The organism is Streptomyces sp. NPDC093260, assembly GCF_040683715.1.
GTDB classification, from domain to species: domain Bacteria; phylum Actinomycetota; class Actinomycetes; order Streptomycetales; family Streptomycetaceae; genus Streptomyces; species Streptomyces sennicomposti.
This window is the reverse complement of record NZ_JBFBEK010000032.1, coordinates 1-98923: the sequence shown is the minus strand read 5'-3', so window position 1 is coordinate 98923 and position 98923 is coordinate 1. Positions and strand designations below refer to the sequence as shown.

Annotated in this window: 89 protein-coding genes and 5 pseudogenes; 44 read left to right on the top strand and 50 right to left on the bottom strand. The window is 73.7% G+C overall.

Annotated features, from left to right (window positions below; all coding sequences use genetic code 11):
- Window positions 1-192: 192 nt before the first annotated feature.
- A complete protein-coding gene (locus AB0N63_RS30820) occupies window positions 193-1695 on the top strand; it encodes an acyl-CoA synthetase (RefSeq protein ID WP_365534078.1) in 1503 nt (500 codons plus the stop codon).
- A gap of 55 nt (window positions 1696-1750) precedes the next feature.
- Here AB0N63_RS30820 and paaK read toward each other — a convergent pair whose 3' ends face one another.
- Complete coding sequence (paaK, locus tag AB0N63_RS30815) at window positions 1751-3043, bottom strand: phenylacetate--CoA ligase PaaK (RefSeq protein ID WP_365534076.1); 1293 nt, start codon at window positions 3041-3043, stop codon at window positions 1751-1753.
- Window positions 3044-3304: 261 nt separating this feature from the next.
- Here paaK and AB0N63_RS30810 point away from each other — a divergent pair, with 261 nt between their 5' ends.
- The 3 genes from AB0N63_RS30810 to AB0N63_RS30800 all read left to right on the top strand — a co-directional run bounded on the left by AB0N63_RS30810 (window position 3305) and on the right by AB0N63_RS30800 (window position 5230).
- The gene (locus tag AB0N63_RS30810) at window positions 3305-3547 is read left to right on the top strand and encodes a DUF397 domain-containing protein (RefSeq protein WP_358866610.1); all 243 of its coding nucleotides are present in this window, start codon (window positions 3305-3307) and stop codon (window positions 3545-3547) included.
- Between the two features lie 135 nt (window positions 3548-3682).
- Entirely contained in the window at window positions 3683-4588 is a 906-nt protein-coding gene (locus tag AB0N63_RS30805) for a universal stress protein (protein WP_365534073.1), read from the top strand.
- 144 nt (window positions 4589-4732) lie between these two features.
- A complete protein-coding gene (locus tag AB0N63_RS30800) occupies window positions 4733-5230 on the top strand; it encodes a hypothetical protein (RefSeq protein ID WP_019985769.1) in 498 nt (165 codons plus the stop codon).
- A 57-nt stretch (window positions 5231-5287) separates the two neighbouring features.
- Here the strand turns inward: AB0N63_RS30800 and AB0N63_RS30795 are convergent, their stop codons facing one another.
- Both AB0N63_RS30795 and AB0N63_RS30790 read right to left on the bottom strand, forming a co-directional pair.
- Window positions 5288-7192 carry an N-acetylmuramoyl-L-alanine amidase gene (locus AB0N63_RS30795; protein WP_365534070.1) on the bottom strand — a complete coding sequence of 635 codons (1905 nt, stop codon included), beginning with the start codon at window positions 7190-7192 and terminating at the stop codon, window positions 5288-5290.
- Window positions 7193-7643: 451 nt separating this feature from the next.
- Entirely contained in the window at window positions 7644-8780 is a 1137-nt protein-coding gene (locus AB0N63_RS30790; RefSeq protein WP_365534068.1) for an aminoglycoside phosphotransferase family protein, read from the bottom strand.
- On the opposite strand from AB0N63_RS30790, the gene AB0N63_RS30785 reads away from it, so the two are divergent.
- Both AB0N63_RS30785 and AB0N63_RS30780 read left to right on the top strand, forming a co-directional pair.
- A complete protein-coding gene (locus AB0N63_RS30785; protein WP_365534066.1) occupies window positions 8779-8955 on the top strand; it encodes a hypothetical protein in 177 nt (58 codons plus the stop codon). The genes AB0N63_RS30790 and AB0N63_RS30785 overlap by 2 nt on opposite strands.
- A 59-nt stretch (window positions 8956-9014) precedes the next feature.
- Entirely contained in the window at window positions 9015-10508 is a 1494-nt protein-coding gene (locus AB0N63_RS30780) for a hypothetical protein (protein WP_365534065.1), read from the top strand.
- Between the two features lie 118 nt (window positions 10509-10626).
- On the opposite strand, the gene AB0N63_RS30775 is transcribed toward AB0N63_RS30780, so the two are convergent.
- Entirely contained in the window at window positions 10627-12054 is a 1428-nt protein-coding gene (locus AB0N63_RS30775) for a SpoIIE family protein phosphatase (protein WP_365534063.1), read from the bottom strand.
- Between the two features lie 414 nt (window positions 12055-12468).
- On the opposite strand from AB0N63_RS30775, the gene AB0N63_RS30770 reads away from it, so the two are divergent.
- On the top strand, window positions 12469-12882 hold the full coding sequence (locus tag AB0N63_RS30770) for an SsgA family sporulation/cell division regulator (protein ID WP_365534061.1): 414 nt from the start codon (window positions 12469-12471) through the stop codon (window positions 12880-12882).
- Between the two features lie 49 nt (window positions 12883-12931).
- Here AB0N63_RS30770 and AB0N63_RS30765 read toward each other — a convergent pair whose 3' ends face one another.
- A complete protein-coding gene (locus AB0N63_RS30765; protein ID WP_365534060.1) occupies window positions 12932-13957 on the bottom strand; it encodes a Gfo/Idh/MocA family oxidoreductase in 1026 nt (341 codons plus the stop codon).
- 66 nt (window positions 13958-14023) lie between these two features.
- Window positions 14024-15124, bottom strand: coding sequence for a chemotaxis protein (locus tag AB0N63_RS30760; RefSeq protein ID WP_365534058.1), 1101 nt, complete (start codon window positions 15122-15124; stop codon window positions 14024-14026).
- A gap of 406 nt (window positions 15125-15530) precedes the next feature.
- On the opposite strand from AB0N63_RS30760, the gene asnB reads away from it, so the two are divergent.
- Complete coding sequence (gene asnB / locus AB0N63_RS30755; protein WP_365534056.1) at window positions 15531-17372, top strand: asparagine synthase (glutamine-hydrolyzing); 1842 nt, start codon at window positions 15531-15533, stop codon at window positions 17370-17372.
- 51 nt (window positions 17373-17423) lie between these two features.
- Here asnB and AB0N63_RS30750 read toward each other — a convergent pair whose 3' ends face one another.
- Entirely contained in the window at window positions 17424-19058 is a 1635-nt protein-coding gene (locus AB0N63_RS30750) for an alpha/beta hydrolase (RefSeq protein ID WP_365534053.1), read from the bottom strand.
- Between the two features lie 282 nt (window positions 19059-19340).
- Between AB0N63_RS30750 and AB0N63_RS30745 the strand changes: the two genes are divergently transcribed.
- Window positions 19341-19994 carry a chaplin gene (locus tag AB0N63_RS30745; protein ID WP_365534052.1) on the top strand — a complete coding sequence of 218 codons (654 nt, stop codon included), beginning with the start codon at window positions 19341-19343 and terminating at the stop codon, window positions 19992-19994.
- A gap of 266 nt (window positions 19995-20260) precedes the next feature.
- Complete coding sequence (locus AB0N63_RS30740) at window positions 20261-21040, top strand: GNAT family N-acetyltransferase (protein WP_365534050.1); 780 nt, start codon at window positions 20261-20263, stop codon at window positions 21038-21040.
- A gap of 187 nt (window positions 21041-21227) precedes the next feature.
- Here AB0N63_RS30740 and AB0N63_RS30735 read toward each other — a convergent pair whose 3' ends face one another.
- Window positions 21228-21494 carry a GlsB/YeaQ/YmgE family stress response membrane protein gene (locus AB0N63_RS30735; protein WP_365534096.1) on the bottom strand — a complete coding sequence of 89 codons (267 nt, stop codon included), beginning with the start codon at window positions 21492-21494 and terminating at the stop codon, window positions 21228-21230.
- Between the two features lie 219 nt (window positions 21495-21713).
- Here AB0N63_RS30735 and AB0N63_RS30730 point away from each other — a divergent pair, with 219 nt between their 5' ends.
- Entirely contained in the window at window positions 21714-23165 is a 1452-nt protein-coding gene (locus tag AB0N63_RS30730; protein ID WP_365534048.1) for a hydrolase, read from the top strand.
- A 178-nt stretch (window positions 23166-23343) separates the two neighbouring features.
- On the top strand, window positions 23344-23511 hold the full coding sequence (locus AB0N63_RS30725; RefSeq protein ID WP_365534046.1) for a hypothetical protein: 168 nt from the start codon (window positions 23344-23346) through the stop codon (window positions 23509-23511).
- Between the two features lie 21 nt (window positions 23512-23532).
- Here the strand turns inward: AB0N63_RS30725 and AB0N63_RS30720 are convergent, their stop codons facing one another.
- A complete protein-coding gene (locus AB0N63_RS30720; protein WP_365534043.1) occupies window positions 23533-24447 on the bottom strand; it encodes a LysR family transcriptional regulator in 915 nt (304 codons plus the stop codon).
- Between the two features lie 137 nt (window positions 24448-24584).
- On the opposite strand from AB0N63_RS30720, the gene AB0N63_RS30715 reads away from it, so the two are divergent.
- From AB0N63_RS30715 to AB0N63_RS30695, 5 genes and pseudogenes are all read left to right on the top strand, one after another.
- The gene (locus AB0N63_RS30715) at window positions 24585-24668 is read left to right on the top strand and encodes a putative leader peptide (protein ID WP_365534094.1); all 84 of its coding nucleotides are present in this window, start codon (window positions 24585-24587) and stop codon (window positions 24666-24668) included.
- A 224-nt stretch (window positions 24669-24892) separates the two neighbouring features.
- Window positions 24893-25237: pseudogene (locus tag AB0N63_RS30710) on the top strand (LLM class flavin-dependent oxidoreductase); the annotation flags it as partial.
- Between the two features lie 49 nt (window positions 25238-25286).
- Window positions 25287-25472: pseudogene (locus AB0N63_RS30705) on the top strand (SfnB family sulfur acquisition oxidoreductase); the annotation flags it as partial.
- Window positions 25473-25552: 80 nt separating this feature from the next.
- Window positions 25553-26527: an LLM class flavin-dependent oxidoreductase gene (locus AB0N63_RS30700; protein WP_365534091.1), complete on the top strand. Its 975-nt coding sequence runs from the start codon at window positions 25553-25555 to the stop codon at window positions 26525-26527.
- 269 nt (window positions 26528-26796) lie between these two features.
- Window positions 26797-27702 carry an aldo/keto reductase gene (locus tag AB0N63_RS30695; protein ID WP_365534041.1) on the top strand — a complete coding sequence of 302 codons (906 nt, stop codon included), beginning with the start codon at window positions 26797-26799 and terminating at the stop codon, window positions 27700-27702.
- A 178-nt stretch (window positions 27703-27880) separates the two neighbouring features.
- Here AB0N63_RS30695 and AB0N63_RS30690 read toward each other — a convergent pair whose 3' ends face one another.
- Window positions 27881-28588, bottom strand: a complete 708-nt coding sequence (locus tag AB0N63_RS30690; RefSeq protein ID WP_365534038.1) for a dienelactone hydrolase family protein — start codon at window positions 28586-28588, stop codon at window positions 27881-27883.
- A 205-nt stretch (window positions 28589-28793) separates the two neighbouring features.
- Here AB0N63_RS30690 and AB0N63_RS30685 point away from each other — a divergent pair, with 205 nt between their 5' ends.
- Both AB0N63_RS30685 and AB0N63_RS30680 read left to right on the top strand, forming a co-directional pair.
- Window positions 28794-29192, top strand: coding sequence for a VOC family protein (locus AB0N63_RS30685; protein WP_365534036.1), 399 nt, complete (start codon window positions 28794-28796; stop codon window positions 29190-29192).
- Window positions 29193-29246: 54 nt separating this feature from the next.
- On the top strand, window positions 29247-30317 hold the full coding sequence (locus AB0N63_RS30680) for an adenosine deaminase (RefSeq protein WP_365534033.1): 1071 nt from the start codon (window positions 29247-29249) through the stop codon (window positions 30315-30317).
- Here AB0N63_RS30680 and AB0N63_RS30675 read toward each other — a convergent pair.
- A complete protein-coding gene (locus AB0N63_RS30675) occupies window positions 30299-30814 on the bottom strand; it encodes a DinB family protein (RefSeq protein ID WP_365534030.1) in 516 nt (171 codons plus the stop codon). The genes AB0N63_RS30680 and AB0N63_RS30675 overlap by 19 nt on opposite strands.
- Window positions 30815-30912: 98 nt before the next feature.
- Window positions 30913-31821, bottom strand: a complete 909-nt coding sequence (locus AB0N63_RS30670) for a LysR substrate-binding domain-containing protein (RefSeq protein ID WP_365534027.1) — start codon at window positions 31819-31821, stop codon at window positions 30913-30915.
- 136 nt (window positions 31822-31957) lie between these two features.
- Here AB0N63_RS30670 and mgrA point away from each other — a divergent pair, with 136 nt between their 5' ends.
- A complete protein-coding gene (gene mgrA / locus AB0N63_RS30665) occupies window positions 31958-32950 on the top strand; it encodes an L-glyceraldehyde 3-phosphate reductase (protein WP_365534025.1) in 993 nt (330 codons plus the stop codon).
- Window positions 32951-33169: 219 nt separating this feature from the next.
- Here the strand turns inward: mgrA and AB0N63_RS30660 are convergent, their stop codons facing one another.
- Window positions 33170-33553 carry a nuclear transport factor 2 family protein gene (locus AB0N63_RS30660; protein WP_365534023.1) on the bottom strand — a complete coding sequence of 128 codons (384 nt, stop codon included), beginning with the start codon at window positions 33551-33553 and terminating at the stop codon, window positions 33170-33172.
- A 312-nt stretch (window positions 33554-33865) separates the two neighbouring features.
- On the opposite strand from AB0N63_RS30660, the gene AB0N63_RS30655 reads away from it, so the two are divergent.
- A complete protein-coding gene (locus AB0N63_RS30655; RefSeq protein WP_365534021.1) occupies window positions 33866-34276 on the top strand; it encodes a hypothetical protein in 411 nt (136 codons plus the stop codon).
- A 247-nt stretch (window positions 34277-34523) separates the two neighbouring features.
- On the opposite strand, the gene AB0N63_RS30650 is transcribed toward AB0N63_RS30655, so the two are convergent.
- On the bottom strand, window positions 34524-35828 hold the full coding sequence (locus AB0N63_RS30650) for a streptophobe family protein (RefSeq protein ID WP_365534019.1): 1305 nt from the start codon (window positions 35826-35828) through the stop codon (window positions 34524-34526).
- 147 nt (window positions 35829-35975) lie between these two features.
- On the opposite strand from AB0N63_RS30650, the gene AB0N63_RS30645 reads away from it, so the two are divergent.
- On the top strand, window positions 35976-36431 hold the full coding sequence (locus AB0N63_RS30645; RefSeq protein WP_365534016.1) for an ATP-binding protein: 456 nt from the start codon (window positions 35976-35978) through the stop codon (window positions 36429-36431).
- Window positions 36432-36600: 169 nt separating this feature from the next.
- Here AB0N63_RS30645 and AB0N63_RS30640 read toward each other — a convergent pair whose 3' ends face one another.
- Together AB0N63_RS30640 and AB0N63_RS30635 are read right to left on the bottom strand one after the other, a co-directional pair.
- Window positions 36601-37485, bottom strand: a complete 885-nt coding sequence (locus tag AB0N63_RS30640; RefSeq protein WP_365534014.1) for an RNA polymerase sigma factor SigF — start codon at window positions 37483-37485, stop codon at window positions 36601-36603.
- Between the two features lie 332 nt (window positions 37486-37817).
- Window positions 37818-38598 (bottom strand): annotated as a pseudogene (locus tag AB0N63_RS30635) (class I SAM-dependent methyltransferase).
- 400 nt (window positions 38599-38998) lie between these two features.
- On the opposite strand from AB0N63_RS30635, the gene AB0N63_RS30630 reads away from it, so the two are divergent.
- Window positions 38999-39370, top strand: a complete 372-nt coding sequence (locus AB0N63_RS30630; protein WP_365534011.1) for a helix-turn-helix transcriptional regulator — start codon at window positions 38999-39001, stop codon at window positions 39368-39370.
- Between the two features lie 236 nt (window positions 39371-39606).
- On the opposite strand, the gene AB0N63_RS30625 is transcribed toward AB0N63_RS30630, so the two are convergent.
- Together AB0N63_RS30625 and AB0N63_RS30620 are read right to left on the bottom strand one after the other, a co-directional pair.
- Window positions 39607-40209 (bottom strand): ATP-dependent Clp protease proteolytic subunit, encoded by a 603-nt coding sequence (locus AB0N63_RS30625; RefSeq protein WP_365534009.1) that lies wholly within the window; start codon window positions 40207-40209, stop codon window positions 39607-39609.
- A gap of 1 nt (window position 40210) precedes the next feature.
- On the bottom strand, window positions 40211-40849 hold the full coding sequence (locus tag AB0N63_RS30620; protein WP_365534007.1) for an ATP-dependent Clp protease proteolytic subunit: 639 nt from the start codon (window positions 40847-40849) through the stop codon (window positions 40211-40213).
- A gap of 219 nt (window positions 40850-41068) precedes the next feature.
- Here AB0N63_RS30620 and AB0N63_RS30615 point away from each other — a divergent pair, with 219 nt between their 5' ends.
- From AB0N63_RS30615 to AB0N63_RS30590, 6 genes and pseudogenes are all read left to right on the top strand, one after another.
- Window positions 41069-41551 (top strand): VOC family protein, encoded by a 483-nt coding sequence (locus tag AB0N63_RS30615; protein WP_365534005.1) that lies wholly within the window; start codon window positions 41069-41071, stop codon window positions 41549-41551.
- A gap of 51 nt (window positions 41552-41602) precedes the next feature.
- Window positions 41603-41863, top strand: a pseudogene (locus AB0N63_RS30610) (VOC family protein); the annotation flags it as partial.
- 86 nt (window positions 41864-41949) lie between these two features.
- Window positions 41950-42660 (top strand): ribonuclease H, encoded by a 711-nt coding sequence (locus AB0N63_RS30605; RefSeq protein ID WP_365534003.1) that lies wholly within the window; start codon window positions 41950-41952, stop codon window positions 42658-42660.
- A 131-nt stretch (window positions 42661-42791) separates the two neighbouring features.
- Window positions 42792-44285, top strand: a complete 1494-nt coding sequence (locus tag AB0N63_RS30600) for an MFS transporter (RefSeq protein ID WP_365534001.1) — start codon at window positions 42792-42794, stop codon at window positions 44283-44285.
- A complete protein-coding gene (locus tag AB0N63_RS30595) occupies window positions 44282-44920 on the top strand; it encodes a TetR family transcriptional regulator (RefSeq protein WP_365533998.1) in 639 nt (212 codons plus the stop codon). Before AB0N63_RS30600 ends, AB0N63_RS30595 begins: the two co-directional genes overlap by 4 nt.
- A 63-nt stretch (window positions 44921-44983) precedes the next feature.
- Window positions 44984-45967, top strand: coding sequence for an aldo/keto reductase (locus AB0N63_RS30590; protein WP_365533996.1), 984 nt, complete (start codon window positions 44984-44986; stop codon window positions 45965-45967).
- 52 nt (window positions 45968-46019) lie between these two features.
- On the opposite strand, the gene AB0N63_RS30585 is transcribed toward AB0N63_RS30590, so the two are convergent.
- Window positions 46020-46385 carry a hypothetical protein gene (locus tag AB0N63_RS30585; RefSeq protein WP_365533993.1) on the bottom strand — a complete coding sequence of 122 codons (366 nt, stop codon included), beginning with the start codon at window positions 46383-46385 and terminating at the stop codon, window positions 46020-46022.
- 229 nt (window positions 46386-46614) lie between these two features.
- Here AB0N63_RS30585 and AB0N63_RS30580 point away from each other — a divergent pair, with 229 nt between their 5' ends.
- On the top strand, window positions 46615-47040 hold the full coding sequence (locus AB0N63_RS30580; protein WP_365534089.1) for a DUF6328 family protein: 426 nt from the start codon (window positions 46615-46617) through the stop codon (window positions 47038-47040).
- A 61-nt stretch (window positions 47041-47101) separates the two neighbouring features.
- On the opposite strand, the gene AB0N63_RS30575 is transcribed toward AB0N63_RS30580, so the two are convergent.
- The 4 genes from AB0N63_RS30575 to AB0N63_RS30560 form a co-directional block, all read right to left on the bottom strand.
- Window positions 47102-47527: an SsgA family sporulation/cell division regulator gene (locus AB0N63_RS30575; RefSeq protein ID WP_365533991.1), complete on the bottom strand. Its 426-nt coding sequence runs from the start codon at window positions 47525-47527 to the stop codon at window positions 47102-47104.
- Window positions 47528-47659: 132 nt separating this feature from the next.
- Entirely contained in the window at window positions 47660-48631 is a 972-nt protein-coding gene (locus AB0N63_RS30570; RefSeq protein ID WP_365533988.1) for an LLM class F420-dependent oxidoreductase, read from the bottom strand.
- 111 nt (window positions 48632-48742) lie between these two features.
- On the bottom strand, window positions 48743-49702 hold the full coding sequence (locus AB0N63_RS30565) for a threonine/serine dehydratase (RefSeq protein ID WP_365533985.1): 960 nt from the start codon (window positions 49700-49702) through the stop codon (window positions 48743-48745).
- A gap of 137 nt (window positions 49703-49839) precedes the next feature.
- Window positions 49840-51147 (bottom strand): serine hydrolase domain-containing protein, encoded by a 1308-nt coding sequence (locus AB0N63_RS30560; RefSeq protein WP_365533983.1) that lies wholly within the window; start codon window positions 51145-51147, stop codon window positions 49840-49842.
- Window positions 51148-51459: 312 nt separating this feature from the next.
- Here AB0N63_RS30560 and AB0N63_RS30555 point away from each other — a divergent pair, with 312 nt between their 5' ends.
- A complete protein-coding gene (locus AB0N63_RS30555) occupies window positions 51460-53253 on the top strand; it encodes a M4 family metallopeptidase (RefSeq protein WP_365533981.1) in 1794 nt (597 codons plus the stop codon).
- Between the two features lie 90 nt (window positions 53254-53343).
- Here the strand turns inward: AB0N63_RS30555 and AB0N63_RS30550 are convergent, their stop codons facing one another.
- The 3 genes from AB0N63_RS30550 to AB0N63_RS30540 are packed head-to-tail and all read right to left on the bottom strand — an operon-like array spanning window position 53344 to window position 56851.
- Window positions 53344-53706, bottom strand: coding sequence for a UBP-type zinc finger domain-containing protein (locus AB0N63_RS30550; RefSeq protein WP_365533979.1), 363 nt, complete (start codon window positions 53704-53706; stop codon window positions 53344-53346).
- Window positions 53703-55178, bottom strand: a complete 1476-nt coding sequence (locus tag AB0N63_RS30545) for an ATP-binding protein (RefSeq protein ID WP_365533976.1) — start codon at window positions 55176-55178, stop codon at window positions 53703-53705. The genes AB0N63_RS30550 and AB0N63_RS30545 overlap by 4 nt, the downstream gene beginning before the upstream one ends.
- Entirely contained in the window at window positions 55175-56851 is a 1677-nt protein-coding gene (locus AB0N63_RS30540) for an FAD-dependent oxidoreductase (RefSeq protein ID WP_365533973.1), read from the bottom strand. The genes AB0N63_RS30545 and AB0N63_RS30540 overlap by 4 nt, the downstream gene beginning before the upstream one ends.
- A gap of 265 nt (window positions 56852-57116) precedes the next feature.
- Between AB0N63_RS30540 and AB0N63_RS30535 the strand changes: the two genes are divergently transcribed.
- Window positions 57117-57989 (top strand): universal stress protein, encoded by an 873-nt coding sequence (locus AB0N63_RS30535; protein WP_365533971.1) that lies wholly within the window; start codon window positions 57117-57119, stop codon window positions 57987-57989.
- 13 nt (window positions 57990-58002) lie between these two features.
- Here AB0N63_RS30535 and AB0N63_RS30530 read toward each other — a convergent pair whose 3' ends face one another.
- The 3 genes from AB0N63_RS30530 to AB0N63_RS30520 form a co-directional block, all read right to left on the bottom strand.
- Complete coding sequence (locus AB0N63_RS30530; protein WP_365533968.1) at window positions 58003-59238, bottom strand: DUF4032 domain-containing protein; 1236 nt, start codon at window positions 59236-59238, stop codon at window positions 58003-58005.
- A 58-nt stretch (window positions 59239-59296) separates the two neighbouring features.
- Window positions 59297-60046: an MBL fold metallo-hydrolase gene (locus AB0N63_RS30525; RefSeq protein ID WP_365534087.1), complete on the bottom strand. Its 750-nt coding sequence runs from the start codon at window positions 60044-60046 to the stop codon at window positions 59297-59299.
- Window positions 60047-60148: 102 nt separating this feature from the next.
- Entirely contained in the window at window positions 60149-60781 is a 633-nt protein-coding gene (locus tag AB0N63_RS30520; RefSeq protein WP_365533965.1) for an alpha-ketoglutarate-dependent dioxygenase AlkB, read from the bottom strand.
- A gap of 204 nt (window positions 60782-60985) precedes the next feature.
- On the opposite strand from AB0N63_RS30520, the gene AB0N63_RS30515 reads away from it, so the two are divergent.
- The 4 genes from AB0N63_RS30515 (at window position 60986) to AB0N63_RS30500 (ending at window position 65817) form a co-directional block, all read left to right on the top strand.
- Window positions 60986-61711, top strand: coding sequence for a helix-turn-helix domain-containing protein (locus AB0N63_RS30515; protein ID WP_365533963.1), 726 nt, complete (start codon window positions 60986-60988; stop codon window positions 61709-61711).
- A 17-nt stretch (window positions 61712-61728) separates the two neighbouring features.
- The gene (locus tag AB0N63_RS30510) at window positions 61729-63402 is read left to right on the top strand and encodes an FAD-binding dehydrogenase (protein WP_365533960.1); all 1674 of its coding nucleotides are present in this window, start codon (window positions 61729-61731) and stop codon (window positions 63400-63402) included.
- A 407-nt stretch (window positions 63403-63809) separates the two neighbouring features.
- Window positions 63810-65222 (top strand): M1 family metallopeptidase, encoded by a 1413-nt coding sequence (locus tag AB0N63_RS30505; protein ID WP_365534084.1) that lies wholly within the window; start codon window positions 63810-63812, stop codon window positions 65220-65222.
- A gap of 145 nt (window positions 65223-65367) precedes the next feature.
- Window positions 65368-65817 (top strand): DUF6098 family protein, encoded by a 450-nt coding sequence (locus AB0N63_RS30500; protein WP_365533959.1) that lies wholly within the window; start codon window positions 65368-65370, stop codon window positions 65815-65817.
- A gap of 112 nt (window positions 65818-65929) precedes the next feature.
- On the opposite strand, the gene AB0N63_RS30495 is transcribed toward AB0N63_RS30500, so the two are convergent.
- Entirely contained in the window at window positions 65930-66187 is a 258-nt protein-coding gene (locus tag AB0N63_RS30495; RefSeq protein WP_009193300.1) for a WhiB family transcriptional regulator, read from the bottom strand.
- A 301-nt stretch (window positions 66188-66488) separates the two neighbouring features.
- On the opposite strand from AB0N63_RS30495, the gene AB0N63_RS30490 reads away from it, so the two are divergent.
- Window positions 66489-67799 (top strand): MFS transporter, encoded by a 1311-nt coding sequence (locus tag AB0N63_RS30490; protein WP_365533956.1) that lies wholly within the window; start codon window positions 66489-66491, stop codon window positions 67797-67799.
- A gap of 35 nt (window positions 67800-67834) precedes the next feature.
- Here AB0N63_RS30490 and AB0N63_RS30485 read toward each other — a convergent pair whose 3' ends face one another.
- The 3 genes and pseudogenes from AB0N63_RS30485 to AB0N63_RS30475 form a co-directional block, all read right to left on the bottom strand.
- Window positions 67835-68287 carry a cyclic nucleotide-binding domain-containing protein gene (locus AB0N63_RS30485; protein WP_365533954.1) on the bottom strand — a complete coding sequence of 151 codons (453 nt, stop codon included), beginning with the start codon at window positions 68285-68287 and terminating at the stop codon, window positions 67835-67837.
- Between the two features lie 355 nt (window positions 68288-68642).
- Window positions 68643-69320: pseudogene (locus tag AB0N63_RS30480) on the bottom strand (ornithine decarboxylase); the annotation flags it as partial.
- Between the two features lie 12 nt (window positions 69321-69332).
- Window positions 69333-69554, bottom strand: coding sequence for a 3-deoxy-D-manno-octulosonic acid transferase (locus AB0N63_RS30475; protein WP_365533952.1), 222 nt, complete (start codon window positions 69552-69554; stop codon window positions 69333-69335).
- Window positions 69555-69836: 282 nt separating this feature from the next.
- Here AB0N63_RS30475 and AB0N63_RS30470 point away from each other — a divergent pair, with 282 nt between their 5' ends.
- The 5 genes from AB0N63_RS30470 to AB0N63_RS30450 all read left to right on the top strand — a co-directional run bounded on the left by AB0N63_RS30470 (window position 69837) and on the right by AB0N63_RS30450 (window position 74116).
- Window positions 69837-70283, top strand: a complete 447-nt coding sequence (locus AB0N63_RS30470; RefSeq protein ID WP_365533950.1) for an ATP-binding protein — start codon at window positions 69837-69839, stop codon at window positions 70281-70283.
- A gap of 477 nt (window positions 70284-70760) precedes the next feature.
- Entirely contained in the window at window positions 70761-71708 is a 948-nt protein-coding gene (locus AB0N63_RS30465; RefSeq protein WP_365533948.1) for a SigB/SigF/SigG family RNA polymerase sigma factor, read from the top strand.
- Between the two features lie 37 nt (window positions 71709-71745).
- Window positions 71746-72123, top strand: coding sequence for a DUF5133 domain-containing protein (locus tag AB0N63_RS30460; RefSeq protein ID WP_365533945.1), 378 nt, complete (start codon window positions 71746-71748; stop codon window positions 72121-72123).
- A gap of 690 nt (window positions 72124-72813) precedes the next feature.
- The gene (locus tag AB0N63_RS30455; protein ID WP_365533943.1) at window positions 72814-73647 is read left to right on the top strand and encodes a DUF1206 domain-containing protein; all 834 of its coding nucleotides are present in this window, start codon (window positions 72814-72816) and stop codon (window positions 73645-73647) included.
- A 28-nt stretch (window positions 73648-73675) separates the two neighbouring features.
- The gene (locus AB0N63_RS30450; protein ID WP_365533941.1) at window positions 73676-74116 is read left to right on the top strand and encodes a hypothetical protein; all 441 of its coding nucleotides are present in this window, start codon (window positions 73676-73678) and stop codon (window positions 74114-74116) included.
- 54 nt (window positions 74117-74170) lie between these two features.
- Here the strand turns inward: AB0N63_RS30450 and AB0N63_RS30445 are convergent, their stop codons facing one another.
- The 8 genes from AB0N63_RS30445 to AB0N63_RS30410 all read right to left on the bottom strand — a co-directional run bounded on the left by AB0N63_RS30445 (window position 74171) and on the right by AB0N63_RS30410 (window position 88909).
- A complete protein-coding gene (locus AB0N63_RS30445; RefSeq protein WP_365534081.1) occupies window positions 74171-76393 on the bottom strand; it encodes an FUSC family protein in 2223 nt (740 codons plus the stop codon).
- 144 nt (window positions 76394-76537) lie between these two features.
- Window positions 76538-77911, bottom strand: coding sequence for an NAD(P)/FAD-dependent oxidoreductase (locus AB0N63_RS30440; RefSeq protein WP_365533938.1), 1374 nt, complete (start codon window positions 77909-77911; stop codon window positions 76538-76540).
- A 248-nt stretch (window positions 77912-78159) separates the two neighbouring features.
- Window positions 78160-79893 (bottom strand): SpoIIE family protein phosphatase, encoded by a 1734-nt coding sequence (locus AB0N63_RS30435; protein WP_365533935.1) that lies wholly within the window; start codon window positions 79891-79893, stop codon window positions 78160-78162.
- A gap of 145 nt (window positions 79894-80038) precedes the next feature.
- Complete coding sequence (locus AB0N63_RS30430) at window positions 80039-80428, bottom strand: STAS domain-containing protein (RefSeq protein WP_365533932.1); 390 nt, start codon at window positions 80426-80428, stop codon at window positions 80039-80041.
- A 182-nt stretch (window positions 80429-80610) separates the two neighbouring features.
- On the bottom strand, window positions 80611-81042 hold the full coding sequence (locus AB0N63_RS30425) for an STAS domain-containing protein (RefSeq protein ID WP_365533929.1): 432 nt from the start codon (window positions 81040-81042) through the stop codon (window positions 80611-80613).
- A 122-nt stretch (window positions 81043-81164) separates the two neighbouring features.
- Entirely contained in the window at window positions 81165-82046 is an 882-nt protein-coding gene (locus AB0N63_RS30420) for an SDR family oxidoreductase (RefSeq protein ID WP_365533926.1), read from the bottom strand.
- Between the two features lie 112 nt (window positions 82047-82158).
- A complete protein-coding gene (locus AB0N63_RS30415; protein WP_365533923.1) occupies window positions 82159-84606 on the bottom strand; it encodes a SpoIIE family protein phosphatase in 2448 nt (815 codons plus the stop codon).
- A 37-nt stretch (window positions 84607-84643) separates the two neighbouring features.
- Window positions 84644-88909, bottom strand: coding sequence for a HAMP domain-containing protein (locus AB0N63_RS30410; protein ID WP_365533920.1), 4266 nt, complete (start codon window positions 88907-88909; stop codon window positions 84644-84646).
- Between the two features lie 402 nt (window positions 88910-89311).
- Here AB0N63_RS30410 and AB0N63_RS30405 point away from each other — a divergent pair, with 402 nt between their 5' ends.
- Window positions 89312-89683: a PRC-barrel domain containing protein gene (locus tag AB0N63_RS30405; protein ID WP_365533917.1), complete on the top strand. Its 372-nt coding sequence runs from the start codon at window positions 89312-89314 to the stop codon at window positions 89681-89683.
- Between the two features lie 122 nt (window positions 89684-89805).
- On the opposite strand, the gene AB0N63_RS30400 is transcribed toward AB0N63_RS30405, so the two are convergent.
- The 5 genes from AB0N63_RS30400 to AB0N63_RS30380 all read right to left on the bottom strand — a co-directional run bounded on the left by AB0N63_RS30400 (window position 89806) and on the right by AB0N63_RS30380 (window position 93275).
- Window positions 89806-90240: an ATP-binding protein gene (locus AB0N63_RS30400; protein WP_365533914.1), complete on the bottom strand. Its 435-nt coding sequence runs from the start codon at window positions 90238-90240 to the stop codon at window positions 89806-89808.
- Window positions 90241-90382: 142 nt separating this feature from the next.
- Window positions 90383-90577 (bottom strand): hypothetical protein, encoded by a 195-nt coding sequence (locus AB0N63_RS30395; RefSeq protein ID WP_365533911.1) that lies wholly within the window; start codon window positions 90575-90577, stop codon window positions 90383-90385.
- Between the two features lie 200 nt (window positions 90578-90777).
- Entirely contained in the window at window positions 90778-91050 is a 273-nt protein-coding gene (locus AB0N63_RS30390; RefSeq protein WP_365533908.1) for a DUF4190 domain-containing protein, read from the bottom strand.
- A gap of 3 nt (window positions 91051-91053) precedes the next feature.
- Window positions 91054-91218, bottom strand: coding sequence for a hypothetical protein (locus AB0N63_RS30385; RefSeq protein ID WP_365533905.1), 165 nt, complete (start codon window positions 91216-91218; stop codon window positions 91054-91056).
- Between the two features lie 158 nt (window positions 91219-91376).
- Complete coding sequence (locus AB0N63_RS30380; RefSeq protein ID WP_365533903.1) at window positions 91377-93275, bottom strand: AMP-dependent synthetase/ligase; 1899 nt, start codon at window positions 93273-93275, stop codon at window positions 91377-91379.
- A 148-nt stretch (window positions 93276-93423) separates the two neighbouring features.
- On the opposite strand from AB0N63_RS30380, the gene AB0N63_RS30375 reads away from it, so the two are divergent.
- The gene (locus AB0N63_RS30375) at window positions 93424-93657 is read left to right on the top strand and encodes a DUF6480 family protein (protein ID WP_365533900.1); all 234 of its coding nucleotides are present in this window, start codon (window positions 93424-93426) and stop codon (window positions 93655-93657) included.
- A gap of 27 nt (window positions 93658-93684) precedes the next feature.
- Here AB0N63_RS30375 and AB0N63_RS30370 read toward each other — a convergent pair whose 3' ends face one another.
- From AB0N63_RS30370 to AB0N63_RS30355, 4 genes are all read right to left on the bottom strand, one after another.
- Window positions 93685-94773, bottom strand: coding sequence for a glutamate--cysteine ligase (locus AB0N63_RS30370; RefSeq protein ID WP_365533897.1), 1089 nt, complete (start codon window positions 94771-94773; stop codon window positions 93685-93687).
- 139 nt (window positions 94774-94912) lie between these two features.
- Window positions 94913-97135, bottom strand: coding sequence for a 1,4-alpha-glucan branching enzyme (gene glgB, locus AB0N63_RS30365; protein ID WP_365533894.1), 2223 nt, complete (start codon window positions 97133-97135; stop codon window positions 94913-94915).
- Window positions 97136-97139: 4 nt separating this feature from the next.
- On the bottom strand, window positions 97140-98528 hold the full coding sequence (locus tag AB0N63_RS30360; RefSeq protein WP_365533892.1) for a maltokinase: 1389 nt from the start codon (window positions 98526-98528) through the stop codon (window positions 97140-97142).
- A 30-nt stretch (window positions 98529-98558) separates the two neighbouring features.
- Window positions 98559-98923 (bottom strand): alpha-glucosidase C-terminal domain-containing protein (locus tag AB0N63_RS30355; protein ID WP_365533889.1); only part of this gene is annotated, 365 nt, incomplete at its 5' end.

The following is a 98923-nucleotide window of genomic DNA, read 5'->3' as shown; positions in this document are numbered from 1 at the left end:
CCCCGCCGTACTCACCCTGCACAATTCCCCCGCCCCCACTGTGTAAATCACGGCCTAATAAACCTCTCCCCCCCCCCCCCCCCCCCGGGGCCCCCCCCCCCCCGGGGGGCGGGGGCCCCGCGCCGCGCGCCCCGCGCTCCGGGACGTCCTGCTCCTTGACCTGCCCCCGCCGCGGGCCGAGGATCGACTGCCATGACGTCTGGACACGGCAGCACGGTCGACGCGGTCCTGCGGCGCAGCGCCCGGCGCACCCCCGCCCGGGTCGCCGTCGAGTACGGCGAGCGCTCCTGGACATACGCCGAACTCGACGACGCCGTCTCGCGCGCGGCCGCCGTCCTGCTCGGCCGGGGCCTCGCCCCCGGCGACCGGGTCGCCGCCTACGGCCACAACTCCGACGCCTACCTGATCGCCTTCCTCGCCTGCGCCCGCGCCGGCCTGGTGCATGTGCCCGTCAACCAGAACCTCACCGGCGCGGACCTCGCCTACCTGGTGGAACAGTCCGGCAGCGCCCTCGTCCTCACCGACCCGGATCTCGCCGGACGGCTGCCGCAGCACGCCGGACGGTTGTCGCTGCGCGACACCGGCGACTCGCTGCTAGCCCGTCTGGCCGGCACCCCGCCGTACGACGGCCCCGAGCCGCGCGCCGAGGACCTGGTGCAGCTCCTCTACACCTCCGGCACCACCGCGGCGCCCAAGGGCGCGATGATGACCCACCGGGCGCTGGTCCACGAGTACCTGAGCGCGATCAGCGCCCTCGACCTCCAGGCGGGTGACCGGCCGGTGCACTCGCTGCCGCTCTACCACTCGGCGCAGATGCACGTGTTCCTGCTGCCCTACCTCGCCGTCGGCGCGACGAACATCGTCCTCGACGCCCCGGACGGCGACCGCATCCTGGACCTGGTCGAGGCCGGCCGCGCCGACAGCCTGTTCGCCCCGCCCACGGTGTGGATCGCGCTGGCCGGCCGCCCCGACTTCGACACCCGCGACCTCGGCGGGCTGCGCAAGGCGTACTACGGCGCCTCGATCATGCCGGTGCCCGTGCTGGAACGGCTGCGCGCCCGCCTGCCGCACCTGGCGTTCTACAACTGCTTCGGGCAGAGCGAGATCGGCCCGCTGGCCATGGTCCTCGGCCCCGACGAGCACACCGGCCGGCTGGACTCCTGCGGCCGGCCGGTGCTGTTCGTGGACGCCCGCGTGGTCGACGAGGACGGCAAGGACGTCCCGGACGGCACGCCCGGTGAGATCGTCTACCGCTCCCCGCAGCTGTGCGAGGGCTACTGGGACAAGCCCGAGGAGACGGCCGCCGCCTTCCGCGACGGCTGGTTCCACTCCGGCGACCTCGCCGTCCGCGACGCCGACGGCTACCACACGGTCGTGGACCGGGTGAAGGACGTCATCAACTCCGGCGGCGTGCTGGTCGCCTCCCGCCAGGTCGAGGACGCGCTGTACTCCCATCCGCGGGTCGCCGAGGCCGCGGTGGTCGGCCTGCCCCACGAGCGCTGGATCGAGGCCGTCACCGCGTTCGTCGTCCCGCGCGGCGAGGTCACCGAGGCGGAGCTGATCGCCCACGCCCGGGAGAGCCTCGCCGCCTTCAAAGCGCCCAAGCGGGTGGTCTTCGTGCCGGAGCTGCCGCGCAACGCCAGCGGCAAGATCCTCAAGCGGGACCTGCGCGACCGGTTCGCTGCGAAGGAGTGACGCCCGGGGGCCGGGGCGACCGGGGCGGGCGGCCCGCCGGGACGGCCGGGCAGGCTCAGGACCGCAGGTCCACGATCCGCCTGATCTTGCCCACCGACCGCTCCAGGGACTCCGGCTCCACTATCTCCACCGCCACCGACACCCCGACGCCGTCCTTCACCGCCGCCGCGATGGACCGGGCGGCGGCCTCGCGGACCTCGGGGCCCGCGCCGGGACGCGCCTCGGCCCGGACGGTGAGGGCGTCGAGACGGCCCTCGCGGGTCAGCCGCAGCTGGAAGTGCGGGGCGACGCCCGGGGTGCGCAGCACGATCTCCTCGATCTGGGTCGGGAAGAGGTTCACCCCGCGCAGGATCACCATGTCGTCGCTGCGGCCGGTGATCTTCTCCATCCGCCGGAAGACCCGCGCCGTGCCCGGCAACAGCCGGGTCAGGTCCCGCGTGCGGTAGCGGATCACCGGCATCGCCTCCTTGGTGAGCGAGGTGAACACGAGTTCGCCCTCGGCGCCCTCGGGCAGCACCTCGCCGGTGACCGGGTCGACCACCTCGGGGAAGAAATGGTCCTCCCAGACGTGCAGACCGTCCTTGGTCTCCACGCACTCCTGCGCCACCCCCGGCCCGATCACCTCCGACAGGCCGTAGATGTCGACCGCGTCGATCCCGAACCGGTCCTCGATCTCCCGCCGCATCTCCTCCGTCCACGGCTCGGCCCCGAACACGCCCACCTCCAGCGAGGTGGAGCGCGGATCGACGCCCTGCCGCTCGAACTCGTCGAGCAGGGTGAGCATGTAGGACGGCGTCACCATGATGATCCGCGGCCGCAGATCCTGGATCAGCCGCACCTGGCGGGCGGTCATGCCGCCGGAGGCGGGCACCACCGTGCAGCCGAGCCGCTCCGCGCCGTAGTGCGCGCCCAGCCCGCCGGTGAACAGGCCGTACCCGTACGCCACGTGCACCACGTCGCCGGGGCGGGCGCCGGCCGCGCGCAACGAGCGGGCCACCACGTCCGCCCACATCGACAGATCGCCCTCGGTGTAGCCGACGACCGTGGGACGTCCGGTGGTGCCGCTGGAGGCGTGCAGGCGGCGCACCCGGTCGAGGGGCACGGCGAACATCCCGTACGGGTAGTTCTCGCGCAGGTCCGCCTTCGTGGTGAACGGGAACCGCGCCAGGTCGGCGAGGGAGCGGCACTCGTCGGGGCGTACGCCCGCCTCGTCGAACGACTCCCGGTAGAACGGCACGTTCTCGTACGCGTGCCGCAGCGAGGAGCGCAACCGCTCGAGTTGCAGCGCCCGCAGCGCCCCGGCGTCGAGCCGTTCCCCCGAGTCCAGAAGCTGGTCCGCGTCCGCCATCGGGACTCTCCTCACCTACCACGACAACCCGGTCGACCGATCATTCGGTCGAGATGTCGGGGAGAGTAGTCCAGGCCCCCCGCCACCAGGCAAGGGGCCGGCGGGGAAAACCCGGCCGGACCGGCGCCGCCCGAGTCCCCGCGCCGCGTCCCGGCGACCAGCCGCCCGGCTCCTCGAAGGTCCCCCTCACGTGGCCTGTCGGCGGCCCGGCGCGATCGCTAGGCTGACCCGCGGACGACGGAATTCGGGAGGAGCACGGACGTGGCCGAGAGCACTGTCCAGGAGCACCCGCTCGCGGGCTGGGACAAGCCGGAGCTGGACCTCAGCAACGCCGAGTGGCAGTCCAGCAGCCGTGGCCTGGGGGATGTCCAGATCGCCTTTGTCGAGGGATTCATCGCGATGCGCAACAGCGGCCGCCCGGAGAGTCCCTCCCTGATCTTCACCCCGGCGGAATGGGGCGCGTTCGTGTCGGGCGCCCGGGAGGGGGAGTTCGACCTCACCTGAGCGGACGCCCATCAGGGGGTGTTCACCGCGCCTTTGCGGACACGCGACCAGGAAAGCCCCGCCGGGGCCACCGCCTGAGCAAGGCTGGAACCGGCCCCGGCAGGGGAGAGGTCGCCACCCGAAGGTGAGGAATCCATGAGCACCGCACCGGTCGTCGCCGCGGTCGACGGCTCCGACGACAGCCTGCGCGCCCTGGACTGGGCCCTCGACGTCGCCCGGCGCCGCCGGGCGCCGCTGCACGCCGTCCATGTGCGCCAGTACGCCGCCTGGTACCAGCCGGACGTCCTGGTCGCCGGCCCCCCGCAGGGCGCGGACGACCCGGTGCTCGACCAGGCGCGCGCCCACCTCGCGCAGCAGGACAGCGGCGCCACGGCCGTGGAGTACCTCGGCCTGGACGGGCTGCCCGGTGCCCTCCTGCCCGAACTCGGCTCCACCGCACAACTGCTGGTGCTCGGCTCCCGGGGGCGGGGCGGCTTCGCGAGCCTGCTGCTCGGCTCCAACGGCCTCTCCGTCGCCCGCGACGCCGACTGCCCCGTCGTCGTGGTGCCCCGGCCCGACCGCGCCGCCCACGGCGAGCCGCCGGCCGAGCGGGGACCGCGCGTGGTCGTCGGCGTCAACGCCGACAGCCCCGACGAGGCCGTCCTCTCCTTCGCCTTCGCCGAGGCGGCCCTGCGCGGCGCCCGCCTCGAGGTGGTCGCCGCCTACCCGTGGCCCGTCCAGCCCTGGCTCACCCCCGGCGAGATCGCCCCGCCGGTCATCGACCAGGACGAGGTGGAGCGCGACACCCGGGCCCTCGTCGAGGGCCTCCTCGCCCCGCACCAGGCCCGGCACCCCGACGTGCCCGCCGGCACCACCGTGGCGCCCGGAGACGCGGCCGGCCACCTGGTCGCCGCCTCACAGGGCGCCGAGCTGGTCGTCGTCGGCCGGCACCGCCGCCGTCTGCTCGCCCCGGCCCGCATGCTCGGCTCCGTCACCCACGCCGTCCTGCTGCACGCGGCGAGCCCCATCGCGGTCGTCCCCCCGGCGCCGCCGGAGGAGTGAGCGCGGGCGCGCACGCCCCGGCACGCGCGGCACGGCACCGGTGCGCCGGTGCCGTGCCGTACCCCCGCATACGGCGGCACCCGCCCCCCCGGTCGGGTGCCGCCCGCACGTGGCGCGGGACGCCGGGGCACGTACCATGGCGGCATGTCGTTCCTCCGTCGCCGCAGCGCCACCCCCGCCGGGCCCGACTTCGACGTACTGGCCATGGACCCGGGCGACTGGCCCGGCAATCTCGGCGCCGGGCTGCTGCCCGCGCCCGACGGCACCTGCCAGGGCGTCTTCCTGCGCTACGACCTGTTCGGCGGCCGGGGCACCGCGATGATCATCGGCAACCTCCCCGAGGGCTCCCCGGCCCGCGACGTCGCCGACGACGAGGTCCCCTTCGAGGTCGCCCAGCTGCTGCTGGCCCTGGAGAACGACGAGGAGGTCACCGTCGTCGGCACCGAGGACATGCCGGTCCTCCAGGGCGACAACCTCCTGATCGTGCGCCGGCTCAAGCTGTCGGAGAGCCGGATCTCCTGCGTCCAGTTCGACCGCAGTGACGGCGTCCTGGTCACCATCGCCGCCTGGGACCGCCCGATCACCGACGACCTGTACGCCCTCCTCAAGCCGTTGCCCGCCGAGCTGTTCCAGCAGGGCTGACCGGACGGCCACGACCGCGCGGGGCCGGCTCCACACCGGGGCCGGCCCCGCGCGCCGTCACGGCCTAGACGGCTCCATGCGCACGTCCGCCGCCCGGACGAACGCCACCCGGTGGCCGAACTGGATCTCGTAGTAAAGGTCCTTGCCGACGACCACCTTGTGCGAGTCCTCCGTGAAGGTGACCGAGTAGTAGTACTCGCCCGGCAGCACATCGCCGACCACGTACTTCTGCCCCGCGAGCAGCTTGTACGGCAGCGGGCTGACCGACTGCACCGGCACGCCCGCCGGATAGGCCTCCTTCTCCGGGTACGCCCGCCCGTACACCGGGACGCTGTCCAGGCCGGCCTTCGGCGTCACCACCAGACCGGCCGCGTTCACCGCCGTGGGCTGCTGCGCCGGGTTCTGGAACCAGGCCTTCTGCCCCAGGTACCAGATCGCCGTCCAGTCGCCCTGCCGCCCGGCGACCGCGTACTGCTGCCCGGTCTCCGCCCGGGAGGCCACGTCGTTCACGTCGGTGGTGGAGTCGCCGCCGTCCGGACGCAGCCCGATGTCCTTGATCAGCGGCGCGGAGGTGTCGGGCTGCGTGTACAGCCGCACCTCGTTCGAGCCGTGTGCGGCGCACGGCTGCCCGGGCGTCTCGCAGCCGGTGTAGCCGGGCCGGTTGGCGGCGTAGTCCGGGCGGATGGTCACCAGGCCGCCGTTCTTGCCGGCGGTCGGCCCGAACGGGCGGCCCAGCAGCTCGAAGTAGTGCCGCCAGTCCCAGTACGGCCCGGGGTCGGTGTGCATCCCCGGGATCGAGGACGTGGTCGGGCCAGGCACCGTGTCGTGGCCGAGGATGTGCTGCCGGTCCAGCGGGATGCCGTACTCGCCGGCGAGGTACTTCACCAGCCGCGCCGAGGAGCGGTACATCGCCTCCGTGTACCAGGCGTCCGGCGCGGCGAGGAAGCCCTCGTGCTCCAGGCCGACCGAGGTGGCGTTGACGTACCAGTTGCCCGCGTGCCAGGCCACGTCCTTGGCCTTCACGTGTTGGGCGATGTGCCCGTCGGTGGAGCGCAGCGTGTAGTTCCACGACACATAGGTCGGGTCCTGCACCAGGTTGATCACACCGTCCCAGGCGCCCTCGGTGTCATGGATGACGATGTACCGGATGCGCTCCGACGTCGGCCGCCGGCCCAGATCGTGGTTGCCGTAGTCGTCGGTCCCGAACTCCTGGTACGGCGCCGGGATCCACTCGCACGACACCGTCTGCGGACACTCCGTGCCGGCCGCCGAAGCGCGCCGGAGGCCGGTACGGGCCAGCTGGCCGGTGGCCGGGGCGAGCTGCGGCCGGGCGGCCAGGACGACGCGCTGCCCGGTGTCCGTGGTGCGCTCCTCGCCGGACCGGATCACGCCGAACACGTCGTTCGCGTACGCCGCCGCCGTGGCGCTGTCGTCCGCGCCGGAGAACCGGGCCACGGCGCCGTACCAGTCGGCGGGGTCCGCGCTCAGCGGCTCGCCGAGCCTCCGCTGCGCGGCGGCCAGCAGGGCGGCGCCGCCCTCGATGTTCGCGGCCTCGTCGGTGCGCAGCCGCTCGGCGGGCAGGCCGGTCAGCCCGGCCGCCGCGGTCAGCGTCTTCAGCCGGACGGGCAGCTGCGCCTCGGTGGGCACCGTCTGCGAGGGGTGCAGGGCGGGGCGCGCGCTGTCGCCGCGCGCGTCCTCGGCGCTGTCGCTGTGGTGCGGGGCGCGGGCGAGGGCGGTGTGCGCGTCGGTCAGGTGCATCGGGCCGTAGCCGCCGGTGACGCTCGGCGCGCCGCCGTGCCCGTCCCACCGCGACTGGAGATAGGAGACGCCCAGCAGCACGCTGAGCGGTACGTGGTACTCGGCGGCGGCGGAGGTGAACGCCCGCTGCAGCCGGCCGGTGTCGTCCCCGGCGGCCGAGGCGGTCGCGCCGGCGGACGGGGCCGCACCCAGCAGCGGCAGCATCAGCGCCGCGGAGGCGACCGCGGCGGCCGCCGTCCGGCGCGTGCGTCCGCCCGCGCCGGGTGTATGTCCGCGCTCGGGCGCGGGTCTGCGGCCGGGGACGGGACCGGGGTCGGTGGCGGATCCTCGCAATGCAGCCTCCTGGGGCGCTCGGGCGGGGCGGGGCGTGCGGGGCCGGCGTGGATCAGTGGTACCGGCTGGCCGACGATCCGTCAATCATGCGCACACGGAGGCGATTTCCCACGTCAAGCGGGGTTCCGGCGAGTTTCCGGACGGCGGCCCGCAGGCCTGCGGGGCGTCAGTGGCGTACACCAATGGGCACCGGTGGAGGGGCCGGAAGAAGCTGCGGAGGGGCGTCCGGAGAAGAGGCCGCTTCGGGTGACCGGAGGCCGGACATGACCAAGGTCCGCGGTGCGCCGCCGGGGGCGGGCGCGCCACGGACCTGCGTCACACCTCAGCGGGTGCCGACCGCCGCGCGTACGGCCCGGCGGGCCATCTGACAGTCGTCGTGCAGCCGTCGCAGCAGCAGCCGCTGCTCCTCGCCGGCCGACCCGCCGCCGGGCTGGCCGCCGGCCGGGGCGGCATCGCTCATCGAGCGCTGCACGGCCGTCTCGTAGGTGCGGATCTCGCGGGTGAGCACGAGCATCAGGTTCACCAGGAACGCGTCCCGGGCCGCCGGGCCCGCCCCTTGGGCGAGCTGGCTGATCTGCCGCCGCGCCATCGGGGCGTCCCCGAGCACCGACCACAGCGTCGCCAGGTCGTAGCCCGGCAGGTACCAGCCCGCGTGCTCCCAGTCCACCAGGACCGGACCGGCCGGGGAGAGCAGGATGTTGGAGAGCAGGGCGTCACCGTGGCAGAACTGGCCCATGCCCTGCCGTCCCGCCGCCTGGGCGATGCCGTGCAGCAGCTTCTGCAGGTCGCCGAGGTCCCGGTCGGTGAGCAGCCCCGACTCATGGTCCTTGGCGATGCGTTCGGCGTAGTCCAGCGGGGCGTCGAAGGTGCCCGTCGGCGGCCGCCAGGCGTTCAGCCGGCAGATCGCGCCGAGGGCCGCTCTGATGTCCGCCCTCGGCGGCGCCTCCACCGGATGCCGCTGGAGGGCGGCCACCCGGCCCGGGGTGCGCTCGATGACCAGTGTGCAGTTGTCCGGGTCCGCCGCGATCAGCCGGGGCACACGGACCGGAGGCCGGTGCCGGACGAACGAGCGGTATGCCGCTATCTCGTGGCGGTACCGCTCGGCCCATTTGGGGGAGTGGTCCAGTAAACACTTGGCTACGGCTGTGCTGCGTCCCGTCGTGCCGACCAGGAGGACGGACCGCCCGCTGCGGCGCAGGACCTGGACCGGCGCGAACTCCGGACAGATCCGCTGCACCGAGACGAGCGCCGCGCGCAGTTGGGCGCCCTGCGGGCCGGACAGGTCGAGCCGGCCGCTGAGCGGCGGTACGCCGCCGGGCCCCGGGGAGCGCCGCGGGCGGCCCACACCGAGCGCGGGGGCCGTCGCCGTACGCGCGGGGTCGAGGTAGGGGACGCCGACACCCTGGCGGGGGCGCAGCGGCCGGGGCGGGGCGGACACGGAGGACGATGCTGCGTACATGGGCGAGACAGATCCCTTCGTGTGCCTGCTGCTGACGCGCGCTGCCCGGCCCGGCCGCCCGGGTGCACCCTGGGGAATGTCCCTCGGCGACCGGGTCGGGGTGGCGCGTTCCTACCTGACACCCGTCGCCCGGTGGCACACCATCTGGCGCACCCTGGCGAACCCTGGCGAATAGTCGCCCGGCAACTCTCACCGGGTCTACTGTCAACTCAGCCGAGTACCTGGGGGCTTGACGTGACAGGACAACCCAACACCCGTCTCGCGGACCTGTTCGGCCTGGCCGGCTGGTCCAAGGGAGAACTCGCGAGGCTGGTCAACCGGCAGGCGGCGGCGATGGGCCACCCCCAGCTGGCGACCGACACCTCCCGGGTGCGGCGTTGGATCGACACGGGAGAGATCCCGCGCGATCCCGTGCCCCGGGTGCTGGCGGCCCTGTTCACCGAGCGTCTCGGCCGTGTCGTGACCATCGAGGATCTCGGTCTGGTACGGCACGGGCGCACGGGAAGACGGCAGGCCACCGGGGACGTGGAACATCCCGACGGTGTGCCGTGGGCGCCCGAGCAGACCGCCGCGGTCCTCACCGAATTCACGGGAATGGACCTCATGCTCAACCGACGCGGCTTGGTGGGCGCGGGCGCCGCGCTCACCGCGGGCTCCGCACTCAGCGCGGCCATGCACGACTGGCTGCACACCGACCCGACCCTGACGGCCGACGCCCCCCGGCTCACCGACCCCCTGCACGCCGACCCCGCCGGTTTCGACCGCTACGACGCCGCGCCCGTGGGGGCGCAGGAGGTCGAGGAACTGGAACACTCGGTCGAGGTGTTCCGCGCCTGGGACGCGGCCCGCGGCGGCGGGCTCCAGCGCAAGGCGGTGGTCGGCCAGCTCAACGAGGTGGGCGGCATGCTCGCCTACCGCCACCCGCCCCACCTGCAGCGGCGCCTGTGGGGCGTCGCCGCCAACCTCGCCGTCCTGGCGGGCTGGATGTCGCACGACGTGGGCCTGGAACCGACCGCCCAGAAGTACTTCGTCATCGCCGCGCACGCCGCGCGGGAGGGCGGCGACCGGCCGCGGGCCGGCGAGGCGCTGTCCCGCGCGGCGCGCCAGATGGTGCACCTCGGCCGCCCGGACGAGGCCCTGGACCTGATGAAGCTCGCCCAGTCCGGTTCGGGCGACCGGCTCCAGCCGCGCACCAAGGCGATGTTCCACACCATCGAGGCGTGGGCCCAGGCGTCGATGGGCAAGGGTCAGGCGATGCGCCGCACCCTCGGCCAGGCGGAGGACCTCTTCGTCGCCACCCGGGGCGAGGCGGAACCGCTCGACTGGATGCAGACCTTCAAGGACGAGGACCTCTACGGCATGCAGGCCCTCGCCTACCGCACGCTGGCGGAGTTCGACCCGGCCGCCGCCGTGCACGCCCAGCACTACGCGGAGAAGGCCCTCGCGCTGCGGATCGACGGCCGGGAGCGGTCGAAGATCTTCGACCATCTCTCCATGGCCTCGGCGTGCTTCATCGCCGACGACCCCGAACAGGCGGTCGGCTACGCGCGCCTCGCCCTGATGGCGATGGGCTCCAACTCCTCCCAGCGCACCTGGGACCGGCTGCGGCAGATGTACCGGCTCACCGCCCAGTACGCGACCTACCCGAAGATCCACGAACTGCGGGAGGAGATCCGGCAGGTGCTGCCCAAGCCGAGGAGCAAGGGCGCCGGCAGCGCGCCGGCGTGACGGCGCCCTCATTCACCGGCGGAGCACCTCCGCGGCGTCATCCGGCCACGACGGCACCGCGTCATCCGGCTACCACGGCACCGTGCCGTACGGCTACGGCACCGCGTCGTGCCGCTACCTACGGCAGCACCCTGGCGACCAGCACCCCGGGTCCGTCGGCGTGCCCGCTCCCGCCGAACTCCGCCAGGACCACCCGCAGACAGTCGCGCGCGCCGCGCGCCGCACCCAAGCGGGGGGCGAGGGCGAGGAGGCGGTGCACGGTGTCCGCCTCGTCCTGTCCGGGCACCGGTCCGCCGGTGCGCAGCACAAGGACGTCACCGGTGTGCAGGGTCTCCTCGGCCTGCCCGGCGGCTGACGGGGCGTCGTCCGGTGCGCCCAGCACCCGGCCGGTCCCGTCGCGGAACAGCAGCGGGGCGGGGCCGCCCGTCCGCGCCCACTCCAGGGTGCGGGTGTCCGGGCGGTAGCGGCAGCACAGGGCGCCGTCGAGGGCCGGTGCGGGGGGCGGGGCGGCGGTCAGCAACTGGTCCAGCCAGGCCAGCTGCCGGTCCGGGGCCGCGCCCGCCATCGCCATGCCGCGCAGGGCCCCCAGCAGCATCGCGGGGTCCGCCACGCCGCCCGGTGCCGGGGCGGCGAGACCGCCGGCGGTGAGAACGGTGGCGCCGTCGGACAGCTCCAGCGCGTCGCACCAGCCGCCCGGGACCGGGCCGTCCGGGGCCGCCACGTCGAGGGCGGGGCCGCCCGGGTGCGGGAGCCGGGGGAAGCCGTGCCACGGGAGGTGCCCGGCGTCCCCCGGCTCGACCGCGAGCCCGTGCCCGATCCGCGTCAGATGCCGGTGGTGGCGCAGCGAGTCACGGGTCTCGCGCACCGCCGACTGGCTCCGGCGCAGTTCGCTGACGTCCCGCAGCACCACCCACATGGCGGCGGTGGCGCCGTCGGCGTCGAGCACGGGCTCGCCCATGAGGTGCACCGTGCGGACCGCGCCGTCCGGCCGTACGACGCGGAACTCCCCGTCCACCGGTCTGGCGTCGACCAGACAGTCGGTGACGAGCGCGGTCAGCAGGGGGCGGTCCTCCTCGAGCACCAGGGAGGGCAGTTCGTCGAGGGTGAGCGCGGGACCGGCGGGGTCCAGGCCGAGGATGCGGTAGAGCTCGACGGACCAGCCGGCCTCGTCCGTGAGCAGGTTCCACTCGGCGCTGCCGACCCGGCCGAGCAGGGAGCCGCAGTGCTCCTCGGCCGGTTCCGCGGGCGCGCCGGAGTCGGTGTCATCGGCGTCGGCGGTGCAGGTGGTGCCGGCCGTGATCGGCAGCGGCGGCGGACCGTCCCGCAGCTGCGCCAAGTGCTCGTCCAGGTCGTGCAGTTGGTGCAGTGCCAGATCGCACAGGGCGCGCTCCCAGCGGCCGCGCGGGTCCGCTGTGTCGCCCGGCGCCTCCCGCCGTACGGCGTCCACCTCGCCCTTGAGCCGGCGCGCCTGGGAGATCAGGGCGTCGACCGCACCGCGTCCCGGCAGCGGTGCCGGTGAGCGGTCCGCGGACAGGTGGGACGGCATGACGCACTCCGATGCGGGAACGGTGGGCCGGGGCGGCAGGAGAACCGCTATGACTGTTGCACAGCGGGCGACGGCCCGTAAGGGATTTGGCAACACCCGAACCGGTGGTGCTTCTGGCATATGCCACAGTCTTCCCGGGGCAGCTCCCAGGTCTCTTCGGTGTAGGCGGCCGGGCCGTCCCGTCGTAGGGCGAGTACGTGAATTGACGAGTCGGCGAGGCGATCCGGCGGACATCCAAGTGGGTGTTCGACGGCAATGTGTTCTATCCCGACCGGTTCATGCCCCACCCCGACAGGAAAGTGACGCACGTCATACAAATCGACCCGGGTGGGGGCGTACGGCGAACGGCCCCTGCGGACTCCTAAGAAGACACGGCGAAAGCGGCCGCCCTCCGACCCGCAGGGGAGACCGACCATGGACATCACCATCGCGCAGACGGTCAGCGCCCGTCTGATCACCCTGGACGAGCGTGACCTCGTCGTGTCGGCCGCCCTCCGCTACGCCGCCGCGGACCCGCTGGCCGTGCACGTGGACTTCCCGCCCGAGGCCTCCGTGGACGGCGACGACGTCTCCTGGACCTTCGCCCGGTCCCTGCTGGAAGAAGGACTCGCCCGGCCGGCCGGGACGGGCGACGTGCGCCTGTGGCCCTGCGGCGAGGCCCGTACGGTCCTCGAACTGCACGCGCCGTCCGGCAGGGCGCTCCTCCAGTTCGACACCCCGGAGCTGCGCCGCTTCCTGCTGCGGACCCATGCCGTCGTCGCGCCCGGCCGGGAGGACGTGGGCGCGGCCGTCGAACGGGGACTCGACGCCCTGTTCGGCACGGTCTGAGGAACCGGGCGGGCGAAACCGCCCACCGTCGCGGCCCGGCCGGCGCTCCTCAACCGCCGGCCGGTGCGTACAGGTCCGGGCGGGGCGCCAGGTCGATCGCCACCCGGCCGCCGTCCTCGAGCGAACGGACGCCGGCCTCGGCGGCGGCCGAGGCGGCGTACCCGTCCCACGCGCCGGGACCGGTGACCCGCCCGCTCCGGGTGGCGTCCACCCATGCCTGCACCTCGCGGTCGTAGGCCTCGGCGAAGCGCACCAGATAGTCCTGCGGCACCTCCCTGCGCGCGCCGCCCCGCGCCGTCACGACCGGCCCCTGCTCCTCGCCGATCCGCACGCTGCCCGCCTCGCCCACGGCCTCGCATCGCACCTGGTAGCCGAACCCGCAGTTGACGAAGACCTCCACGTCCACCAGCGCCCCCCGCTCGGTCTCGAACAGCACGAGCTGCGGGTCCGCCAGGCCCTCGGGCGCGCCCGGGGAGGACGCAGGCCGCAGCACGGTCACCGCGGTCAGCTCCTGCCCGAGCAGCCAGCGCGCCGCGTCGATCTCGTGCGAGACGGAACTGTTGATCAGCATGGCGCTGGTGAAGTGCGGCGGCGAGGACACATTGCGGTGCACGCAGTGCAGCATCAGCGCGCGCCCCAGCTCCCCGTCGTCCAGCAGCGACTTCAGCCGGAGGTACCCGGCGTCGTAGCGGCGCATGAAACCGATCTGGGCGAGGCGCCGGCCGAGCCGCGCCTCGGCCTCCACCACCCGCAGCGCGCCCGCCGAGTCGGGGACCATGGGCTTCTCGCACAGCACCGGCAGCCCGCGCGCGAAGGCGGCGAGCAGCGCCTCCTCGTGCGCGGGCCCGGGCGAGGCGATCAGCACGGCCTCGACGCCGGGCGCGTCCAGGGCGGCCTCGGCCTCGGCGTGCACGGACACCCCGTCGATCCCGCGGGCCGCCTCGGCCGCCCGCGCGGTGTCCGGATCGGCCACCGCCGCCACCCGTGCCCCGCTCACCACCCGGTCCAGGCGCCGTACGTGATCGGCCCCCATGTGCCCGGCACCCAGCACGGCCACGCCCAGCAGATCAGCCACCGGCCGCTCCCTCCTCACCGACGATCATCACGCCGTAGCGTAGACGCCGTCCGGCGGGGGCGGCCTTCAGTAGCGCAGCACGCCGGCGATGCACTGCTCGTCGCCGAGCATGCCGTCCGGCACGAAGCGCACCTCGGCCCCGGTCTCCAGGCACTGCTCGACGATCTCGTCCACGATGTCCTCGCGGGCGTCCAGATCACCGCCCTCGGCCGGGACCAGATGGTCGCCGGCGTCGTCGCGCACGGTCACCTGGTAGTTCTCCTCGACGGCCAGCAGCCTGACCCGGCCCTCCCGGGCGGTGCGCCACAGCTCGTCCACGCCGGCGGCGAACTCCTTGCGTCCGCGGGCCGCCTCCAGCTCCCGGGCAACGGCCTCCGTCTCCCGGCGGGCCTGCTCCTCCTGCACCGGCCGGACCGCCCGCCACACGGCTTCGGGGGAGCCGTGCGCCAGGCCGCCGCGCGGGACGTGCACCGCCTGCCGGGCGACGCCGCCGAGCTCGTCCAGGACGGCCAGCGCCCCCGGCTGACCCGTGATGTACAGGGGGCGCGGGTGGCGGCGCAGCACCATGCCCATCGCCGCGTCGGCCTCGCGCAGGAAGCGGTGGGTGCGCTCGTCGCGGAAGGTGCTCGGCGCGTCGCCGATCTGTTCCTGCCGTTCGGCGTCGAAGTTCTCCGTGAGGTCCCGGGTGCGCGGGAAGCCGCCGACGCGGTCCTCGACGACACGACCGCCACCGCCGCTCCACAGGGTCACGCGGTCGGCGGCCAGCGACAGCACCCAGAAGGGGCGTTCGGCGGCGTGCGCGGAGACCAGGTTGCGGGTGAGGAAGGTGTCGGAGAGCACCACCCGCTCCGGCACGGTGCGGCCCAGCGACCACACCTGGTGCTCACCGGGGGCGGCGAGGATCAGCAGGCCGTCCTCGGCGTAGGTCAGGTCCACCTCGGAGAGGGCCTGGTCGAGTTGGCGTTCGACGTCGAAGCGCCGCTCCCGGGTGACCGCCGGATCGCTCTCCAGCTGCTTCTTGGCCTCGGTCACGGCGTTGCGCAGCCGGACCCGGTCCTGGTTGTTGCCGGGTTCCCGGCGGTGCGTCGGCGTCAGCACGGACACCGCGGGATAGCTGCGCGGGCGCCGCAGCTCGGTCAGGGTCGCGGGACTCAGATCGTGCTCCATGACAGCACCATAGGACTGATTCCCCTATCGGGCATTTGGGGTAATCGGGGCGGCCGTGGAGGGTGGTCGGCTGCGGTGGCCGTCCGGTTGCCGGGGTGTCCGGTCCGCCCGGACCGGCTCGCGCCCGACCCGGCCGCCCGGCCCGCGTCCCCGCCCGGCCCGCCCGGAGCGAGCGGTGTGATCGGATGCGATCCGGGCCATTGATAAATCTTTGCCCGTGGCCGGATTCCGGCGGCCCGCCCCTGTTCCGAGGCTGGTCCGCGGGTGTCGCGAGAGCAAAGAGCGGCTGAAAGTGCGAGGTCCGCCCGGGCGTTCGTGTTACGTCCGCGTTGACGGCCCGCCGCCGGTGACACACGCTCGTCATATAGATGCAGGATGCAACTGGTTCTCGCCAGGAGGTTACGACATGTGCGGCATCACCGGCTGGATCTCCTTCGACCGCGACCTGCGCGCCGAGGCCGCCACACTGGACGCGATGACCGAGACGATGGCCTGCCGTGGCCCGGACGACCGCGGCGTCTGGACCGGGGGGCCCGCCGCCCTCGGACACCGCCGGCTCGCCATCATCGACCTGCCCGGCGGACGCCAGCCCATGACCGCCGCCACCCCGGACGGCACGGTCGCGCTCGTCTACTCCGGGGAGACCTACAACTTCACCGAACTGCGCGCCGACCTCGCCGCGCGCGGCCACCGCTTCACCACCGACTCCGACACCGAGGTCGTGCTGCGCGGCTACCTCCAGTGGGGCGACGCCGTCGCCGAACGGCTCAACGGCATGTACGCCTTCGCCGTCTGGGACGGCCGCCAGGACAAGCTCGTGATGGTCCGCGACCGCATGGGCATCAAGCCGTTCTACTACCACCCCACGCCCGACGGCGTCCTGTTCGGCTCCGAGCCCAAGGCGATCCTCGCCAACCCGCTGGCCCGCCGCCGGGTCACCCTCGACGGCCTGCGCGAGCTGTTCACCTTCGTCAAGACCCCCGGACACGCCGTGTGGGACGGCATGCGCGAGGTCGAGCCCGGCACCGTCGTCACCGTCGACCGCACGGGCCTCAGCACCCGCGCCTACTGGCGGCTGGAGACCCGGCCGCACCCCGACGACCGCGACACCACCGTCGCCACCGTCCGCACCCTCCTGGACGACATCGTCCGCCGCCAGCTCGTCGCCGACGTGCCCCGCTGCACCCTGCTCTCCGGCGGCCTGGACTCTTCCGCCATGACCGCGCTGGCCGCCCGGCAGCTCGCCGAGCGCGGCGAGAAGGTGCGCAGCTTCGCCGTCGACTTCGTCGGCCAGGCCGACCGCTTCGTCGCCGACGAACTGCGGTCCACCCCCGACACGCCGTTCGTCCACGACGTCGCCGAGGCCGCCGACACCGACCACCAGGACATCGTCCTGGACGCGCAGAGCCTGGCCGACCCCGAGGTGCGGGCCAGGGTGCTGCGCGCCCGCGACCTGCCCATGGGCTTCGGCGACATGGACGCCTCGCTCTACCTGCTGTTCCGCAGCATCCGCGACCACTCCACGGTCGCCCTGTCCGGCGAGTCGGCCGACGAGGTGTTCGGCGGCTACCTCCAGTTCTTCGACGAGGAGGCGCGCCGCGCCGACACCTTCCCCTGGCTGGTGCGCTTCAGCCGCGACTTCGGGGACGACGGCGACGTGATGCGCCCCGACCTCGCGGCGGCCCTCGACCTGCCCACGTACGTCGCCGAGAGCTACCGCACCGCGATCGCCGGCATCGACCGCCTCGACGGCGAGAGCGACTTCGAGTACCGGATGCGGCGGATCTGCCACCTGCACCTGACCCGGTTCGTCCGCGTCCTGCTGGACCGCAAGGACCGGATGAGCATGGCCGTCGGCCTGGAGGTCCGCGTGCCCTTCTGCGACCACCGGCTCGTCGAGTACGTCTACAACGCGCCCTGGTCCCTGAAGTCGTACGACGGCCGGGAGAAGACCCTGCTCAGGGAGGCCACCGCGGACGTGCTGCCCAAGTCCGTGTACGACAGGGTCAAGAGCCCCTACCCCTCCACCCAGGACCCCGCCTACGCGCTCGCCCTCCAGAGCCACGTCAAGGACCTGCTGGCCCGGCCGGGCCACCCCGTGTTCGAGCTGGTCGACCGCGAGCGGGTGCGCGAGGCCGCCCACCGGGACACCCCGGTCAGCACGCAGGCGGCGCGGCGCGGCCTGGAGAAGACCCTCGACCTCGCGCTGTGGCTGGACCTGTACCGCCCGGAGATCGTCACCGGGTGAGGCCCGCCGGGTGAGGGGCGACCGTGCGAGGGGTCACCGCGCGGGAGCCCCTCACCCGCCGCCGTCCGGCTCCGCGTCCGGCGGGCAGGAGCTGCCGTTCGGCGGCAGGGAGCCGTAGAGCAGGAAGTCGTTCACCTTCCGGTGCACGCACGCGGAGGACGCGTACCCGGTGTGGCCCTCGCCCCGGTTGTCGAGCACCACGGCCGACGAGCCGAGCCGCCGCGCGGTCTCCACGGTCCACCGGTACGGCGTGGCCGGGTCGCCGCGCGTGCCGACGAGCAGCATCTTCGCCGTGTGCACGTCCTTGACCCTCGCGCGGATGTAGTCGGTGCCCCTGGGCCGCCCGTAGCACATCATCAGCTCGTTGAGCCGGTAGCGGCCGAAGACCGGTGAGGCCTGCCGGTACTCGTCGGAGAGCCGGCCGAGGTCCTTCGTGAGCTGCCCGGCGGCCGGCCGGTCGGGGTCGTCGGCGCAGTTGATCGCCATCATCGCGGCCGCCGTGTTGTCCGGCGGCACCGCACCGCCGTCCGCGGTCCCGTCGCCCGAGCGGACCGGAGGACGCTGCCGGGCCGCCGGGCCCGGGGGAGCGGCGCCGGCCGGGGAGAAGGCCTGCACGCCCCGGGTGTCCCCGTCCTCGACCAGCGAGGCGATCGCCCGCTCCAGGGACGGCCACAGCGACCGGCTGTAGAGCGCCTGGCCGATCGAGCCCACCAGGTCCTGGCCGGACAGCTTGCCGCCGGAGCCGGTGGGCACCGGGTTCTCGTCGAGCGACCGGACGAGCTGGAGCACCTGGTCGCCGGCCCGGCGCCGGTCCTGGCCGAACGGGCACGCGATGTCCTGCACGCACCAGTCGAGGAAGTCGTCCAGCGCCGTCTGCTGGCCCTCGACGGCGACCCGGCCCTGCTCGGCCAGGGACTCGGTCAGCGTGTCCACCCCGTCCAGGGCCACCCGCCCCACCTTGCCGGGGAACTCGGCGGCGTAGACCGCGCCGAGCCGGGTGCCGTAGGAGAAGCCGAGGTAGTTCAGCTTCCCGTCGCCGAGGGCCTGCCGTATCACGTCCAGGTCGCGGGCCGCGTCGACGGTGCCGATGTGGGGCAGGACCGGCCCGGAGTGCCGGGCGCACTGGGCCGCCACGTTCTTCCACTCCTCCAGCGCCCTGCGCGCCGCCTGCGCGTCGGCCAGGTCGGCGTCGGCCGTGTCGCCGCCGGTGTCCGCGCTCGACCCGTCCACGCCGCAGCTGACGGGGGCGGAGCGGCCGACGCCCCGCGGGTCGAAGGAGACCACGTCGTAGCCGTTGGTCAGGTCCATGAACTGCTTGCCGTCGGAAGCCAGCCCGGAGACGCCCGAGCCGCCCGGCCCGCCGAAGTTCAGCACCACCGAGCCCCGCTTGGCGGTGCCCGTCGCGCGGTAGCGGGCCAGGGCCAGGTCGAGGGTGCCCGCGCCCGGGTGGGCGTAGTCGACGGGCACGGTGACCTTCCCGCACTGCATGTCCCCGGGCGCGCCGGCCTCGCACGCCGACCAGGTCACCTTCTGGCGGTAGAAGCGCTCCAGGCCCGGCTGTCCGCCGCTCGCGGCCGCCGCCGGAGAAGCCGGGGGCAGCAGCACGGAACCGGACAGGGCCAGTGCGGCGGCCGCGGCGCCCGCACAACGCCGGGCCGCGCATCGCGTCGACGACTTCGCCCGCATCGTTGCCTCCAGGGACGCGCCGCCGCGGACCGGGACAACGCCCTCGCTCACCATAAACGGCCCCCGCACGAGCCGCCTCCCGGTGAGCGGAGGGCGCGGCCCGCGCCCGCGCGCCGCGCGGCGGGCCGCCGTGTCGGCCGCCCGTGCGAGGCTCACCGGGGCATTCGAAAACGGGGTCGCCCGAAGGGGTGGAAGGGCGGTCGGCCATAACCCCGGTCGTCCACCGGCGTTCTACCCGGTGCGGGCGAGCGCCCGCGACCAAGTCTGGAAGGCACAGATCCTATGAAACGGGTTACCCGAAACGGAGTGATCGCCGTCGTCGCCGCCTCAGGCGCGATGGTGATGACGGTGCCGGTGTCCGCCGCGTTCGCCGCCGACGGCGGTGCCGCGGCGGACGGCGCCGCGGTCGGCTCGCCGGGATTGCTCTCGGGCAACACCCTTCAGCTCCCGGTGCACGTCCCGGTGAACGTGTGCGGCAACACGGTCGACGTGGTGGGTCTGCTCAACCCCGCCGCCGGCAACCACTGCGCCAACACGTCCGCCGGCGAGGACCGGGCGTCCTCGACCGACGGCGCGGCGGCCCGGGCGAGCGGAAAGGATTCACCCGGAGTCCTCTCCGGCAACGTCGTCCAGCTCCCGGTGCACGTCCCGGTGAACGTCACCGGCAACAGCGTGAACGTCGTGGGCGTCGGCAACCCCGCCACCGGCAACACCTCCACGAACGGCTCCGCGCAGGAGCCGGCCCCCGCGCCCGTCGCGCCGCCCGAGCGGACCGCGCCCAAGCCGCTGCCGCACCCCGTGGCCGCGCCGAGGACGCAGCCGTCCCTCGCGCACACCGGCGCGGACGCGACGCTGCCGGCCGCCGCCGCGAGCGCGGCCCTCCTGCTCGGCGGCGCGGTCCTGTACCGCCGCTGCCGCCCCGGCGCGACCCGCTGAGGCGGACGCCCGACCACGCGACGGCCCCAGCGCGCCGGTGAGACGACATGACCGGCGGGGCTCGCCCCGGGTGTCCTCCTCGTCCGGTCTCCTCCTCCGGCCCGGCCTCCGGTCCGGGCCCCGACAGGCCCGGCCGGCGGCCGGGCCGTGCGGTGTCCTCGCGCCCCGCACAGCCGCGAGGCGCTCGCACCGCCGCCCCGCCCGGCCCCGGACCCCGCGCCGTAAAACGCGTTGCCACCGGCCCCCCCTTTTGCTGAAGTGACCGCATGGATCACACCGCTGTGCTCGCCCGCTACGACCGAGAGCTGCGCGAAGGCGCCCGCGCCGACGGGCCGGGCGCCCGCGTCGAACGCGTCGGGGGGGTGGTGCGCCACGTCGGCGACAGCGCCGACGACTGGAACGGCGTGTTGTGGTCGGCGCTGGACGACGGGGACGCCGCCGCGGCGATCGCCGAGCAGATCGCCCGCTTCGGCGCGCTGGGCCACCCCTTCGAGTGGAAGCTGTACGGTCACGACCGGCCCGCGGACCTGGCTCAGCGTCTCCTGGCCGCGGGCTTCGTGCCCGAGCCGGACGAGACCCTGATGGTCGCCGACATCGCGGACCTGGACCTGGACGCAGGGGCGCCCGAGGGCATCCGGTTCCGCACGGTCGCCGACGCCGCCGACGTCGAGCTGCTGGTCGCCGTGCACGAGCGGGCCTTCGGGACGGACGGCTCCCGTCTGCGCCACCGTGTCCTCGCCCAACTCACCGACGCACCGGACACGTTGGTCGCCGTGCTCGCCCTCGCCGGTGACGAGCCGGTGAGCGCGGCCCGGATGGAACTGCCGCCCGGCACGGGCTTCGCGGGCCTGTGGGGCGGGGGCACCGTGGCCGGGTGGCGGGGCAGGGGCGTCTATCGCGCCCTGGTCGCCCACCGCGCCCGGATCGCCGCCGACCGCGGCTACCGCCACCTCCACGTCGACGCCTCCGCCCAGAGCCGCCCCATCCTCGAACGCCTCGGCTTCGCCGCGCTCACCACGACGACGCCGTACGTCTACGAGCCGTAGCACCGGGCCGACTCCCGCCGCGGCCGCCGCGGGCGCGGGCGTACGACCGCGCAGCCGTACAGGCGGCCGTGGACGCGGACAGGGGCCGGCCGAACCGTCGCTGGACGGTTCGGCCGGCCCCATGGGCGTCTGAGCGGGGCGCGGCCGGGCGGGAGTCACCGTCCGGTCGAAAGCCGCGCCCCTGGGTTCAGCGGCTGCCCCCCTTCGCCCGGTCCAGCGCGACCACGCCCACCGCGGCGAGGGCGATCTGGATGAGCCACTCGATCCAGTCGACGCCCTTGGTGTCGTCCACGCCGAGCGCGCTCGCGATGGCCGCGCCGATCAGCGCCGCCACGATGCCGATGAGGATCGTCCACAGGATGCCGATGTGCTGCCGGCCCGGGACGACGAGCCGTCCCAGCGCACCGATGATGATGCCGATGACGATGGCACTGATGATGCCGCCGATCTCCATCTTCGCCCCTTCTCGTCGTACGCCCTTGCGGTGTTCGCATGCCCGCTGGAGCCGCGCGCACTCCGTTCGTGTCATTGCCGGGACTTTCTGTTCACCGTTCAGCTATGCCATGTACCTTTCAATCGGTCGACGCGTGTAGAAAACTCGGCCCGCTCGGCTGCTCTACGCGCGCAGACGCAGCACCCGCACCGCCCCTCACCCCACACGGAGGTTCGCCGGATGCTCGGTACCCGAAGGTTCCCCCACAGGCTCACCACCGCGCTGGCCGCCCTCGGGCTGCTCGCCGCCTCGGCCGCCCTTCAGGCGTCCGCCGGCGCCGCGCCCGCCCACGCGGCCGCCGCCACCCATCGCGTCCTGTTCGACAACGCCCACGCCGAGACGGCCGGTAACGCCGACTGGATCATCTCCACCAGCCAGCCCGATCCGCTCGGGCAGAACCCCTCCCCGTCCGCCGAGACCGACTGGACCGGCGCCCTCTCCTCCTGGGGCGTGGCCCTCCAGAAGTCCGGCGGCTACAGCCTCAAGACGCTGCCGTCCGGTGCGAGCCTCGCGTACGGCGGCTCGTCGGCGACCGATCTGTCGAAGTTCGACACGCTCGTCCTGCCCGAGCCGAACACGGTGTTCACCGCGGCCGAGAAGACCGCGATCATGAACTTCGTCAAGAACGGCGGCGGGCTGTTCATGATCTCCGACCACACCGCGTCCGACCGCAACAACGACGGCAAGGACTCGGTGCAGATCCTCAACGATCTCATGAGCAACAACAGCGTCGACTCCACCGACCCGTTCGGCTTCTCCATCGACTCGCTCAACATCGACTCCGGCTACCCGGCGGCCGTCAACGACAGCACCGACCCGGTGCTGCACGGCTCCTTCGGCACGGTCACCAAGAGCCTGTTCGCCAACGGGACCACGGCCACGCTCAAGCCGGCCGACAACCCCGCCGTCAAGGGCCTCGTCTACCGCGGCGGCTACTCCGGCACCACCGGGGCGTTCTTCGTCACCAGCGCCTTCGGAAAGGGCCGCGTCGCCTTCTGGGGCGACAGCTCGCCCATCGACGACGGCACCGGCCAGTCCGGCAACACCCTCTACGACGGCTGGAACGACTCCGGCGCAACCAACGCCGCCCTCGCCCTCAACGCCACCGCGTGGCTGGCCGGCTCGGGCGCCGACAGCGGCGGCGACCCCGGCACCGGATCCTGCACGGCCGCGCAGCTGCTCGGCAACGCCGGCTTCGAGTCCGGCGCCACCACCTGGAGCGCCACCAGCGGGGTCATCACCGCCTCCACCGGTGAGAAGGCCCGTTCGGGCTCGTACTACGCCTGGCTCGACGGCACCGGCACCGCCGCCACCGACACCCTCTCGCAGTCGGTGACCGTCCCCGCCGGCTGCGACGCGACGCTGAGCTTCTATCTCCACGTCGACACCGCGGAGACCACGACCACCACCGCCTACGACACCCTCAAGGCGCAGGTCCTCAACAGCTCCGGCGCCGTCCTCGCCACCCTGGCGACGTACTCGAACCTCGACGCCTCAACCGGCTACACCCGGCGCAGCTTCGACCTCGGCGGCTACGCCGGGCAGAAGATCACCGTCAAGTTCACCGGCACCGAGGGCTCCAAGCTCCAGACGTCGTTCGTCCTCGACGACACGGCGCTCGACGTCGCCTGACGCCCGGCGTCCGCCGGCGCCGCACCGGGGTGGGTCCGTGCCAGGAGCCGCGGCCCACCCCGTCCGGCGGGCGGAACGGCGGCGCGCGGACATGTTCCGGTCCGCTGCGGGCAGGCGGAGGAAAGGAGTCACGCCTGTTCGGGGCAGTGGATGGAGACACGCGGAGGTGTCTGCCGGTATGGGTGCGAAGGTGTTGGAACGGTTTCCCGCGGGATCTCCGCGCGGGTCGTGGCCGGCCGAGGAGTACGCGGCGCGGCGCCGGGCGGAGGGGCAGCCCGCCACGGTGGTGATGGATCTGGAGGACGACGCCTTCCTGGTCGTCGTGCCCGCTCCCGAGGGCGACTGAGCGAGCGGGAACGCCCCGGTGTCAGGACCTGGGCGTCCCGCCCAGGTCCCGGGCCGTGCGCACGAAGACGTCGTGCAGGTCCTGAGCCGCCCGCGGCACGGACTCCGCCCGGCGCCGCTGGAGCATCAGCAGTACCCGGGTGCCGTCCCCGGCGACCGGCCGGTGGGTGATGAGTCCCTGCCGCTCCAGCGGGTCGCCGACGACGCTGAAGTCCGGCAGCACCGTCGCCCCCAGTCCTTCGGCGACCATCAGCCTGCCCATCTCCGCGCCGTCGGTGGAGTACGAGAAGGACGGCGTCCGGCCGTCGAGCAGCCGGTGCACATAGCGGTGCATGACATAGCCCGAGCGCATGGCGATCAGCGGCTCGCCGAGCAGCTCGTCCACCGAGACGGCCGGCCGCCGGGCGAGCGGGCTGTCCGGGCGCACGCAGACCACCGGCCGGCCGCTGAGCAGTTCGGTGGACTCGAACCCGGCCGGTGTGTCGTCCCCCTCCAGATGGTTGACCAGACCCAGGTCGAACCCTCCCTCGGACAGCGCCCGGTGGATGTCCGTCTGCTGTGTGCCGACCACCTCCACCTGGGTCACCGGATGGAGGGCGCGAAAGGCCCGCACCACGGGGATCGGCAACGGGACGGTGGCGGCGTTGACCGTGCCGACCCGCACCATGCGGCTGATGCGGTGCTGCTCGCCGGCCGCCGCGCGCAGCCGGTCCGCCGCCTCCAGCACCCCGACGATGTGCGGCAGCAGTTCCCGGCCCGGGGCGCTCATCGTCGCCCCGGACCGCTTGCGCTCCAGGAGATCGACCCCCAGTTCCCGTTCGAGATTGCGCACGGTCTCGCTCAACGCGGGCTGGGACACGTGCAGTTCCTCGGCGGCCCGGCGCAGCGAACCGAGGCGGGTGACCGCCGCGATGTATTCCAGCTGTTCTGTACGCACTCCGGCACAGTGCGCCCTTTTCTCCGGCGCGTTCAAGGGTTTCCCTGTCACACCTTCGTGAAATTCAATGGTCCGGGATACGAGACCGGTCGGGTTTTCCTTGACTGTCCTCACCGGCGGCTGCCACGATCGACGGCATGAAGACGCGACTGGACCTCACGCGGCGACGCCATGTCGATCTCGCGCGTGTCTCCAGCGCCTCCTGTCGGCTCGCGGTCTGATCCACCGCCGCCCCACTCTCCGCCCGGCTGCCGCGCCCCGCGCCCGGGCAGCCGCCGCCACGGCCCGCGTCCACCGCACCGTCCGTATCCACCGCGCCGCCTGAATTCCGTGCCGCCCGCGCGTTCACCGCCCGGGACCGGCCGTGCGATACGGCGTGCGCGTGAACCCCCGCCGTTCAGGCGCCCTCCATTTCCCCGCCTTTTCGCGCAGGCAGGAGTTCCCTATGCCCGCAGCACCGGCGAAGTTCGCCTACTGGGTCCCCAATGTCAGCGGGGGACTGGTCACCAGCAAGATCGAGCAACGCACGGACTGGGAATACGACTACAACCGCGAACTCGCCGTCCTCGCGGAGAACAACGGCTTCGAGTACGCGCTCACCCAGGTCCGCTACATGGCGAGCTACGGCGCCGAGTACCAGCACGACTCCACGGGCTTCAGCCTCGCCCTTCTGCCGGCCACCGAACGCCTCACGGTCATCGCGGCCGCCCACCCCGGGCTGTGGCACGCGGGCGTCCTGGCCGAGTTCGGCGCCACCGCCGACCAGCTGTCGGGCGGCCGGTTCGCCGTGAACGTCGTCTCCGGCTGGTTCAAGGACGAGTTCACCGCACTCGGCGAGCCTGGGCTCCGCCGACCCGAGCCTCGCCCAGATCCCGCAGAGCCACTTCGTCTACGTCAGTGTGATGTGCCGCCAGGGAACGCCGGAGCAGCGGAAGTTCCTCCTCGCGGAGGTCCTGGCCGGGCGGCGGCTCGGCAACGCCCAGTCGGAGGCGGGCACCAAGCATGTGCAGGACATCCGCACCCGCCCGCCCCGCCACGGCCTGCTCTGACCCGGCCCGCCCCACCCGCTGCCCACGCCTTCGCAGACGCGCGATCGGAGACCCCCGTGTCCCTCACCTTCCACTGGTTCCTGCCCACCAACGGCGACAGCCGCCATGTGGTCGGCGGCGGCCACGGCACCCCGGCCACCGCCTCCGGCCGCGACCGGCCGCCGACCGTCGCCTATCTGAGCCAGATCGCCAGGGCCGCCGAGGACCTCGGCTTCGTCGGCGCGCTCACCCCCACGGGCGCCTGGTGCGAGGACGCCTGGCTGACCACCGCCATGGTCAGCCGGCACACCGAGCGGCTGAAGTTCCTGGTCGCCTTCCGGCCCGGCTTCGTCTCCCCGACCCTGGCGGCGCAGATGGCCGCCACCTTCCAGCGGCACAGCGGCGGCCGGCTGCTCCTCAACGTGGTCACCGGTGGCGAGAGCCATGAGCAGCGCGCCTACGGCGACTTCCTCGACAAGGACGACCGCTACCGTCGGACCGGCGAATTCCTGGAAGTCGTACGGAGGCTGTGGGACGGCAAGACCGTCGATCTGCACGGCGAGCACCTCCGGGTCGAGGACGCGAGGCTCGCCCGGGTGCCCGACCCCGTGCCCGAGATCTACTTCGGCGGTTCCTCCCCGGTCGCGGGCGAGGTCGCCGCCCGTCATGTCGACGTGTACCTCACCTGGGGCGAACCGCCCGCGCAGGCCGGACTCGCCCGCAGCGAGTCCGAGGGGCAGCGGCGGATGCTCGCGCTGCACGGCGGCAGCCGCGACGGACTGGAGGTCCACCCCAATCTGTGGGCCGGGATCGGACTCGTGCGCGGCGGCGCCGGAACCGCCCTGGTCGGCGGCCACGACGAAGTCGCCGACCGGATCAAGGAGTACCACGCCCTCGGCATCGACGAGTTCGTGCTCTCCGGGTACCCGCACCTGGAGGAGGCGTACTGGTTCGGCGAGGGGGTGCTGCCGCGCCTGGCCGCGCAGGGGCTGTGGCGTCACCCGGCGGGGCAGTCGGCGGCGGGGCCGGCCCAGGTGCCGTTCGCGAGCTGAGCCCCGCCCGGCGGGAGCCGAGGCGGTGCCCTGCGCACCCCGGCCTCCCGGCCGAGCCTCGGGCTCCCTGCACGCCTCCCGCGCGTGGCCGGGTCGCGCGGACGCCGGTGCGCCTGCTGCGGCCCGTCCGCACCGTCCTCCGCCCGGCCTGCGGCCAGGCGGGGAGCGGGGGGAGAGAGCGCGGAGGGCGGGGCCGTCGGGCCGGGACGCCGGTGCTTCCTCGGCAACTCCCCCCGCTCCCGCGACGGATCGTGTGCCAGACTCCGCCGATGACCTCGGAAACGATCACCGCGGACGCCGCGGGTACCTGGACACTCGGCGACCACTCCGTCCACCGGATCGGGCTCGGCGCCATGCGGCTGACCGGCTCCGCCGCCTTCCACCTCGGCACACCGAGCGACCGTACGCGCTCGATCGCCGTGCTGCGCAGGGCGGTCGAACTCGGTGTGAACCACATCGACACCGCGGCCTTCTACTTCTCCGCGTTGCGCTCCGCCAACGAGCTGATCAACAGCGCGCTGGCGCCGTACCCCGACGACCTGCTCATCGCCACCAAGGTCGGCCCGCACCGCGAGTACGACGGCGAGTGGGGCACCGCCGCCCGCCCGGACCAGCTGCGCGGTCATGTCGAGGAGAACCTGCGCCAGCTCGGCCGCGACCATCTGGACCTGGTCTATCTGCGCCGGATGCGCCAGGAGTCCATCGCCGAGCACTTCGGCGCGCTCGCCGATCTGCGCGAGGCGGGCCTGATCCGGCACCTGGGCATCTCCGACGTCCACCCCCGGCACCTGGCCGAGGCGCAGGCCATCGCGCCGGTGGTGAGCGTGCAGAACCGTTTCGGGCTCGGGTTGCGCACCCCCGCCGCCGACGGACTGCTGCGCCTGTGCGAGGAGCAGGGGATCGCCTTCGTGCCGTTCTACGCCATCGCCGGCGAGCGTGGTGAGCGGGGCGCGGCGGAGAACCTCGACGAGGTGGTCGACGCGGTCGCGCGGGCCCATGGCGCGAGCCCCGTCCAGATCAGGACCGCCTGGACCCTGCACCGGGGCCCGCACGTGCTGGCCATCCCCGGCACCGGTGACCCCGGCCACCTGGTGGAGAACGTCGCCGCCGGCGCGATCCGCCTCACCGACGAGGAACTGGCCCGGCTGGACGCCCGGCACACCGCGGCCGCCTGACCGGCCCCGGCTTCCGGCCGGCACGCGCCCCCGCCCGGCCGGCAGCCGCTACCGCTCGGCCGGCACCCGGTTCCGGCCGCCCGCCGCCCCGTGGGTCCGGTCGTCCGGCTGCCTGCCCGCCGTCGGCCTCGGCCGCGTGGCCGCTGTCGGCCTCCCGCCGCACCCCGGCCCTCTCCCCTCAGCCCAGCCGTTCGTGCAGGAAGCCGACCGTGCTGCGCCAGGCGCGGTCGGCCGCGTCGGGGGCGTAGGCGGGGCGGCGGTCGTTGAAGAAGGCGTGGCCCGCCGGGTAGTGACGCAGGTCCGGGGCGGCACCCGTCTGCTCCCGGATCGTCTCGCGCAGCGCGTCCACCTGCTCCGGCGGCACGGTGCCGTCCTGTTCGCCGTAGTGGCCGAGGACCCGCGCGCGCAGGCCGGAGAAGTCGGGCAGCTCGCCCTGGACGACGCCGTAGAACGGCACCGCCGCGCTCACCCGCGGATCGACGGCCGCCAGGTACAGCACGAAGCCGCCGCCCATGCAGAAGCCGACCGCGCCGACCGTGTCCGAGGTGACCTCGGGCCGCGACAGCACATACTCCACCGCGCCGGAGAGCAGTTCGACACCGCGGGCGACCGGGAGGGCCTGCATCATCCGCCCCGCCTCCCGGCTGTCGTGCGCCACGCTGCCGCCGTACAGATCGGGGGCCAGGGCGACGAAGCCCGCGGCGGCGAGCCGGTCGGCGACGTCGGCGATGTGGTCCGTCAGGCCCCACCACTCCTGGATGACGAGGACGCCCGGGCCGCTGCCGGAGGCGGGCAGGGCGAGATAGCCGTGGGCGGTGCCGCCCGCGCTCGGGAAGGTGACGTTCTGGCGGGCGGGGGTCTCGGCGGTCCTGGGCCGCTCGGTCATCGTGCTCAACTCCTGTGGGTCTCGCGGTGGCGCGTGCGCCTCGGGCGACGGACGGGGTTCCCTCCGCGGAGTATCCCTATACCGCGTCGTTCCGCCCCCGCACCACGGCCTCCCTCCGCGCACGCGGCCTCGGGCACGACGAACTGGCGCACCGGAGGTTTTACGTATAACCTCACCCGTCAATCGCTCCTCCCGAAAGGCCCCGATGAGACGCGTAGCCCTGGTCACCCTCGTCGTCGACGACTACGACGAGGCCGTCCGCTTCTACACCGAGGCACTCGGATTCCGGCTCGTCGAGGACGCCGCACGCCCGGACGGCTCCCGCTGGGTCGTCGTCGCGCCCGGCCCGCCCGGGGACGGCGGCACCGCACTGCTGCTCGCCCGCGCCAAGGGAGACACGCAGCGGGCCCGGATCGGCGACCAGACCGGCGGACGCGTCGGGTTCTTCCTGCACACCGACGACTTCTCCCGCGACCACGCGCGGATGCGCTCGGCGGGAGTGACCTTCCTGGAGGAGCCGCGCCACGAGCCGTACGGCACCGTCGCCGTCTTCCAGGACCTGTACGGCAACCGCTGGGACCTGCTCCAGCCGGCCGCCGACTGACGCACACGCACCGCCGCGACCCCCCTGAACCACCACCTGCCCGAGGACACACCCATGACCGCGCCCCGCATCGACACCGACACCCTCCGCCGGCTCCCCAAGGCCGTCCTGCACGACCACCTCGACGGCGGCCTGCGCCCCGCCACCGTCGTGGAACTCGCGGCCGCGGTCGGCCACCAGCTGCCCACCACCGACCCCGACGAACTCGCCGCCTGGTACTACGAGGCCGCCAACTCCGGCGACCTGGTCCGCTACATAGCCACCTTCGAGCACACCCTCGCCGTGATGCAGACCCGCGAGGGCCTGCTGCGCACCGCCGAGGAGTACGTCCTCGACCTCGCCGCCGACGGCGTCGTCTACGCCGAGGTGCGCTACGCCCCCGAGCTGAACACCAACGGCGGGCTCACCCTCACCGAGGTCGTCGAGACCGTGCAGGAGGGCCTCGCCGCGGGCATGGCCAAGGCGGCCGCCGCCGGGACGCCCGTCCGCGTCGGCACCCTGCTGTGCGGCATGCGCATGTTCGACCGGGTCCGCGAGGCCGCCGACCTGGCCGTCGCCTACCGCGACGCGGGCGTGGTCGGCTTCGACATCGCCGGCGCCGAGGACGGCTTCCCGCCCGCCGACCACCTGGACGCCTTCGAGCACCTGCGCCGCGAGAGTGTGCCGTTCACCATCCATGCCGGTGAGGCGCACGGCCTGCCCAGCATCCACCAGGCGCTCCAGGTGTGCGGCGCCCAGCGCATCGGGCACGGCGTGCGCATCACCGACGACATCGTGGACGGCAAGCTCGGCCGGCTGGCCGCCTGGGTGCGCGACCGCCGGATCGCCCTGGAGATGTGCCCGACGTCCAACCTCCAGACCGGCGCCGCCACCTCGATCGCCGACCACCCCATCACCGCGCTCAAGGACCTCGGCTTCCGGGTCACCCTCAACACCGACAACCGCCTGGTCTCCGGCACGACGATGACCCGGGAGATGTCCCTGCTGGTCGAGCAGGCCGGCTGGGGCGTCGAGGACCTGCGCACCGTCACGGTGAACGCGGTCAAGAGCGCGTTCATCCCCTTCGACGAGCGCAGGGCCCTCATCGAGGACGTGATCCTGCCGGGTTACGCCGCCGCGCTCTGAAGCAGCCCCCTGACGTAGGCGGCCTGTCCGACGTGCTGGAGATCGTCGGACAGGACGCTGACCAGGCGCACGCCCAGGGTGACCGGCGGGTCCCACCCCTCGTCCACCACGCGTTCGAGGTCCTTGGCGGCCAGGCCGCGCAGCGCCCGCACACTCTGCTCGTGCACGGCGTCGTAGTACCCGGTCAGCAGGTCGCCGGAGTCGACCCGCACCTTGGCGACCTCGGCCGGACTGTGCCCGTAGCCGGTCTCGGTGCGGCCGAGGCCGAGCCCGAAGCGCTTCTCCCAGCCCTGCGTCAGCCACACCTGGTCGAGGTCGAACGCGTCCGCGACGTGGTCGTCCTGCACCCGGGTGAGGTGCCACACGAGCCAGGCGATGGAGTTGGCGTCCTCGGCCGGGCGCGCGTTCAGCAGATCCGGGGACAGGCCGTCGATCACGGCGTGGACTTCTTCCCGGATACGGTCGTAGCCGTCGATGAGGATGTCCTTTGCATGCATGCGTCCACCATCGCGCATCGCGGCCGCCCGCGCGCCCGCAACTCCGGCCCTGACCGGACGCCCCGGCCGGAGGACGTCAGGCCCGCCCGGGGCCGCTCTCAGGCGGGCAGCAGGTCCCGGGAGAACGAGCCCTCGGCCGCCAGCAGCTCGATCAGGGCGCGAGCCGCGGGGCTGGTGGCCTGCTCGGCGGGCAGCAGGGCCACCGTCTCGTACGCCGTCTCGCCGACGCCCTCGAACGGCAGCGCGGTGAGCGAGGGCCGCTTGTGCCGGAAGTGCCGGGGGACCACCGCGATGCCCAGGTTCTCGTCCACCAGGTCCAGCAGGCTGTGCACGTCGTTGACCTCCAGGGCCACCGTGCGCCGCACGCCCGCGGCGGCGAAGGCGGCGTCGGTGGTGCGGCGCGGCCCCCAGTCAGGGTGGAAGTCCACGAAGACCTCGCCGCTCACGTCCCCGGGCCCCAGCGGCGCGCCCGCCGCCGCGAACGGGTGCCCGGGATGGCACAGCACCGTCGGCGGCTCGCCCCCCAGGGCCACCGAGCGCAGCTGGTCGGTGTCCGGCTGGGTCCGGTAGGCGAACGCCAGGTCCAGCCGCCCGGCGGCGACCCCGTCCGCCAGCGCCCCGGACCCGGCCTGCCGCAGCCGCACCTCCACGTCCGGGTGCCGCCGCCGGAACGCGGCCAGCAGCCCCGCCACATGCACCCCGGCGATGCACTGCTCGGTCCCCAGCGAGAGCGTCCCGCGCAGCACGCCCTGCACCGCGGCCACCGCCTCGTGCGCCGCCCGTACCTGGGCCAGGATCCGCTCCGCCTCGCCGAGCAGCGCCCGCCCGGCCTCCGTCAGCGTCACCCGGCGGGTGGTGCGCACGAACAGCGTGGTCTGCAACTCGCGCTCCAGCGCCCGGATCGACGCCGACAGACCCGACTGCGACACCATCAGGCGCTCCGCCGCCCGGGTGAAGTGCTGGTCCTCGGCGACGGCGACGAAGTGGTGCAGGTGACGCAGTTCCATGATTGAGCACCCTAACCGCTGAATCCCATCGCATTCTCCTGTTGGACCACTGCCCGCAGGCCGCGCGAGAGTGGGACAGCGGTTCCGGCCCCGCCGGAGCCGGTCATCGCCGTGCCGAACCCCTCAGGGAGTCGCGTTGTACACCGCCCACCCCGACCGCTACGCCGACATGCCCTACCGGCGCACCGGACGCAGCGGCCTGAAGCTGCCCGCGCTGTCGCTCGGTCTGTGGCACAACTTCGGCCCGGACCGCCCGGCCGAGACCCAGCGCGCCATCCTGCGCCGCGCCTTCGATCTCGGCGTCACCCACTTCGACCTCGCCAACAACTACGGCCCGCCGCCCGGTGCCGCCGAGTCGGCGCTCGGCGAGGCGCTGCGGGCCGACTTCGCGCCGTACCGCGACGAGCTGGTGATCTCCACCAAGGCCGGCTATCTGATGTGGCCCGGCCCGTACGGCGAATGGGGCTCGCGCAAGTACCTGCTGTCCTCGCTGGACCAGAGCCTGAGACGACTGGGCCTCGACCACGTCGACGTCTTCTACTCGCACCGCTTCGATCCGGACACGCCCCTGGAGGAGACGATGGGCGCGCTGCACTCGGCGGTCCAGCAGGGCAAGGCCCTCTACGTCGGCGTGTCCAACTACTCGGCCGAGCAGACCCGTGAGGCCGCCCGCATCCTCGGCGGACTCGGCACCCCGCTGCTGATCCACCAGCCGCGCTATTCGATGCTCGACCGGCGCCCCGAGGACGAGGGCCTGCTCGACACGCTGGACGAGCTGGAGATCGGCTCCATCGCCTACTCCCCGCTGGAGCAGGGCCTGCTCACCGCCCGCTACCTCGACGGCATCCCGGAGGACTCCCGCGCGGCGAGCGACAGCCCCTTCCTGGACTCCGACGCGGTGACGGAGGAGCTGGTGGAGCGGCTGCGCGCCCTGAACGGGATCGCCGAGTCCCGCGGCCAGTCGCTGGCCCAGCTGGCGCTGGCCTGGGTGCTGCGCGGCGGCCGGGTCACCTCGGCCCTGGTCGGCGCGAGCAGCCCGCGCCAGCTGGAGGACAGCGTCGCCGCGATCGGCAACCTCGACTTCGACGCGGAGGAACTGGCCCGCATCGACGCGATCGTGCGCCCGTAGCGGAGGCACCCCGGGACCGCACCGGCCGGCCCCCGCCGGTACCGGACCGCACCGTCCTCGCCGCGCCGCGGCTGCCGACCGGTGGGCCCGGCGGCTTCCGGTCCGACGGCTTCCGGCGCGGCGGCAGGCGGGACGACGGCTTCCGGGACGACGGCAGGCGGCCGTCCACCCCCCCGTGGGGCGGACGGCCGCCTCGTGGTCGTGCCCGGGGCCGCCGTCTCAGGCCCCGGCCGGCACCCGGTCCAGGAAGCCGAGCACGCTCTTGATGCGGCCCTCGCCGTCCAGGGTGATCACGTCGAACCCGGCGACCGGCGCCGTGCCGTCCGCCGCGCTCACCAGCTCCCAGGAGAAGCGCGCCGTGTCGTGGTGGCCGTCGACGGCGCCGCTGAGCCGGAAGGCGAAACCGGGGAACTGCCCCTGCGCCGCCGTGATCAGCGCCGCGATCTGCTCGTGCCCGGCCACCTCGGCGAGCGGGTCGGTGTAGCTGCCGTCGGGCGTCCAGGCGGCCGCGACCGCCTTCTCCAGCGCCTCCGGCCCGCTCGCGTTCCAGGCCTCCAGGTAACGGGCGACGGCGTTCTCGTAGACGTCGGTCTGTGCGGACATGGGAAATCAGCCTCCATCGAGGGCGTCGGTTCTGGTCGGGACCCGGATCCCCGCGACCGGCGATCCGATGGCTCCACTCTGCCCGCCCCGTTCAGGAGGGTCGATTACCGCCGGGGTAATGCCCGGTCGGCGAGGGGTCCGTGGATTTCTGGCCAACAAGCCCGCGGAATATGCCAACAGACTGGCCGGAAAGTCATGGTGACACTGTTTCAGGAGTCAACATACTCGAACGTCAGGGACGTTCACCGCACAGGAGCCGCACCGGGAGCGAGGCACGAACCAGCAGGCGAACCACGCCACGGGGGAGGAGCAGTGCACGACGAATTCCTGTGCCATGTCACCGGGTACGGCGTGTGCGACGGCCGTCGCATCGGCGTACCGCTCGGCACCTACCGGGCGCCCACCCTGGCCCTGGCCCTGTGGTGGCTGCGCGACCGGGCCTCCTGGATCGCCGATCGGCTGGACCCCGACCCGGACACCCCCTACGTCCCCGTGGGCGCCCTCATGCCCGTGCCGCAGAGCGTGCCCGACGTGCCAGGCATCCTGCGCGCCTGGTGCGCCGACCCGGTCCGGCAGGAACTCGTGGCCGACGAGCTGGCCGGCGGGCGGCTGGTACGGATCGCCGCCGGTGACGAGACCACCGAGTACGAGCTGCTGGCCGAGTCGGTGGACGCCCTGCGCATGCAGCGGACCATCCCGGCGCTGCTGCTCCCGATGGGCTGACGGCGCCGCCGTGCCGCGCCCGGCCCCCGGCACGAGCCGCCCGGCGTCCCTGGTGCTGTGACCGGGAGGGGGTCACCGGCTTGAGGCGCCCGGCACGGCACCTCGCCGCGTCGTCACCTCACCCGAGAACCTCCGGTACGCGGGTGATGTTCCGCCTTGCGAGGCTCCCCCACTGCCCGAACGGCGCGGGAGGCGCCCCCGTCACCGGACGCCGCGAGCTTTCCGGCGGACCCTCCCGGTGACAGCACTAGGAACCGTGCCGGCGGCGCGCCAGGCGGGCCGGCAACGCGCCCAGCACTCCGGCCACCAGGCCCCACAGCGCGGCCAGGCCCAGCGCCGACCACAGGCGGGGCCGCAGCAGCACTTCCCCGGAGAGCCCGCCGCCCACGTCCCCGATGCCGAGCAGGGACAGCCCGTAGTGCGCGGAGATCCGGCCCGTCAGGCAGATCAGCAGCACCGTCAGCACCAGCGCCACCGCCATCCGCAGGGCGTGCTCCCACAGCCGCAGCCGGGCCGGGGAACGTGCCGCCGCCAGGAACGCGGCCGCGAGCAGCAGCACCGCGTCGACGGTCACCAGCCACCACACCCGGTGGTCGTGCTCGGCCAGCGTGCCCAGGTTCAGCGTGGAGACGTCCGGAGTGCGCAGCACCTCGTCGAGCAGATGCGGCACGGGCAGACCGAAGGGGCCGTCCACCCTGCCGTTCCAGGTGGCCCCGAGCCCGATGGTCAGGGCCGGCCAGGTCAGGTTCGGCAGCCCGAGCAGGATCAGGGCGAAGGTCCGCGTGGCATGACCGCGGGTGGCAGCCGTCACCAGGGCGACGACCAGCCCCACGGCCACGTACGTGAGCAGCAGCACCACCATCGCGTACGCCACCGGACGCGCCGAGGCCTGCGGACGGCGCAGCCGCGCCGGCAGCGGGACCCCGCGTGCCACCAGGAGGGCGATCACCAGGACGCCGAGCAGCCACAGCAGTCCGAACACCACCGTCAGCGGGACGTTCGTGGCGAAGCCGACCGTCGGCAGCGCACCGAACAGCTCGCCGATCGCCCCGAGCACCCCGTCGCCCGGATCGACGGCGAAGGTCTGGTGGGCGGCGAACGCCAGGCCGGCCAGCGCCGCCAGCCACAGCACGGCGAGACGGGCGGCCCACCCGGCCAGCCGCCCGGCCGCCGCCACCGTCCGGTGCCGGGCCGGCCGCAGGAAGCCGGCGCCGACGACCAGCGCCCCGGCCAGCGTGATCGACAGGGGCAGCACCGTCACCCCGGCATGGCTGGCGGCCAGCGCGCCCGCGTCGCCGGACAGCTCCATGCTCCCGCCGACCGCCATGACCACACTGGCCGCCACCACCCGCGGGAACGCGTTGCCGGGCAGGTCGGTGGCCCCGGCCGCCCACAGCCCCAGCGCCGCCACCGCACCCATGGCCGCCATCGCGCCCACCACCGTGAGCAGGGCCAGGACCCAACCGGGACGGACGGTGACCGGTGCGGCGGACGCGGGCGGCGGGGCGGGGGAGCCCGGCGGGGCGGCGGGAGGATTCGGCGGGCGGCTCACGCTGTCACGCTAAGCAGCGACCCGCCGGGGCGCCCGCCGGGAGGTCCGTCCGCGTCGGCGCGGCCACGGGGGACTGCGGGGCGCGGCTGTGGGTAACAGGACAGGTGCAGTAGCGTCCGGTCGGACCGGCTTCCGAGAGAGAAACGCATGATCGAGCATCCGGACGGGGCAGTGATACCCACTCGCTTCGACATACCCGTGGAACCGCTTCGACGGGCGGCGCACTACACCGGCGAACCCGGGTGCATCGCCGAGGCGCGTTCCTTCGCCGCGCACTTCCTGGAGGAGCTGAGGACCGAGTGGTGCGCGCCGATCGGCCGCAGCTCCGGCGAGGCACTGCTGCTGGTGGTGAGCGAGCTGGTCACCAACGCCGACCGGCACAGCGGCGGCCCCTACATCCTGGAGCTGGAGGGCACGGACGCCTCGGTGACCGTGTGCGTCTACGACAGCAGCGCCGCCCTGCCCCGGCGCTATCCCCGCGACCCGGAACGGATCGGCCGGCACGGTCTGGAGATCGTGCACGCCTTGGCGGCCGACGTCACCGCCGACCGCGTTCCGGTCGGCAAACGTGTCCGCGCGCTGGTGCGCCTGGGGCGCGACTGAGCGGCCTGGACCGGCCCGTTTCTGTGCGTCCGTACCCGTGCGACGGTCGCTCGTCGCCCGTGGGAGGGCCATCCGCGCGCTCCGGCCACGGCCTGACCGCGGCGCGGCGGCCCCCCGATGTTCCTCGGTCGACGTCCGGGCGCGAGGAACGACGTCCGGACGAGGCGTCTCAGACGGCGCCCAGATCGCCCAGCATGCCCTGGCGCAGCTGCGTGATGATCCGCTTGATCAGACGCGAGACGTGCATCTGCGAACAGCCCAGCTGCTCGCCGATCTCCGCCTGAGTGGCCTCTTCGACGAACCGGAGATGGATGATGCGCCGGTCCCGTTCGCTGAGGTCGGCGACGAGCGGCGCGAGCGCGTGGAAGTCCTCGACGAGTCTGATCCCGTGTTCCTCCACGCCGATGAAGTCGGCGAGCACCGCCTCACCGCCCTCGGGGCCGTCCCCGGTGAGGGCGGCGTCCAGGGACGAGGAGTTGTACCCGTTGGAGGCGATCTGCGCCTCGACGACCTCGCTCTCGGACAGGTTCATCAAGGTGGCCAGCTCGGCGACGGTCGGCTCGCGGTCGAGCCGGCTGGACAGCTCCTCGCGGGCCCGGGCCAGCTCCACGCGCAGCTCCTGGAGCCGGCGCGGCACGTGCACGGCCCAGGTGGTGTCGCGGAAGAAGCGCTTGATCTCGCCGACGATGTACGGGAGCGCGAACGAGGTGAACTCGACCTCGCGCGACAGCTCGAACCGGTCGATGGCCTTGATCAGGCCGATCATCCCGGTCTGGACGATGTCCTCCATGTCGTCGCTGCGGTTGCGGAACCGGCCCGCGGCGAACCGCACCAGCGACATGTTCATCTCGATGAGCGTGTTGCGCGCGAACTGGTATTCGTGCGTGCCCTCTTCGAGCTCCGTCAGACGGCGGAAGAAGTGCCGGGACAGCTCGCGCGCGTCGCGCGGGGCGACCGCACGGGGGTCGGCGACCGCCGGGAGGGGCGCACCGTCCGTCTGGTTCTCCCGGATCTCCTCGACCGTCGCGCCGGACCGGGCCTCGGCGGTGTCCATTGCCTCTCCTGCGAAAGTCACGGTTCGCCCCCTGCCTCTTCGGCCTTCATGTACATGTCTGTCCAACGGTTCCGCGGCGGCGACTGCCGGCCCGGGACCTGCGGGTACCCGCTGCGCGGGAACATATGCCCGGTTCCGGTCCCGGCGCCGATCGGTGGACCGCCGCCTCGGAGCCCCGCGCTTCCCGGCGGGGCGTGCCCTGCGGATACCCCGGTCGACGCGACCCATGCCGAACGTGTGCCCACGGGGTGGGGAATCCGTGGAGGCGTCCCCGCGGCGGCGCCGGGGCGGGACCGCCGGGGGAGAGGGGGGAAGGGGAGGCGGGAGGGGCCTCAGTCTGCGGCGCTCGCGGTCCGGGGCGCGGTGACCAGCTCGTGCAGGGTGCGCTCGACGACCAGGCCGCCGTGGCGGGCGTCGACCAGCTCCCGGACGCACGACAGCAGGCCCTCGCGGGCGGCCGGAGCCAGGGCGCGGGTGGTTGGAGAAGGCGCACAGCAGGCGGGCGGCCGTGGAGTAGCCGATCTCCTTTGGACGGCGGGTCACCGCGACCGGACCGAGGAGCGGTGAGCGCTCCAGCTCGGACGTGTCCGTGGCGACCTCCGTCTCGGCGCGGAGCCGCAGGGCGGGCGGGGTGCCCGGCACCCACCGCTCGTAGCAGCGCTGCACCCGCGTGAAGAAGTCCTCCGTGCCGCCCGCCACATGCCGGGTGGTCACCAGGGCCAGCAGGCCGCCGGGGCGCAGCACCCCCGCCGCCTTCGGCACCCGCAGCGCCGGGTCGAGCCAGTGGAACGCGGCCGCGCAGACCACGGCGTCGTACGGGGCGCCGGGCGGCGCCCACTCCTCGAACCCGGCCGTCACCACCTCGGCCGCCGGATACGCCGCCAGCCGCCGCCTCACGGCCGCCAGCGCCGGGCCGCGCTCCACGGCGGTGAGGCGGCACCCGGACCGGGCGAGCGCGACGGTGAGCTGGCCGGTGCCGGGACCGATCTCCAGGACCCGCGCCCCCGGGCCGAGCCCCGCCGCGCGGGCCAACTCCGCCACCAGGGTTGCCGGGTAGCGGGGCCGGGCCGGGTCGTACCGCCCGGCGTCCTCGGCGAAGGTGTCCCGCAGCACCGTGTCCGCCCTTCCGCGCGCCGGTGATTCACCCAGGGCAGAATGCCGCCCCCTTCCCCGGGCGTCCAGGACTCCTGATCCTGGGGAGGTGACCAACCAAGCGCCGAACCAAGCCCGCGTCGCCCCTCTCCGCTCCCCGGCCACCCGCCCGGAGGCCGCCCGCCCCGCGACGGAGGCCCCTGCGGGCTCCCGTCCGGCCGGCCGCCCGTTCCCCGGCCGTCCGTCCGCCGCCTTCCCGCCGGCCGTCGGTCCGTCCGCTGCCCGTCCGTCCGCTGTCGGACCGGTCACGGAGCGCCCCGCGTCCGTACGCCCGGCGTCGGCGCGCCCGGCCGCCCGCCCGGCGTCCGCCCGGCCGGCCGGGGAACGTCCGGAGTCCGGCCGCCCGGTCGCGGCACGCCCAGTGGCCGGCCGTCCGCTCGGCGAGGGCCCGGAGACCGACGGCCGTCCCGGTGGCCGCCCCGCGCGCGAGCCCCTCTGGCGCGACCTCGTCGGGGACGTGCTGCGCCGCGAGCGGCTCGCCCAGGAGCGCACGCTGAAGGACGTGGCCGACGCGGCGCGGATCTCCATGCCGTACCTGTCGGAGATCGAACGGGGCCGCAAGGAAGCCTCCTCGGAGGTGTTGGCGGCCGCCGCCCAGGCCCTCGGGCTCGGCCTCGGTGACCTGCTCGCCCTCGCGCACGGCGAGCTGGTACGGGTCACCAGCCTGCTCGCGGGCCGCGACCGGGGATCCGCCCCCGGCAACCACGCCGACGGCTTCTGCCTGGCGGCCTGACAGCAGCGCGGCCGCGCTGCGCGCCGCGTGTGTCCGCGCCGTGCGGTGCGGGTGCCCGCGACCGCCGACCCGTGCCGCGTGTGCCCCCGCCGACCGGCCCGTGCGACCGTGACCGGCGGTCCGTGTGCCCGGCCCTGTGCGCCCGGGCCCCGCACGCCCGGGCCCCGCGTGTTCGCGCCGCGCGACCCGTGTGCCCCGGGGCGTGTGCCGCGCGGCACACGCCCCCGGTTCGTGTCTCAGACCGACACGAGGCGGCGGCTCAGCACCTCGTCGGCGAGTCCGTACGCCACCGCCTCCTGGGCGGTGAACACCTTGTCGCGGTCCATGTCGGCGCGCAGCGCGGCCGGGTCGTGGCCGGTGTGCCGGGACAGGACCTCCTCGACCTGCGCGCGGACCCGGACCATCTCCTTGGCCTGGAGCGCGAGGTCGGAGACCGTGCCCTGGCGGCCGCCGCTGGCCGGCTGCCCCAGCAGCACCCGCGCGTGCTCCAGCACGAACCGCCGCCCCGGGTCCCCGCCCGCCAGCAGCACCGCCGCTGTGGAGGCCGCCTGCCCCACGCAGAACGTGGAGATCGGCGACTGCACGAACGTCATCGTGTCGTAGATCGCCATCAGCGAGGTGAACGAGCCGCCGGGCGAGTTGAGGTAGATCGAGATCTCGTGCTCCGGGGACGCGGACTCCAGGTGCAGGAGCTGCGCGATGACGACGTTGGCGACGCCGTCGTCGATCTCGGTGCCGAGGAAGATGATCCGCTCGTTCAGCAGCCGGCTGAACACGTCGTAGGACCGCTCGCCCTGCGCGGTCCGCTCGATCACGTACGGAACCGTGTACGACCCCATGTCACAGTCCCATCCGCCGGCGGGACGCGGCCGGGCGGACATCGGCCAGCGAGTCCACCACCCGGTCCACCATCCCGTACTCCCTGGCCTGCTCGGCGGTGAACCAGCGGTCCCGGTCGCCGTCGCGCGCGATCGTCTCCTCGCTCTGCCCGGTGTGCCGGGCCGTGAGCCGTTCCATGGTCCGCTTGGTGTACTCCAGGTTCTCCGCCTGGATCTCGATGTCGGCGGTCGTGCCGCCGATCCCCGCGGACGGCTGGTGCATCATGATCCGCGCGTGCGGGAGCGCGAACCGCTTCCCGGGCGTCCCCACGGTCAGCAGGAACTGGCCCATGCTCGCGGCGAAGCCCATCGCCAGCGTGGACACGTCGTTCGGGACGAGCTGCATCGTGTCGTAGATGGCCAGTCCCGCCGTGACCGAGCCGCCGGGGCTGTTGATGCACAGGGCGATGTCGGTGCGCGGGTCCTCGGCGGACAGCAGGAGCAGCTGTGCGCACACCCGGTTGGCCGACACCTCGTCGACCTGGGTGCCGAGGAACACGATGCGCCGGGCGAGCAGTTGGGCCGCGAGGTGGTCGTCGAAACGGCTGGGCGGCGTGTCGCCGTCCTCGGCGCGTGGGGCGCGTGCGGTCGGTACGGTCATCGGTCTCCTCCGTCGTGGCGTGGATGCCGTCCCGACCACTGTCGGCCGGAGGCGGGGTGCCGGGGGCGTTTCTCTGCCCGTGGCAGATTCGCCGCGGGCAGAGCGAGCCCGGGACGCATTTCCCGGCCGAGCGATGAGTTTCGGCGCCCTGACCGGTCGATACGGATGACGGCGCGACCAGCACTCCCGCAGCGCGACCCGCACCCCCAGGAGGAACCCATGGCCGGCGAAGGATTCACCACCTGTCTCTGGTTCGACGGACAGGCCGAGGAGGCCGCCCACTACTACGTCTCGGTGTTCGACAAGTCCTCCGTCGACCGGATCAGCCACTCCGCCGAGGGCGGCCCCGGCCCGGCCGGCTCCGTGCTCGCCGTCGACTTCACGGCCAACGGCCAGCGGTTCATGGCGCTGAACGGCGGCCCGCAGTTCACGTTCAGCGAGGCGATCTCCTTCCGCATCGACTGCGCCGACCAGGCGGAGGTCGACCACTACTGGGCCACGCTCACCGCGGACGGCGGCGAACCCGGACCGTGCGGCTGGCTCAAGGACAAGTACGGAGTGTCCTGGCAGATCGTCCCGACCGCGCTCCTCGACATGATCACCGACCCCGACGCCGGAAAAGCGTCCCGCACCGTGCGGGCCATGCTCGCCATGGGGAAGCTCGACCTCGCCGCCCTCGAGAGGGCGTACGCGGGCGAGTAGCGGGCGGCCGCGCGGCCGGCCCACCCGAACCGGGGGAGTGGGCCGGCCGCCGACCCGGTCCTCGGCCGGATGCGGATGACGGACCACTTCCCGCCCGGGATCCCGGCCTACGTCAACGTCTACTTCACCGTCCCCGACTGCGACGCGGCCGTCGCCGCCGCGACCGAGCGGGGCGCGGCCGTGCGGTCCGGCCCGGCGGACAGCCCCTTCGGCCGCTTCGCGGCGCTCACCGATCCGCAGGGAGCGAACTTCTCCGTGATCGACGTCACCACCCGCCGCGGCGAGATGCCGCGGGCCGCCGAAGCCCCGTAACCGCGACCGGACCCGGGCCGCGGCCCTTCCCCGGGCGACCCGGCGGTGGCCCGGGGCACCCGTCCGGCCGTGGCATCATCGAGCCCATGCTTGAACGAGTGGTGGCCGCGTGCGACGGGGCGTCGAAGGGGAATCCGGGACCGGCGGGCTGGGCATGGGTGGTCTCCGAGGACGCCGAGACGGCGTCCCGATGGGAGGCCGGAGCGCTCGGCACCGCCACCAACAACGTCGCCGAACTCACCGCCCTGGAGCGGCTGCTGGCGGCGACCGACCCCGGGGTGCCGCTCGAGGTGCGGATGGACTCGCAGTACGCGATGAAGGCCGTCACCACCTGGCTGCCCGGCTGGAAGCGCAACGGCTGGAAGACGGCCGCCGGCAAGCCGGTCGCCAACCAGGAACTGGTCGTGCGGATCGACGAACTGCTCGACGGCCGCACCGTCGACTTCCGCTACGTCCCCGCCCACCAGGTCGACGGCGACCCCCTCAACGACTTCGCCGACCGCGCCGCCAGCCAGGCCGCCACCGCGCAGACCGCCGCCGGCAGCGCCCTCGGCTCGCCCGAGCCCCCGCCGTCGCCCACCGCCCCGGCCTCCGCCGCGCCCCGCCGCCGCCCGGGCGGCAGCACGGCCAAGGGCGCGCGGACCCGCACCGCGGGCGCCGGCTCCGCCCGCACCATCAAGGCGAAGTTCCCCGGCCGGTGCATGTGCGGCCGCTCCTACGCGGCCGGCGAGTCCATCGCCAAGAACGACCAGGGCTGGGGTCACCCGGAGTGCCGTACGGCGGCGGCCGCCGGCTGACCGAACGCTCCGGCGCACCTCATGAGAGCGCCGGGCGCCCGACCGCGCGCGTTGGTGAACAGCCATTCACCCGATAAGGTGAATGGCTGTTCACCTCATCCCCACACCGCGCCGTCCGCTGGAGCCTGCCGATGGAACAGCCCGCACCGATATCCGACCCGGCCGGCGCGCCCGCCCCGGGTACGCGGCTGAGGGACCGGCTCACCATCCCGGTGCTGGCGTTCGGCGGGATCCTCATGGCCGTCATGCAGACGGTGGTCGTGCCGCTGCTGCCCGATCTGCCCCGGCTGACCGGCTCCTCGCCGGGCGCGGTCTCCTGGACGGTGACCGCGACCCTGCTGTCCGGCGCCGTCCTCACCCCCGTCCTCGGCCGGGCCGGCGACATGTACGGCAAACGCCGGGTGCTGACGTCCGCCCTCGCGCTGATGACCGTCGGCTCGGTGATGTGCGCGCTCTCCTCCGACATCGCCGTCCTCATCACCGCCCGCGCGCTCCAGGGCGCCGCGGCCTCCGTCGTCCCGCTGTCCATCAGCATCCTGCGCGACGAACTCCCGCCGGAGCGCCGGGGATCGGCGGTCGCCCTGATGAGTTCCACCGTCGGCATCGGCGCCGCCCTCGGACTGCCGCTGGCCGCGCTGGTCGTGCAGTACGCCGACTGGCACACCATGTTCTGGCTCACCAGCGCCCTCGGCGCGCTCGGCGTGAGCGCGGTGTGGTGGGCGGTGCGCGAGTCCCCCGTGCGCGAACCCGGCCGGTTCGACGTGCTCGGCGCGCTCGGCCTGGCCGCCGGCCTGGTCTGCCTGCTCCTCGGCGTCTCCCAGGGCAGCCAGTGGGGCTGGACGAGCCCCCGGGTGCTCGGCCTGTTCCTCGGCTCCGTCGTCGTCCTCGCCCTGTGGTGGCGGCAGCAGCTGCGCACGGCCCGGCCGCTGGTCGACCTGCGGCTGGTCACCCGCCCCAGGGTCGGCCTCTCGCACGTGGCCGCCCTGCTGACCGGCTTCGCCTTCTACGCCAACTCCCTCGTCACGGCGCAGCTCGTGCAGGCGCCGAAGGCCACCGGGTACGGGCTCGGGCTGTCCATCGTCGCCACCGGCCTGTGCCTGCTGCCGGGCGGCGTCACCATGCTGCTGTTCTCGCCGCTGTCCGCGCGCATCTCCGCGGCCCGCGGCCCCCGCGTCACCCTGGCGCTCGGCGCCGCGGTCATCGCCTGCGGCTATGTGCTGCGCATCGCCGACAGCCGCGACCTGTGGATGATCATCCTCGGCGCCACGGTCGTGGCGACCGGCACCACCCTCGCCTACTCCGCGCTGCCCACCCTGATCCTGCGCGCCGTCCCGGCCGCCCAGACCGCCTCCGCCAACGGCGTCAACGTCCTGATGCGCACCATCGGCCAGGCCGTCTCCAGCGCCGCCGTCGCCGCGGTCCTCGTCCACCACAGCAGCCGTCTCGGCGGGACGCTCGTGCCCACCCTGCACGGCTATGTGCTCGCCTTCGCGATGGCCGCCGCCGTGGGCCTCGTCGCCTGCGCCGCCGCCCTCACCATCCCCGGCGACAAGGAGCCGGCCGGCACCCGCCGCGCCGCCGGGAGCACCCCCGACCCCCGGGACCAGGCACTGGAGGAGGCATGACCGCCCGGCCCCCCGCCCCCACTCCGCCTGCCGTCACCTCCGAGGAAGCTCCCGCCGCGCCCCGGGACACGGCCGCGCCCGGCCGCCGGGACGCCGAGGCGACCAAGGCGGCCATCCTCACCGCCGCCCGGTACTTCCTCGCCCGGCAGGGCCACGCGGGGATCACGCTCAAGGCGGTCGCCGAACGCGCCGGTGTCAGCCCGCCGTTGATCCTGAAGTACTTCGGCTCCAAGGACGCCCTCTTCGCCCGCGTGATGTCCTTCGAGGCCGACGCGGCCGGCCTGTTCGAAGCGCCCCTTCCCGAACTGGGCCGCCACATGGTCCGCCACGTCCTGCGCAGCCAGCTCGACCGGGGCACCGACCCCGTCCTGCGGATCGTCTTCGCGCCGCTGCACGGCGAGCGCGGCGAGGTCCTGCGCGCCAACTTCCGCGTCCAGGTCACCGAACGCCTCGCCGACCGCCTCACCGGCCCCGACGCCGCGCTGCGCGCCGAGCTCGCCGTCGGCGTCCTGCTCGGGCTCAGCGCGATGTACGGCCTCGCCCGCGGCCCCCGGCTGCGGGCGAGCGCGATCGAGGACATCGTGGCGCGCTACGCGCCCGCCGTGCAGTCCCAGCTCACGCCCCTGCCCGGGTGAGCGGCCGCCCCGGCCGGGACCGCCGCCCGGGGCGGCCCGGGCGCCGGATGCCAGACTGGCCCCATGGACGAACGTGAATTCGGCAGGTCGCACCAGCACGCGTCGGTCGTCGGGCTCGGCACCTGGCAGCTGGGCGCCGACTGGGGCGATGTGGACGACAAGGAAGCCCTCGCCGTACTGGAGGCCGCCGCCGAGTCCGGCGTGACCTTCTTCGACACCGCCGACGTGTACGGCGACGGCCGCAGCGAGCAGACCATCGCCACCTTCCTCAGCACCCGGCCCGATCTGCACGTGCTGGTCGCCACCAAGATGGGCCGGCGCGTGGAGCAGATTCCGCAGAACTACGTGCTGGACAACTTCCGCGCCTGGAACGACCGTTCGCGGCGCAATCTCGGCGTCGACCGGATCGACCTCGTGCAGCTGCACTGCCCGCCGACCCCCGTGTACTCCAGCGACGAGGTGTTCGACGCCCTGGACACCCTGGTGGCGGAGGAGCGCGTCGCCGCCTACGGCGTCAGCGTGGAGACGTGCGCCGAGGCGCTCACCGCCATCGCCCGGCCGAACGTGGCCAGTGTGCAGATCATCCTCAACCCGTTCCGGATGAAGCCGCTGCGCGAGGTGCTGCCCGCCGCGCGCGAGGCGGGCGTCGGCATCATCGCCCGGGTCCCGCTGGCCTCCGGGCTGCTGTCCGGCAAGTACACCAAGGACACCGTCTTCGCCGCCGACGACCACCGCACCTACAACCGGCACGGCGAGGCATTCGACCAGGGCGAGACCTTCTCCGGCGTCGACTACGAGACGGGCGTGGAGGCCGCGGCGGAGTTCGCCGCGCTGGCCCCCGAGGGCTGCACCCCGGCCCAGCTGGCGCTGCGCTGGATCATCCAGCAACCCGGCGTCACCACCGTCATCCCCGGCGCCCGCTCCCCGGAACAGGCCCGCGCCAACGCGGCCGCCGGGAAGATGCCACCGCTCTCCGAGGAGACCCTGACGGCGGTCCGGGACCTGTACGAGCGGCGCGTCAAGGACCAGGTCGAGTCCCGCTGGTAGCCGCCCGCACCGTCGGCGGCCGCCCGCCCGGCCCGTGGGCGCCGTTCGGCGCTCACGGCTCCAGGCGCAGCTGCCGCTCCTGCTCCTGGTCGCCGGCCGCCGCGCCCTCGTCGTGAGCGGTGAAGGCGCGGGCGAGCGTGTCGCCGGCCCGCGCCACGGCCTCCGGCGTGCCCTGGAGGGTGACGGTGACGGGCGCGGACAGCCGCCCGCCCCCCTGCTCGCCGCCGGACGGCGCCGGTACGGGCCGGCCGGACGCTCCCTCGGCCGCGGCGGAGAAGGTGGCCGTGCGGACGGTCGCGTTCTCGTCGCCGGGCAGTTCGTCCGGCGCCCCGAAGGAGCCCTCCAGCGCCCTGACGACCGCGCGGGCGTCGGCCACGTCGCCGCCGCTGAGTGTCACCGTGAGTTGCGTGCCGGGCATCGGCCAGGACCTCCTCGAATGGGGTGCCGTTCGTCACCGGACCGTGTAACCGGCGGCCGATCGCTCAAACAAGGCACCGACCAGGCACGATTCGCCGTGCACGGGGAACCCGCGAGGACGACGGAACGGACACGCGGAAGCGGGAGGCCCAGTGACGGTGGCGAGATCGGGTCCGGGCGAGGCCCGGCGGCGGGGGCGCGACGAGACCGAGGAGGAGCGCGCCGACCGGATGTGGGGCGAGCTCATCCAGGAGGTGCGCGTGGCCCAGACGGGCGTGCAGATCCTCTTCGGCTTCCTGCTCACCGTCGTCTTCCAGCCCAAGTACGAGGCGCTCAGCCACGCCGACCAGACCCTCTACATCGTCACGGTCGTCCTCGGGGCGACGGCGACCGGCGCTCTCATCGGGCCCGTCTCCCTGCACCGGCTGGTCTCCGGCCGACGGGTCAAGCCCCAGGCGGTGCGGTGGGCGTCCCGGCTGACCTTCGTCGGTCTCGTCCTGCTGCTGGCCACCATGACCTCGGCGCTGCTGCTGATCCTGCGGGTGGCGACGCACGACGACTTCGTGCCCTGGCTGCTGGCGCTGGTGGTCGTCTGGTACCTGCTGTGCTGGTTCGTGCTGCCGCTGTGGACACGGCGCCGCTACACGTCCCGGTGAGCGCCGTACGTCCCGCGCGGTGAGCGGGGCCGGGGCGGGCCGCCCCGGCTTCCCGTACGGCTCAGCCGCCCGCGATGACCTCGGCCAGGAAGTCGTCCACGCCGACCTGCTCCTGGCCCGGCGCCACCACCTGGTAGGTGTCCTTCAGGAAACCCGAGACGGCCGGCGCCCACACGTACACCGCCGCGTGGTGCCGGCCGCCGTCGGGATGGGCGTCACCGTAGAACTCCATGCACAGTTCCTCCCACGGGCCGGTCGAGGCCGGGCGGAAGCGGACGTCGCCGATGCCCACCGGGCGCGCCAGCCCCTCCTGGAGCATCTCCCGGTCCAGCTTCCACCGGGCGAGCACCCGCCCGTCATGGCTGAACACGGCCGTGACGGCGAACGGGTCGGCGGCGTCGTAGCTCAGGTGCGCGAGCACGGGGAAACGGTCCGTGCCGCCCGCCTGCAACTGCACCACCAAGCTCCTGTGCACGAAACAGTTCACGAGTTGGGCCCTCCGAGGACATCGGGACGTAGGGCCCTCTAGTACCCCCCGGACGCACAAGATGCTCAGGCGTCCGGGTGAATCTCGTCTCCGTGGGGCGCGGGTGCGGTCCGGCCCGCGTCCCGCCGCCGGTCAGCCGAAGGCGTCCCGCAGCGCGGGCAGCAGCGTCTTCGCCGACCAGTCGAGGAACGGCTCCTGCGCGTCCCCGCCGATCTGCACCAGGGCGACCTCGGTGAACCCGGCCTCGGCGTAGGGGCGTACGGCCTCGACGAAGGCCTCCGGGTCGGCGCCGCACGGGATCGACTCGGCCACGTCGTCCGGGGTGACGAACTGGGTCGCCGAGTCGAACGAATCCGGGTGCGGCAGCTCGGAGTTGACCTTCCAGCCGCTGCCGAACCAGCGGAACTGCTCGTGCGCCCGCTTGATCGCGGCGTCCCGGTCGGTGTCGTAGCACACCGGCAGCTGGCCCACCCGCGGCTTGCCCTCGCCGCCGTGCCGGTCGAAGGCCTCGAGCAGCTGCGGCTTGGGCTCGGTGGCGATGACCAGGTCGGCCAGGTGCCCGGCCAGCCTGCACGACTGCTCCCCGGAGACGGCGATGCCGATGGGCGGCGGCTGGTCCGGCAGGTCCCACAGCCGGGCCGACTCCACGTCGAAGTGCGCGCCGTGCCGGGTGATGTGACCACCGCCGAACAGCGCGCGGATGATCTCGACGGCCTCCTCCAGGCGTTCGTGCCGGACGTCGACCGATGGCCAGCCGCCGCCCACCACATGCTCGTTCAGGTTCTCGCCCGAGCCGAGACCGAGGCGGAACCGGCCCTCGGACAGCAGCTGCACCGTCGCCGCCTTCTGCGCCACCACCGCCGGGTGGTAACGGAAGGTCGGGCAGGTCACGTACGTCATCAGCGGGATGCGCGAGGTGGCCTGCGCGGCCGCCCCGAGGACGCTCCACGCGTACGGCGCATGGCCCTGGGAGCGCAGCCAGGGGAAGTAGTGGTCCGAGATGACCGAGAAGTCGAAGCCGACCTCCTCGGCCCGCACCACGTGGCCGACCAGTTCCCGGGGCCCGGCCTGCTCGGTCATCATCGTGTATCCGATTTGCACCATGCCGCCCGAGTCCCCGCCCGGCGGGGACGAAAACGGGTGCTTCACCCGATCGCCGCAGCGAAGATCCGCGCAGCCGCCGACGGAGGAGCGGCGCGACCGCCGGACGGGAGATCAGCGCAGCCCGAACCGCTCGGCCCAGCCGATCACGTCCCCGACGGTCGCGTTGCCCCCGCACACCACCAGTCCGATGCGCGCCTGCGCGCCGATCCGTTCGCGCACCCGGCGGGCGGCCGGCAGCAGACAGCCGGCGGCGGGCTCGGTCCACACCTTGGCGTGCTCGGCCAGCTCCAGGCACCCCTGCACGGCCGCCCGGTCGGAGACCACCAGCACCTCCTCCACCAGGGCGGCGGCATGGTCGTAGGTGAGCCGCGACACCGAGGGCGCGCTCAGGGTGGTGACCACGGAGGAGAGATCCACCGGCAGCGGACCGCCGGCCGCCAGCGCCCGGGACATGGCCTCGGCGCCCTCCGTCTCCACGCCCCACACCCGCACCCCGGGGCGCAGCGCGCGCAGGGCCGCGGCGATGCCCGCGATCAGTCCGCCGCCGCCCACGCTGACCAGCACGTCGGTCAGCTCGCCGGCGTCCCGGGCCAGCTCCAGGCCGACCGTGCCCTGCCCGGCGACCACGACCGGGTCGTCGAAGGGGTGGACCAGGGTGAGCCCCTCGTCGCGCAGCCGGGCCGCCGTCGCGAACGCCTCGGCCATGCCGTCGGTCAGCTGCACCGCCGCCCCGGTGCCCTCCGCGATCTCGACGGAACGGGCCGGGGCCGTCCGGGGCATCACCACCGTGGCCTTCACCTCCAGGGCGGCGGCCATCACCGCGAGCGCGATCCCGTGGTTGCCGCCGCTGACCGCGACCACGCCCGCCGCCCGCTGTGCCGCGTCCAGTGACAGCAGCTTCGCCGTCGCCCCGCGGGCCTTGAACGAGCCGGTGCGCTGGAGCAGTTCGAGCTTGGCGGTCACCGGTACGCCGAGCAGCGCGGACAGGCCGGGGCTCGGCACCGTGGGGGTGCGCACGATGTGCCCGGCGATCCGCTCGGCGGCGGCTTCGATCTCCGAGATGCCGATCAAGGAAGTTCACCCTTTCGGCGCGGGGCTGACGATCCGCGCCGCCCCGACCCTCACCCGCCGGGCCCGCACCGGTCAAGATCCCTCGGAGTCACCGCCCTCCGCGCACCTGGCCCGGAAAGGGGCTCCCTTCGCCGAGATCACTGTCCGAGGTCGTCGGCCCCGGTGGGCCGGGCGGGCGCGGGAGTGGCCGCCGTCGTGGTCGCCTTGGCCTGCTTGCCGCAGAACGCCGCCTCCAGCGTCCCCAGCATCGTGGCCTGCACCGTGCCGTTGTTGGAGGTCGTGGCGAGCGCGGTCAGGCTGCGCAGGCCGTCCGCGCCGGTGAACGCGTAGGTGTAGAAACCCTGGACGACGCCCGTGTGCCCGTACACCGACACCCCGCACGACAGATCGCGGCGGCGCAGCCCGAGCCCGTAGGCCTGACCGGTGCCGGACGGCAACCACTGGCGCATCTCGGCCAGTTGGGCCGGGGGCAGCAGCCGGCCGCCGAGCAGCGCCGAGAGGAAGGTGTTCAGGTCGCGGGCGGAGGAGATCAGGGCGCCGGCGCTCTGCGCCCACGACGCGGTCTGGTCGGTGGCGTCCACCAGGGCGGCCTTCGCGTCGTCCGGGGTGAGATAGCCGTGCGCGTGGCGGCCGGGGATCTTGGTGTCGGGGTGGACGTAGAAGGTGTCGGCCAGCTTCAGCGGCCCGGTGATCCGGTTCTCGTACTCGGTGCGCACCGGGTGGCCCGTCAGCTTCTCGATGAGCAGGCCCGCCACCACGAAGTTGGTGTTGGAGTACGAGTAGGCGGCGCCGGGCGCGCCGGTGCGCGGGTGCCGCAGCGACAGGTCCACCAGCTCGCGGTAGGTGAACACCTTGGTGCGCACGGCCTCGAAGCCGGGCACGGACTGGGCGAACATGTCGTACGTGTAGTCGTACAGGCCGCTGCGGTGGCCGAGCACGTGCCGGACGGTGATCTTGTCGTCGGGCAGCAGGCCGGGCAGGTAGTGGTTCACCGGGGCGTCGAGGTCGAGCCTGCCCTCGGCCGCGAGCTGGAGCAGGACGACGGCGGAGAAGGTCTTGGTGACGCTGCCGATGCGGAACCGCTCGGCGGCGTCCATCGCCTCCCCGGTGGCGCGGTCGGCGACGCCCTCGACGGCGGTGTGGACGCTGGCGTGGTCGTCGTAGGCGGTGCGGTGGTCGTCGATCCGGGCCAGCGCGCCGGGCGCGCCCTGGCCCACGGCGGTGCGCAGCACGCCGGCGAGGGCCGCCGGGTCAGGCGCCGGCAACGTGGTGCGGGCCGCGGGCGCGGCGGGGGCCGGGCGCGGTGCCTGCGGCGCGGTGCGTGCCGCGGACGCCTTGTGCGGCATGGGGTCGGGGCGGCGGTCCGCGGCGTGGGCCGGGCCCGCGACCAGGGTGAGCGCCAGCGATCCGAGCACCGCGCTGCCGACCGTCCTGCGTGCGGCCATGAGATTCCTCTCCCGTCTCCGTCCGCTTGTGATCGGTGCGAGATCGATCACATCTGAGCCACGCAACCATCTCGCACGACGTCACATCTCCACACGCGACACACAGTTGGTCACGTGCCGATCACTGAGTGGGACGGAATGGCAAAGGATTGCCCTCCAGGGCACGGAACGGATCATTCGTGCTTTACATGCCCATGACTGATCCGAAAGTGTTCCGTTCCGGGGCCTGTCAGGCCCCCGTGGCGCGAGCGCGCCACGCGTCGGGGCGGCCGGGATCTCCGGCCGCCTTCACGAACGAAGGAACACCGAAGAGTGCACAGACCCCACATACGCAGCGTGGCGGTCGCCGTCGTGGTGACGACGGCCGTCACGTGCCTGGCCGGCCCGGCGCTGGCCGCCCCCGCCGCGGTGCCGAAGCGCACCGCGGCGTCCGCGCCCTCCGCCACCGCCCTGGTGGTCACCGCCGCCCGCGCCGCCGCCTTCGCCCACGCGTCGGCGACCGGCGTCACCCAGGGGGACGGGCTGAGCGCCGAGGACGTCATGCTCGACCCCGAGGGCGCGCGGCACGTCCGGTTCGTCCGCACCCACCAGGGCATGCCCGTGCTCGGCGGCGACCTCGTCGTCCATCTGAGCCGGACGCTGGCGTACACCGGTGTCACCCGGAGCGCCGACCACACCGTCAAGCCGGCCGCCGTCAAGCCGAAGCTGACGGCGGCCCAGGCGGCGGCCAAGGCCGCCGCCGTCGCCAAGGGCGCGGCGGGCACCGCCCAGCTCGTCGTGGACGCCCGCGGCGGCGCCTCGGCCCTCGCCTACCGGGTGCGGGTCGACGCGGCGGCCACCTCGGAGTCCACCGGCTCCCGGACCGTCGTCATCGACGCCGTCACCGGCGCGGTGCGCAGCGACGTCCCCGACAGCGACGAGTTCCTGTCGCCGAAGCTGCTCGGCGTCCTGCGCGGCGACGGGCAGGCCATCGACCCGGCGACGTACAACCATCCGCCGGCCGGTTCCTTCCACTCGGGCAAGGCCGTGGCCAACACCTTCCCCAAGACGGTCACGGGTTCCGGCTCGTCGCTGTTCGTGGGCACGGTCTCCCTGACCACGACCCAGACGGCCCGGACGACGTATCTCCTCAAGGACCCCACGCGGTACGGTACGGAGACGCGGGACGCGCAGGGCGCGGAGCTGGAGGACTTCTCCGGCGGCAAGAAGATCACCAGCAGCAACAACGCCTGGGGCAACGGCACGACCTCCAGCCGCGTCAGCGCCGCCGTGGACGCGCAGTACGGCGTCACTGAGACGCTGGACTTCTACGGCAAGAGCCTCGGGCGCAAGGGCATCGGGGACGACTCCAAGGGCGCCCGGGCCATGGTCCACTTCGGGAACGGGATCGCGAACGCGTTCTGGGACTCGACGTGCGGCTGCATGCTGTACGGCGACGGCGACGGGCAGACGTTCAAGAAGCCGCTCGTGGCGCTCGACGTCACCGGTCACGAGCTGACCCACGGCGTGGTGGACGCCACCGCCAAGCTGGAGCCCACCTTCGTGGACGTCTACGGCAACCAGTACGGCGAGCCGGGCGCGCTGAACGAGTCGCTGGCCGACATCTTCGGCTCCAACGTCGAGTTCTTCGCCGACAACGCCAAGAACCCCCCGAACTACCTGATCGGCGAGAAGCTCGGTCTGGCGCAGAAGTTCCTGCGCCGGCTCGACCACCCCTCGCTCGACAGGCTCGAGGGCACGATCGACTACTGGTCGCCGAGCACGTACTCCACCGAGGTGCACGCCGGTTCCGGGGTCTCCTCGCACGCGTACTACCTGCTCGCCGAGGGCAGCGGCCAGAAGACGCTCAACGGCGTGGCCTACGACTCGCCGACGTACCACAACGTGACGGTGAAGGGCATCGGCCGCGCCAAGGCCACCGCCGTCTTCTACCGGGCGCTGACCCGCTACATGGTCTCCTCGACCGACTTCCACGACGCGCGTGTCGCGACGCTGCAGGCGGCCAAGGACCTCTACGGCGCGACCAGCACCGAGTACAAGACGGTGGACCAGGCGTGGGCCGCGGTCAACGTCACCGCCGCCAACACCCCGGCCGCCCGTAACTGACGGCTCGCCGGACCCGGTGACACGGGGATGCCCCGCCCTCGGGCGGGGCATCCTCCTGTCCGCTCAGGTGTGTGTCCGCCGCCGCCCGGTTCAGCGCAGGGTGTCCGCCCAGTCCGGCGGGACCCGGCCCGCCGGGCCCGGCACCGGCTGGTCGGCCGGATGGGCGGCCGGCGGCGCCAGTTCGGGGCCGGAGGCGTACAGCTCGCCGGTGGCGAAGTTCCAGAACCACTCCTCGCCCGGCTCGAAGCTGCGGATCACCGGATGCCCGGTGTCCCGGTAGTGGGCGGTGGCGTGCCGGGAGGGGGAGTCGTCGCAGCAGCCGACGTGGCCGCAGGCCGCGCACCGCCGCAGATGGAACCACCAGCCGTCCGTCGCGTCGCACTCGACGCAGCCCGTGCCGCTCGGCGGCGCCGAAGGGTCGATCCCGCCGTCACTGTCGTGGTCACTGCTCATGCCGGCTCCTCGGAGGCGCTGATCGGGGACGGGACGTCGGTGGCCGGGGCGGTCAAAGGCAGCAGGACCTGGAAGCGGGTGTCGCCCGGCACGGACTCCACCCGCAGTCCGCCGTGGTGCTTGTCCACCACGATCCGCCAGGAGATGTCCAGTCCGAGCCCGGTGCCCTGGCCGACCGGCTTGGTGGTGAAGAACGGATCGAAGATGCGGTCGCGGATCTCCGGCGGCACCCCCGGCCCGGTGTCCCGGAACTCCACCAGCAGCTGCTCGTCGTGGCGTGCCGTGCGCACGGTCAGCGTGCCCTCGCCGCCGGCTTCCCCGATGGCGGCGACCGCGTTGTCGATCAGGTTGGTCCACACCTGGTTCAGCTCCGCCGGATAGCCGGGGACCCTGGGCAGCGTGCGGTCGTACTCCTTGACCACCCGGATGCCCGGCCCCCGCTTGCCGGCCAGCATCAGCAGGGTGCTGTCGAGGAGTTCGTGCACATCGGCGACCTGGTAGGGGGCACGGTCCAGCTGGGAGTACTGCTTGGCGGCGTCCACCAGCCGGGAGACCCGGGTGGTCGAGTCGGCGATCTCGTCCATCAGCAGCTCGGTCTCCACCGTGTAGCCGAGCCAGCCCATCGCCCCCGGCAGGATCTCCTCGTCCACGGCCGCCGCGACCTGCTCCAGCCAGTCCACGTCCAGCCCCGCCTGCACGAAGACGGGCGCCGCCTGCCAGCCCTGGGCCACCCCGTGCTCCTCCAGCCAGTCGGTGACGGCGTCCTCCCGGTCGGCGGCCTCCAGCGGGCTGAGCGCCGGCGCCTTGCCGACCCGCTCCGCCGTGCGCTCCTGGATCTCGATCAGGCTCGCCAACTGGTCGCGGGAGAAGGGCCCTTCGGCAATGACGGCCAGCTTGTGCCGCATCCTGGCCACCCGCTCCCGCAGCGCCGCCGTGGCCCGTACAGCGGCCGCCGCCGGATTGTTCAGCTCATGCGTCAGACCGGCCGACAACGAGCCCAGCGCCAGCAGCCGTTCCCGCTGCCCGACGGCCGCCTGGGTGTTCTTCGAACCGAAGAACAGCCCCTCCAGCAGATGCACCGCCATCGGGAACCACTCCCGCATGATCGCCGCGAAGGTCGCGGCCGGGAGCACGAAGAACCGTGTCGGCTCCGTCACCCGCATCGAGTTGCGGTACACCTGCTGGACCCGGTCGCCCAGATACGCCTGCATCGCGCCGCCGTACACCCCGCGCTGCGAGGTCCGGGTCACCTCCACGTCGTCCGCGCCGACCCGGCGGGAGAGCACCACCGTGCCCTCGAGCATCACGTAGAAGCAGGTGGCCGGATCGCCCTCGGCGTAGACCGGGCCGGGCTCGAACAGCTCCACCCGCCCCTCGGCGCACAGCCTGCCCAACTGCTCGGCGGACAGCTCCTCGAACAGGAACAGGGCGCCGATCTCCCGCGGGCTGCACGGCACCGGCCGCCCGCTCACGACTGCTCCAGATAGCGGTGCACCAGCATCACGGCCATCGCTCCCTCCCCGACCGCGGAGGCGACGCGCTTGGCTGACTCCGCCCGCACGTCGCCGGCCACGAACACGCCGGGCACATTGGTCTCCAGGTGGTACGGCGGCCGGTCCAGCTCCCAGCCCGCGGGCGGGCGGCCGTCGGCGGTGAGGTCCGGCCCGGTCAGCAGGAACCCGCGCTCGTCGCGCAGCACCGTGCCGTCCAGCCAGTCGGTCAGCGGAGCCGCGCCGATGAACACGAACATCCACTGCGCGTCCACCCGTTCGCTGCGCCCGGCGGCCACGTCGTGCAGCGTCAGCTGCTCCAGCCGCCCCGAGCCGTGCGCCTCGGCCACGACCGTGCCGGTGCGCACCGTGATGTTCGGCGCCTCGCGGATCTGCTGGATCAGGTAGTACGACATCGACGCCTCCAGCGACGGGCCGCGGACCAGCAACGTCACCGACTTCGCACCCCGGGCGAGGAACATCGCGGCCTGCCCCGCGGAGTTGGCCCCGCCGACGATGTACACGTCCTGGCCCTCGCAGGCGGGCGCCTCGGTCAGTGCGGAGCCGTAGAAGACGCCGCAGCCGGTCAGGTCGTCGGCGCCGGGCGCCGGCAACTGGCGGTAGGACACGCCGGTCGCCAGGATCACGCTGTGCGCGGCGACCGCCGAGCCGTCCGAGAACCGCACCGTGCGCGCCGCGCCGCACACCTCCAGGCCGGTCACCTCCCGCGCGGTCAGGATCTCCGCCCCGAACTTCGCCGCCTGCCGCCGCGCCCGTTCGGTGAGCTGCCCGCCCGAGACGCCGTCCGGGAAGCCGAGGTAGTTCTCGATACGGGAACTCTGCCCGGCCTGGCCGCCGGTGGCCGAACGCTCCACCAGCACCGTCCGCAGCCCCTCCGAGGCCCCGTACACGGCCGCGCCGAGCCCGGCCGGGCCGCCGCCGACCACGACGAGGTCGTAGAAGTCGGCGGCCGGCGTCGTCGCCAGCCCCACCCGGGCCGCCAGCTCCGGCGTCTCCGGCTCCACCAGGGGCGTGCCGTCCGCGGTGACCACCAGCGGCAGCCGCTGCCCGTCCTGCCCGGCCGCCTCCAGCAGCCGCCGCCCCTCGGGCGCGTCCGAGGAGTACCAGCGGTAGGGCACCTGGTTGCGGGCCAGGAACTCCCGCACCTGAGAGGACCGCGCCGACCAGCGGTGCCCGACCACCTTGATGCTGGGCACGGGCCGGTGGTCGCTGTGCCGCCACGCCGTCAGCAGATCGTCCACGACCGGGTACAGCTTCTCCTCGGGCGGGTCCCACGGCTTGAGCAGATAGTGGTCGAGGTCCACGACGTTGATCGCGTCGATCGCCGCGTCGGTGTCCGCGTACGCGGTCAGCAGCACGCGCCGCGCGCCCGGATACACGTCCAGGGCCTGTTCCAGGAACTCGATGCCGTTCATCCGCGGCATGCGGAAGTCCGCCAGGATCACCGCGACCAGGTCGCCGCGCAGCTTCAGCTCGCGCAGCGCCTCCAGCGCCGACTCGCCGGACTCCGCGCGCACGATCCGGTACGACTGGCCGTAGCGCCGCCTCAGGTCCCGGGCGACGGCACGGGAGACCCCCGGATCGTCGTCCACGGTCAGGATGACGGTCCGTGCCGGTTCCACGGCCTGTGCCATGTGTCTCCCGCCCCGGGCGGTCGGGCGGCGGCCCGGTGCCCCCGTCGTCCCGCCCACTCGCGCCCATCGTATGTTCGATCGCCCTGTCCCGCCCGGCGTCCGCACACCCACGCCGCCCGCCGTCCGCACACGGCCTCGCCCCAGCGTCCGGGCATGCGCCGGGCCCGCCCTGCGGGCACCCGTGCCGCACCGCGCGGGACGGCATGCGGAAGACTGGGCCGGGAAGGCCCGCGGGGCGCGAGGACGGCACAGGGAGGCGGACGGCATGACACGGCCGATCACGGCAGGGGTGGACGGATCCGAGGAGAGCCTGGCCGCGCTGGCCTGGGCCGGCCGGGAGGCCGTGCGCCGCGGGCTGCCGCTGCGCGTGGTGCAGGCGTGGACCTTCGAGACCCACGACGCCTTCGACCTCGGCGACCGCGACACCCAGCGGGACCTGGTGCGCGACCGGCTCGCCGAGTCGGTCCGCGCCCTCGCCGAACGCCACCCGGACCTGACCGTCACGACCGACGCCGTCGAGGACGGCGCCGTGGCCGCGCTGGTGGCCGCGGCCGCCGACGCCGAGGCGCTGGTGCTCGGCTCGCGCGGCAAGGGCCCCCTCGTCGGCTTTCTGATCGGCTCGGTCGGCCAGCAGGTGATCGCCGAGGCGACCCGGCCCGTCGTCCTGGTGCGCGCGGGCGACGAGCCCGCCGCCGAGGCCGCCGGCCGGGAGATCGTCGTCGGCCAGCACGGCACGCCCGAGGACAGCGCCGAGACCCTGCGGTTCGCCTTCGAGACGGCCGCCGCCCGGGGCGCCACCGTCCGGGCGGTACGCGCCTGGACCCTGCCGCCGGTGTTCGCCTACAGCCCCGGCTCGCTCAAGCTCCTCGACGAGGCCGGCGGCCTGGAGCCGTACGAGAGGAAGGCGCTGGCCGACGCGCTCCAGCCGTGGCGCGAGCGCTTCCCGGACGTGTCCGTCGTCGAGCACGTGGAGATGGGCAGCGCCGGCCAGGTGCTGCTGTCGACCGCCGACCGGGCCCAGCTGCTGGTCGTCGGCCGCCGGGCGCGGCGTACGGCGGTCGGCGCCCGGATCGGCTCCGTCGCCTACGGGGTGCTGCACCACGCCGGCTGCCCGGTGGCCGTCGTCCCGCACGCCTGAGCCGCGCCCGCCCTCACTCCGGCGTCGCTGGCTCCACGGCGCCGTCCTCCTTGGTCAGGACGGTGGCGACGTAGTCGGCGACGGCGGTGTCGAGGCCGATGTCGTGCTGCGCCCGCTCGGACAGGTACCAGCGGTGCTCCAGCAACTGGTGGTACAGCTCGGCCGGGTCCATGGCGCCGCGCAGCTCGCGCGGCACCGCCCGCACGGTGGGCCGGAACACCTCGCGCACCCAGCGGTGCGCCAGCACCTCCGGGCGCGCGGCGTGAGGGTCGCCCGGTGCGAAGTCGTCCTGGGTGGCCATCCAGCTCTCCAGGTCGCTCAGCAGCCGCCGCGCCTGGTTCTCCTCGGTGTCCAGGCCGGTCAGCCGCAGCAGTTGGCGCTGGTGGTGGCCGGCGTCGACGACCTTGGGCACGAAGGTGACCGTGTCGCCGGTGGAGGACGACTCGATCTGCATCTCGGCGACGTCGAATCCGAGGTCGTTGAGCCGGCGTATCCGGCGCTCGATGTAGTGGTACTTGCCCGCCGGGTACACCGAGGTGCGGGTCAGCTCCTGCCACAGCCCCTGGTAGCGGGCGCAGATCTCCGTGCCGAACTCCAGCGGGTCCACGGAGGGGTGCAGCGCCCCGGAGGCCTCCAGGTCGAGCAGTTCGCCGCTGATGTTGACGCGGGCGAGGTCCAGGTCGTAGTCGCGCTGCCCGTCGCTCAGCCGCGGATGCAGCTCGCCGGTCTCGGCGTCGACCAGATAGGCGGCGTACGCGCCCGCGTCGCGCCGGAAGAGCGTGTTGGACAGCGAGCAGTCGCCCCACGCGAACCCGGCCAGGTGCAGCCGCACCAGCAGCACCGCGAGGGCGTCCATCAGGCGGTGCACGGTGGCCGGTCGCAGCGTGGTCTCGAACATCGAGCGGTACGGCATGGAGCCGCCCAGGTGCCGGGTGATCAGCACCGGTTCCAGCGGGGCGCCCGAGCGGTCGGTGCGGCCGGTGACCACGCCGAGCGCGTCCACCGCCGGGATGCCGAGCCGGTCCAGGTCGCGCAGCAGCTCGTACTCCCTGAGTGCGGGCCGCTCCGCCAGCTCCTTGACGGCGATCACCTCGTCGCCGGCGCGGGCGTAACGCACCACGTGCCGGGAGATGCCGCGGGGCAGCGGCACGAGGTACTCCTCGGGCCACTGTTCGAGCGGCGTCTCCCAGGGCAGGGCGAGCAGCAGGGCGGGGTGCTCCGGGTTGGTGGCGCTGATCTGCAAGGCCATGGCCGCACCCTAAGGGTGCGGGGCGAATCCTGGCTCCCGAGGGCGGCGCGCGGGCGCCCTAGCGGGCGTGTTCGCGCGCCCGGCGTGCGGCCTCGCGCACCGGGCCCTTGTGCACGGGCCCGTGTCCGGGCGCCAGCACGTCCGCGTCGAGGTCCTCGAGTATGTCCAACGAGGCCAGCGTGCGGTCGCGTTCGTGGTGGAACATGGCGGGCAGCAGCTGCGGCCCCCGCACGCGCGAGGTGGGGTGGCCGCTGACCAGGGCGTCGCCGGAGACCACCACGCCGGCCTGCGGCAGATGGAAGACCGTGTGGCCCTGGGTGTGGCCGGGGGTGTGCACCGGGACCGGCCGTCCGGGCAGGTCCAGCGGCTCGCCCGCCGCCGGCAGCGCCTCGGGCTCGGCCACCGGGTTGTGCGCGGTGCCGCCGACGCGCAGCGCGTGCACGGCCCACGGCAGCACACCCGGCCGCCAGCCGTTGCGCAGCACCTGCCCCATGGTCACCTGGTGCAGGAACTCCCGGCGCGCGTGCGCCACTTCGGCCTCGTGCACCCGGACCGGGGTGCCGTACGTCTCGCGCAGGTACTGCGCCGAACCGAGGTGGTCGTTGTGCGCGTGGGTGATCAGCACCGCCGCCACCGCCTCGGGCGAACTGCCCACCGCGGCCAGCGAGTCGAGCACCTGCTGCCGGTCGCCCGGGTAACCGGTGTCGATGAGCGTCGCCGCGTCGCCCTCCGTGAGGATCACCCAGTTGGTGTTGCTGCCGTGCACCAGGTAGGCGCCGTCCGCCACTTGCCGCACGCCCGCCCGCATCGCCACGCCCGCCCGCATCGCCGTCTCCCCGCATCCTCGTGCGCCGTCGTCTGACGCGGGACAGCAAACCAGACGATCACGTGTCATCGTGCGCCGCCCTGCTCAGCGCACGCCGGAAGGCCGGAACTGGATGCTGATGCGCGGCTCGCTGACCCGGGCGCTCTTGGGCACGCAGTGCTCGAAGGTGCGCTGGCAGGAGCCGCCCATGACGATCAGGTCGCCGTGCCCGAGCGGCCGCCGCACGGTCGTGCCGCCGCCGTGCGCGGGCCGCAGCAGCAGGTCCCGGGGCGCGCCCACGGACAGGATCGCGACCATGGTGTCCTCGCGGGCGCCCCGGCCGGTCCGGTCGCCGTGCCAGGCGACGCTGTCCCGGCCGTCGCGGTAGTAGCAGAGCCCGGCGGTGGTGAACGGTTCGCCGAGTTCGCCGGCGTAGTGCGCGGACAGCGTCTCGCGGGCCTCGGCGAGGACCGGGTGGGGGAGCGGGGCGCCGGCGGCGTAGTAGGCGAGCAGTCGGGGGACGGCGACCACGTTGTCGTACATCTTGCGCTGCTCGGCCCGCCAGGGGACCTCGGCGGCCAGTTGTTCGAACAGCTCGTCGGCTCCGGTGAGCCAGCCGGGCAGGACGTCGATCCAGGCGCCGAGTCCCAGCTCCGTGCGGCGCAACCCGGCCAGGGAGCCGAGCCGCAGTTCGTCGGCCTGGTCGAAGAGGGAGCCCTGGAGGTGGTGCGCGGTCATGGCGCCAGCGTACTCCTTAATCGAAAGTCTGTTCCCTTTTGATCTTCCCTCGCGGCCTTCCGCGTCCGTCCGCTCCGGCTCCCCGCTCCCGTTCGGGGCCCCTCCGCCCGCTCCGGGTTCTGCTGAGATCTCGTCCGGAGTCTGGTCGATACATCGCCGTATCGGATACGTTCGTGTATCGAACGGGTGGGGAGAGAGGTCCGCATGGTGCAGGACGGTACGGAGCGGCGCGTCACCAGGCGCCGGGTGCAGACCCGGGCCCGGCTGCTGGAGGCCGCGTTCGGCGTCTTCGCCGCCAAGGGCTTCGGCCGGGTCTCCATCGAGGAGGTCTGCGAGGCCGCCGGCTACAGCCGGGGCGCCTTCTACTCCAACTTCGCCACCCTGGACGAGCTGTTCTTCGCCCTCTACCGGGACCGCGCCGACCTCATCGCCGACCAGGTCGCCGGGGCGCTCGCCGCCGACGGACCGGCCCTGGACGTGCCCGCCGCCGTGGACCGGGTCACCGAGTTGCTGCTGCTCGACCTGGACTGGCTCCTGGTCAAGACGGACTTCCTGGTGCACGCCGCCCGCGACGCGGCCGTCGCCGCGACCCTGCTGGAACACCGTGCCCGGCTGCGCGGCGCCATCGCCGGCCGGCTCGCCCGCGCCCACCGCCACACCCCGCTGCCCGCCGTCCTCGGCGGCGCGGAGGGCGCCGCCCACGCGGTCGTCGCCGCCTACGACGGCGTCACCACGCAGCTCCTGCTGGACAAGGACGTCGACGCGGCCCGCGCCTGGCTCAGGCAGCTGCTCACCGCACTGCTCACGGACGGCGGCACACCGGCCGGAGCGGGCCGCGGCGCGGGCGCCGCAGCGGATTCCACCGCCCCCGCAGAAGAGATCCCTGCGACAGAGGCCCCCGCCGAAGAACACACCGCCGAAGAAGACTGAGGAAGGAGACGGACGCCATGGACGCGGACGTCATCGTCGTCGGAGCCGGCCTGGCCGGTCTGGTCGCGGCGCACGAGCTGACCAGCCGGGGCCGCAAGGTCGCCCTCGTCGACCAGGAGAACGCCGCCAACCTCGGCGGCCAGGCCTACTGGTCCTTCGGCGGGCTGTTCCTCGTCGACTCGCCCGAGCAGCGGCGCCTGGGCGTCAAGGACTCCTTCGACCTGGCCTGGAGCGACTGGCAGGGCAGCGCGGGCTTCGACCGCACCGAGGACGAGGACTCCTGGGCGGTGCGCTGGGCGCGGGCCTACGTCGAGTTCGCGGCGGGGGAGAAGCGGTCGTGGCTCGCCGGGCACGGCGTCTCGCTGCTGCCCACCGTCGGCTGGGCCGAACGCGGCGACCTCAGGGCCGGCGGCCACGGCAACTCCGTGCCCCGCTTCCACATAGCCTGGGGCACCGGGACCGGCGTCGTGGAACCGTTCGCCGAGCACGCCCGGCAGGCGGCGCGGGACGGGCTGCTCACCTTCCACCACCGCCACCGCGTGGACGAGCTGGTGGTCGAGGACGGCACGGCGCGCGGCGTGCGCGGCACGCTCCTCGCGCCGGACGACTCGCCCCGCGGGGCCGCCTCCAACCGGGACCCCGTCGGGGAGTTCGAACTCACCGCGCAGGCCGTGATCGTCACCTCCGGCGGCATCGGCGCCGACCACGACATCGTCCGCCGCTACTGGCCCGAACGCCTCGGCACCCCGCCGGCCCGGATGGTCACCGGCGTCCCGGCCTACGTCGACGGCCGGATGCTGGACATCAGCGCCGAGGCGGGCGTACGGCTGGTCAACCGCGACCGGATGTGGCACTACACCGAGGGCATCCAGAACTGGAACCCCATCTGGCCCGGCCACGGCATCCGCATCCTGCCCGGACCGTCCTCGATCTGGCTCGACGCCCTCGGCCGCCGGCTGCCGGAGCCCTGCCTGCCCGGCTACGACACGCTCAGCACCCTCCGGCATCTGCGCACCACCGAGGACATCGCCCCGTACGACCACTCCTGGTTCGTGCTCACCCGGAAGATCATCGAGAAGGAGTTCGCGCTGTCGGGCTCCGAGCAGAACCCCGACATCACCGCCAAGGACGGCAAGGCGGTGCTGCGCGACCGGCTGTTCGGCAAGGGCGCGCCCGGCCCGGTGCGCGACTTCGTCCGGCACGGCGCGGACTTCGTCGTCGCCGACACGCTCGAAGGGCTCGTCGAGAAGATGAACAAGCTGACCGACGCGCCGCTGCTCGACGCCTCCGGGGTACGGCGCCAGATCGAGGCCCGCGATCTGCAACTGGACAACTCCTACACCAAGGACGCCCAGGTGCAGGGCATCCACAACGCCCGCCGCTACATCGGCGACCGGCTCGGCCGGGTGGCCGCCCCGCACCGCATCCTCGACCCGGCGGCGGGCCCGCTGATCGGCGTCAGGCTGCACATCCTGACCCGCAAGACCCTCGGCGGCGTCCAGACCGACCTGGACTCGCGCGCGCTCGGCCTGGACGGCCGGCCGATCGAGGGTCTCTACGCGGCCGGCGAGGTGGCCGGCTTCGGCGGCGGCGGCGTCCACGGCTACAACGCCCTGGAGGGCACCTTCCTCGGCGGCTGCCTCTTCTCCGGCCGGGCGGCGGGCCGCGCCGCGGCAGCCCAGACGGCCTGACCGGGCGGCCCGCCGCCGCTGTGGGCGATGCGGCGGGGGGCCGGCCCACAAGGGGTGGCTGCACCTCAGGAGCTGACGGCACGTCAAGGGAGGCTCCGTCACGGGTGGTTCGGCGAAAGAGGCGGTGCGGTGCGAGGGGTGACCGCGCCGGTTCCGCGGCGCGCCGCCCTCGCGCGCGGCACAGCGCGGGGCGACGCCGCGGCACCCGCCGTTCCCGCGGCGGGCGGCGTCCTCGCGCCACGCGGGGCCGTCGTGTCGCGCAAACGCGGCCGTTCCGCGGTCGACCACCCCTAGTCTGTGGGGCGTTGATCGCGCGCCATCCCCCGAGCCCCCAAGGAGTGCACGTGACGCCACCCCCGAACCGGCCCGCCGGAGCCGGACGCGCCGCGGCCCTGCGCCGCGATGCCGTGGCCGCCACCGTTCCCGTCGCCCTCGCGGCGCTGCTGGCCGCCGGCGGCCCCGCGGCGGCGGGCCCCGCCCACGTCGCGCACACCGGCCCCGGCCACACCGCGGCCCGCACCACCGGCTCCGCCGGCGCGGGCGACCCCTACTTCCCGCTCGCCGGCAACGGCGGCTACCACGTCGAGCACTACGACCTGACCCTCGGCTACGATCCGGACAGCGGCCACCTGGACGGCACGGCGGTGCTCACCGCCCGCGCCACCCAGCGCCTCACCCGCTTCGACCTCGACCTCAACGGCCTGAAGGTCACCCGGCTCACGGTCGACGGCGCCCCGGCCGCCTTCCGGCGCGACGGCCAGGAACTCGTCGTCACCCCGCGCACCGCCCTGCCCAAGGGCCACCGCTTCCGCGTCACCGTCGCCTACAACGGATCGCCCGAGCAGGTCACCGACCCCGACGGCTCCGACGACGGCTGGATCCGCACCGACGACGGCGCCTTCGTCGCCGGGGAGCCGCAGGGCGCCATGACCTGGTTCCCGGCGAACAACCACCCGACGGACAAATCGTCGTACGACTTCGCCATCACCGTCCCCAAGGGGCACACCGCGGTCGCCAACGGCGTCTACCTGGGCAGCCGCACCGCCGCCGGCCGCACCACCTTCCGCTGGCGCCAGGACGAGCCGATGGCCGCCTACCTCGCCACCGCCACCGTGGGCAGGTTCCAGGTCGAGCAGTACACCACCCGCGACGGCCTGAAGATCTACAACGCGGTCGACCCGCGTGAGGCGGACGACTCCGCCTCCGCGTTGAAGAAGCTGCCCTCGGTGCTGGAGTGGGAGAGCAAACTGTTCGGGCCGTACCCCTTCCGGTCGGCGGGGTCGATCGTGGACCACGCCTCCTCCGTCGGCTACGCGCTGGAGACGCAGAGCCGGCCCCTGTACGACTCGGCACCGAGCCTGAGCACCCTCGTCCACGAGAGCGCCCACCAGTGGTTCGGCGACTCCGTCTCCGTGACCCGCTGGAAGGACATCTGGCTCAACGAGGGCTTCGCGACCTACGCCGAGTGGCTCTACAGCGAGCAGCACGGCGGCCGCAGCGCGCAGGACCGGTTCGACGCGCTGTACGAGCGCCCGGCCGGCGACGGGCTGTGGGCGTTCCCGCCCGCCGACCCGGGCGACGGCGAGAACATCTTCGCCAGCCCCGTCTACTCCCGCGGCGCCATGGTGCTGCACAAGCTGCGCGGAGCCGTCGGGGACACCGCCTTCTTCCGCATCCTGCGCTCCTGGGCCGTGGACCACCGCCACGGCAACGGCACCACCGCGCAGTTCACCGCGCTGGCGGAGAAGATCTCCGGCAAGAACCTCGACGGGCTGTTCCGCACCTGGCTGTTCACGAAGGGCAAGCCGGACACCCCGTGAGCCCGACGGCCCCACCGGCCGCCGCGGCGCCGCGCCCCCCTTCGCGGGACGGTGCCGCCGGGCGGCCGGAACAGGCGCCTGCGGGCCGATTCCCGCAGCTCCCGGCGGGTACCCCGAGCGCCTGAGGCACGAAGGAGAGCATGTCATGACCCCATCGGACGACCTGCCGGTCGCACAGTCGCTGGTCGAACTCGCCGACCTCGTCGGCCGTCGCCGGGGGCTGTACGTCCGCTGGTCGCGAGGGCCGGCGACCGACCTGGGCGCCACCTCCAGCATCGACGAGCTGACAGGCGTCCGTATGCCGGGCCTGTCGGCCAACCCGCTCGACGTGGAGGAGTGGTGGCAGGACCGCTCCGTACCGCTGTGGGTGGCGCGCCGGCTCTACGACTACGCGCATCTGCCCCATGAGAAGGGGCCCGGGGTGCGGCCCTGGGTCCTCGGGGGCCGCGAGACGGGCCGCGGCCCCGACAACGAGCCGCTGGTGGTCGACGTGGAGCCGATGTGCTGGATCGCTCCCGCCGTCATCGAGGAGGCCCGCCGGGAGGTGGCCCGCCAGGAAGCGCACTGGGGCACCCTGCGCCGCTCGGCCCACTGACGGCCGGACCCGGGGGAGCGGCCCGCGGGCTCCGCGTGGCCGCGTCCGCCGAGGCCCCGTCCGGGAATCCCGGACGGGGCCTTCGCGTGCCGGTGGCCGGCGCGGCCGCGGTTCAGCCGGAGTGCCGGCGGGCCGCCGTCGCGCGCCGCCGCTTCAGCGCGCGCCGCTCGTTCTCGCTCGTCCCGCCCCACACGCCGATGGCCTGATCCGTCGCCAGCGCCCACTCGAGGCACTGCTCGCGCACCGGGCAGCGACCGCACACCGCCTTGGCCTGCTGGGTCTGCAGCAGGGCCGGACCGGTGGTGCCGATCGGGAAGAAGAGGTCGGGGTCCTCCTGGCGGCACGCGGCATGGTCGCGCCAGTTGTCCATGAGAAGTCACCTGCGATCGAAGTCGTCCGTGCCTGTCAATAGTGCGTACCCCACATCGGGTCACCGGCCGAAACGGTGCGAAACCGCGCGAGTGCCCCAGTCGCGGACCTTCGCAGAATCCGCACAGACGCCCGCCCACCGACCCCGGCGCTCCGACACCGGCCCCGGCGGTCCGAAGCCGGCTCCGGCGGCCCGGTCCCGGCCACTCGCCGGTCCGGCTGCCGGGCACGGTTCCTGCCGCGCAACCGGTCCTGCGATAGTGAACTCCGACAAAAAGATGTAACGAGCACCCAGGAAGACCGTGGACACCAGCGAGACCACCGACAGCAGCGCCGGACCCGGGGCGGCGGGCGCTCCGGAACCGGCCGGGTCCGAACGGCGCGGCTGGCGCCGCTGGGCCATGGACACCCGCCCCCTGCGCCGCCCTGCCTACCGCAGGCTGTGGACCTCGACCATCGTCACCGCGGTCGGCAGCCAGCTCACCGCCGTCGCCGTGCCCAAGCAGATCTACGACATCACCGGCTCCTCGGCCTGGGTGGGTTACGCCAGCCTCGCCGGTCTGGTCCCGATGGTCGCGTTCGCGCTGTGGGGCGGCGCCGTCGCCGACACCGTGGACCGCCGCAAGCTCCTCCTGGTCACCAACATCGGCATCGCCGTCACCTCGCTGCTGTTCTGGCTCCAGGCGGTCACGCACCTGGACTCGGTGGCGGTGCTGATGGTGCTCCTCGCCCTCCAGCAGGCCTTCTTCGGACTCAACTCCCCGGCCCGCAACGCCTCCATCGCCCGCCTGGTCCCCGCCGGGGAGCTGCCCGCCGCCAACGCCCTCGGCTCGACCGTCATGCAGACCGGCCTGGTCGCCGGACCGCTGCTGGCCGGTGCGCTGATACCCGTCATCGGGCTGCCCGAGCTGTATCTGATCGACGCCGTCGCCCTGTGCGCCACGGTGTGGGCCGTGCTGCGCCTGCCGGCGCTGCCGCCGCTGGCCGGATCCGCCGCCCGCCGCGCCGGTCTGCGCGAGATCGCCGCCGGGTTCCGCTACATCTCGGGCCACAAGGTCCTCCTGCTGTCCTTCCTCGCCGACATCATCGCCATGGTCTTCGGCATGCCCCGCGCCCTGTTCCCGCAGCTCGCCGCCGAGACGTACGCCCCCTACGGCGAGGGCCTGGCGCTCGGCCTGCTGTTCGCTGCGGTCCCCATCGGCGCGGTGACCGGCGGCCTGTTCTCCGGCACCTTCTCCCGGGCCCGCCGGCACGGCTGGATGGTGATCGGCGCGGTGACCGCCTGGGGGATCGCCGTCGCCGGGTCCGGGGCGAGTCGGAACCTGTGGATCGCGGTGGCCTTCCTGGCCGCCGCCGGCGTCGCCGACATGGTCTCCATGGTGTTCCGCGGCGCGATCCTGCTGTCCGCCGCCACCGACGAGATGCGCGGCCGGATGCAGGGCGTCTTCACGGTGGTCGTCGCGGGCGGCCCGCGCCTGGCCGACGTGCTGCACGGCACGGCCGGGTCCGCCTTCGGCCCGCGCGCGGCGGTCACCGGCGGCGGGCTGCTCGTCGTCGTGCTGATGCTGGGCCTGGCGGCGGCCGTCCCGGCGCTGCGCCGCTACCGCGTCTGAGCCGGGCGGCCGGGGCGGCGGCCCGGCCGGCGCTCCTACAGGCCGCGCCGGGGGATCGTGTACTGCTCCAGGAGCCGACCGCGGGTCAGCTCCAGCCGGTGGGCGAGGATCTCGGCGACGGTCCGCACCAGGGACAGCCCCAGCAGCGGGTCCTCCACGGACAGCGCCAGCACCGACGGCCCGTCGAACTCGTAGGCCCGCACCTGGCTGAACGCCTCGGCCCCGAAGTCCCACCGGTAGGGCGGGAACAGCCAGGACCAGCCGAGCAGATCGCCCGCCCCGAGACTCGCCACGGTCACCCGGCGGGTCGCCGTGACCTGCTGGTCGAGGTGGACGGCACCGGTGCGGACGACCCAGAAGCGGTCGGCCGTGCCGCCCGCCTCGAAGATCCGCGTGTCCTCGGGGAAGGAGACCTCCTTCGCCAGTTCCATCAGGCGTTCGCGCTGCTTGTGGGGGAGGGCGGTCAGCAGTTTGATCGGCTTCGTCATGGCCTGGGCCTCTCGCCGGCGATCGATGGGACGCATGTGCCCACGTCCATTTTCAGCCGCTGCGCGCGCCCCGGGCACCTCGGCGGCGCGGGTTCGCATCCCTGCCGCGGGCGCCGCCCGCCGGGTTCCGGCCACCGGCGGGAGCCGGTCGGGGTTGCGCGGCCGCAGCCGGGCGACCGCCGTTGCGGGCAGGAAAAAAGCCCTGGCTGGACGGGGGAAGCCAGCCAGGGCCGTTCGCGGCGGCGCACGGGGGAGTCAACGGTTCGACCCCGTCGCCGCGTATGGATGAACCGTAAACCATCTCGGCTCGTTTCGCGCGCTCCCCGGGCACGCACGTGACTGGTTTCACTCGCTTTCACCCGGCATCTGCCACCACCCTGACGGTGTTCAGCTCGGCGTCGCTCGGGTCCGGCAGGTTCATGCCCGCGCTCAGCCCGGTGGTCAGATAGCGCAACACGGGCCCCGACAGCCGCTCGCCCGGCAGCACGGCCGGGATGCCCGGCGGGTACGGGGTGATGATCTCGCCCGCGATCCGCCCGGCGGCCTCGCCCACCGGAACGTCCTCGGTCGGCCCGAAGAACGCGTCCCGCGGCAGCATCGCCTGCTCCATCCGCAGCCCTGCCGGGTCCGGCACGTCGACCTGCGGGCCCCCCGTCAGCTCAGGGGCCGCGGCGGCCAGGTCCTTGAGCGCGGACAGCAGCTCGTCCGCCGTCTCCTGGTCGTCGCCGTGGGTGAGCTGCGCGCCGATCCGGCGGTGGTCGGTCAGGTGCGCGTCCACCTTCCGGTGCTCGCGCAGCCAGTCGGCGGCCCGGTAGCCGGTGATCCCGAGCCCGGTCACGTCGATGACGACCGGCAGTGGGTCGAAGTCGTCGGCGAGTCCGGGGCCGCAGAAGTCGGCCCGGTCGTTGACGTGCAGCCCATCGATGTCCTCGCCCGCGGCACGCACACGGCCCGCCAGCTCCAGCGTGCCGCCCATCAGCTCCTCGCCGCGCAGGGCCATCTGCCGGCGCCAGCCGTCCAGCCCGGCGAAGACCCTGTGACGGTTTCAGGGCCGGGGCTCGTGTTTCCCGGGGGTCACGATCTCGTCCAGGACCCGCAGGACCGCCTCGTAGGCGATCACGTGCCCGGCCGCCTCCCGGGCCCGGTCCGGATCGTCCGTGCCGAGGCTGTCGCGGCGGCCGCGCCACCGTCGCTCCTCCTCCTCGGCACAGGCCCTCGCCCGCTGGATCCGCCGCAACAGCTCGTCTGAGTCCACGACTTCGGTCATGCCGGTGCGCGTACCCGCCGCGCGCGATCCAATGGCCCCGAAGCCGCTTGTTCCCGGGGCGCGGGGATGTTTCACGCGGCCCGCGAGGGCTAGCCGGACTAGGAGACCTGGGAGCGGCGCGGCGCGCCGGACCCGCGCGGTACGCGCCACCGTCCGTACGGCGCGGCGGCCCGGCCGCCGCCGCCGGGGCGTCCCGGATCCGCCGGGCGCGATCCACCCGCCGGTCCGGCTGCCCTCCCGCACCACACCGGGAGCGACCTTCACCACACCGGGAGCGAGGAGATGTGCGAGAAGCACAGGACCACCCCCATAGTCGAGGCGCCGTCCGCCGTGGGCCGGCCGGGACGGTGTGAACCCTGCAAACCGGCCGACGCCCGCCGCGCGGTGGAACGGGCCATCAGCGAGTGCTGCCGCGCCGGTCACGCCCCCTGCGACGCGCACGCCGTCTCCGACGCGCAGCTCGTCGCCTCCGAACTCACCACCAACGCCATCCTGCACGGCGGCGGGATCACCGACTTCCACGTGGACGTCGTCGGACCGGACGTACGGGTGTGCGTGAGCGACCGCAGCGACCGGCTGCCGGTGGTCGGCCCACCCGTGGACCGGCAGGGCCGGCGTCGGCTCGGCGGCCGCGGCTGGCCGATCGTGTGCCGGCTGGCGCGGGACGTGCAGGTCTGCGACCTGCCCTCCGGCGGCAAGTGCATCAGCGTCGTCGTCCCGCTGAACTGACCCACCAGCCGGGGCGTGTTCCGAGTGGTGTCGTCCGCCCGAAGGGCGGGGCCCGCGGCGTCCGGCGCGGTGCGTCGCAAGGCGGAGAGGCGTCCGCGTACCAGGCGTACACGGACGATGCCGACAACGCGGCGAGGCGCCGTGGCAGGCGTCGCGGGCCGGACGGGACTCTCTCGGAACACGCCCTGGGCCCCGCGACCCCGCGGGAGGCCCGCCCGCCGATCGCGTCGTACCCCCGCTGACCTGGGGGGCGGCGGGGTCCCGGCGGGGGTGCGTTGCCGACTGCAAAGAATCGGACGGAAGCGGAGTTTGTTACTCCTGCCCCCGGGCAGACGGAATCTCGTGCTTCGGACCGGAGGCGCGCCAGCGGGAGCGGTATGGCTGCTCCGAGGGCCCCCGGCTGGACCGGAGAGCACCGGAGAGAGCCAGCGCCTCCCGCGGTACATCCCTGAAACCACCGTTCAGGAGCGATTCCGCATGCTCATCGATATGTCGACAAGCCGTCCCGGCATCCCCGAAGACCAGATCGTCGACTCCACCCCTGATCACCCTGCCGACCGGACCACCGACCAGACCAACGAGCAGACCGTCCAGCAGCCGGCCGACCAGGCCGCCGCCACCCGGCGTCCGCACGACGACGCCCCCGACACCGCCGCCCTCTTCCGGCGTCTGGCCGACCTGCCGGACGGCCCGGAGCGGGACAGCGCCCGCGACGAACTCGTCACCGCGTGGCTGCCCATGGCACACCGCATCGCCGGCCGCTTCCGCGACCGGGGCGAGTCCATCGAGGACCTGCGCCAGGTCGCGGCGCTCGGGCTGGTCAAGGCCATCGACCGGTTCGACCCGGACCGCGGCGCCTTCGAGAGCTATGCCGTGCCCACCATCACCGGCGAGGTCAAGCGGCACTTCCGGGACCGGATGTGGGCGCTGCGCGTGCCCCGCCGGGTGCAGGAACTGCGCAACAAGGTGCGGGTGGCGCGCCGTGAGCTGACCCAGAACCCGGGCAGCCCCGAGCCGTCGGTCGCCGCCGTGGCCGCCCACACCGGGCTGACCGAGGAGGAGGTCAACACCGGCATGGAGGCGCTGGACAGCTTCAGCACGCTGTCCCTGGACGCCGAGATGTCGACCGGCGAGGACGGCTACAGCCTCGCGGACACCCTCGGCGCCGCCGACTCCTCCTACGACGTCGTTGTGGACCGGGAGTCCGCCAAGGAAGGACTGCGCCGGCTTCCCGAACGCGAGCGGGCCATCCTCTACATGCGCTTCTTCGAGGACATGACCCAGAGCCGCATCGCCGACCGGCTGGGCATCTCGCAGATGCATGTGTCACGCCTGATCAGCCGCAGCTGCGCGCGGGTCCGGGACGAGGTGCTGGCCGAGCGGGCCGGCCGGCGCGGCAAGGGGCCGGGAGCCGCCGCCTCCTGAGCGTCGCCGCCCCCACGTACGACATCCCAGGACAGCCATGGAGAGTGACCGAGTGCTGATGCCCCATCCCGAGTTCCTGCGCAAGCTCGTGCACGAGTACGAGACGGCGCTGGCCGAGGAGGCCGCCTCCGCGGTCGCCGTCCGCACCACGCGGGCGCAGGACCTTGCCTACACCTTGTGCGTGTCCACCGGAACCCGTGAGGTGAGAGCCGCCCTGGAAACGGCCCGGCACATGCTCGCCGCCGCGGCCGCCGCACCCGCCGCCGAGCGCCGGGCACCCGCCGCCACGACCCACCGGCCACCCGCTGCCGCGGAGCACCGCGCGCCCGCCGCCCGCGAAGTGGTGCCGACCCCTCGCAAGATCACCCACACGGCCCCGCCCCCGCCCGCCCCGGCCCCCGCCGCGACCGCCTGACCCCGGCACCCACGAGCCGCCCGGCTCCCAGCCGCCCGCCGGCCGATCACCGCCGGGCCACAACAGGCCCTCGGCCGACCGGCTCCGACGAGGAGCCGGTCGGCGCTCTGCGCAACAGACCGTCAGCGGCACCCGGCTCAGCCGCAGACGTGCTCCGGGTGGGCCTGTCGCCTGGCGCACCCCGGCCGGTCGGCAAGGTGTCCCGTCTGCGTCGGGAGCCGTCGGGGACGCGCCGCTCGGGCGCGGCCGCGCCCGGTGACGAGCGTCGTGCGGCAGTGGCCGACGTACCCCGGGTACGCCGCGGCCGTCCGGGCCTTCCAACCCTGGCCGCGAGGCCGGCGGCCGTCCTGGCACGGGTTGTCGGCGGCGCCTTGCTCGCCCCCGGCGACCGCGCTCAGCCGCCGGTCCGGTTCCGCCGCCCGCCGTCCGGCGGCGGGGCACCGCCGTTCGGCAGTGACCCACCGCGCCTCGGTGGTACCGGGATCGTCCGGGCGCGCCGAACCGGCCGGTCGTCCCCGCGGATGCCGCGGCCTCCGGACCGTCCGATCGGCCCGCCGGTGCCGTGTCCCGGCGGGCCGGCCCCCCGCTGCCCGCCCGCCACTGCCCGTGTGCGCCCCAGCACACGGGCAGTGGCGTGGTCGCCGTGTGTGTCCGGGCGGAGTCGGGGCATTCGCAGGGCCGGAGGTGGCGATGGAGACGAGTGCCGTGGCACGTACCGGACGGCTCGGCGTCCGACGGGCGGCGAAGGGTTCGATGACGGAGGGGGCCGCGCGGGCCGGGCTGGCCGCGCGCGGCGTGATCTACCTGCTGGTCGGTGTGCTGGCGCTGCGCGTCGCCTTCGGCGACGGCGACCGGCAGGCCGACCGCAGCGGCGCGCTGGCCGCGATAGCGGACAAGCCGTTCGGCGCCGTGCTGCTGTGGGCGCTCGGCGTCGGGCTGGCCGGCATGGCGCTGTGGCGGCTGTCGGAGGCGGTCTTCGGCGCCGCCGGACCGGACGGCCGCAAGGCGGGCAAGCGGCTCGCGGCGGTGGCCCGCTGCGTCTTCTACGTGTCCGTCGCCTGGTCCGTGCTGTCCTTCGCGGCGGGCTCCGGCGGCGGCCGGTCCAGCGACGAGCAGTCGCGCGACCTGACCGCCCGGGCCATGGCCGTACCGGCCGGGCAGTGGCTGGTCGGCGCCGCCGGGGCCGGCATCGCGGTGGCCGGTGTGTGGATGGGCGTGCAGGCGGTGCGGCGGCACTACCGCAAGAAGCTGAAGCTCGGCGAGCTGTCCCCGAGGACCCGCCGCCTGATCGACGTCACCGGCGTCGGCGGCGGCGCGGCACGTGGACTGGTGTTCGCCACGGCCGGCGTCTTCGCCGTGCGAGCCGCGATCGACTACCGACCGGACCAGGCCAAAGGCCTGGACGACACGCTGCGCTCGCTGGCCGACACCCCGTTCGGCCCCTGGCTGCTGGTGCTGGTCGCGGCCGGTCTCGTGCTGTTCGGACTGTTCTCGTTCGCGCTCGCTCGCTGGCGTCGCGTCTGACGAGCGCCGGGCGGGGAACACGGAGCAGATGAACGAGAACGAGCTTCCGCCCGATGACCGGGCCGTGGAGGTGTATCTCGACCTTCTGCGGGTCCGGATGCCCGAAGAGGACTACGAGCTCCTGCTCACCGTCGTCGACCCGGTCCTGCAGGCCATCCAGGAACAGGGCGAGCAGGGTGTGCCGACGACCGACTTCCCGCTGGACGGCCCGCAGGCCCAGGGCCTGCCCCAGGAGATACGGGACGAGGCCGCCCTGGTCATCGCCACCGCCGTCACCGGCAGGCTGGACAACGAGCTGGTGGTCCTGGACATCGAGGAGACCGGCCCGGTCCGGGTGGTGACCGACGCCGCGACCGCCTCGGACCCGACCCGCCTCACCGAGATCGCGGACTACATACGCGACCGGCACCGGGACACCGAGGAACTGCGGGGCATCGCCGAGGTGAGCGACCTCCCCACGGACTTCTGACCGGTCCGGCACGGCGTCCGCGCATCCCCTGGGCGCGGACGCCCGCGTCGCCGCTCACCGCTTCGGCGTGGGCAGCCGCACTCCCAGCGGCCGGGCCAGGCCCACCACCGACTCGTCCAGCCGTTGCAGATGGCGCAGCACGCGGTCGGTGACCCTGCCGTAGCGGGGGGTGCCGGGCGTGCCGCCCGACTCCAGCAGCGAGGCGATGCTCGGCCCCGTTTCGATCTCCGCGTCGGCGTGCTCGTCCGACAGGTGTGCGGTGAGTGCCGCGATGTTGTGGGTGATCCGTGCACAGGCCCGGCGCAGCCGCGGGTCCGCCGCGATCGAGGGATGCGTCGGCAGCAGTTCGGCGGTCGCGGCCAGCGACCGCGCGTGGTAGGCACACGTCTCCAGCAGCGCCAGCAGGTACTGGGCGGTGTTGCGCCGCGCCCGCAGCGGTGTGATCGGATGCGTCAGCGGCTGGATGGCCGCGCGCAGGTCGTTCAGCGCCTGGTCCAGGTCACGGGCCTGGTCGAGCAGATCCGTGACCGGCCCGCCGCTCAGCTGTTCGACGGCGGCACCGGTCACATCGGCGAGCCGGTCCAGCACCGTCACCAGCAGCTCGTCGGTACGCCGGTCGGTGTGCACCGGCAGCACCACGGCCGCCGCGATGATCCCGCAGGCCGCGCCGAGCGCGGTCTCCTCGATGCGCAGCAGCAGCACCGAGAGGCTGTAGGTGTGCAGCAGCGTGTACAGCAGTCCGAGCGCCGCGGTGACGAAGAACGACATCAGCGTGTACGACAGCGGCGCCGTGTAGAACATCGCGAAGACGAACACCAGCACCAGCCCCAGCGCCGGCCAGGTGTGCGGCCCGACCAGACCCGCCAGCACGATGCCCGCGACCACGCCGAGCACGGTGCCCAGCAGCCTGCGGTAGCCCTTGACCAGTATCTCGCCGGTGGAGGAGGTGTTGATGAAGACGATCCAGCAGGTCAGCACCGCCCAGTACCAGCGCTGGCTGGACAGGAACTCGCCGCCCACGATGGCCAGGGACGATCCCAGCGCGACCTGCACCGCCGACCGCGTGGTGGGCCGCCGCAGCCCGCTCGGCGCCTTCTCCGCCTCCTGCTCGCCGGCCTCGGCGCCCTCGATGGCGGCGTCCTCGGCGTCCAGCTCCTCCCGGGAGCGGGTGGTGGCCGGCGAGTCGTCGGACTCGTCCTGCGGCCCGCCGAGCGCGACCCGCAGCCCGAGGACCGCCCGCCCCGCCTCGCCGATCCCGCGGAACACGTCCTGCGCGGCGGCCGAGGCGGGCGGCAGGTTCTCCTCGTCGCGGTAGCCCAGCAGCCGGTTGCGGACATGGGTCATGGCGGTCCCGCCGCCCGCCCCGGCGGGTCGCAGCACCAGCATCCTCAGCGCCCTGAGGTCCCGGCGCAGCGTGTCGGTCGCCTCCTCCCGCACCGGACGCAGTCCGGCCGGCGGCAGCGGCGCGCCGGGCAGATGGAGGGTGAGCGTGTCGGCCCGCTCGCTGCTGCGCAGGTTCAGCAGCAGCAGTCCGAGCCGTTCGGCGGCGATCTCGGCGCCCGCGATGCGCCGCTGCACCAGCCGCGCCACGGACTCGTCGGCGGTGCCCTCCTGGAGACGGGCCTGCACCATCAGCGCCGTCTCGTGCAGCCGCGCGGTGCGTTCGCGCACCGACTCCAGGGCCTTGTCCACCTGGTCGGGGCCGGCGTCCAGCAGCTCCAGCTGCGCGGAGACCAGCTGCGCGAGCCGCACCCGGAAGGCCTCGCGCAGCCGTTCGAGGATGCCCGCCGGGGTCTCGTAGACGATCACGAAGCGCACCAGGGCGCTGCACGCGAAGGCCACGGTGAGGACCAGGTACAGCCCCGGCAGCGTCGAGACGGTGGCGCCGACGAACAGGGACATGAAGTAGATCTGGAAGCCGATGAGGCCGAGCGCGTTGCCCCGGTCGCCGAAGCGGCGGGCGTAGACCGCGCAGAAGATCAGGGCGACGAAGAAGACGTCGCCGATCACCACCCGTGCGTTCAGCAGCGCGCCGAGCGACACCGACGCCAGTGCCACGGGCAGACACAGCGCCAGGGTGACGGCCTGGCGGGAGCGCGCCTTCTCGCGGATGGCGAAGGTGGCCGCCATCGACGCGATCGCGCCGGCCACCAGATGGGTGACCGGCGCGTGGAGCGCGCTCAGGACCGCCAGGGTCAGCGCGATCGAACCGGCCGTCCGGGACCCCGCGGCCAGTCTCAGCAGTCCGGGATCGGACGCCGTGACGCGATCCCGCAGCCGTGCCCAGACCGACTCCTCAGCTGCACTCACGCCGTCGTACTCTCTCCCGGTCCCCGATGATCTCTCCCAGCATCGCACGCGCGCCCGCCACGGCCCCGCCGCCCGTCGCGGCCGGCCGTGGCGGGCGCGCCCCGCCCGGCGTCACGACGCCCGCGACCGCGCCTTCTCCACGTGCTCGCGCACCTGCTCCTTGGTCAGATACGCGTCGGTGTACTCGAAGTCCTTCAGCTTGGCCGGCTTGCGGGCCTGGAAGCCGGTGCGCACGAAGTCGTCGCCGGCGACCGCGTTGAGCAGCCAGTTCGTCACCACGCGGGTCTTGGCCACATTGGTGCGCAGCGCCGCCAGATGGTAGCCGCGGGCCACCGCCTGCGCGGGCACGCCGTGCAGTTCGACGCCCAGCGGCCTGGACACCGCGTCGGCGCCGCCGAGGTCGACGACGAGCCCGAGGTCCTTGTGGCGGTACGGCCGCAGGGGCTGGCCGCGCAGCGCCGCGATCACGTTCTCCGCGACCGCCTTGCCCTGCCGGGAGGCGTGCTGCGCGGTCGGCGGGCACACCGCCCCGTCGCCCTTGGCCAGGTCCGGCACGGCCGCGGAGTCGCCGACCGCGAACACGCCGTCCTCGCCGGGCAGGCACATGTCGGCGTTGACGGCGAGGCGGCCGCGCACGGTCTCCGCGTCCAGCGTGGCGATCAGCGGGCTGGCCACCACGCCCGCCGTCCAGATCAGGGTGCGGGTGGGCACCACCCGGCCGTCGGTGAAGGTGACCTCCTCCTCGCCGGCCTTGGCGATGGACACGCCCAGCGACACCTCGATGCCGCGCCGGCGCAGCACCTCCAGGGCGCTGCGGCCCAGCTTGTCGCCGAGTTCCGGCATCAGCTTCGGCGCGATGTCGATCAGGTGCCACTTGATCAGCGCCGGGTCCAGCCTCGGGTAGCGCTCGACCGCGGCGTGCGTCAGCCGTTGCAGGCAGGCGGCCGTCTCGGTGCCGGCGTAGCCGCCGCCGACCACCACGAACTGCAGGCGCGAGGCGCGTTCGGCGGGGTCGTCGCTGGCGTCGGCCAGGTCCAGCTGCGAGATGACGTGGTCGCGGATGTAGGCGGCCTCGGCGAGCGTCTTCATGCCGAACGCGTGGTCCGTCAGGCCGGGGATGTCGAAGGTGCGGGTGATGCTGCCGGGGGCCAGCACGATGTAGTCGTAGGGCTCGTTGACGATGCGGTCGGTGATGGTGCGGACGACGCAGACCTTGGCCCGCAGGTCCACGCCGATGGCCCCGCCCGGGATGATCCGGGTGCGGTACTTCTGGCTGCGGCGCAGGGAGACGGCGATCGACTGGGGCGTCAGCACGCCGGAGGCGACCTGCGGCAGCAGCGGCAGATAGAGCTGGTAGGCGAACGGCGTCACCAGGGTGACGTCGGCCTCGTGGGGGGAGAGCCTGCGTTCCAGACGGCGGACGCACTCCACTCCGGCGAAGCCTGCGCCAACCACCAGGATCCTGGGTCGTGTCACGGTGTTCATTCCCTTCTGCGGCTCCAGGCGGTCTGCCTCGACCTCTTGCGCCTGCCCCTGGATCGCTGCTTTCGCACCTCGTCCGTCCCGCCGTGCCGTCGCACCGGCGCTCGGGCCGGGCCCGGCGGGCCGGACACACGCTCGGTCACCACCATGCCCCCCTGCGGCGGGGAGCGCACGGCGCGACCGGGTGCGCGTGTGCCCGTGTCCATGCGCGTTCGTGTGTGTGCCTACGTGGGTTCCCGGGATCGGGCTCCCTAAGGCGGCGACGGGAGGCCCGCGATGTGGCACAGCAGCAGGCACACGTCGTCGTCGCGCTCGGAGTCGCGCAGCAGCGGCTCCAGGACGCGGTCCGCCGCTCCCTCCAGATCGGTGTCCAGCTCCGCCGGCCGGCAGTCGCCGAGGGCCGCCCCTAGGCGTTCGATGCCGGGGTCTATGCCCTCTGCGCGGCGCTCCACCAGACCGTCGGTGTACAGGGCCAGCGTCGAGCCGGGACAGACGCGCACGGTGTGGTCGCCGATCTCCTGGCGCAGCGGGATGCCGAGCATCGCGCCCGGCTTGGCGTCCAGCACCCGCACCCGCCCGTCCGGCAGCCGCAGCACCGGCGGCGGATGGCCCGCGGCGGCCCAGGTGATCGTGTCCTCGCCCGGCCGGAACCGGGCGATGACGGCGGTGGCGAACAGATCGGGCTGGAGATGGTGCAGGAACACGTGCAGCCGGGTCAGCAGCCGGCCGGGGCTGCCGCCGTCGACCGCGTAGGCGCGCAGCGCGGTGCGCAGCTGGCTCATCATCACCGCCGCGTGCAGCCCGTGCCCGGTGACGTCCCCGACGACCGTGATCAGACTCCCGTCGGGCTGCCGGAAGGCGTCGTACCAGTCGCCGCCGATGTTCAGCCCGCGGGTGGCCGGCAGATAGCGCGCGGCGAGGCCGAGCCCGGGCGGGGCGGACAGCTCGGTGAGCAGGGCGCGCTGCAGCGTCTCGGCGATGTCCCGGTTGTGCTCGAAGCGGCGGGCGTTGTCGATGGCGATGCTGGCCCGCCGGCACAGCTCGATCACCATCACCGCGTCGTCGGGCTCCCAGCGCGCGCCGGGCGGCGACAGCGTCAGCACGCCCAGCGGAGCCCGCAGCGTGGACAGCGGCACGCACAGCAGCGGACGCGTGGGGTCCAGCGCGGACGGCGGCCGGTCGTCCACGCCCAGCAGGCCGCCGGGATGGTCGGCGGCGTACTGGGGCCGCCCGGTGCGGGCGGCGAGCACGGCCGCCGCCGGCCGCGGTGCCGAGGGGCCCCGGCCGCCCTCGTCGTCGAACAGCCAGACGTCCACGCTGTCCGCGTACCGGGGCACCAGCAGGTCCGGCAGCCGGCGCACGATCTCCTCGTGGTTGAGCGAGCTCGTCAGCACCGCGCTGGCGTCCGCGAGGAAGGTCAGCCTGCGCCGGGCCCGCTCCGCCTCGGTGCGCGCCTGCCGCTCGGCGGCGAACGCCTCGCGCTGCGCGTGACCGGCCGCGTCGAGTTCGGCGTGCAGGGCCAGCACGCCCTGGTTGGTCTGGTGCAGTTCTTCGCGGTGGGCGGCGACCAGGTCCTCCTGCTCGGTGAGCCGGTCCAGCGCGAGGGCGGTGTCCTCGTCCGCGCCGAGCAGTGCCTCGGCCAGCGCGGCCGGGTCGTCCGGCGCCCCCTCGTCCGCCACCGCCGTCGGCTCGGGGCAGGCGACGGAGGTCCGCCACGGCGGTTCGCCGACGGCGCTGGCCTCGCGGGCCGGGGTGAGCGTGACCGTCAGGAGCCCGTCGCCGGGGCCGGATCCGGTGACGTCCAGGGTGAGCCGCCAGGTGCCGCCCTTGGTCAGGCACGGCCGCAGTCGGGCGCTGAGGGCGGCTGTCAGCCGGGTGCGGTCCAGTGCGGGTACGCCGTACGCGGCGGCCAGCCGGGCGGTGGCGATCCGGGCCCGGGCCGCGTCGACCACGCTGCCGATCTGCCAGGTGCTGGTGCGCGTCATGGCCGCCCCGCCTCGGTCGTGGCGGCGCGGTGGTGCACCGGGCGGGCCGTGCCGTAGGCGTACCGGCCGGTCGTCGTGGCCGGGCGCCGCGCGGGGCCGCCCGTACGCGGCGCCGGCCCGGCGGCGGGCAAGGGAACGTCGCGGGTCACCGCTCACCCGCCCCGGAGGGCAGGCGGCGCAGCGCGTACGCCAGGGCGTCGTCGAGGGTCGTACGGGTGACGACCGTCCTCAGGTCGAGGCCGAGCCGGACGACCTCCCGCGCGACGGCCGGCCGGATGCCGCAGACCACGCACTCCGCGCCCGTCAGCCGCACCGCGGCGACGGTCCGCAGCAGGTGGCGCACCGCCGGCGGGTCGACGGCGGGAACGCCGGTGACGTCGAGGATCGCGCATCGCGCCCCCTGCTCCACGACCGCCTGCGGCAGCGTCTCCACCACGGCCCGGCCGCGGGCGCCGTCGAGCGTCCCGGCCAGCGGAACGGCCACGACGCCGTCCCCGAGCCTGACGACGGGCGCGGCCGTATCGTGCTCCGGCACCTGTTCCACTACTCCTCGTTCACCACACCCCGCCCCGCGTGCGGAGGCCTCCGGCCTCGGCGGCTCGGGGCTCGCGTCCGGGCATCGCGCGTCGCCGTCCGCCGGGCCGGGTCCGCGTGGCCGCCCCCGTGGGACGGGGTCGTCACGGACCGGGGCCGCGACGGCACCCGGCGCGGCCGTCCTCAGCCCCGCCGCTCCGCCGTCTGCGCCGGTTCCGTGTCCTGCCCGGGGGGTCCGGGGCGTTCCTCGGGGCGGCGGTCCACCAGGGCCAGCGCCTCGTCCACCGTCTCGGAGACGGGGACCGTGATGCTGACCCCGGTCAGGTCGAGGATGCGTCGTACGGCCGGGGTGGGCGCGATGATGTGCACGCTGCCCGGCCGGTCACGGACCTCCTGGTACGCCCGCAGGATGATGTTCATGCCGGAGGAGTCCATGAAGGGGACGCCGGTCAGATCGAGCAGGAAGTGCCGCCTGCCGTGGTGCAGCTGATTGGCCAGATGGGCCTGCAACTCGGTCGCCGTGTCGACGTCCAGGTAGCCCTCGACCGTGAGGAGGGCGACATCCTCCCGGGGGACGGTGACCTCGACGGACAGCGGGTTCTGGGCAATGGGCACGAGTACCTCCAACGAGTGCTGACGGCTGATGCGAGGCACCCGTGTCCAACGACAGGGCGACCCGCACCGCGCACCCGCGCGTACCCCCGAAACGATCCCTCATGCGCGGCCGGGCGAAACCCTTACGGCAGTGGCGTGCCCCCGGTGGCATTGACGACCTCGGCGGTGATGTAGCTCGCCCGCTGCGAGGCGAGGAACACATAGGCCGGTGCCATCTCCGCGGGCTGGGCCGGGCGGCCGAGGGGGGCCTGCTTGCCGAACTCCTGCGTGTCCGGCATCGTCGCCGGGATCAGCGGGGTCCACACCGGGCCCGGCGCGACCGCGTTCACGCGGATGCCGTCCCGGGCGACCATCTGCGCCAGCCCCTGGGTGAAGGTGACGATCGCGCCCTTGGTCGTCGCGTAGTCCAGCAGATGCGGGCTCGGCTTGTACGCCTGCACCGATGTCGTGTTGATGATCGAGGAGCCGGGCCGCATGTGCGGCAGCGCCATCTTGCACAGCCAGAACATGCCGTACAGGTTCGTGCGCACCACGCGGTCGAACTGTTCGGTGGTGATGGCGGCGATCCCGTCCGGCTGGGACATCTGGTACGCCGCGTTGTTGACCAGCACGTCGATGCGGCCGAACTCGGCGACGGCCCGGTCCACCAGCTCGCGGCACTGCCGTTCCTCGCGGATGTCGCAGACCACGGGCACCGCCCGGCGCCCGGCCTCCTCCACCAGCCGCGCGGTCTCCCGCGCGTCCTTCTCCTCCTCGGGCAGGTACGTGAACACCACGTCGGCGCCCTCGCGGGCGAAGGCCAGCGCCACCGCCCGACCGATGCCCGAGTCGCCGCCGGTCAGCAGCGTCGCCCGGTCGGCGAGCAGCCCGCTGCCCCGGTACGACTCCTCGCCGTGGTCCGGCGGCGGGTCCATCGGCCCGGTCCAGCCAGGGTGCTCCTGGTCCTGCTGCGGGAAGTCGGGCTGCGGATGCCGGGTCGTCGGGTCCTGCGGGCGGTCTGACATGGTGCACCTTCCGTCGGCGGGTGTGTGCCGCCGACTCCAAGTGCCCCGGCGCGCACGGCGCACACCCGGCGAACGGGTGAGAGCCGCACACGCCCTCGGACCACCGGGCCGCTCAGGCCACCCTTATGCCCACGATGCAGGTGTCGTCGTCCGTGTCCGAACGGCTGTACGTCAGCAGCCGGTCCAGCTGCTGGTCCAGCGTCTTGGGCGCGGAGCGGGCCGTGGTCAGCAGGTGCGTCAGCGACTCCTCCACGGACCGGTCCCGGCGCTCGATCAGACCGTCGGTGTACATGAGCAGCGTGTCGTCCGGCGCGAACTGCACCTCGGCCTCCTCGTAGACGGCCTCCGGCACCGCGCCCAGCAGCAGGCCCTTGACCAGCGGCAGCGGCGACGCCTCCGCGCCGCGTACCACCACCGGCGGCAGATGGCCGGCCCGCGCCCAGCGCAGCACGCGCCGGCCCGGGTCGTACAGCGCGCACACCGCGGTGGCGGTGACCGCCCCGGTCAGATGGTGCGCCACGATGTTCAGCCACGACAGCAGCTGGCCCGGCCCGGCGCCGGTCACGGCGAGGCCGCGCAGCGCGTTGCGCAGCACCACCATGCTGGTCGCCGCCTCGATGCCGTGCCCGGCCACGTCGCCCACGCACAGCAGCACCAGGCCCGACGGCAGCACCACCGTGTCGTACCAGTCGCCGCCCACCAGCTGCTCGGTCTCCGCCGGGCGGTAGCGCACCGCGACCTCCAGCCCCGACACCTTCAGCGGCGCCTGTGTCGGCGGCATGATCGCGTGCTGCAACTGCAGCGTGAGCCGGTTGCGCTCGGTCGCCTGCTGCTCGGTGTGGGCGAGCTGGTCGCGGGTCGCGGCGAGCGCCACCTCCGTCCAGTGCTGCGCGGAGATGTCCTGATAGGCGCCGCGTACCACGAACAGCCGGCCGTCGGTGTCCAGCACCGGCTCGGCGACCACCCGGATGTGCCGGGTCACCCCGTCGGGCCGCTGCAGCCGGAACGCGGCCGAGGACGGCCGGCGCTGGTGCAGCACCGTGCGCAGGAACCGGCCGAGGGCCACCGCGTCGTCCGGGTGGGCGTGCGCCGGCAGGTCCTCCAGCGGCACCGGCATGCTCGACGGCGCCCGCCCGTACAGGTGGAACAGCTGGTCGTTCCAGGTGATCTCGCCCGTCAGCAGGTTCTCCTCGAAACCGCCGATGCGGCCGAGGCGCTGCGCGTGCTGGAGCAGGCTCGCGAGCCGGGCCGTCTCGTCCTCGATCCGCCAGATCAGCAGCACGCTGTTGCCGTGCCTGCTGATGCTGATGTCGGCCACCGCCGCCAGGGACACCTGGTCCACCAGCGCCGTCAGCTGCATCCGGTGCGCCCGGAACGGCTCGCCCGTGGCGTACACCCGCTCCACCCGCTGGAACAGCTCGCTCTTGCCGGCGGCCATCGGATACGCCTCCAGCAGCAGCGCGCCGCTGACCACCGCCCGCGGCCGGCCCGCCGGGTCGAGGAAGCGGTTGTTGACGTGCTGGATGCGGAAGTCGACCAGCTGGCCCGAGCCGTCGATGTGCGGGACCAGCACCAGCGCCGGGTCGTGCAGCCCGTCCGCCAGGTCCATCAGCTCGGCCGTGTCCGGCAGCACCCGCGGTTCGTGCCCCGTCTCCAGGCGCGGGACATACGTCTCCAGCGTGTGCGCGCACAGCTCGGCCAGCGCCTCCACCTGTCGTACGACCTGCGGTGACTGCGGTTCCAGCGGACCCGGCCAGGCGATCTCCAGCACCCCGTGGATGCGGCCCCCGGTGCCGGCGGGCATCGCCACCCGGCCGCCGTCGGGATGCGCGTGCCGGCCGATGGTGGGCAGCCCGGTCGCGGCCAGCGACGCGAACCACTGGCCGGTGCGCTCGGTCAGCCCGCGGCGCGCCACGGTGGCCACCTCCGGCGGCACGTAACGCCACCGCGTGGCCTCCGCCGGGGAGAAGCCGGCGCTGCCGGCCAGGGTCAGCGACCCGTCGGCGCCCGCGGCCCACACCGCCACCGCCACCGCGCCGAGCGGACGCAGCGCGTGCTCCAGCAGCGAGTCGGCGACGGCCTGTGTGTCGTCGGCGGCCAGCGCCCCGCTCTCGGCGGCGCGCAGCCGCACGGCGGTCGCGTCGCGTTCGGGGGCGCCCGCGGCGGCGGCGAGGAAGGCGTCGGCGACCTCGGACACCCGGTCGCGGGCGGCCTGGTTGATGACCTCCACCGCGAACTCCAGCGGCGTCACCCCGGCCTGCTCGGCCAGCTCGGCCAGCTGCCGGGCGGCCTGCGCGGGACCGCACCGCAGCCGTTCCACCAGGATGCCCTTGGCCAGCTCGACCAGCGCCCGGCCCTCGGCCTCCGCCTGCGCCGTGCGCACCTCCCGGCGCAGCCGGTCCACGGTGGCGGCCAGCCGGCCGACCGGGGAGGTGGGGGAGACCGCCGCCAAATCCAGGTGCCCCGGGTCGCCGGCGGCCGCCTGCGCGACGTGCGCCGACGGCTCGGGGCGCAGCTCGGCCCCGGTCTGCTGCTCGCGCGGCTGCTCGGACGTGCTCACGATGCGGATGCTCCTCGGCCGGACGGGGTGGGCGCGCTCACGCGGACAGCCAGCGCCGGACGCAGGCGATCAGATCGTGGGTGTCCACGGGCTTGGTGACGTAGTCACTGGCCCCTGAGGACAGGGACTTCTCCCGGTCGCCCGGCATCGCCTTGGCGGTGACGGCGATGATGGGCAGGTCGGCGTACTGCGGCAGCTTGCGGATCTCGGCCGTGGCCGTGTACCCGTCCATCTCGGGCATCATCACGTCCATCAGCACCAGCGCGATCTCCGGGTGCGCCAGCAGCGTCTCGATGCCCTTGCGGCCGTTCTCCGCGTGCAGCACCCGGAAGCCGTACAGCTCCAGGATGCCGCTGAGCGCGAAGAGGTTGCGCGCGTCGTCGTCCACGACCAGGACCGTGCGGCCCTGGAAGGACACGTCGACCGGCGGCGCGAGGTCCTGCGGCTCCTCGGACCGCACCAGCGACAGCACGTCGCCGGGTTCCTCGGCCGACAGGTGCAGCGCGATCCGCTCGCGCAGCTCGTCCAGGGAGGACAGGAACTCCAGCGAGCCGTCGTCGCGGTGCGAGCGCAGCGCCTCCGAACGGGCCACGTCCGGGCGGTTGCCGCTGTGGATGAGGACGGGCACCCCGGCCAGCCCCGAGTCGCCCGCCAGCGCCCGCAGGAACCGGGACGCCTCACCCTCGGGCATGTCCAGGTCCAGGACCACGCAGTGGCACGGCTCGGCCGCCAGCGCTCCCGCCGCCTCCTGCGCCCCCACGGCCGTGATGACGTCCACCTGCGGCAGCGCGCTGCCGTCGTCCGGACTGTGCCGGACGACGTCCGCGACCACGCTCTCGGCGACCAGCGTCAGCAGACCCCGCGAGCGCTCCTCCACGACGAGCAGCCGACGTGGCCGCTGCCGGGCCGCGTCCACCGCCGGCGCCGCGGCGACCGGGCCCGCGGTCAGCTCGGCAGGCGCCCGCTCGGCGGACCGGCCGGCGGCGAGCAACTGCTCGAAGTCGGGCCGGGCCACCGGCAGGAACAGCGTGAACGTGCTGCCCCGGCCGGGCGCGCTGTCCACCACCACGGCGCCGCCGAGCAGATGCGCGATCTCCCGGGTGATGGACAGACCGAGGCCCGTGCCGCCGTACTTGCGGCTGGTGGTGCCGTCCGCCTGCTGGAACGCGCCGAAGATCGACTCCAGATGCTGCTGCGGGATGCCGATGCCGGTGTCCTTCACCCGGAACGCCACCACGGCGCCGCCCCGCACGACCGCCGCGGGCACCTCCTCGTCCGCGGCCGGCTCGATGGACAGCTCCACCCGGCCCTGCTCGGTGAACTTCACCGCGTTGGACAGCAGGTTGCGCAGGATCTGCCGCAGCCGGGAGTCGTCCGTGAACAGGTCGGCGGGCGCGCCCGTGGCCGTCTCGACGGCGAACTCCAGGCCCTTCTGGGTGGTCATCGGCCGGAAGGTGGCCTCGACGTACTCGATGAGCCGGCTCAGCGGCACCCGCTCGGGGGTGACGTCCATCTTGCCGGCCTCGACCTTGGACAGGTCCAGGATGTCGTTGATCAGCTGGAGCAGGTCGCTGCCGGCCGAGTGGATGATGCCCGCGTACTCGACCTGCTTCGGCGTCAGGTTGCGCGAGGGGTTCTGGGCGAGCAACTGGGCCAGGATCAGCAGGCTGTTGAGCGGGGTGCGCAGCTCGTGGCTCATGTTCGCCAGGAACTCCGACTTGTACTTGGAGGCCAGCGACAGCTGCTGGGCGCGCGCCTCCAGCTCCTGGCGGGCCTGCTCGATCTGCAGGTTCTTCGCCTCGATGTCGCGGTTCTGGGTCGCCAGCAGCGACGCCTTGTCCTCCAGCTCGGCGTTGGAGCGCTGCAACTCCTCCTGCTGCGCCTGGAGTTCGGCCGAGCGGGCCTGGAGTTCGGCGGTCAGCCGCTGCGACTCGTCCAGCAGCTCGTCGGTACGGGCGTTGGCCACGATCGTGTTGACGTTGACGCCGAGGGTCTCGCGCAACTGCTCCAGGAAGTCCCGGTGGATCGGCGTGAACGAGGTGACCGAGGCCAGCTCGATGACGCCGAGGACCTGGTCCTCGAAGAGGATCGGCAGCAGCACCAGCGCGCTCGGCACGGCCTGGCCGAGCCCGGAGGAGATGGTGACGTAGCCCGCGGGCAGCTCGTCGACGGTGATGGTTCGGCGGCTGCGGGCGGCCTGGCCGACCAGCGAGCGGCCGAAGGAGAAGCGGGTGGGCCGCTCGTCGTCGTCGGGCCGGCCGTAGGAGCCGACCAGCCGCAGCTCGGGGCCGCGCTCGCCGTCCTCGGCGAGGTAGAAGGCGCCGTACTGGGCCGACACCAGCGGCGTCAGCTCCTCCATGATCAGCTCGGCCACCACCGGCAGATCGCGGTGGCCCTGCATCAGGCCCGAGATCCGCGCCAGGTTGGTCTTGAGCCAGTCCTGCTCCTGGTTGGCCCGCGTGGTCTGGCGCAGGGACTCCACCATGGAGTTGATGTTGTCCTTCAGCTCGGCGACCTCGCCGGAGGCCTCCACGGTGATCGACCGCGTCAGATCGCCCTCGGCCACCGCGCTGGCCACCGCGCCGATGGCCCGCACCTGACGGGTGAGGTTGCCGGCCAGCTCGTTCACGTTCTCCGTGAGCCGCTTCCAGGTGCCCGAGACGCCCTCCACCTCGGCCTGGCCGCCGAGGCGTCCCTCGGTGCCGACCTCGCGGGCGACGCGGGTGACCTCGTCGGCGAACGCGGAGAGCTGGTCGACCATCGTGTTGATGGTGGTCTTCAGCTCCAGGATCTCGCCGCGCGCGTCCACGTCGATCTTCTTCGACAGGTCGCCGCGCGCCACCGCGGTCGTCACCAGCGCGATGTTGCGCACCTGGCCGGTGAGGTTGTTCGCCATCGAGTTGACGTTGTCGGTGAGGTCCTTCCACGTGCCCGCCACGTTCGGCACATGGGCCTGGCCGCCGAGGCGTCCTTCGGTGCCGACCTCGCGGGCGACGCGGGTGACCTCGTCGGCGAACGCGGACAGCGTGTCGACCATGGTGTTGATCACGTCGGCCAGGGCCGCGACCTCGCCCTTGGCCTCGACGGTGATCTTGCGGGACAGGTCGCCGCGGGCCACGGCGGTGGCGACCTGGGCGATGGAACGGACCTGGCCGGTCAGGTTCGACGCCATCACGTTGACGTTGTCGGTGAGGTCCTTCCAGGTGCCCGAGACGCCCTTGACGTCGGCCTGGCCGCCGAGGCGTCCTTCGGTGCCGACCTCGCGGGCGACGCGGGTGACCTCGTCGGCGAACGCGGAGAGCTGGTCGACCATCGTGTTCATGGTGTTCTTCAGCTCGAGGATCTCGCCGCGCGCGTCGACGGTGATCTTCTGCGACAGGTCGCCCTTGGCCACCGCGGTCGCCACCTGGGCGACGTTGCGGACCTGGCTGGTCAGATTGCCCGCCATCGAGTTCACCGAGTCGGTGAGGTCCCGCCAGGTGCCCTTGACGCCCTTGACGTCGGCCTGGCCGCCGAGGCGTCCTTCGGTGCCGACCTCGCGGGCGACGCGGGTGACCTCGTCGGCGAACGCGGAGAGCTGGTCGACCATCGTGTTGATGGTGTTCTTCAGTTCCAGGATCTCGCCGCGCGCGTCGACGGTGATCTTCTGCGACAGGTCGCCCTTGGCCACCGCCGTGGTGACCTGGGCGACGTTGCGGACCTGGTTGGTCAGGTTGCCCGCCATGAAGTTCACGGAGTCCGTGAGGTCGCGCCACACACCGGCGACGCCGGGCACCTTCGCCTGGCCGCCGAGACGTCCTTCGGTGCCGACCTCGCGGGCGACGCGGGTGACCTCGTCGGCGAACGCGGACAGCTGGTCGACCATCGTGTTGACGGTCTCCTTCAGCTGGAGGATCTCGCCGCGCGCGGGCACGTCGATCTTCTGCGACAGGTCGCCCTTGGCCACCGCGGTCGCCACCTGGGCGATGTCGCGGACCTGGGTGGTGAGGTTGCCCGCCATGGCGTTGACGGAGTCCGTGAGGTCGGCCCACGTCCCGGAGACCCCCGGCACCTCGGCCTGCCCGCCGAGCGTCCCCTCGGTGCCGACCTCGCGGGCGACGCGGGTGACCTCGGAGGTGAACACGGACAGCTGGTCGACCATGCCGTTGAACACGGTCGCGATGTCGCCCATGAGGCCGTCGGCGTCCTCCGGCAGCCGCGTGCCGAAGTCACCGTCGCGTACGGCCGTCAGGCCGGCCAGGAGCTGCCTCAGCTCCCGGTCGCCCGGCACCGTGTCGGCGACCTCGTTCCTGTCGCTGGTCATGCGCACCCTCGTCCCGCTCCCCAGGGAGCCCCCACCGGTGAGGGCTCGGCAAACCCCGCCGGGCCGTGTGGGCCCGTGTCGCTGTGCGCGTTTCCGCATGTCACGGATCTGCGCGATGAGAAAATACGCCGCAGGCTAACCCAGCCGGAGCGTGCCGAACAAAAAAACTTCCTCAGTCCGGGGCCGCGGAAATTCCGTGGGTGTGAGGTGCGCCGATCTGGGTACCCGTCACGGTTTCCCGGGGCGTGGCGGCCGGGTCGGACCGGTGCCGCGCGAAGCGGCCGAAAGCCGCCCGGGGCCGCCGAATGCGACCGGCCACGCCGGGTAGTCGTTGCGGTGAGCCGGGGCGCCGGGACTCAAGGGCCCGACGCCGGCGGCTCGTTCGTCCTGGAGAGGAGCAGCGTGACCGTCGACAGCATCTGGTCGTACCCGTCGCAGGCCGTTCGGGAGCCGGGAGGGGACCTGACCGGCTTCACCGTCGTCGCCCCGGACGGCGTCGTGGGCCATGTGGACCGTGAGGCCGATCACTTCGGGATGCGGCATCTGGTCGTGGACACCGGCGTCTGGGTGTTCGGCCAGAGCGTCCTGGTCCCGGTCGGCGTGGTCAACGGCGTCGACGCGGGGGAGCGGCGGATCTCGGTGGCCTGCTCCCGCGCGGAGATCAAGGCCGCGCCGCGGTTCCGCACCGACAGCGAGACCATGGACCCGGACTACCTGCGCGGGGTGGGGGAGTACTACCACGGGCTTCCGCCCCGCGACACGACCGTCGCCTGACGCGCGGGCCGGCGGTGCGACGGCAGGACCCGGCCCGCCGGCCCGGCACAGGGCACGGACGGCGCCGCCCTCCGCGGGCAGAACCGGCGGAGGGCGGCGCAGTGCCGTCGGGGCAGGCCGCCTCACCAGGGCAGGAAGACGTGCACGTCCTTGCCGTGGTCGTTCACGACCACGCTGACCTGGTCGCAGAGCGTGTGGATCAGGTGCCAGCCGATCCCGCCGCCCCCGCGACTGGGATGGAAGGGGCGCGGGGCCGGCGGCGTGGTGCTGGTGTCGCTCAGCGTCACGTGCACGCCGTCGAAGGTGCGGCGCATCCGCAGCGTGAACGGCCCCGGCGCGTACTGCACGGCGTTCGCGGCGAGTTCGGTGACCACGAGCAGGATGTCGTCCCAGTGCTCCTGTGCCGTCGGCAGGGCGGCGCGCGCGAGGTCGTCGAGGAACTCCTCCGCGGTGAGCCGCGCACCCGTCACATGGTGCAGCGCGCCCGCGAAGCGAGCGGTGCGAGTCGGAATCCCCTCGGTGGCCAGTGTCTCGTTCCAATGCGGCTCGGTTGCCATCGTGCCTTCCCGGCCCGGCGTGTGAGCAGGGCGTAGTCGTCCTTTCCTTCTCATCCGTCCCACTGTCTGGTTCCCATGGGCGCGGACCCTACGCGTGGGCGGTCCGTGGGACCCGTCTCAGCGGGCGGAGAGACCGGGCGCCTCATGCGGCGCTACGGCCAGGGCACACCCGAGGGTCGTGCACGCCGCCGCGCGACTCCCAGCCGGTCAGGCAGCAGGTCTCGTACAGCTCCCGCCACGCGACCGCCGTACCGTGCGCGCCCGCGCCGCCGGGATCGCCGGCGTGGTCGGGCCAGTGAGCGGTGCTCAGGAGCGGGCGGCGGCGGGGCTGGGTCATGGTCGGGCTCCTCTCGCGCTTGATCGGCACGGCTTCGCCTCTGCACCTGTGAAGATCCGGCGGATGTAAACCCGTCCCTTCGAAGAGGACGGGAAACCGCGCGGCGAAGGACGGGCGTGCACCCGCCCGGACGGGCCGCAGCGACCGGCGCGCAGGGGTGGTGTGAAACGGATCACATCGGCAGTCGGTGCCGGGTCCGTTCAGTGGAAGGCCGTCCAGGACGAGCCCTGGTGCACCGCCATCAGGACGGCGAGGACCACCAGGTCGACGATGCCGAGGACCAGTCCGAGCCGGGCCCGGCCGGGCCGCGGCGTGCCCCGGCGCAGCGCGATGACGGCCAGCGCGATCGCCACCGGCCCGAGGACCAGGTTCAGCACGACCAGGCCGACCAGGCCGAGCACGAAGGAGGCCACCGCCATGCCCTCGGTGTCGCGCCGTCCGGTGTACCGGGAGGGCGGTGCGGTCATCCGCATCGCTCACGCCCTCCCGGTCCGGCCGCGACGGCGGCGCTCACGGACGGTGAAGACGGCCAGCCAGCACAGGACGACCGCGCTCAGCACCAGGGTGACCGGCCAGGGCAGATAGGCCACCGACCCGAGGACGACGGCCAGGAACAGCAGGGCCACGACGAGGAAGAGCACGGTTCACCTCCCCCTGCGCGCGCGAACGGCGGCGACGGTCTCGCATGTTGTCAGGAGCATGCGTGAACAGGTTTCCCGGTACGCGGATCTCACTCCCGCGCGCGCGGAACCGGCCCGACGCGCGGGCGCCGGACGGGTCGGCCGGAGGCCGGCCGCGGTCAGCGGAAGACGTCGTCGTTCTCCTCCCACTCCGCGAGCGGGTCCGTCGCCGGCCTGCGCGGAGCAGGGGTCCGGGCCTGGTACATGGCGTCGATCTCGAACGCGTAGCGCTCCACGATGGCGGCCCGGCGTGGCTTCAGCGACGGCGTGAGCAGTCCGCCGGCCACGTCGAACGGCTCCGGCAGGACCCGGAAGACCCTGATGGACTCCCCCAGGGAGACGGCGCTGTTGGCGGCGGCGACCGCCCGGCCCACCTCCTCGCGCAGGGCGTTCTCCTCGCGCGCCTTCTGGCCCGGCGCGTCCCCGTGCAGCGCCAGACCGGCCCGCCAGTGCGCCAGGAACTCCGGATCCAGGGTGATCAGCGCCCCCACGCAGGGCCGGTTGTCGCCGACGACCACGGCCTGGTGGACCAGCGGATGCGCGCGGAGCCGCTGCTCCAGCAGGGCCGGGGCCACGCTCCTGCCGCCGCTGGTGATGATCACGTCCTTCTTGCGCCCGGTGATCGTCAGATAGCCCTCGGCGTCCATGTGCCCGAGGTCCCCGGTGGCCAGCCAGCCGCCGCGCAGCACCGCCCGGGTGGCGGCCTCGTCGCCGACGTAGCCCTGGAACACCGACGGCCCGCGCACCAGGATCTCCCCGTCGTCGGCCACCTCGATGGCGGTGCCGGGCAGGGCCCGGCCGACCGTCCCCGCCTTCTCCCGGCCCAGCGGCTGCATGGTGATGCCGCCCGCGGTCTCGGTGAGCCCGTACCCGTCGTGCACATGGATGCCGATGCCCTCGTAGAACAGGGACAGTTCACGGCTGAGCGGGGAGCCGCCGGAGGACGCGCGCACCACCCGGCCGCCGAGCGCCGCCCGCAGCCCGCGGTACACCGTCCGCTCGTACAGGGCGTGTTGCAGCCGCAGGTCGACGCCGGGGCCGGCGCCGCGCCCGGTGCGCCGCCGCTCCAGCGCCTTCGCGTAGTCCCGCGCCGTCTGCGCCGCCCGCTCGAACAGCCCGCCGTGGCCCGCCTGCTGGGCGGTGCGCAGGAAGTGCTTGTAGAACCGTTCGAAGACGGACGGCACGGCGTACAGATACGTGGGGCGGAACGAGCGCAGCGCGGGAGCCAGCGTCGCCCCGCCCGCCTCCGGCTCGTGGCCCAGCAGGATCCCGCCGCGGACGCAGATGTTCTGCACCATCAGGCCGTAGACGTGCGAGAAGGGCAGGAAGGCCAGGACGGAGGCCTGTTCGCCCGGCGGCGCGGCGGTGTGCCCCCAGCCCGCCAGCAGCGTGTCGCAGGGGCTGGCCAGCGCGCGATGGCTCAGCGCGCAGCCGAGGGCGCGGCCCGCGGTGCCGGAGGTGTGGGCGATCACGGCGGTGGAGTCGGGCAGCACGATCCGGCGCAGCGAGTCGACGGTGGTCGGGGGCACCAGGGCACCCCGCTCGGTCAGCTGTTCCAGCGCCCCCGCGTCCAGCTGCCACACGTGCCGCAGCAGGGGCAGCGCCGCGCACACCGACCCGACGGTCATCGCGCCCTGCTCGTCCTCCACGGCCACGGCCACGCAGCCCGTGCCCCGCAGGATCCATTCGACCTGGTCGCGCGAGGCGGTCGGGTGGACCGGGACGACCTCCGCGCCGACCGTCCACAGCGCGTAGGCGAGGACCGTCCACTCGTAGCGGGTGCGGGACATCACCGCGACCCGGCGGCCCGGCGCGAGCCCGGCGGCGACCAGCCCGCGGGCGACGGCGGCCACCTCCTCGCGCAGCCCGGCCGCGGTCACCTCCCGCCAGCCGCCGCCCGGTCCGGCGCGCCGCGCCAGCACCGGCAGGGCGGGCCGGGCGCGGGCGGTCTCCCAGACGCTGTCGGCGAGCCCGCCGGTCAGGGGGGAGCGGGACGGAGCGAGGGCGAGGTCGCGCATGCACTGCTCCTGCTGGGTACGGAGGGTGACTCCGCCGATGAGTAGCGTCGTCGGCGGGTCGAATGTAGCCCAGGGCGGCGCACGCGGGACCCGGAACCGGGAAGTGGACCTGTTTCGTGATGTCGGCCGATCGGGGAACCCGGCGGCCATGAGCTACGTCAATCCAGATCCTGATCCCGAACGGACCCCCGGCCTGCTGCCGGGGGGCGGTGTGCCGCCCGGCGAGACCCCGCCGGCGGAGAGCAGCATGCCCGAGGCGGCGCCCCACGCCCCGGACTACGCCTCGCGGGGCTGGGCGAAGGCCCCGCTGACCCTGATCCTCCTGCTGGTCCTGCTGATCGCCGTCGGCTTCCTCGGCTACGCCCTGGCCCTGATCTTCTGAAACGAGCCCCGGCCCGCTCCCGTGGCCTCACCCCTGAGTGTGGCGCACGCACTCCGTGACGACCTCGCGCAGGCTCCCGGTCCGCTCCAGCAGCTCACGCTGCACCCGCGCGCCGGTGCCGCGCCGCAGCAGCCCGGCCACGGCCTCGCGGGCCTTGTCCAGGTCGCCGGAGTCGGCGAGCGCGTCGCCGACGTGGTCCAGCAGTGCCCCCAGCACCGACTCGGCCGGCAGCCGCCGCATGGTCGCCGGGTGCAGCAGCTCGTGGGCCAGACCCGCCCGGGCGGCCTGCCAGGCGGCCAGCCGCAGCAGGCTCACACTGTGGTCCACCGGATCCTTCCCGGCCCGCCAGTCGCGGGCGGCGGTCTCCACCAGGGCGCGGGCCAGGGTGGCGATCAGCTGGGCCGTCTCCGCGTGCAGGCACACGTCCGAGACCCGCACCTCCACCGTCGGGTACCGCTCGGACAGGCGCGCGTCGAAGTACGCCATCTTCTCGTCCAGGATGACACCGGTGGCCACCATGTCCGCCACCAGCCGGTGGTAGCGCTCGGGGGAGCCGAACAGCTCGGTCGGGCCGGCCGACGGCCAGCGGTCCCACACCCGGCTGCGGTAGCTGTCGTAACTGGTGTCCTTGCCCTGCCAGAACGGCGAGTTCGCGCTGACGGCCAGCAGCACGGGCAGCCAGGGGCGGATGCGGTCCAGGACCGCGACGCCCTCCTCGTCCGACTCCACGGACACATGCACGTGCATGCCGCACACCAGCTGCTCCCGGGTGGCGATGCCGTACTGGTCGGCCAGCCACTGGTAGCGCGGGTTGATGCTGATGGTGGGGCTGACCGGCAGCGGAGAGGTGGCCAGCGCGGCCACCGCGCAGCCGATCTCCCCGGCGTGCCGGGCCGCCTCCTTGCGGCAGCGCACGATCTCCGCGCCGAGCTCGGCCATGCTGTGCTGCGGATGCGTGGCGAACTCCAGCATCTGCCCGTACAGCTCTTTCTCGAAGACGTCCTGGTCCGCGTCGTCCGCCTCGGCCCGGGCGAGCACCGCCGCCGACAGAGCCTTCGGCTCACCGGTCTCCGGGTCGACCAGGAGGAGTTCCTCCTCCACTCCGACGGTCCGCACCTGTCGCCGCCTTTCCGTGTCGTCGCGCGACTCCGGACGGGGCGCCGGGTCGTCGTACGACCCCCGACTGCCCCGGGACGGCGGCCGGACACCTCGGTGCGGTGAGACGTCCGGCGGCGGGCCCCGGGGCAGGCGCCGCTCAGGCGGGGTACGGGGCCAGCCAGACCGTGGCCAGCGGCGGCAGCGTGAGCCGGACGCGCCCGTCCTCCGGCTTGACCGGGTCCGGATTGCCGACGCCGCTGCCGCCGTAGCGGACGGCGTCGGTGTTCAGGACCTCCGTCCAGGCGGTGACGTCACCGGGCACGTCCAGGCGGTAGTCCTCACGCACCACCGGCGAGAAGTGCGACACCGCGAGCAGCGGGACGCCCTGCGCGTCGTAGCGCAGGAACGCGTAGACGTTGTCGTCGGCGGCGTCCACTGCCACCCAGCGGAAGCCCTCCGGGCTGGTGTCGCGCTGCCACAGGGCCGGGGTGACCCGGTAGCGCGTGTTGAGGTCGCGCACCAGGTCCCGCACCCCGCGGTGGTCGCCCGCCGAGCAGTTTGCCTCCTCCAGCAGCCACCACTCCGGCCCGTGCTCCTCGGAGAACTCGCCGCCCTGCGCGAACTCCTGCCCCATGAAGAGCAGTTGCTTGCCGGGATGGGCCCACATGAAGGCGAGGTAGGCGCGGTGGTTCGCGCGCCGCTGCCACCAGTCGCCGGGCATCTTGGACACCAGGGCCCGCTTGCCGTGCACCACCTCGTCGTGCGAGATCGGCAGCACGTAGTTCTCGCTGTAGGCGTACACCATCGAGAACGTCATCTCGTGGTGGTGGTACTTGCGGTGCACCGGCTCCTTGGCCATGTACTCCAGCGAGTCGTGCATCCAGCCCATGTTCCACTTCAGCCCGAAGCCGAGCCCGCCGCGGTCGGTGGGCGCGGTCACCCCGCCCCACGCGGTGGACTCCTCGGCGATCGTCACCACGCCCGGCGCGCGCCGGTACACGGTGGCGTTCATCTCCTGGAGGAACGCCACCGCGTCCAGGTCCTCCCGGCCGCCGTACTGGTTCGGCGTCCACTGACCGGAGTCGCGCGAGTAGTCCAGGTAGAGCATCGAGGCGACCGCGTCCACCCGCAGCCCGTCGATATGGAACTCCTCGCACCAGTAGACGGCGTTCGCCACCAGGAAGTTGCGCACCTCGGTACGGGCGAAGTCGAACTCGTACGTCCCCCAGTCGGGGTGCTCGGCGCGCTGCGCGTTCCCGGGCTCGTACAGCGGGTCCCCGTCGAAGCGGGCCAGTGCCCAGTCGTCCTTCGGGAAGTGCGCCGGCACCCAGTCCATGATCACGCCGATCCCGGCCCGGTGGCAGGCGTCCACGAAGTACCGGAAGTCGTCCGGGGCGCCCAGCCGCGAGGTCGGCGCGTAGTACGAGGTCACCTGGTAGCCCCAGGAGCCGCCGAAGGGGTGCTCGGCGACCGGCATCAGCTCCACATGGGTGAAACCGAGGTCCTTCACGTACGCCGGCAGCTCCTCGGCCAGCTCGCGGTAGGTGAGGCCCTTGCGCCAGGACGGCAGGTGCACCTCGTAGACGGAGAACGGCGCCTCGTGCACGGGCGTGTCCCCGCGGCGCGCCATCCACTCGGCATCGCCCCACTCGTGGTGCGCGGCCGTCACGATCGAGGCGGTGTCCGGCGGCACCTCGGTGCGCCGCGCCATCGGGTCGGCCTTCAGGAACCGGTCGCCGTACTGCGAGGTGATCTCGAACTTGTACGTGGCGCCCTCGCCGATGCCGGGCAGGAACAGCTCCCACACCCCGGCCGCGCCCAGCGAGCGCATCGGGAAGGCGGTGCCGTCCCAGTAGGAGAAGTCGCCGGCCACCCGCACGCCGCGCGCGTTGGGCGCCCACACCGTGAACCGGGTGCCGGCCACGCCCTGGTGGACCATCGGCTCGGCGCCGAGCGCCGTCCACAGCTGCTCGTGCCGGCCCTCCCGGATCAGGTGCAGGTCCAGCTCGCCGAGGGCGGGCAGGAAGCGGTAGGGGTCGTGGACCTCGTACTCGTCGTGCTCGTAGGCGACGACGAGGGTGTACTGCGGGATCGCCTCGAACGGCAGGACGGCCGAGAACAGGCCGTCGCCCTCCGAGACCAGTTCGGTGCGCTCGCCGCCGACGACGACGCCCACCGCGCGGGCGAACGGACGCAGCGCCCGGAAGGCGACACCGCCGTCCACCGGATGCGCGCCGAGCAGCGCGTGCGGATCATGGTGCGCGCCGGACAGCAGCCGCTCACGGTCGGCGCCGTCCAGGGGCGGGGCGGCCCGGACCTGGCCCGCCGCGGGCGGGACGGGTCCGGACGGCTCGGGAAGTGACGTTTCGCGCAGTGCCACCGGTTCAGCCTCCTCTCACGGCGAGACGTTCGATCGCCGCCATCGGTACGGCGAGCCAGTCGGGGCGGTGCCGGGCCTCGTACAGCACTTCGTACACGGCACGGTCCGTCTCGTAGGCCCGCAGCAGGGCGTGTTTCTTACGGGGGTCCCAGCCGGCCCGGGAGGCGTACCCGGCGCAGTACGCCTCCCGGCAGCGGCGCGCCCACTCCGGGCGCCAGGGGCGGCGCTGCCGGGCGGCGTAGTCGAAGGAGCGCAGCATCCCGGCGACGTCCCGCACCGGGGACTCGGGGATGCGGCGCTCGGCGAGCGGACGCGACGGCTCGCCCTCGAAGTCGATCACGAACCACTCGCGGCCTGCCCGCAGCACCTGGCCGAGGTGCAGATCGCCGTGGATGCGCTGGGCGGGCGGCCCGGCGTCGCAGCCGGCCAGCGCGGCGAACGCGGTGCGCAGCCGGGCCGCGTACGGCTTGAGCGCGGGCGCGTTGTGCGCCGCCGCCTCCAGCCGCTCGGTCATCGCGGCCGCGGTGCGCGCCATCTCCCGGTGGGCGCCGGTCGGGAACGCCTCGGCCAGGGCCAGGTGGACCTCCGCCGTCGCTTGTCCCAGCTGGTGTGCCTGGGCGGTGAAGTCGTCGCCGGTGGCCAGCGCGCGCAGGGCCAGCGTCCAGCCGTCGGCCGCGTCGCGCAGGAACGGCTGGAGCACGCCGAGCGTCGCCGCCTCCGGTTGGGTGGTGCGCAGCCACGCCACCGGGGCCGGGACCCGGCGGCAGCCCTGCCGGGCCAGGGCCCACGGCACCTCCAGGTCCGGGTTGACGCCCGGCTGGATGCGGCGGAAGACCTTCAGGATGAACTCGTCGCCGTACACGATGGACGAGTTGGACTGCTCGGCCTCCAGCACCCGGGGTGCCAGGCCGGCGGAGATCGGCACCGACGGGTCGGCCTCGAAGCGCAGCGGTCCCGAGGTGCCGGGGTGCCGCAGCCGTTCCAGCAGCACCTGGGCCGAGCGCGGGTCGCACAGCGCGTCGTAGATCACGAAGCCGGCCAGCGGTCCGGTGACCGGGCGTCCGATGAGGGCCCGGTGCAGCCGGGGCGCCAGTTCCCGGCGCACGCCGAGCAGCAGCTGGTAGCAGTCGGCGGGCGGCGGCACGGACGTCCCGGCGGGGGCGGGGACGCCGCCGTGCCCGGAGGGGACGCCCGAGTGCTCGGCGTGGACCAGCAGGTGCAGACAGCCCGGGAACAGCTCCGTCATCGACAGCAGCCGCAGATCGGTGACCGGCCGGTCCTTGCCCGCGAACCAGCGCTGGCGCGGCAGCCACTCGCGCAGCAGCGACCCGAGCGAGGCCATGGGGTCGGTCAGGGCGGCCGTGCCCGGCAGCAGGGATGCGGTCTTCGCCATGGTCACACTCCTTCTCTCTCGGCCGGGCGCTCAGACCCGCCGCCCGATCCGGGATGCGACTTTGGTGAGCCGGAACCAGTAGAAGCCGTGTCCCGCCATGGTCAGCAGGTACGGCAGCTCCCCGATGGCCGGGAAGCGCACCCCGCCGATCAGCTCGACCGGATGCCGTCCGTCGAAGGCGCTGAGGTCCAGTTCGGTGGGCTGGGCGAAGCGGGAGAAGTTGTGCACGCACAGCACCAGGTCGTCCCGGTACTCCCGCAGGAACGCCAGCACGGCCGGGTTGGAGGACTGGAGTTCCGTGTACGAGCCGAGTCCGAAGGCGGGGTTCTGCTTGCGGATCTCGATCATGCGGCGGGTCCAGTGCAGCAGCGAGGAGGGCGACGACATGGACGCCT

What these genes read in the sequence shown, in the direction of transcription:
- AB0N63_RS30495 (WP_009193300.1), bottom strand. Translation starts at nt 66,187, where the DNA reads ATGGACAACTGGCGCGACCATGCCGCGTGCCGCCAGGAGGACCCCGAC.
- AB0N63_RS30690 (WP_365534038.1), bottom strand. Translation starts at nt 28,588, where the DNA reads ATGACCGAGCGGCCCAGGACCGCCGAGACCCCCGCCCGCCAGAACGTC.
- paaK (WP_365534076.1), bottom strand. Translation starts at nt 3,043, where the DNA reads ATGGCGGACGCGGACCAGCTTCTGGACTCGGGGGAACGGCTCGACGCC.
- AB0N63_RS30360 (WP_365533892.1), bottom strand. Translation starts at nt 98,528, where the DNA reads ATGGCGAAGACCGCATCCCTGCTGCCGGGCACGGCCGCCCTGACCGAC.
- AB0N63_RS30595 (WP_365533998.1), top strand. Translation starts at nt 44,282, where the DNA reads ATGACCGCCCGGCCCCCCGCCCCCACTCCGCCTGCCGTCACCTCCGAG.
- AB0N63_RS30420 (WP_365533926.1), bottom strand. Translation starts at nt 82,046, where the DNA reads ATGTCAGACCGCCCGCAGGACCCGACGACCCGGCATCCGCAGCCCGAC.
- AB0N63_RS30695 (WP_365534041.1), top strand. Translation starts at nt 26,797, where the DNA reads ATGACCTCGGAAACGATCACCGCGGACGCCGCGGGTACCTGGACACTC.
- AB0N63_RS30550 (WP_365533979.1), bottom strand. Translation starts at nt 53,706, where the DNA reads ATGAGCAGTGACCACGACAGTGACGGCGGGATCGACCCTTCGGCGCCG.
- AB0N63_RS30450 (WP_365533941.1), top strand. Translation starts at nt 73,676, where the DNA reads ATGAACGAGAACGAGCTTCCGCCCGATGACCGGGCCGTGGAGGTGTAT.
- AB0N63_RS30775 (WP_365534063.1), bottom strand. Translation starts at nt 12,054, where the DNA reads ATGCCGTCCCACCTGTCCGCGGACCGCTCACCGGCACCGCTGCCGGGA.
- AB0N63_RS30605 (WP_365534003.1), top strand. Translation starts at nt 41,950, where the DNA reads ATGCTTGAACGAGTGGTGGCCGCGTGCGACGGGGCGTCGAAGGGGAAT.
- AB0N63_RS30435 (WP_365533935.1), bottom strand. Translation starts at nt 79,893, where the DNA reads ATGACGCGCACCAGCACCTGGCAGATCGGCAGCGTGGTCGACGCGGCC.
- AB0N63_RS30620 (WP_365534007.1), bottom strand. Translation starts at nt 40,849, where the DNA reads ATGACCGTACCGACCGCACGCGCCCCACGCGCCGAGGACGGCGACACG.
- AB0N63_RS30715 (WP_365534094.1), top strand. Translation starts at nt 24,585, where the DNA reads ATGAAGACGCGACTGGACCTCACGCGGCGACGCCATGTCGATCTCGCG.
- AB0N63_RS30390 (WP_365533908.1), bottom strand. Translation starts at nt 91,050, where the DNA reads ATGCGGATGACCGCACCGCCCTCCCGGTACACCGGACGGCGCGACACC.
- AB0N63_RS30785 (WP_365534066.1), top strand. Translation starts at nt 8,779, where the DNA reads ATGGGCGAGACAGATCCCTTCGTGTGCCTGCTGCTGACGCGCGCTGCC.
- AB0N63_RS30510 (WP_365533960.1), top strand. Translation starts at nt 61,729, where the DNA reads ATGGACGCGGACGTCATCGTCGTCGGAGCCGGCCTGGCCGGTCTGGTC.
- AB0N63_RS30560 (WP_365533983.1), bottom strand. Translation starts at nt 51,147, where the DNA reads ATGGCCGCACGCAGGACGGTCGGCAGCGCGGTGCTCGGATCGCTGGCG.
- AB0N63_RS30625 (WP_365534009.1), bottom strand. Translation starts at nt 40,209, where the DNA reads ATGGGGTCGTACACGGTTCCGTACGTGATCGAGCGGACCGCGCAGGGC.
- AB0N63_RS30795 (WP_365534070.1), bottom strand. Translation starts at nt 7,192, where the DNA reads ATGCTGCCGCTGCTGGGTGCGGCCCCGTCCGCCGGCGCGACCGCCTCG.
- AB0N63_RS30460 (WP_365533945.1), top strand. Translation starts at nt 71,746, where the DNA reads ATGGAGAGTGACCGAGTGCTGATGCCCCATCCCGAGTTCCTGCGCAAG.
- AB0N63_RS30530 (WP_365533968.1), bottom strand. Translation starts at nt 59,238, where the DNA reads ATGGCCTTGCAGATCAGCGCCACCAACCCGGAGCACCCCGCCCTGCTG.
- AB0N63_RS30590 (WP_365533996.1), top strand. Translation starts at nt 44,984, where the DNA reads ATGGACGAACGTGAATTCGGCAGGTCGCACCAGCACGCGTCGGTCGTC.
- AB0N63_RS30540 (WP_365533973.1), bottom strand. Translation starts at nt 56,851, where the DNA reads ATGGCACAGGCCGTGGAACCGGCACGGACCGTCATCCTGACCGTGGAC.
- AB0N63_RS30440 (WP_365533938.1), bottom strand. Translation starts at nt 77,911, where the DNA reads ATGAACACCGTGACACGACCCAGGATCCTGGTGGTTGGCGCAGGCTTC.
- asnB (WP_365534056.1), top strand. Translation starts at nt 15,531, where the DNA reads ATGTGCGGCATCACCGGCTGGATCTCCTTCGACCGCGACCTGCGCGCC.
- AB0N63_RS30680 (WP_365534033.1), top strand. Translation starts at nt 29,247, where the DNA reads ATGACCGCGCCCCGCATCGACACCGACACCCTCCGCCGGCTCCCCAAG.
- AB0N63_RS30375 (WP_365533900.1), top strand. Translation starts at nt 93,424, where the DNA reads ATGAGCTACGTCAATCCAGATCCTGATCCCGAACGGACCCCCGGCCTG.
- AB0N63_RS30475 (WP_365533952.1), bottom strand. Translation starts at nt 69,554, where the DNA reads ATGACCGAAGTCGTGGACTCAGACGAGCTGTTGCGGCGGATCCAGCGG.
- AB0N63_RS30730 (WP_365534048.1), top strand. Translation starts at nt 21,714, where the DNA reads ATGCTCGGTACCCGAAGGTTCCCCCACAGGCTCACCACCGCGCTGGCC.
- AB0N63_RS30645 (WP_365534016.1), top strand. Translation starts at nt 35,976, where the DNA reads ATGATCGAGCATCCGGACGGGGCAGTGATACCCACTCGCTTCGACATA.
- AB0N63_RS30615 (WP_365534005.1), top strand. Translation starts at nt 41,069, where the DNA reads ATGGCCGGCGAAGGATTCACCACCTGTCTCTGGTTCGACGGACAGGCC.
- AB0N63_RS30585 (WP_365533993.1), bottom strand. Translation starts at nt 46,385, where the DNA reads ATGCCCGGCACGCAACTCACGGTGACACTCAGCGGCGGCGACGTGGCC.
- AB0N63_RS30470 (WP_365533950.1), top strand. Translation starts at nt 69,837, where the DNA reads ATGTGCGAGAAGCACAGGACCACCCCCATAGTCGAGGCGCCGTCCGCC.
- AB0N63_RS30745 (WP_365534052.1), top strand. Translation starts at nt 19,341, where the DNA reads ATGAAACGGGTTACCCGAAACGGAGTGATCGCCGTCGTCGCCGCCTCA.
- AB0N63_RS30670 (WP_365534027.1), bottom strand. Translation starts at nt 31,821, where the DNA reads ATGGAACTGCGTCACCTGCACCACTTCGTCGCCGTCGCCGAGGACCAG.
- AB0N63_RS30735 (WP_365534096.1), bottom strand. Translation starts at nt 21,494, where the DNA reads ATGGAGATCGGCGGCATCATCAGTGCCATCGTCATCGGCATCATCATC.
- AB0N63_RS30515 (WP_365533963.1), top strand. Translation starts at nt 60,986, where the DNA reads ATGGTGCAGGACGGTACGGAGCGGCGCGTCACCAGGCGCCGGGTGCAG.
- AB0N63_RS30455 (WP_365533943.1), top strand. Translation starts at nt 72,814, where the DNA reads ATGGAGACGAGTGCCGTGGCACGTACCGGACGGCTCGGCGTCCGACGG.
- AB0N63_RS30790 (WP_365534068.1), bottom strand. Translation starts at nt 8,780, where the DNA reads ATGTACGCAGCATCGTCCTCCGTGTCCGCCCCGCCCCGGCCGCTGCGC.
- AB0N63_RS30520 (WP_365533965.1), bottom strand. Translation starts at nt 60,781, where the DNA reads ATGACCGCGCACCACCTCCAGGGCTCCCTCTTCGACCAGGCCGACGAA.
- AB0N63_RS30600 (WP_365534001.1), top strand. Translation starts at nt 42,792, where the DNA reads ATGGAACAGCCCGCACCGATATCCGACCCGGCCGGCGCGCCCGCCCCG.
- AB0N63_RS30725 (WP_365534046.1), top strand. Translation starts at nt 23,344, where the DNA reads ATGGGTGCGAAGGTGTTGGAACGGTTTCCCGCGGGATCTCCGCGCGGG.
- AB0N63_RS30820 (WP_365534078.1), top strand. Translation starts at nt 193, where the DNA reads ATGACGTCTGGACACGGCAGCACGGTCGACGCGGTCCTGCGGCGCAGC.
- AB0N63_RS30400 (WP_365533914.1), bottom strand. Translation starts at nt 90,240, where the DNA reads ATGGCAACCGAGCCGCATTGGAACGAGACACTGGCCACCGAGGGGATT.
- AB0N63_RS30465 (WP_365533948.1), top strand. Translation starts at nt 70,761, where the DNA reads ATGCTCATCGATATGTCGACAAGCCGTCCCGGCATCCCCGAAGACCAG.
- AB0N63_RS30395 (WP_365533911.1), bottom strand. Translation starts at nt 90,577, where the DNA reads ATGACCCAGCCCCGCCGCCGCCCGCTCCTGAGCACCGCTCACTGGCCC.
- AB0N63_RS30570 (WP_365533988.1), bottom strand. Translation starts at nt 48,631, where the DNA reads ATGGTGCAAATCGGATACACGATGATGACCGAGCAGGCCGGGCCCCGG.
- AB0N63_RS30535 (WP_365533971.1), top strand. Translation starts at nt 57,117, where the DNA reads ATGACACGGCCGATCACGGCAGGGGTGGACGGATCCGAGGAGAGCCTG.
- AB0N63_RS30500 (WP_365533959.1), top strand. Translation starts at nt 65,368, where the DNA reads ATGACCCCATCGGACGACCTGCCGGTCGCACAGTCGCTGGTCGAACTC.
- AB0N63_RS30800 (WP_019985769.1), top strand. Translation starts at nt 4,733, where the DNA reads ATGTCGTTCCTCCGTCGCCGCAGCGCCACCCCCGCCGGGCCCGACTTC.
- AB0N63_RS30760 (WP_365534058.1), bottom strand. Translation starts at nt 15,124, where the DNA reads ATGGAGCACGATCTGAGTCCCGCGACCCTGACCGAGCTGCGGCGCCCG.
- AB0N63_RS30640 (WP_365534014.1), bottom strand. Translation starts at nt 37,485, where the DNA reads ATGGACACCGCCGAGGCCCGGTCCGGCGCGACGGTCGAGGAGATCCGG.
- AB0N63_RS30685 (WP_365534036.1), top strand. Translation starts at nt 28,794, where the DNA reads ATGAGACGCGTAGCCCTGGTCACCCTCGTCGTCGACGACTACGACGAG.
- AB0N63_RS30525 (WP_365534087.1), bottom strand. Translation starts at nt 60,046, where the DNA reads ATGCGGGCGGGCGTGCGGCAAGTGGCGGACGGCGCCTACCTGGTGCAC.
- AB0N63_RS30740 (WP_365534050.1), top strand. Translation starts at nt 20,261, where the DNA reads ATGGATCACACCGCTGTGCTCGCCCGCTACGACCGAGAGCTGCGCGAA.
- AB0N63_RS30805 (WP_365534073.1), top strand. Translation starts at nt 3,683, where the DNA reads ATGAGCACCGCACCGGTCGTCGCCGCGGTCGACGGCTCCGACGACAGC.
- AB0N63_RS30485 (WP_365533954.1), bottom strand. Translation starts at nt 68,287, where the DNA reads ATGACGAAGCCGATCAAACTGCTGACCGCCCTCCCCCACAAGCAGCGC.
- AB0N63_RS30675 (WP_365534030.1), bottom strand. Translation starts at nt 30,814, where the DNA reads ATGCATGCAAAGGACATCCTCATCGACGGCTACGACCGTATCCGGGAA.
- AB0N63_RS30380 (WP_365533903.1), bottom strand. Translation starts at nt 93,275, where the DNA reads ATGCGCGACCTCGCCCTCGCTCCGTCCCGCTCCCCCCTGACCGGCGGG.
- AB0N63_RS30660 (WP_365534023.1), bottom strand. Translation starts at nt 33,553, where the DNA reads ATGTCCGCACAGACCGACGTCTACGAGAACGCCGTCGCCCGTTACCTG.
- AB0N63_RS30770 (WP_365534061.1), top strand. Translation starts at nt 12,469, where the DNA reads ATGGACATCACCATCGCGCAGACGGTCAGCGCCCGTCTGATCACCCTG.
- AB0N63_RS30750 (WP_365534053.1), bottom strand. Translation starts at nt 19,058, where the DNA reads ATGCGGGCGAAGTCGTCGACGCGATGCGCGGCCCGGCGTTGTGCGGGC.
- AB0N63_RS30410 (WP_365533920.1), bottom strand. Translation starts at nt 88,909, where the DNA reads ATGACCAGCGACAGGAACGAGGTCGCCGACACGGTGCCGGGCGACCGG.
- AB0N63_RS30580 (WP_365534089.1), top strand. Translation starts at nt 46,615, where the DNA reads ATGTGGGGCGAGCTCATCCAGGAGGTGCGCGTGGCCCAGACGGGCGTG.